General features: G+C 64.2%; 105 protein-coding genes, 2 tRNA genes and 1 pseudogene (2 of these 108 only partly in view). 45 read left to right on the top strand and 63 right to left on the bottom strand.

Going from position 1 to position 113,810, the window contains the following annotated elements:
- The 5 genes in view from MQW79_RS13575 to MQW79_RS13555 are tightly spaced (at most 50 nt apart) and all read right to left on the bottom strand, a layout consistent with a single transcriptional unit that may run on beyond the window.
- On the bottom strand, positions 1-654 hold the 5' portion of the coding sequence (locus tag MQW79_RS13575; RefSeq protein WP_476585001.1) for a Gfo/Idh/MocA family protein. Its footprint begins 426 nt before the window's first position; the window shows 654 of its 1,080 coding nt (coding positions 1-654); it begins with the start codon at positions 652-654; the stop codon falls past the left edge of the window.
- Positions 651-1,670, bottom strand: a complete 1,020-nt coding sequence (locus MQW79_RS13570) for a Gfo/Idh/MocA family protein (protein ID WP_476585000.1) — start codon at positions 1,668-1,670, stop codon at positions 651-653. Before MQW79_RS13570 ends, MQW79_RS13575 begins: the two co-directional genes overlap by 4 nt.
- Positions 1,671-1,674: 4 nt before the next feature.
- Positions 1,675-2,571 (bottom strand): carbohydrate ABC transporter permease, encoded by an 897-nt coding sequence (locus MQW79_RS13565; protein WP_476584999.1) that lies wholly within the window; start codon positions 2,569-2,571, stop codon positions 1,675-1,677.
- Complete coding sequence (locus tag MQW79_RS13560; RefSeq protein WP_476584998.1) at positions 2,561-3,454, bottom strand: carbohydrate ABC transporter permease; 894 nt, start codon at positions 3,452-3,454, stop codon at positions 2,561-2,563. Before MQW79_RS13560 ends, MQW79_RS13565 begins: the two co-directional genes overlap by 11 nt.
- A gap of 50 nt (positions 3,455-3,504) precedes the next feature.
- Positions 3,505-4,782 carry an ABC transporter substrate-binding protein gene (locus MQW79_RS13555; protein ID WP_476584997.1) on the bottom strand — a complete coding sequence of 426 codons (1,278 nt, stop codon included), beginning with the start codon at positions 4,780-4,782 and terminating at the stop codon, positions 3,505-3,507.
- Between the two features lie 432 nt (positions 4,783-5,214).
- On the opposite strand from MQW79_RS13555, the gene MQW79_RS13550 reads away from it, so the two are divergent.
- Positions 5,215-6,159: a LysR family transcriptional regulator gene (locus tag MQW79_RS13550; protein ID WP_476584996.1), complete on the top strand. Its 945-nt coding sequence runs from the start codon at positions 5,215-5,217 to the stop codon at positions 6,157-6,159.
- A 72-nt stretch (positions 6,160-6,231) separates the two neighbouring features.
- On the top strand, positions 6,232-9,144 hold the full coding sequence (locus tag MQW79_RS13545) for an FAD-binding and (Fe-S)-binding domain-containing protein (RefSeq protein ID WP_476584995.1): 2,913 nt from the start codon (positions 6,232-6,234) through the stop codon (positions 9,142-9,144).
- 126 nt (positions 9,145-9,270) lie between these two features.
- On the opposite strand, the gene MQW79_RS13540 is transcribed toward MQW79_RS13545, so the two are convergent.
- The 3 genes from MQW79_RS13540 to MQW79_RS13530 all read right to left on the bottom strand — a co-directional run bounded on the left by MQW79_RS13540 (position 9,271) and on the right by MQW79_RS13530 (position 12,068).
- Positions 9,271-10,305 carry a hemolysin family protein gene (locus MQW79_RS13540; RefSeq protein WP_476584994.1) on the bottom strand — a complete coding sequence of 345 codons (1,035 nt, stop codon included), beginning with the start codon at positions 10,303-10,305 and terminating at the stop codon, positions 9,271-9,273.
- Positions 10,306-10,389: 84 nt separating this feature from the next.
- Positions 10,390-10,869, bottom strand: a complete 480-nt coding sequence (gene ybeY / locus MQW79_RS13535) for an rRNA maturation RNase YbeY (protein ID WP_476584993.1) — start codon at positions 10,867-10,869, stop codon at positions 10,390-10,392.
- Between the two features lie 134 nt (positions 10,870-11,003).
- Positions 11,004-12,068, bottom strand: coding sequence for a PhoH family protein (locus MQW79_RS13530; protein ID WP_476584992.1), 1,065 nt, complete (start codon positions 12,066-12,068; stop codon positions 11,004-11,006).
- A gap of 176 nt (positions 12,069-12,244) precedes the next feature.
- On the opposite strand from MQW79_RS13530, the gene MQW79_RS13525 reads away from it, so the two are divergent.
- A complete protein-coding gene (locus MQW79_RS13525; RefSeq protein WP_476584991.1) occupies positions 12,245-12,595 on the top strand; it encodes a BrnT family toxin in 351 nt (116 codons plus the stop codon).
- Entirely contained in the window at positions 12,564-12,842 is a 279-nt protein-coding gene (locus MQW79_RS13520) for a helix-turn-helix domain-containing protein (protein WP_476584990.1), read from the top strand. Before MQW79_RS13525 ends, MQW79_RS13520 begins: the two co-directional genes overlap by 32 nt.
- Before the next feature lie 13 nt (positions 12,843-12,855).
- Here the strand turns inward: MQW79_RS13520 and miaB are convergent, their stop codons facing one another.
- Positions 12,856-14,265 carry a tRNA (N6-isopentenyl adenosine(37)-C2)-methylthiotransferase MiaB gene (gene miaB / locus MQW79_RS13515; RefSeq protein ID WP_476584989.1) on the bottom strand — a complete coding sequence of 470 codons (1,410 nt, stop codon included), beginning with the start codon at positions 14,263-14,265 and terminating at the stop codon, positions 12,856-12,858.
- Positions 14,266-14,536: 271 nt separating this feature from the next.
- Between miaB and MQW79_RS13510 the strand changes: the two genes are divergently transcribed.
- The 7 genes from MQW79_RS13510 to MQW79_RS13480 all read left to right on the top strand — a co-directional run bounded on the left by MQW79_RS13510 (position 14,537) and on the right by MQW79_RS13480 (position 21,993).
- Positions 14,537-16,243, top strand: coding sequence for a sensor histidine kinase (locus MQW79_RS13510; protein ID WP_476584988.1), 1,707 nt, complete (start codon positions 14,537-14,539; stop codon positions 16,241-16,243).
- Between the two features lie 138 nt (positions 16,244-16,381).
- Positions 16,382-16,693 carry a 30S ribosomal protein S15 gene (rpsO, locus tag MQW79_RS13505; protein ID WP_476588237.1) on the top strand — a complete coding sequence of 104 codons (312 nt, stop codon included), beginning with the start codon at positions 16,382-16,384 and terminating at the stop codon, positions 16,691-16,693.
- Between the two features lie 319 nt (positions 16,694-17,012).
- A complete protein-coding gene (pnp, locus tag MQW79_RS13500) occupies positions 17,013-19,157 on the top strand; it encodes a polyribonucleotide nucleotidyltransferase (protein ID WP_476584987.1) in 2,145 nt (714 codons plus the stop codon).
- Positions 19,158-19,287: 130 nt separating this feature from the next.
- Positions 19,288-19,860 carry a dihydrofolate reductase family protein gene (locus MQW79_RS13495; RefSeq protein ID WP_476584986.1) on the top strand — a complete coding sequence of 191 codons (573 nt, stop codon included), beginning with the start codon at positions 19,288-19,290 and terminating at the stop codon, positions 19,858-19,860.
- Between the two features lie 55 nt (positions 19,861-19,915).
- Positions 19,916-20,476 carry an alpha/beta hydrolase gene (locus MQW79_RS13490; protein WP_476584985.1) on the top strand — a complete coding sequence of 187 codons (561 nt, stop codon included), beginning with the start codon at positions 19,916-19,918 and terminating at the stop codon, positions 20,474-20,476.
- A gap of 139 nt (positions 20,477-20,615) precedes the next feature.
- Positions 20,616-21,263 (top strand): L,D-transpeptidase, encoded by a 648-nt coding sequence (locus tag MQW79_RS13485; RefSeq protein WP_476584984.1) that lies wholly within the window; start codon positions 20,616-20,618, stop codon positions 21,261-21,263.
- A 169-nt stretch (positions 21,264-21,432) separates the two neighbouring features.
- Complete coding sequence (locus MQW79_RS13480) at positions 21,433-21,993, top strand: AAA family ATPase (protein WP_476584983.1); 561 nt, start codon at positions 21,433-21,435, stop codon at positions 21,991-21,993.
- On the opposite strand, the gene MQW79_RS13475 is transcribed toward MQW79_RS13480, so the two are convergent.
- From MQW79_RS13475 to rimP, 5 genes are all read right to left on the bottom strand, one after another.
- Positions 21,994-22,419: a GFA family protein gene (locus tag MQW79_RS13475; protein ID WP_476584982.1), complete on the bottom strand. Its 426-nt coding sequence runs from the start codon at positions 22,417-22,419 to the stop codon at positions 21,994-21,996.
- A 132-nt stretch (positions 22,420-22,551) separates the two neighbouring features.
- A complete protein-coding gene (gene infB, locus MQW79_RS13470; RefSeq protein ID WP_476584981.1) occupies positions 22,552-25,356 on the bottom strand; it encodes a translation initiation factor IF-2 in 2,805 nt (934 codons plus the stop codon).
- 5 nt (positions 25,357-25,361) lie between these two features.
- Positions 25,362-26,051 (bottom strand): RNA-binding protein, encoded by a 690-nt coding sequence (locus MQW79_RS13465; RefSeq protein ID WP_476584980.1) that lies wholly within the window; start codon positions 26,049-26,051, stop codon positions 25,362-25,364.
- A gap of 29 nt (positions 26,052-26,080) precedes the next feature.
- The gene (gene nusA, locus MQW79_RS13460; RefSeq protein WP_476584979.1) at positions 26,081-27,685 is read right to left on the bottom strand and encodes a transcription termination factor NusA; all 1,605 of its coding nucleotides are present in this window, start codon (positions 27,683-27,685) and stop codon (positions 26,081-26,083) included.
- Complete coding sequence (gene rimP, locus MQW79_RS13455; RefSeq protein WP_476584978.1) at positions 27,685-28,308, bottom strand: ribosome maturation factor RimP; 624 nt, start codon at positions 28,306-28,308, stop codon at positions 27,685-27,687. The genes nusA and rimP overlap by 1 nt, the downstream gene beginning before the upstream one ends.
- Before the next feature lie 230 nt (positions 28,309-28,538).
- Between rimP and MQW79_RS13450 the strand changes: the two genes are divergently transcribed.
- Positions 28,539-29,795, top strand: a complete 1,257-nt coding sequence (locus MQW79_RS13450; protein WP_476584977.1) for a GGDEF domain-containing protein — start codon at positions 28,539-28,541, stop codon at positions 29,793-29,795.
- Between the two features lie 5 nt (positions 29,796-29,800).
- Here the strand turns inward: MQW79_RS13450 and MQW79_RS13445 are convergent, their stop codons facing one another.
- Positions 29,801-30,466 (bottom strand): ferredoxin reductase domain-containing protein, encoded by a 666-nt coding sequence (locus tag MQW79_RS13445; protein ID WP_476584976.1) that lies wholly within the window; start codon positions 30,464-30,466, stop codon positions 29,801-29,803.
- Positions 30,467-30,708: 242 nt separating this feature from the next.
- Here MQW79_RS13445 and MQW79_RS13440 point away from each other — a divergent pair, with 242 nt between their 5' ends.
- Positions 30,709-31,044: a hypothetical protein gene (locus MQW79_RS13440; protein WP_476584975.1), complete on the top strand. Its 336-nt coding sequence runs from the start codon at positions 30,709-30,711 to the stop codon at positions 31,042-31,044.
- A gap of 53 nt (positions 31,045-31,097) precedes the next feature.
- Here MQW79_RS13440 and MQW79_RS13435 read toward each other — a convergent pair whose 3' ends face one another.
- The 3 genes from MQW79_RS13435 to metK all read right to left on the bottom strand — a co-directional run bounded on the left by MQW79_RS13435 (position 31,098) and on the right by metK (position 33,600).
- Positions 31,098-31,463: a winged helix-turn-helix transcriptional regulator gene (locus MQW79_RS13435; RefSeq protein WP_476584974.1), complete on the bottom strand. Its 366-nt coding sequence runs from the start codon at positions 31,461-31,463 to the stop codon at positions 31,098-31,100.
- A 96-nt stretch (positions 31,464-31,559) separates the two neighbouring features.
- Positions 31,560-32,264: a tRNA (guanosine(46)-N7)-methyltransferase TrmB gene (gene trmB, locus MQW79_RS13430; RefSeq protein WP_476584973.1), complete on the bottom strand. Its 705-nt coding sequence runs from the start codon at positions 32,262-32,264 to the stop codon at positions 31,560-31,562.
- A gap of 79 nt (positions 32,265-32,343) precedes the next feature.
- Complete coding sequence (gene metK, locus MQW79_RS13425) at positions 32,344-33,600, bottom strand: methionine adenosyltransferase (protein WP_476584972.1); 1,257 nt, start codon at positions 33,598-33,600, stop codon at positions 32,344-32,346.
- A 220-nt stretch (positions 33,601-33,820) separates the two neighbouring features.
- On the opposite strand from metK, the gene MQW79_RS13420 reads away from it, so the two are divergent.
- The 7 genes and pseudogenes from MQW79_RS13420 to MQW79_RS13390 all read left to right on the top strand — a co-directional run bounded on the left by MQW79_RS13420 (position 33,821) and on the right by MQW79_RS13390 (position 39,265).
- The gene (locus MQW79_RS13420; protein WP_198876941.1) at positions 33,821-34,435 is read left to right on the top strand and encodes a ribonuclease D; all 615 of its coding nucleotides are present in this window, start codon (positions 33,821-33,823) and stop codon (positions 34,433-34,435) included.
- A gap of 13 nt (positions 34,436-34,448) precedes the next feature.
- Positions 34,449-35,102 (top strand): hypothetical protein, encoded by a 654-nt coding sequence (locus MQW79_RS13415; RefSeq protein WP_476584971.1) that lies wholly within the window; start codon positions 34,449-34,451, stop codon positions 35,100-35,102.
- Positions 35,099-35,557 carry an LptA/OstA family protein gene (locus tag MQW79_RS13410; RefSeq protein WP_476584970.1) on the top strand — a complete coding sequence of 153 codons (459 nt, stop codon included), beginning with the start codon at positions 35,099-35,101 and terminating at the stop codon, positions 35,555-35,557. Before MQW79_RS13415 ends, MQW79_RS13410 begins: the two co-directional genes overlap by 4 nt.
- 8 nt (positions 35,558-35,565) lie before the next feature.
- A pseudogene (lptB, locus tag MQW79_RS13405) lies at positions 35,566-36,309 on the top strand (LPS export ABC transporter ATP-binding protein); the annotation flags it as partial.
- A gap of 126 nt (positions 36,310-36,435) precedes the next feature.
- Positions 36,436-37,941: an RNA polymerase factor sigma-54 gene (gene rpoN / locus MQW79_RS13400; RefSeq protein ID WP_476584969.1), complete on the top strand. Its 1,506-nt coding sequence runs from the start codon at positions 36,436-36,438 to the stop codon at positions 37,939-37,941.
- 230 nt (positions 37,942-38,171) lie between these two features.
- Entirely contained in the window at positions 38,172-38,750 is a 579-nt protein-coding gene (gene hpf, locus MQW79_RS13395) for a ribosome hibernation-promoting factor, HPF/YfiA family (protein WP_476584968.1), read from the top strand.
- Between the two features lie 47 nt (positions 38,751-38,797).
- A complete protein-coding gene (locus MQW79_RS13390; protein ID WP_476584967.1) occupies positions 38,798-39,265 on the top strand; it encodes a PTS sugar transporter subunit IIA in 468 nt (155 codons plus the stop codon).
- A 70-nt stretch (positions 39,266-39,335) separates the two neighbouring features.
- Here MQW79_RS13390 and MQW79_RS13385 read toward each other — a convergent pair whose 3' ends face one another.
- A complete protein-coding gene (locus MQW79_RS13385) occupies positions 39,336-39,620 on the bottom strand; it encodes a DUF1150 family protein (protein ID WP_476584966.1) in 285 nt (94 codons plus the stop codon).
- 28 nt (positions 39,621-39,648) lie between these two features.
- Entirely contained in the window at positions 39,649-40,068 is a 420-nt protein-coding gene (locus tag MQW79_RS13380) for an Hsp20 family protein (RefSeq protein ID WP_476584965.1), read from the bottom strand.
- Positions 40,069-40,187: 119 nt separating this feature from the next.
- On the opposite strand from MQW79_RS13380, the gene MQW79_RS13375 reads away from it, so the two are divergent.
- From MQW79_RS13375 to MQW79_RS13330, 10 genes are all read left to right on the top strand, one after another.
- Positions 40,188-41,033 carry a glycosyltransferase family 2 protein gene (locus MQW79_RS13375; protein WP_476584964.1) on the top strand — a complete coding sequence of 282 codons (846 nt, stop codon included), beginning with the start codon at positions 40,188-40,190 and terminating at the stop codon, positions 41,031-41,033.
- A gap of 60 nt (positions 41,034-41,093) precedes the next feature.
- Positions 41,094-41,660, top strand: coding sequence for a dihydrofolate reductase family protein (locus tag MQW79_RS13370; protein ID WP_476584963.1), 567 nt, complete (start codon positions 41,094-41,096; stop codon positions 41,658-41,660).
- 266 nt (positions 41,661-41,926) lie between these two features.
- Positions 41,927-42,127 (top strand): 50S ribosomal protein L35, encoded by a 201-nt coding sequence (gene rpmI / locus MQW79_RS13365; protein ID WP_035084480.1) that lies wholly within the window; start codon positions 41,927-41,929, stop codon positions 42,125-42,127.
- A 19-nt stretch (positions 42,128-42,146) separates the two neighbouring features.
- Positions 42,147-42,551: a 50S ribosomal protein L20 gene (rplT, locus tag MQW79_RS13360; protein ID WP_476584962.1), complete on the top strand. Its 405-nt coding sequence runs from the start codon at positions 42,147-42,149 to the stop codon at positions 42,549-42,551.
- Positions 42,552-42,665: 114 nt separating this feature from the next.
- Positions 42,666-43,796, top strand: coding sequence for a phenylalanine--tRNA ligase subunit alpha (gene pheS / locus MQW79_RS13355; RefSeq protein ID WP_476584961.1), 1,131 nt, complete (start codon positions 42,666-42,668; stop codon positions 43,794-43,796).
- Between the two features lies 1 nt (position 43,797).
- A complete protein-coding gene (locus MQW79_RS13350; protein ID WP_476584960.1) occupies positions 43,798-44,034 on the top strand; it encodes a DUF4160 domain-containing protein in 237 nt (78 codons plus the stop codon).
- Positions 44,015-44,278 (top strand): DUF2442 domain-containing protein, encoded by a 264-nt coding sequence (locus MQW79_RS13345; RefSeq protein ID WP_476584959.1) that lies wholly within the window; start codon positions 44,015-44,017, stop codon positions 44,276-44,278. Before MQW79_RS13350 ends, MQW79_RS13345 begins: the two co-directional genes overlap by 20 nt.
- Complete coding sequence (locus MQW79_RS13340; RefSeq protein ID WP_476584958.1) at positions 44,278-45,318, top strand: ASCH domain-containing protein; 1,041 nt, start codon at positions 44,278-44,280, stop codon at positions 45,316-45,318. The genes MQW79_RS13345 and MQW79_RS13340 overlap by 1 nt, the downstream gene beginning before the upstream one ends.
- Before the next feature lie 10 nt (positions 45,319-45,328).
- Entirely contained in the window at positions 45,329-47,752 is a 2,424-nt protein-coding gene (gene pheT, locus MQW79_RS13335; protein WP_476584957.1) for a phenylalanine--tRNA ligase subunit beta, read from the top strand.
- Positions 47,753-47,930: 178 nt separating this feature from the next.
- On the top strand, positions 47,931-49,220 hold the full coding sequence (locus MQW79_RS13330) for a bifunctional folylpolyglutamate synthase/dihydrofolate synthase (RefSeq protein ID WP_476584956.1): 1,290 nt from the start codon (positions 47,931-47,933) through the stop codon (positions 49,218-49,220).
- Between the two features lie 150 nt (positions 49,221-49,370).
- Here the strand turns inward: MQW79_RS13330 and MQW79_RS13325 are convergent, their stop codons facing one another.
- Positions 49,371-51,044, bottom strand: coding sequence for a glycoside hydrolase family 3 protein (locus MQW79_RS13325; RefSeq protein WP_476584955.1), 1,674 nt, complete (start codon positions 51,042-51,044; stop codon positions 49,371-49,373).
- A gap of 144 nt (positions 51,045-51,188) precedes the next feature.
- Here MQW79_RS13325 and MQW79_RS13320 point away from each other — a divergent pair, with 144 nt between their 5' ends.
- Positions 51,189-51,986, top strand: coding sequence for an alpha/beta fold hydrolase (locus MQW79_RS13320; RefSeq protein WP_476584954.1), 798 nt, complete (start codon positions 51,189-51,191; stop codon positions 51,984-51,986).
- Positions 51,987-51,993: 7 nt separating this feature from the next.
- On the opposite strand, the gene trxA (MQW79_RS13315) is transcribed toward MQW79_RS13320, so the two are convergent.
- From trxA (MQW79_RS13315) to MQW79_RS13245, 15 genes are all read right to left on the bottom strand, one after another.
- Positions 51,994-52,317, bottom strand: coding sequence for a thioredoxin (trxA, locus tag MQW79_RS13315; protein ID WP_476584953.1), 324 nt, complete (start codon positions 52,315-52,317; stop codon positions 51,994-51,996).
- A gap of 314 nt (positions 52,318-52,631) precedes the next feature.
- Positions 52,632-52,955 carry a thioredoxin gene (gene trxA, locus MQW79_RS13310; protein ID WP_476584952.1) on the bottom strand — a complete coding sequence of 108 codons (324 nt, stop codon included), beginning with the start codon at positions 52,953-52,955 and terminating at the stop codon, positions 52,632-52,634.
- Positions 52,956-53,123: 168 nt separating this feature from the next.
- On the bottom strand, positions 53,124-56,573 hold the full coding sequence (gene addA / locus MQW79_RS13305) for a double-strand break repair helicase AddA (protein WP_476584951.1): 3,450 nt from the start codon (positions 56,571-56,573) through the stop codon (positions 53,124-53,126).
- Positions 56,570-59,593, bottom strand: coding sequence for a double-strand break repair protein AddB (addB, locus tag MQW79_RS13300; protein WP_476584950.1), 3,024 nt, complete (start codon positions 59,591-59,593; stop codon positions 56,570-56,572). Before addB ends, addA begins: the two co-directional genes overlap by 4 nt.
- Positions 59,590-60,324: a nucleotidyltransferase family protein gene (locus MQW79_RS13295; protein ID WP_476584949.1), complete on the bottom strand. Its 735-nt coding sequence runs from the start codon at positions 60,322-60,324 to the stop codon at positions 59,590-59,592. The genes addB and MQW79_RS13295 overlap by 4 nt, the downstream gene beginning before the upstream one ends.
- 55 nt (positions 60,325-60,379) lie before the next feature.
- A complete protein-coding gene (locus MQW79_RS13290; protein ID WP_476584948.1) occupies positions 60,380-61,363 on the bottom strand; it encodes an acetyl-CoA carboxylase carboxyltransferase subunit beta in 984 nt (327 codons plus the stop codon).
- A 278-nt stretch (positions 61,364-61,641) separates the two neighbouring features.
- A complete protein-coding gene (gene trpA, locus MQW79_RS13285; protein ID WP_476584947.1) occupies positions 61,642-62,466 on the bottom strand; it encodes a tryptophan synthase subunit alpha in 825 nt (274 codons plus the stop codon).
- Positions 62,466-63,680, bottom strand: a complete 1,215-nt coding sequence (trpB, locus tag MQW79_RS13280) for a tryptophan synthase subunit beta (RefSeq protein WP_476584946.1) — start codon at positions 63,678-63,680, stop codon at positions 62,466-62,468. The genes trpA and trpB overlap by 1 nt, the downstream gene beginning before the upstream one ends.
- Before the next feature lie 130 nt (positions 63,681-63,810).
- Entirely contained in the window at positions 63,811-64,458 is a 648-nt protein-coding gene (locus MQW79_RS13275; protein WP_476584945.1) for a phosphoribosylanthranilate isomerase, read from the bottom strand.
- A 56-nt stretch (positions 64,459-64,514) separates the two neighbouring features.
- On the bottom strand, positions 64,515-64,877 hold the full coding sequence (locus MQW79_RS13270; protein WP_476584944.1) for a lipopolysaccharide assembly protein LapA domain-containing protein: 363 nt from the start codon (positions 64,875-64,877) through the stop codon (positions 64,515-64,517).
- A 53-nt stretch (positions 64,878-64,930) separates the two neighbouring features.
- On the bottom strand, positions 64,931-65,212 hold the full coding sequence (locus tag MQW79_RS13265) for an integration host factor subunit beta (protein ID WP_035099264.1): 282 nt from the start codon (positions 65,210-65,212) through the stop codon (positions 64,931-64,933).
- Between the two features lie 33 nt (positions 65,213-65,245).
- Positions 65,246-66,184 carry a signal peptide peptidase SppA gene (gene sppA / locus MQW79_RS13260; RefSeq protein ID WP_476584943.1) on the bottom strand — a complete coding sequence of 313 codons (939 nt, stop codon included), beginning with the start codon at positions 66,182-66,184 and terminating at the stop codon, positions 65,246-65,248.
- Positions 66,185-66,249: 65 nt separating this feature from the next.
- Positions 66,250-66,759, bottom strand: a complete 510-nt coding sequence (locus MQW79_RS13255; RefSeq protein WP_476584942.1) for a GNAT family N-acetyltransferase — start codon at positions 66,757-66,759, stop codon at positions 66,250-66,252.
- Positions 66,760-66,833: 74 nt separating this feature from the next.
- On the bottom strand, positions 66,834-68,540 hold the full coding sequence (rpsA, locus tag MQW79_RS13250; protein ID WP_476584941.1) for a 30S ribosomal protein S1: 1,707 nt from the start codon (positions 68,538-68,540) through the stop codon (positions 66,834-66,836).
- A 180-nt stretch (positions 68,541-68,720) separates the two neighbouring features.
- Complete coding sequence (locus MQW79_RS13245; protein ID WP_476584940.1) at positions 68,721-69,374, bottom strand: (d)CMP kinase; 654 nt, start codon at positions 69,372-69,374, stop codon at positions 68,721-68,723.
- A 235-nt stretch (positions 69,375-69,609) separates the two neighbouring features.
- Here MQW79_RS13245 and MQW79_RS13240 point away from each other — a divergent pair, with 235 nt between their 5' ends.
- From MQW79_RS13240 to MQW79_RS13215, 6 genes are all read left to right on the top strand, one after another.
- Complete coding sequence (locus MQW79_RS13240; protein ID WP_476584939.1) at positions 69,610-70,005, top strand: TIGR02300 family protein; 396 nt, start codon at positions 69,610-69,612, stop codon at positions 70,003-70,005.
- 175 nt (positions 70,006-70,180) lie between these two features.
- Positions 70,181-70,256: transfer RNA gene (locus MQW79_RS13235), tRNA-Ala, on the top strand.
- A gap of 188 nt (positions 70,257-70,444) precedes the next feature.
- Positions 70,445-70,684: a GIY-YIG nuclease family protein gene (locus tag MQW79_RS13230; RefSeq protein WP_476584938.1), complete on the top strand. Its 240-nt coding sequence runs from the start codon at positions 70,445-70,447 to the stop codon at positions 70,682-70,684.
- A gap of 125 nt (positions 70,685-70,809) precedes the next feature.
- Positions 70,810-71,904, top strand: a complete 1,095-nt coding sequence (locus tag MQW79_RS13225) for a winged helix-turn-helix domain-containing protein (protein ID WP_476588236.1) — start codon at positions 70,810-70,812, stop codon at positions 71,902-71,904.
- Positions 71,905-72,207: 303 nt separating this feature from the next.
- A complete protein-coding gene (gene pncB / locus MQW79_RS13220) occupies positions 72,208-73,515 on the top strand; it encodes a nicotinate phosphoribosyltransferase (RefSeq protein ID WP_476584937.1) in 1,308 nt (435 codons plus the stop codon).
- 172 nt (positions 73,516-73,687) lie between these two features.
- Positions 73,688-73,945, top strand: coding sequence for a hypothetical protein (locus tag MQW79_RS13215; protein WP_476584936.1), 258 nt, complete (start codon positions 73,688-73,690; stop codon positions 73,943-73,945).
- Here MQW79_RS13215 and MQW79_RS13210 read toward each other — a convergent pair.
- The 5 genes from MQW79_RS13210 to tsaB all read right to left on the bottom strand — a co-directional run bounded on the left by MQW79_RS13210 (position 73,942) and on the right by tsaB (position 76,666).
- Complete coding sequence (locus tag MQW79_RS13210; RefSeq protein ID WP_476584935.1) at positions 73,942-74,193, bottom strand: hypothetical protein; 252 nt, start codon at positions 74,191-74,193, stop codon at positions 73,942-73,944. The two genes, MQW79_RS13215 and MQW79_RS13210, sit on opposite strands and share 4 nt — an antisense overlap.
- An 84-nt stretch (positions 74,194-74,277) precedes the next feature.
- Positions 74,278-75,093 carry a lysophospholipid acyltransferase family protein gene (locus MQW79_RS13205; protein WP_476584934.1) on the bottom strand — a complete coding sequence of 272 codons (816 nt, stop codon included), beginning with the start codon at positions 75,091-75,093 and terminating at the stop codon, positions 74,278-74,280.
- The gene (locus tag MQW79_RS13200; RefSeq protein WP_476588235.1) at positions 75,090-75,488 is read right to left on the bottom strand and encodes a Fur family transcriptional regulator; all 399 of its coding nucleotides are present in this window, start codon (positions 75,486-75,488) and stop codon (positions 75,090-75,092) included. Before MQW79_RS13200 ends, MQW79_RS13205 begins: the two co-directional genes overlap by 4 nt.
- Positions 75,489-75,578: 90 nt before the next feature.
- Complete coding sequence (rimI, locus tag MQW79_RS13195) at positions 75,579-76,058, bottom strand: ribosomal protein S18-alanine N-acetyltransferase (RefSeq protein WP_476584933.1); 480 nt, start codon at positions 76,056-76,058, stop codon at positions 75,579-75,581.
- Positions 76,055-76,666 (bottom strand): tRNA (adenosine(37)-N6)-threonylcarbamoyltransferase complex dimerization subunit type 1 TsaB, encoded by a 612-nt coding sequence (gene tsaB / locus MQW79_RS13190; protein ID WP_476584932.1) that lies wholly within the window; start codon positions 76,664-76,666, stop codon positions 76,055-76,057. Before tsaB ends, rimI begins: the two co-directional genes overlap by 4 nt.
- 275 nt (positions 76,667-76,941) lie before the next feature.
- On the opposite strand from tsaB, the gene lnt reads away from it, so the two are divergent.
- Both lnt and MQW79_RS13180 read left to right on the top strand, forming a co-directional pair.
- Positions 76,942-78,561 carry an apolipoprotein N-acyltransferase gene (lnt, locus tag MQW79_RS13185; protein WP_476584931.1) on the top strand — a complete coding sequence of 540 codons (1,620 nt, stop codon included), beginning with the start codon at positions 76,942-76,944 and terminating at the stop codon, positions 78,559-78,561.
- A gap of 17 nt (positions 78,562-78,578) precedes the next feature.
- The gene (locus tag MQW79_RS13180) at positions 78,579-78,953 is read left to right on the top strand and encodes a VOC family protein (protein WP_476584930.1); all 375 of its coding nucleotides are present in this window, start codon (positions 78,579-78,581) and stop codon (positions 78,951-78,953) included.
- Between the two features lie 116 nt (positions 78,954-79,069).
- Here the strand turns inward: MQW79_RS13180 and MQW79_RS13175 are convergent, their stop codons facing one another.
- The 5 genes from MQW79_RS13175 to MQW79_RS13155 all read right to left on the bottom strand — a co-directional run bounded on the left by MQW79_RS13175 (position 79,070) and on the right by MQW79_RS13155 (position 84,340).
- Complete coding sequence (locus tag MQW79_RS13175; RefSeq protein WP_476584929.1) at positions 79,070-79,414, bottom strand: DoxX family protein; 345 nt, start codon at positions 79,412-79,414, stop codon at positions 79,070-79,072.
- Between the two features lie 92 nt (positions 79,415-79,506).
- Complete coding sequence (locus tag MQW79_RS13170) at positions 79,507-83,013, bottom strand: autotransporter domain-containing protein (RefSeq protein WP_476584928.1); 3,507 nt, start codon at positions 83,011-83,013, stop codon at positions 79,507-79,509.
- A 242-nt stretch (positions 83,014-83,255) separates the two neighbouring features.
- Complete coding sequence (locus MQW79_RS13165) at positions 83,256-83,735, bottom strand: MarR family transcriptional regulator (protein WP_476584927.1); 480 nt, start codon at positions 83,733-83,735, stop codon at positions 83,256-83,258.
- 99 nt (positions 83,736-83,834) lie between these two features.
- Positions 83,835-83,919, bottom strand: a tRNA-Leu gene (locus MQW79_RS13160).
- A 58-nt stretch (positions 83,920-83,977) separates the two neighbouring features.
- Positions 83,978-84,340, bottom strand: a complete 363-nt coding sequence (locus MQW79_RS13155; protein WP_476584926.1) for a GFA family protein — start codon at positions 84,338-84,340, stop codon at positions 83,978-83,980.
- Positions 84,341-84,500: 160 nt separating this feature from the next.
- On the opposite strand from MQW79_RS13155, the gene MQW79_RS13150 reads away from it, so the two are divergent.
- The gene (locus MQW79_RS13150; protein ID WP_476584925.1) at positions 84,501-85,490 is read left to right on the top strand and encodes a complex I NDUFA9 subunit family protein; all 990 of its coding nucleotides are present in this window, start codon (positions 84,501-84,503) and stop codon (positions 85,488-85,490) included.
- A gap of 164 nt (positions 85,491-85,654) precedes the next feature.
- Complete coding sequence (locus tag MQW79_RS13145; RefSeq protein WP_476584924.1) at positions 85,655-86,365, top strand: PadR family transcriptional regulator; 711 nt, start codon at positions 85,655-85,657, stop codon at positions 86,363-86,365.
- A gap of 136 nt (positions 86,366-86,501) precedes the next feature.
- Here MQW79_RS13145 and MQW79_RS13140 read toward each other — a convergent pair whose 3' ends face one another.
- The 4 genes from MQW79_RS13140 to MQW79_RS13125 form a co-directional block, all read right to left on the bottom strand.
- On the bottom strand, positions 86,502-87,191 hold the full coding sequence (locus tag MQW79_RS13140; protein WP_476584923.1) for a TetR/AcrR family transcriptional regulator: 690 nt from the start codon (positions 87,189-87,191) through the stop codon (positions 86,502-86,504).
- The gene (locus MQW79_RS13135; RefSeq protein ID WP_476584922.1) at positions 87,139-88,665 is read right to left on the bottom strand and encodes a tripartite tricarboxylate transporter permease; all 1,527 of its coding nucleotides are present in this window, start codon (positions 88,663-88,665) and stop codon (positions 87,139-87,141) included. The genes MQW79_RS13140 and MQW79_RS13135 overlap by 53 nt, the downstream gene beginning before the upstream one ends.
- A 179-nt stretch (positions 88,666-88,844) precedes the next feature.
- Entirely contained in the window at positions 88,845-89,390 is a 546-nt protein-coding gene (locus tag MQW79_RS13130; RefSeq protein ID WP_476584921.1) for a tripartite tricarboxylate transporter TctB family protein, read from the bottom strand.
- A gap of 215 nt (positions 89,391-89,605) precedes the next feature.
- Positions 89,606-90,643, bottom strand: coding sequence for a Bug family tripartite tricarboxylate transporter substrate binding protein (locus MQW79_RS13125; RefSeq protein WP_476584920.1), 1,038 nt, complete (start codon positions 90,641-90,643; stop codon positions 89,606-89,608).
- A 212-nt stretch (positions 90,644-90,855) separates the two neighbouring features.
- On the opposite strand from MQW79_RS13125, the gene MQW79_RS13120 reads away from it, so the two are divergent.
- From MQW79_RS13120 to MQW79_RS13105, 4 genes are all read left to right on the top strand, one after another.
- Positions 90,856-91,605, top strand: coding sequence for a sulfite exporter TauE/SafE family protein (locus MQW79_RS13120; protein ID WP_476584919.1), 750 nt, complete (start codon positions 90,856-90,858; stop codon positions 91,603-91,605).
- 120 nt (positions 91,606-91,725) lie between these two features.
- Positions 91,726-92,877 (top strand): Gfo/Idh/MocA family protein, encoded by a 1,152-nt coding sequence (locus MQW79_RS13115; RefSeq protein WP_476584918.1) that lies wholly within the window; start codon positions 91,726-91,728, stop codon positions 92,875-92,877.
- A 143-nt stretch (positions 92,878-93,020) separates the two neighbouring features.
- Positions 93,021-94,190: a dihydrodipicolinate synthase family protein gene (locus MQW79_RS13110; RefSeq protein ID WP_476584917.1), complete on the top strand. Its 1,170-nt coding sequence runs from the start codon at positions 93,021-93,023 to the stop codon at positions 94,188-94,190.
- Positions 94,187-95,014 carry a sugar phosphate isomerase/epimerase family protein gene (locus tag MQW79_RS13105; protein ID WP_476584916.1) on the top strand — a complete coding sequence of 276 codons (828 nt, stop codon included), beginning with the start codon at positions 94,187-94,189 and terminating at the stop codon, positions 95,012-95,014. The genes MQW79_RS13110 and MQW79_RS13105 overlap by 4 nt, the downstream gene beginning before the upstream one ends.
- An 84-nt stretch (positions 95,015-95,098) precedes the next feature.
- Here the strand turns inward: MQW79_RS13105 and MQW79_RS13100 are convergent, their stop codons facing one another.
- The 13 genes from MQW79_RS13100 to MQW79_RS13040 form a co-directional block, all read right to left on the bottom strand.
- Positions 95,099-95,488, bottom strand: a complete 390-nt coding sequence (locus MQW79_RS13100) for a hypothetical protein (RefSeq protein WP_476584915.1) — start codon at positions 95,486-95,488, stop codon at positions 95,099-95,101.
- Positions 95,489-95,622: 134 nt separating this feature from the next.
- Positions 95,623-96,816 (bottom strand): class I SAM-dependent RNA methyltransferase, encoded by a 1,194-nt coding sequence (locus MQW79_RS13095; protein WP_476584914.1) that lies wholly within the window; start codon positions 96,814-96,816, stop codon positions 95,623-95,625.
- Positions 96,817-97,117: 301 nt separating this feature from the next.
- Positions 97,118-97,684 carry a NifU family protein gene (locus tag MQW79_RS13090; RefSeq protein ID WP_476584913.1) on the bottom strand — a complete coding sequence of 189 codons (567 nt, stop codon included), beginning with the start codon at positions 97,682-97,684 and terminating at the stop codon, positions 97,118-97,120.
- Between the two features lie 331 nt (positions 97,685-98,015).
- Positions 98,016-98,489: a universal stress protein gene (locus tag MQW79_RS13085; RefSeq protein WP_476584912.1), complete on the bottom strand. Its 474-nt coding sequence runs from the start codon at positions 98,487-98,489 to the stop codon at positions 98,016-98,018.
- Between the two features lie 12 nt (positions 98,490-98,501).
- A complete protein-coding gene (gene trpS, locus MQW79_RS13080; RefSeq protein WP_476584911.1) occupies positions 98,502-99,533 on the bottom strand; it encodes a tryptophan--tRNA ligase in 1,032 nt (343 codons plus the stop codon).
- 157 nt (positions 99,534-99,690) lie between these two features.
- Positions 99,691-101,253 (bottom strand): murein biosynthesis integral membrane protein MurJ, encoded by a 1,563-nt coding sequence (gene murJ, locus MQW79_RS13075; protein WP_476584910.1) that lies wholly within the window; start codon positions 101,251-101,253, stop codon positions 99,691-99,693.
- A 156-nt stretch (positions 101,254-101,409) separates the two neighbouring features.
- Positions 101,410-104,214 carry a [protein-PII] uridylyltransferase gene (locus MQW79_RS13070; protein WP_476584909.1) on the bottom strand — a complete coding sequence of 935 codons (2,805 nt, stop codon included), beginning with the start codon at positions 104,212-104,214 and terminating at the stop codon, positions 101,410-101,412.
- Positions 104,195-106,921: a DNA mismatch repair protein MutS gene (mutS, locus tag MQW79_RS13065; protein WP_476584908.1), complete on the bottom strand. Its 2,727-nt coding sequence runs from the start codon at positions 106,919-106,921 to the stop codon at positions 104,195-104,197. The genes MQW79_RS13070 and mutS overlap by 20 nt, the downstream gene beginning before the upstream one ends.
- A gap of 304 nt (positions 106,922-107,225) precedes the next feature.
- Positions 107,226-108,041 carry a DUF2189 domain-containing protein gene (locus tag MQW79_RS13060; protein ID WP_476584907.1) on the bottom strand — a complete coding sequence of 272 codons (816 nt, stop codon included), beginning with the start codon at positions 108,039-108,041 and terminating at the stop codon, positions 107,226-107,228.
- A gap of 140 nt (positions 108,042-108,181) precedes the next feature.
- Positions 108,182-109,825 carry a glycoside hydrolase family 43 protein gene (locus tag MQW79_RS13055; RefSeq protein ID WP_476584906.1) on the bottom strand — a complete coding sequence of 548 codons (1,644 nt, stop codon included), beginning with the start codon at positions 109,823-109,825 and terminating at the stop codon, positions 108,182-108,184.
- 221 nt (positions 109,826-110,046) lie between these two features.
- A complete protein-coding gene (gene xylA / locus MQW79_RS13050; protein ID WP_476584905.1) occupies positions 110,047-111,354 on the bottom strand; it encodes a xylose isomerase in 1,308 nt (435 codons plus the stop codon).
- The gene (gene xylB / locus MQW79_RS13045; RefSeq protein WP_476584904.1) at positions 111,351-112,814 is read right to left on the bottom strand and encodes a xylulokinase; all 1,464 of its coding nucleotides are present in this window, start codon (positions 112,812-112,814) and stop codon (positions 111,351-111,353) included. Before xylB ends, xylA begins: the two co-directional genes overlap by 4 nt.
- Positions 112,815-113,065: 251 nt before the next feature.
- A protein-coding gene (locus tag MQW79_RS13040) for a LacI family DNA-binding transcriptional regulator (protein ID WP_476584903.1) crosses the window boundary here: on the bottom strand, positions 113,066-113,810 show its 3' portion. It continues 284 nt past the right edge of the window; the window shows 745 of its 1,029 coding nt (coding positions 285-1,029); the start codon falls outside the window, past its right edge; it ends in the stop codon at positions 113,066-113,068.

Below are 113,810 nucleotides of genomic sequence, written 5' to 3'. Positions count from 1 at the left end.
AATGGTGTCTTCCACTTCGATCGGATTGACGCGGGTGGCGACGCGGCCGAAGACGCGGGCAATGTCGCCCATGAGATAGGTGAAGATGTCATGCGGATGGATGGCATGGCCCATGAGCACGCCACCGAGCTCGGTCTTCCACTTGCCGCGCCAGGGCACGGCATAATAGGGGGCCTCGCGGCGCCACATGGTTTCCACCGTGCCGCAATAGGCCTTGCCGGCAATGCCGGCGTGGATGATGGCCCTGGCCTGCTCGATGCCATTGCCGAAGCGATACTGGAAGACCGGCATGAGCTTGCCCCTGGCGGTCTTTTCGATCTCCATGATCGCGTCGACATCCTTGAGCGAGCCGACCAGCGGCTTTTCGCACACGACATGCTTGCCCGCTTCGAGGGCGGCCTTGACCATGAAGAAATGCGCGCCCGGCGGAGTGCAGACATCGATGATGTCCACATCGTCCATGGTGAGCAGCTCGTTGAAATCGAGGATGCGGCGCTCGATGCCGAATTCATCGCCGATCTTGTCGAGGCGGGTCTGGTCGAGGTCGCAGAGGGCCACGACCTTGAACTTGTCGGCATTGGGCAGATAGCCCTCGACGATATGCGAGCGGCCGATGCCGCAGCCGACGACGGCGACGTTGAGGACGCGGCTCATTGGCCCCACTCCGTTCCGACTTCGGCCATGGCCTGGGCGCTCAGCGCCAGCTTCATGGCATTATAGCACCGCTCCTGCGGCATGGCCGTCTCGGTGCGGTTCCTGACATCGTCAAGGAACTGGCGGCCGAAGGGCAGATTGACCTTGGAACAGTCGATATGCTGGACGCCCTTTTTATCGACAAGGAAGAGGTGGTTGTCGCCGGGGCGGCCGGCGATGTCGACATATTTACGGAGCTCGATATAGCCCTCGGTGCCCAGGATAGTGAGGCGCCCGTCGCCCCAGGTGGGCAGGCCTTCGGGGGTGAACCAGTCGACACGGATATAGCCGGTGGAGGTGGCGGTGCGCACATGCGCGTCGCCCACATCCTGCAGGCCCGGGCGATTGGGATTGCCGCGATTGGCGACGCTGGCCGAGACCACTTCGCCATCCATGGCGCCCGAGAAGAACAGGAACTGCTCGAACTGGTGGCTGGCAATATCGCAGAGGATCCCGCCATAGCGCTTGCGGGTGAAGAACCAGTCGGGGCGGTTGTTGAGGCGCAGGGAATGGGGGCCGAGGCCGACAGTGTTGACCACCTGGCCGATGGCGCCCGCGGCAATGAGATTGCCCGCTTCGACGGCAGCCGGGACTTCGAAATGCTCGGAATAGAGCACCGAGAAGATGCGGCCGGTTTCCTTCTGCACGCGCTTGATTTCCTCAAGCTGGGCAAAGGTGGTCATGCCCGGCTTGTCGGTGAGCACGTCCTTGCCGGCCCGCATGGCGGCAAGGCAGATCGCGGCCCGGTCGCCGGGAATGGCGGCGGTGACGATGACCTGGATCGAGGCGTCCTCGAGAATGGCAGCCGGGTCGGAGACCCGCTTGGCCTCGGGGAATTTCTCGCCAAAGGTCGTGGCGAGATCATCCTCGATGGCGTGGAAGGCGACGAACTGGGCGCCGGCGCGCTTGAGGCATTCCACCTGCCCGTAGATATGGGCGTGGTTGATGCCGATGGCGGCAAACTTGATATCTGACATTGGACTAACGTTTCATACCGGTCGTGGCGATGCCTTCGATGAGGAACCGCTGGAAGATGAGGAAGAAGACGAAGATTGGCACGAGGCTGAGCACGCTCATTGCAAACAGGCCGCCGAAGTCGCTTTCGCCGCTGGAGTCCACGAAGGTCCTGAGGCCAAGGGTGACGGTGTAGTCCTGCATGCGGTTGAGGAAGATCAGGGGGCCGAAGAAATCGTCCCAGGTCCAGATGAAGGTGAAGATGGCTGCCGTCACCAGCACGGGGACGGAAAGCGGCAGCATGATCTTCCAGTAGATGCGCCAGGGCCCGGCGCCATCCATCATCGCGGCCTCGTCCAGTTCGCGCGGAATGCCGCGGAAGAACTGCACCATGAGGAAGATGAAGAAGGCGTCGACGGCGAGGAATTTCGGCACGACCAGCGGCAGGATGGTGTTGATCCAGCCAAGGTCGCGGAACAGCACATATTGCGGGATGATGGTGACCTGGCCGGGGAGCATCAGGGTCATCATCATCATGGCGAACCAGAAGGTCTTGAACTTGAACTCGAGCCGCGCGAACGCATAGGCCGCCATCGAGCAGGCAATCAGATTGCCGACGATCGAGAGAATGGCGATCACGAACGAGTTCATGAAGAAGACGGAGAAGCTGACGCGCATGGCATTCCAGCCACGAAAATAGGCGTCGATATCCCAGTCGGCGTTCGGCCAGATGCCGGTATTGAAGATCTGGTTGTCGGGCTTGAAGGAAGCCGCCAGCAGCCAGAGCAGCGGATAGAGCATCAGGATCGAGGCGGAGATCAGCGCCGTATGCGCCAGCACCGAGGTGACCCGCTTCCTCAGACGGGCCGCCGGATCGTTTTCGGCGCCCGTCACCACGGTCAATTTGTGTGCATCAGTCGTCATAGTGCACCCAATATTTGGAAGTGAGGAAAGAGAAGGCCGTGAACGCCGCGATCAGGAGCAGGAGGAACCACGCCAGGGCCGATGCATAGCCCATGCGGAAGAAGCTGAAGGCCTCGTTGTAGAGATAGAGCGCGTAGAACAGGGTCGAATTGATGGGCGAGCCGGTGCCGTTCGAGATGATGAAGGCGGGCGTAAAGCTCTGGAAGGCGTTGATGGTCTGGATGATGGCGTTGAAGAACACCACGGGGGTCAGCAGCGGCAGGGTGATCTTCCAGAACTGGCGCCACTTGCCGGCGCCGTCGAGGCTGGCCGCCTCGTACATGTCCTGCGGGATCTGCCTGAGGCCAGCGAGGAAGATGATCATGGGCGAGCCGAACTGCCAGATCGAGAGAATGATCAGCGTCCAGAGCGAGTAATTGGGGTTGGAAATCCAGCTCGGGCCGACAATGCCGAAGACGGACAGGAACTGGTTGACCAGGCCGTCACCGGCAAAAATCTGGCGCCACAGGATGGCAATGGCGACCGAGGCGCCGAGCAGGCTCGGTAGATAGAACAGCGCGCGATAGAGCGGCAGACCCTTCATGCCGCGATTGAGCAGCATGGCGATGGCCAGAGCAAAGGCGAGCTTCAAGGGCACCGAGAACAGCACGAAGGTGAAGGTGACCCGCATGGCCGCCGCGAAATTGCGGTCATTGGTGAACATGCGCTCGTAATTGGCGGTGCCCACCCATTGCGCCGGGGTCAGAAGGTCGAAGTCGGTAAAGCTGAGATAGAAGGAGGTGATCATCGGGCCGACCGTCAGGCCGATGAAACCGATGAGCCAGGGGAGCAGGAAGAGGTAGCCGGGGGCGTGGTTGTGCCACGCCCTCGACCATTTCGTCATGCTGTATGCGGCATTCTGCGGAGCCGCTTCTGCCGCATGCACGGTCATGTTCAGCTGGCCGCGCGTTCGAGAATGGCAGTCGCTTCTGTGACGAAGAACTGGCCGGCATCCTCGGCAGAACGACCGCCGAACGCGACTTCCTGGCTGAGCACGCGCAGCAGCGAGGTGTCGATTTCACCGGCAGCAGCCGGCGGGGAGGGCGGCAGCGGCCCAAGCAGGTCGCCCAGATTGGACACGAAGTTCAGAGCGATCTGGCTCTGTTCGTCGAGCGTCGGGGTGATGGCCTCGCGAACGGCAGCGTTGCAGGGAATGCCACGCTCGACGCCGAGAATCTTGCCCGCTTCCGGGTCGGTGACAAAGTGCCGGATGAAGTCGGCAGCGGCCTGCTGTTCGGCAGCCGTACCACCCACAGAGAAGAACATGGACGGCTTGCGGTAGTGACCGCCGCCGACACCGGCTTCGATGCGCGGATAGGAAGTGATGGTCAGCGTGTCGTCGTTCACCGACTGGTGGATCACGAGCTGGTTGGAGTTGGACGGCAGGAGAGCGGCCTTCTTCATCGCCACCATGCTGGTTTCCGGCGCGCCGGTATCGAGCGCATTGTCTTCGGCCGAGACGATATAGCCCTTTTCACGGAAGCCATTCCACATGGCGAACCATTCGGTGGCATCGGCCTCGTCGAAGCCGAGCTTGCCTTCGGCGGTGTAGAGCGCCTTGCCGCGCTGGCGCAGCCAGTTGTCGAGGAAGGGTTCCGAACCCGAGCCGTCGGACATGGCGGCCATGCCGTTGCCGGCAGCCTTGAAGGCTTCGCCGAGGCGTTCGATGTCGGCATAGGTCCAGGAATTGTCCGGAACAGCTTCGCCGATGGCATCGAATGCGGTCTTGTTGACCAGCATGGCGACGGAGTTGGCGCCCAGCGAAATGCCGTAGAGCTTGCCATTGACCTTGCCGCCTTCGAGCTGGTCGGCGTCGAATTCGCCCAGGTCGCCGATAATGTCGTCGAGCGGGGCAATGGCGTTGCGGGTCGCGTATTCAACGATGAAGCGGTAGTCCATCTGGATGACGTCGGGGGCGGTGCCGCCGGCGGTCTGGGTGGCGAGCTTGGGCCAGTAATCGTTCCAGCTCAGGAATTCGCCTTCCACGCCGGGATTGCCGGCTGCCTCATAGGCATCGGTCACGGCGAAGGTGCGATCGGCGCGGGCCTGGCCGCCCCAGAAGATCAGGCGCAGGGCATTCTGGGCCCAGGCGGGGTTCACGCCCGCAGCAACAGCGGCCGCCAGGGCCGAAGAGCCGAGCAGGAACTGTCGGCGTCCGAGTCGAAGTGTCATGTCTTTCCTCCCATGAACAGTTACCGGTCCCGCCTTGGCGGAACCAGAGTGTGTCCAGCGACCTCCCGTCGCTAAATCACCAACTGGTTACTACGTTAGGGCCTATGGTAGTGTTGTCAATCACCAATAGCCCCGGGTTTTATGCAGGTTCCGGCATATCCCCTTCACAAATAACCAGCCAGTTACGCCATTACCATACAAGTTGCCGTGACGGCAATAACTTGTATGGAAGTTGCTCCGCGACGTCGGACCGCCCTGCCAGACCGGCAGGCATCCGGATCCGATGCCGGGGGGAACTTGGGGCGGCCGGTCTCCTCAGGCGGCTGCCATCTCCTCTCAACGGAAAGACTGGCACAAAAAATCCCGATTGGAAAATTACGAAATTCCGCTGACACTATAGAAACAATCTATAGCCAAGGAAGGGGCAATGCCATGGACAAGCTCTTGTCGCAATTCCTCGCCGTGGCCGATGCCGGCTCGCTGAGCGGCGCGGCCGTAGCACTCTTCATCACCCAGCCAACGCTGAGCTTCAACATGAACAAGCTCGAGCAGACGGTGGGGGCGCCGCTGTTCGATCGCTCCTCGCGCGGCATGCAGCTCACCCGCTATGGCGAGACGCTCTACGAGAATGCGCGGCTGATGCAGCGTCTCTACGACAATACGATCAATGCCATTGCCGACCAGAAACGCGGCAGCGAGCGCGGTGTCAGCATCGGCACCGGCTATTCGTGGTGGACCATGTTCCTGCGCGACATGATCATCGACTACCAGCGCGAATTTCCCAAGGCGCCGGTCCAAGTGAGCCTGGGCAATCAACTGAGGCTGATGGACCAGATGCTCTCGGGCGACATCCTGATGTTTCTCGCCCATGAGATCGACGCCCTCAGCGGCGCCCTGGGCACCGATTTCATCCCCCTGACCCGGGTCTACAACGCCTTCTTCGTGCGTGAGGGCCATCCCCTGCTGGGGCGCCGGCGCGGCCTCGATGAGATCGACACCTATCCCATTGTCCTCAGTTCGCTGGCCGAAAGCCGCCACGAGCGCTTCTTCGATCCCTCGCGGCGGCGCACCCGCGTCGAGACGGTTTTCGACCGCACCACGGTCGCCTTCCGCACCAATTCCCTGGCCGCCTGCGTCGACTACACGCTGGCCACCGATGCCGTGCTCGTTCACACCCATGTGATGCGCGACGATTTCGCCAGGCGAGGACTGGTCGAAGTGGAGCAGCGTGACGAGCCCAAGCGCGCGGTTTCGGGGATCTATGTGCTCAAGGAAAGGCGCGGCGAGGACCGGGTGGAAGACCTGATCGAGCGCATCACCCATGCCGCCCATGCCACCTTGCCAGCCTGGAAACCGCTGGACAGCGAGGCCCGATAGTGCGGCTGTCAGCGGCCCGACAGGGCATTATTCCGCTCCCATTCCGGAAGGTGACATGTTAGCAAATTCGGCATGCAAGCCCCGACGTCCTCTCTCCAAGCCTCCGCCCCCGAACCAGAGCGTCTTGCCGCCGGCGAGCGCGTTGCCGCCCGCCTGAAAGACCAGCTGCGCGGGGCCATCCATACCGACCCGCTGATGACCTATGCGTGGAGCGGCGATGCCAGCTCCTACCGGCTGATCCCGGCCGTGGTGGTGTTCATCAATTCAGAGGACGATGTGCGGGCCGTATTCCGGGCTGCCCGGGCCGAGGGCCTGCCGGTGACCTTCCGTGCCGCCGGCACGTCGCTTTCCGGCCAGGCCGTGACCGATGGCGTTCTCGCCGTCCTGGGCGATGGCTGGCGCAAGCTCGACATTCATCCCGGCGCCGGGCAGATCACGCTCGGACCGGCGGTGATTGTGGCCGAGGCGAACCGGGCGCTGAAACCATTCGACCGCAAGATCGGGCCGGACCCGGCCAGCCAGGCCACCTGCAAGATTGGCGGCGTGGTCAACAACAATTCCTCGGGCATGTGCTGCGGCGTCGCGCAGAACACCTATCACACCATGGCGCGCCTCCGGATCGTGCTGCCCGATGGTACCATGCTCGACAGTGGCGACGCGGCGAGCCGCGACGCCTTCCGCGTGAGCCATGCCGACATGCTGGCGGAGCTGCATCGCCTCCACCACCAGATCGCCGACGATGCCGAGCTCGCCGCGCTGATCCGGCACAAATACCGGATCAAGAACACGGTCGGCTATTCGCTCAATGCCCTGGTCGACTATCACGACCCGCTCGACATCCTCATCCACCTGATGGTGGGTTCGGAAGGCACGCTCGGCTTCGTTTCGGAAGTCACCTACAACACGGTGCCGGAACACCCCTTCAAGGCCACCGGCCTCATCCCCTTCCCCGATCCGCAATCGGCGGGCCGGGCCATCATCGAAATGGCCAATGGCGGCGTGCAGGTGACGACAGGCATTACCGCCGCCGAATATATCGAGCGCAGGGCCCTGGCCACGGTGGAGCACCTCGCCCCCATGGCGCCGCTGTTGCCCTGGCTGACCGATGCTTCACCGGCCGTGCTGATCGACGTGACGGCGCCCGACGAGGCCAGTTTGCTGGCCGAGATCGCCAAGGCCGAGGCCCTCCTGGCCCGGCATGGCGCGACCCATATCGACCTCAGCCGCGACGCCCATCGCAGCCACGCCCTGTGGGACATCCGCAAGGGCTTTTTCACCTCGGCAGGCGCCATGCGCCCCAAGGGCACGATCATGCTCACCGAGGACGTGGCAGCCCCGATCGAAAAGCTCGCCGACTTCGTCGTCGACCTGCGCGACATGCTCGACCATCACGGCTATCAGGACGCGGTCATTTTCGGCCACGCCCTGGCCGGGAACCTGCACTTCCAGATGGGCGACGATTTTTCCAAGCCCGGCGCGGCAGATAAATTCGACCTGTTCAATCGCGAGCTCAGCGACCTCGTGTCGCTGCGCTATGGCGGCTCGCTCAAGGCCGAACACGGCACCGGCCGCGCCATTGCCCCCTTTGTGGAGGCCGAATGGGGCGCCAAGGCCTATGCGATCATGCACCGCATCAAGGCGCTGTTCGACCCCGAGCGCCTGCTCAATCCGGGCGTGCTGCTCAATGACGACCCGAAAATCCATGTCAAGAACCTCAAGGTCATGCCGCTGAGCGACGAGACCGTCGATCTCTGCATCGAATGCGGTTTCTGCGAGCCGGCCTGTCCCAGCCACCACATGACGCTGACACCGCGCCAGCGCATTGCGGTGACGCGCGAGCGGGCGCGCCTCAGGGCCAGCGGCGAAGATCCCGAGCGCCTGGCCCGGCTCGATGCCGACTTCCAGTATGCCGGCATGGATACCTGCGCGGCCTGCAATCTCTGCTCGCTGCGTTGCCCCGTGGGCATCGAGACCGGCACCATGATCCTGGGCGAACGGGCCCGCCGCCGCGGCCCGGTGGCGCACAGGATCGCCCGCGTGGCCGCCGACCATCGCGGCGCCGTCGAAACCATGATGCGTGGCGGCGTGGCCGTCGCCGATGTTGCCCGCACCATTATCCCGGCCCCGGCTGTGGAAGCCATCACCGAGACGGCACGCCGCCTCACCAACAAGCGCGTTCCCCGGGTGTCGCGAGCCCTGCACCATGGCCCGGGTGCGCCAAAAGCCCGGGACAACAGGCAGGACCCGCGCAAGAGCGGCTTTCCGGTGCCGATCGCCCAGACCGGGCGGGAGCAGGTGGTCTATTTTCCGGCCTGCCCCAGCCGCATGTTCGGCGCGCCCAAGACCCGGCATGGCCTGCTCGACACGCCAGCGGCGATGATCGCCCTGCTCGAACGGGCCGGCTATGACGTGGTCGTTCCTGATCAGCTCAACGGCCAGTGCTGCGGCCAGCCCTTTCAATCCAAGGGCTTTCCCGAAGAGGCCGCACGGGTCGGCGGAGCGCTCAAGACAGAGCTATCGCACCTGTCCGATGCGGGGCGCCTGCCCGTGGTCACCGATGCATCCACCTGCGCCAAGCATTTCAAGGAATTTCCGGGCGAGGCAACGGTCGCCGATTCGGCACAGTTCCTGGTCGAACACGTGCTGCCCAGGCTGACCATCACGCAGAAACTGCCGGTCGTGGCGGTGCATCACAATTGCTCGGCGCAGCGCCTGTTCGAGCAGCCGATGACCGAAGCCATTGCCGCGGCCTGCGCGGACAGGGTCGCGGTCCTCTCCTCGATCACCTGCTGCGGCTATGCCGGGGACAAGGGCCTGTTCGTGCCCGAACTCAACGCACATGCGACGCGTCGGGTGGGCAATGACATTCCGGAGGGGTGCGAGCTGGGTGTGTCGACAGCCTCGACCTGCGCCTCGGGACTGACGGAGCGGGCCGATATGCCGTTTGTCGGACTGGCGAGCCTGCTGGAATGGGCGAGCCGTTAGGGCTCGCAAATCAACAGTCACCCCACCCTCATTCCCTCCCTATCAAGGGGAGGGAGGCGCAGGGGGAGCTGCCAATGTTCATCGTCTCCCTCCCCCTTGTGGGGAGGGATAAAGGGTGGGGGTACTTTACTCCGCCGCCGTACGCTCGGCTTCCGGGCGCTGGTCGGTGATGGCCAGGGGTTCGACGGAGACGATCTGGTCGCGCTTGCGATGAATGCGCAGGCGCTTGATGCGGCGACTGTCGGCGGCCAGCACTTCGAATTCGAAGCCATCCAGACCATTGACCCGCTCGCCGCGCTTGGGCACGTGGCCGGCCAGATCGAAGACCAGGCCGCCAATCGTGTCGACGTCCTCGGCATGCTCGCCCGGATCGAAATCGGGGCCGATCAGGGCCTGCACATCCTCGAGTTCGGCGCGGGCATTGGCGACATAGGTATCGGCGCCGACCTTGCGGATCATCGCCGCCTCGGTCTCGTCATGCTCGTCCTCGATCTCGCCAACCACCGCTTCAAGCAGGTCCTCGATGGTCACGAGGCCGTCGGTGCCGCCATATTCATCGACCACGATGGCCATATGGGTGCGGCTGGCCCGCATCGATTGCAGCAGATCGGCAGCCGGCATGAAGGTGGGCACGAACATGGCCGGGCGGGTAATGCCCAGTTTGCCGATCTTCTGGCGCAGGGCCGTCGAGAGCAACTTGACCGGCACATCCTTTTCCGGATCGCTCACCGGCTCGGTGATCTTGGACAGCGCATCCTTGATGTGGACAAAGCCCAGAATATTGTCGAGCCCATCCTCGTAGACCGGCAGGCGCGAATGGCCGACCTGGCGGAAACGGGCGATCAGGGTGCCCAGATTGATGTCCGAGGGCACGGCCTGCATGTCCGAGCGCTCGACCATGACGTCGTCGATCGACACCTTGGAAAGTTTCAGGACGTTCTGCAGGATCAACCGCTCGCTTTCGGAGAAGTCAGCCGTCTCGGCGCTCCCCGTCTCTTCGAGGGCGACCTGCAGGTCATCGCGCAGGGAAACCGTGGTGCGGGCCATCAGGCCCTTGATGCGGTTCCAGAGCGTCGGCCCCCGCGGTGCGGCGGGGGCGGGACTAGAGGGAGGCTCGGGGTTTTCGGCCACCCGGGGGGCCTTGTCTTGGCTATCGTTCATTCATCTCGCGCCGCCGCAATTGACGGCTTCATGTTGTCCAATGGGACGAAAATGCCCCTGGTTTCGAGGGGTTCCCTGAGGGGCTCAGTCTGCATAGGGATCATCGATCCCGAGCCCCGCCAGTATCTGGGTTTCCAGCCCCTCCATTTGAAGGGCTTCTGCCTCATCGAGGTGATCATACCCTAAAATGTGCAGAAAGCCATGCACCATTAGGTGCGTGAAGTGGTCTTCAAGGGTCTTGCCCAGGTCAGCAGCCTCGCGTTCGAGGGTTTCGCGCGCCAGGGTGATGTCGCCCAACAGGCCCGTAACGGGCGCAAAAGGCTCGATCTGGGGGAAGCTCAGGACATTGGTGGAACTGTCTTTTCCCCGCCACTGCGCATTGAGTTCGCGCTGTTCTTCGTCGTCGGTCAGGAGAACCGAAATCTCGGCGGCTCCCTTGATCCTGGGTTTGGCGCCGGCCAGCGCGGCCAGCACGGCCGTTTCGGCCAGGGCGTCGAAATGGTCGGGCCAGCCCTCCGCATTGCGGATGACGGCGATTTCAAGGGGCGGTGTGGTTTTCGGCATTTTTCTATATTGCACGGAGTGATCCCGGCGGAGGCCGGGATCCATATCCAAATCCTGCTGCATCATCCAGATGGCGAACAGTCCACCGCATGGAGTCCGGCCTGCGCCGGAATGACACGGTGGACATGGATATATCAGCTACGCGCCGGGGAAACACCCAGGGTGCGCGCCAGACCTTCCGTGTCCCCCTCCTTGTCTGCCAGCCGCCGTGCCGTGTCCGCCTCATAGGCCCGCACGATACGGCCGACAAGCGCGTGACGCACCACGTCCTTGTCGTTGAAGCGCGAAACATGCACGCCCTCGACCCCGTCAAGGAGCTTCACCGCCTCCACAAGGCCCGATTTCTCGCCCCGCGGCAGGTCGACCTGGGTCGGGTCGCCGGTGACGATCATCTTGGAGTTTTCGCCCAGACGCGTGAGGAACATCTTCATCTGCATGGATGTGGTGTTCTGCGCTTCGTCGAGGATGACGACGGCATTCGACAGGGTGCGGCCGCGCATGAAGGCAAGCGGGGCCACTTCGATAATGCCCGAGGTCAGGCAGCGCTCGACATTTTCGGGCTTCATCATGTCGTAGAGCGCGTCGTAGAGGGGCCGCAGATAGGGATCGACCTTTTCCTTCATGTCGCCGGGCAGGAAGCCGAGGCGTTCGCCCGCTTCCACGGCCGGGCGGCTGAGGATGATGCGGTTGATGTCGCCGCGTTCCAGCAGCGAGGCTGCATGGGCGACGGCCAGATAGGTCTTGCCGGTGCCGGCGGGGCCGACGCCGAAGACCAGTTCGCTCCGCTCCATGGCGCGCATATAGGCGTCCTGCGCCGGGGTGCGGGCGACAATGGTGGATTTGCGCGTGGCGATCTGGGCCATGCGAACCTTGCCCTTGCGCTCAAGCGTGGGCAGGGTCAGCTGGCTGTCCTCGGTCTCGATCATGCGGATGACCGCATCGACATCGGCAATGTCCATGGCGCGACCCTCTTCGAGGCCGGCATAGAGCGATTCCAATACGCGACGCGCCTGATCGACCTTGGACGCCGCCCCCTTGAGCAGCACATGATTGCCGCGTGGCGTGGCCGACACGGCAAGGCGCTGTTCGATGAGGGCAAGGTTCTGGTCGAAATCGCCATAGAGCTGGGCAGCCAGGCGATTGTCTTCAAAGGCGAGTTCGAGTTGCGATGCGAGGGCGTTATCGGCGGTGGGTGGCAAGTGCCTGCTCAAACTTTCTCGGCTCCCGAAGGGGGCGCCGCGGAGCGCGTCGCCCAGTGCAGTAACGACGCTAGGATGATTTGCGTTCGTTGTCTGTAGCAATATTGTGACGCTTGCCACCGTCGCCAAGGGCGCAAATCGCTCCAGCAGAGCCATTTGAGGGCTAGAGGCCATGAGTGCCAGTCTCGAAACGGCAGGCGAGTGATCGCATTGCGATTGCGATCTATACGGAAATCCCGTATATGCGGATAATGACGCCAGACAGGTTCGACCCCGCCAAAGACGCGATCAACCTCGCCAAGCATGGGGTGTCACTGGCCTTTGGCGATCGAATTTTTGAGGACGAGAACTATCTGATTGTACCCTCGATCCGCGAAATAGACGGCGAAGAGCGGTTCAAAGTGGTGGGTCTGGTCGGCGGCAAGTTGTTTACTGGAGTCTTCGTCTGGAGAGGCGAACTCCCGCGATTCATGTCGGTGCGAAGGAGTAACAGGAATGAAGAAAGAACCTATAGTGCTGCCGGCTGATCCCAACGACCCCGAAGACTTCGACGTCACGGCCCAGGGCCTGGAGCGTGCTCAGCGCGCCCGCCTGATCCGCAAGACGCGGACCGATCTGGGCCTGTCCCAAGCTGAATTTGCTACCCGCTTCCGCGTGCCGGTCGGCACCTTGCGCGACTGGGAACAGGCGCGGGTCACGGCGCCGGATTTTGCTGTGGCCTATGTGAGGGTCATCGCCCGGCATCCCGATATGGTGGCACAGGCTGTGGCCTAGTTTGCCGTAGCGGTTACGCCGCCACGGCCTGCTTCAGCCTGCCGACCAGTGAATTGGTGCTCGTCCCGACAATCTCCACCTCGTGGATGGCGCCGATAAGATCGGGCGAGCCGTCGAGATGCACGGCCTGGAGATAAGGGGAGCGTCCACCGACCTGGCCCGGCATGCGGCCTTCGCGCTCGATCAGTACCGGCAGCGTCTTGCCGATGCAGGAGGCGTGGAAGTCTGATGTCTGCTGGTTGACCAGTTCCTGCAGGCGATAGAGCCGCTCGGTCTTGACCTCTTCGGCAATCTGGTCGCCGAGATTGGCGCCGGGCGTGCCGGGGCGGGTCGAATATTTGAAAGAATAGGCCGAGGCATAGCCGGTGTCGCGGATGATCGAGAGCGTGTCCTCGAAATCCTGATCCGTCTCGCCCGGGAAGCCGACGATAAAATCCCCTGACAGCGCCATGTCGGGCCGCGCAGTCTTGATGCGCTCGATCAGGGACAGATATTCGGCCGAAGTATGCTTGCGGTTCATGGCCTTCAGGATCCGATCGGACCCCGACTGCACCGGCAGGTGCAGATAGGGCATGAGCAAAGGCAGATCGCGATGGGCGGCGATGAGGGCATCGTCCATGTCGCGCGGATGGCTGGTGGTGTAGCGCAGGCGTTCGAGGCCCGGGATTTCAGCGAGCAGGAAGGCGAGTTCGCCCAGACCAACGGCGCGGCCGGCGGCATCGACGCCGTGATAGGCATTGACGTTCTGGCCGAGGAGGGTGATCTCCTTGACCCCGGCCTCGACGAGGTTTCGCGCTTCGGCCAGAACCTGCGCCACCGGGCGGCTGACTTCCGCGCCGCGGGTATAGGGCACGACGCAGAAGGTACAAAACTTGTCACAGCCTTCCTGCACGGTGAGGAAGGCGGTGAGGCCACGCTTGATGGTCACTTCCTTCCTGGCGGCCGGCAGGTGCGCAAATTTGTCTTCCTCGGGGAAGTCGGTGTCGATCACGGCCTTCTTGAGCGCCGGATGCAGGTGCCGCTGCGCCTTGGCGCGCGACAGCATATCCGGCAGGCGGTGATAGGCCTGGGGCCCGAAGACCATGTCGACGACAGGGGCGCGGCGGGCGATTTCCTCGCCCTCGGCCTGGGCCACGCAACCGGCCACGCCGATCATCATGTCCCCGCCCGAGGCGCGCTTTTCGTCCTGGATTTCGCGCAGCCGACCGAGCTCGGAAAATACCTTTTCGCTGGCCTTTTCGCGGATATGGCAGGTGTTGAGCAGCACAAGGTCCGCCTCACCAATCTCCTGGGTCGGCACATAGCCTTCAGGCGCCAGCGCATCGGCCATGCGGTCACTGTCATAGACGTTCATCTGGCAACCATAGGTCTTGATGAACACGCGTTTGGACGCGGGCTGGGGCGTGATTTCGGTATCGGTCATGGGGCGCTGTTTACCAGAGCCCGACAGAGGATGCCATGCCCCTGCAACCGCAGCGCCTCTGGCGTGTTGTACCAGTTCAGCACGTGAGCGCAAAAATGAAGCAGTACGACAGACTTAACGACCAAGTGGGAGCCAAGCGCTCGATCCTGTGCAATAGATCACCCGTTTTGCGGGGCCTGGTCCATGTCGGTTATCCGGACAAGAATTCCAGCGCCGAGAATTGAGTAAATGTTCTCCCGCTTTGCTTGGGAGATCCTGAGGGACTGGGGTTATGGCGGATACGAGCGCGCCAGATGGGGAAGGCCCGCGCAGCCGGCGCGGATGGCCGATTGCCGTCTATTTGATCGGGATGATGCTGGCCATTCTGGTGCCGGCCCTGGCCGTCGCACTGGTGCTGATCAATCGCACCAACGACTCCCAGCAGGATGTGCTGGCCGCCCTCACCAATGCCACGGTGCAGGCCATGGGCCAGTCGATCGACCGCGAGATCACCGGCATGGCGACCACATTGCGGGTGCTGTCCTCGAGCGAATCCCTTGAAAACGGCGATCTGGCCGCCTTTCACGACCGTGCGCTGACGGCACTGGCCGGGACGGGCACCTATCTCATCGCGGTGGACGACCAGTTCCAGCAGCTGCTCAATACCAGGGTGGCATATGGCACCCCGCTCGGCCCGTCGTCAGACCCGGAAACGGCGCAACGCGCAATCGAGCGGGGCATTGCCACCATCTCCCCGATCTTTTACGGCCGGACCGCCGAGGCCTTTGTGTTCAACGTGTGGCTGCCGCTCGACAATGCAGAGCCGGTCCGCCTGCTGGCGCTCACCCAGAACGCCCAGAACCTGGTGCCGGCGCTGCAGTCGCGGCAATTGCCCGAGGGCTGGCACGCTGCCCTGGTGGACACCAATAACGCGGTCATCGCCGCCACGGCCGATGCCGGCCTCGAGATCGGCAGCATCCTGCCGATCCGGCAATGGAAGGATGACGAACTGGCCGACGACTGGGCCCAGGAAACGCTCGAGGGCCAGGATGTGGTAACCGCCGAATGGCGCTCGGGCTATACCGGCTGGCGGGTCATCGCCTGGGCCTCTTCCAACGTGGTGCAGAAGCCGCTGCAGGACTCGGTGCTGCAGCTGGCGGTCTGGGGGCTGGCCATTGCCTTGCTGGCCTCGGCCGTCGCCACCATCATCGCCCGGCGCATCGGCAGCTCCGTCCAGGGCCTGCGGCTGGACGCCATGCGGCTGGGGCGCGGCGAGGCGGTCTATCCACGCACCTATCCGATCGCCGAAATTGCCGAAGTGTCACGCGCCCTGGCCGACGCCTCCGAGCAGCGGATGACCGCCGACCGCGACATCCGCTTCCTGATGCGCGAACTGGCGCATCGCTCCAAGAACCAGATGGCGGTGATTGCCGCCATGGCCAAGCAGACGGCGCGCGGCGCCACCGATATCCAGTCCTATGTCGCGGCGCTGGAACGCCGGATCATGGGGCTGGCGCGCTCCACCGATCTGCTGCTCGCCCATGGCCGGGCCGGCGTCATGCTGGCCGAGCTGATCAACCAGCAGCTCGGGCCGTTCCGGCCGCCCGAGGCCGAGCGGCTGGTGATGAGCGGGCCGGAGCTGCGCATCAATCCCCAGGGCGCCCAGATCCTGGGCATGGCGCTGCACGAACTGGCGACCAATGCCACCCGCTATGGCGCCTTTGCCGAAGCCAGCGGCCGGCTCGAGCTGAGCTGGCACACCAGCGCCGAAACGCTCTATCTGCGCTGGCGCGAATATCTCGGACGCCCGCTGGTGGTGGGCGAGCGATCGGGCTTTGGCACCATCGTCCTGCGCACCATGGTGGGCGGGGCGCTCGGCGCCCAGGTCGACCGCGTGGTGCATGAGGACGGGGTGGAATGGCTGTTCGAAGTGCCACTGACGGCGCTCGACCCCGCCTTTGCCGCGGCACGGCCGGACGAACCGGCCCCCGGCGCCTGACGGTTGCCTGCCGCCCGGGCGGCCAAACCAATAAATTCTGGATTTTACCGCCCCGATGCCCTATAGCAGCGCCAGCATGAGCCGGGCCACAAGCCCGGCGCTTGCCTTTGACACGGCCCCACCTGGACGACATCCCGGCTGGGGCGACATTCATCCTCCCTTTTCGAAAGGATATGCCCGATGTCGATCACTGCGGAACGCAAGACCCAGCTCATCAAGGAATACGCAACCACGGCCAATGATACCGGCTCGCCGGAAGTCCAGGTTGCGATCCTCAGCGAACGTATTGCCAACCTCACCGAGCACTTCAAGGGCCACGCCAAGGACAACCATTCCCGCCGCGGCCTGCTGAAGCTGGTGTCGACCCGTCGCTCGCTGCTCGACTACCTCAAGAAGGTGGACGACAACCGCTACAAGACGCTGATCGAGAAGCTCGGCCTGCGTCGCTAAGACGAGTAGACCTTTCCGGCGCGGGAGCTTCCTTCCGCGCCGGATGCCTTTTGGGGCTCTTGCCCCGGGGCAAGCCGGGCCGCCCGGCGCCATAGGCCGGCGCTGCCGGAGCATGGCAGGATTATCGGCCTCTTCCGCCGTGGAGAGGCTCGTTGTCTTGTCCATGTTTCGTCCGCGCCAAGCGATGAAACCGTGCCTGATTTTGAGCCGGAACGCACATGGGGTGCGTTGCCGAGTGCGGGCACACCGAAGGCGTTCGTGGGGCGTTAGCCTAGCCCCGCGTTCCCGCGCCTCCGGGCAGAATGGAAAGACGAAATACATGTCGATCAAGTTTGATCACCACAAGGTCGAGCTCAACTGGGGCGGTCAGCCCCTGACGCTCGAGACCGGCAAGATGGCCCGCCAGGCCGATGGCGCTGTGCTCGCCACCCTGGGCGAAACCGTCCTGCTCGCCACCGTTGTCAGCGCCAAGTCGCCGAAGCCCGGCCAGGACTTCTTCCCGCTGACCGTCAACTACCAGGAAAAATACTTCGCCGCCGGCAAGATCCCGGGCGGCTACTTCAAGCGCGAAGGCCGTCCGACCGAGAACGAAACCCTGGTTTCGCGCCTCATCGACCGCCCGATCCGCCCGCTCTTCCCCGATGGCTACAAGAACGAGACCCAGGTCGTCGTCACCGTGCTCCAGCATGACATGGAGAACAATCCGGACGTGCTGGCCATGGTCGCCGCCTCTGCCGCGCTGACCATTTCGGGCGTGCCGTTCATGGGCCCGATCGGGGCTGCCCGCGTCGCCTATATCGACGGCGAATATGTGCTGAACCCCTCGATCGACCGTCGCGCTGACAGCAAGCTCGACCTCGTCATGGCCGGCACCGCCGACGCCGTGCTGATGGTGGAATCGGAAGCCAAGGAGCTCTCCGAAGAGGTGATGCTGGGCGCCGTGATGTTCGGCCACAAGGCTTCGGCCCAGGCCATCGACGCCATCATCAAGCTGGCCGAACTGGCCGCCAAGGAACCGCGCGACTTCCAGGCTCCGGACTTCTCGGCGCTGGAAAGCGAAGTTCTCGCCATTGCCGAAGCCGACCTGCGGGCCGCCTACAAGCTGACCGACAAGGCCCAGCGCTACGCCGCGGTCGACGCCGCCAATGCCAAGGTCAAGGAAGCCTATGCTGCCAAGATCGAGGCCGGCGAAGTCTCCAAGGAAGACCTGGGCGAAGTCGTCCACAATCTCCAGGCCAAGATCGTCCGCTGGAATATTCTCGACACCGGCAGCCGCATTGACGGCCGTGATACCAAGACCGTCCGCCCGATCCTGGCGGAAGTCGGCGTCCTGCCGCGCACCCATGGTTCGGCCGTGTTCACCCGCGGCGAAACCCAGGCGCTGGTCGTTGCCACCCTTGGTACCGCCGAAGACGAGCAGTTCATCGACTCGCTCGAAGGCACCAAGAAGGAAAACTTCCTGCTGCACTACAACTTCCCGCCCTATTCGGTCGGTGAAGCGGGCCGCATGGGTTCGCCCGGCCGCCGCGAAATCGGCCATGGCAAGCTCGCCTGGCGCGCCATCAACCCGATCCGCCCGTCGATCGAGGAATTCCCCTACACGATCCGCGTGGTCTCCGAGATCACCGAATCCAACGGTTCGTCTTCTATGGCCACCGTCTGCGGCACCTCGCTGGCGCTGATGGATGCCGGCGTGCCGATGAAGAAGCCGGTGGCGGGCATCGCCATGGGCCTGATCCTGGAAGGCGACAAGTTCGCCGTGCTCTCGGACATTCTGGGTGACGAAGATCACCTCGGGGACATGGACTTCAAGGTGGCCGGCACGGAAGAGGGTGTCACCTCGCTCCAGATGGACATCAAGATCGCCGGCATCACCGAAGAGATCATGAAGATCGCCCTGGCCCAGGCCAAGGACGGCCGCATCCACATCCTGGGTGAAATGGCCAAGGCCCTGTCGGCCTCGCGCGGTGAAGTGGGCGAATTCGCTCCCCGCATCGAGACCCTCAAGATCCCGACCGACAAGATCCGTGAAGTGATCGGCACCGGCGGCAAGGTCATCCGGGAAATCGTGGAAAAGACCGGCGCCAAGGTCAACATCGAAGACGACGGCACCGTCAAGGTCTCGTCCTCGGACGGGTCGCAGATCGAAGCCGCCATCAAGTGGATCCGCTCGATCACCGACGAGCCGGAAGTCAATGCCATCTACCAGGGCACGGTCGTCAAGACCGCCGACTTCGGTGCCTTCGTCAACTTCTTCGGCGCCAAGGATGGCCTCGTGCACATCTCCCAGCTGGCCGACCAGCGCGTTGCCAAGACCACCGACGTGGTCAAGGAAGGCGACAAGGTCTGGGTCAAGCTGCTGGGCTTTGACGAGCGCGGCAAGGTGCGCCTCTCCATGAAGGTTGTCGACCAGGCAACCGGCAAGGAAATTGCCGCCCCCGCCAAGGACGACGCCGCCGAGTAATCGGCCGGTCCCGCGACAGGATGCAAAAGGCCCGGAGCGATCCGGGCCTTTTCGCTTTTGCCGGTCGAATTTCCCCCGCTTGCCTCGTCGTTTGAGCAAAGTCACCATCGACACGGCGAAGGAGAGTGCCATGGCCAGCATCATTTGGGACGTTTCCGTGTCGCTCGACGGCTTTACCACCGGACTCGACGTGCGGGCCGAAGCACCGATGGGCGATGGCGGCGAGGCGCTGCACCACTGGCTTGATGCGACCGGCCCGGACGCAGAGGCGGACCGCGCCATGGTGGACATCATCAATACCGGCCTCGGCGCAGCCATTGTCGGACGCCGCACCTTCGATCTGGGTCTTCCGCTCTGGGGGGGAACGCCCTGGGCCGGCCGGCCCTGCTTTGTCATCACGCACCGGCCCGAGGCCGACTTCGACGCCGACAATGGCGGGCGCTTTCACTTCCTGTCGCTGGATGAGGCCGCGGATCGGGCGCGGCAAGCGGCCGGCGGGGGACATGTCAACATTCTGGGGGCAGACATTGCCCGGCAATTGCTGCGCGTCGGCCAAGTCGACGTTCTGCGTCTTCACACCGTGCCGATCCTGCTCGGCGGCGGCACCCCGCTGTTCCAGGGCGAACAGGTCGAGCTCATCCCCGAGGGCCGGCCGCTTCCGGGCACGGTCGTCCATCAGACTTTTCGCGTGACCATGGCGTGAGCGCGGAACCAGCACCTTCGTTGACGCCTTTTGCTCCCGGAGATCGGAGATCGACATGACCACAGTGCTTTTCATTCACAGCGCCGGGCCGCAGGGCGAGGGCGAAGGCAGCTCGGCCCTGCTGGCGGGTCTGCGGTCCGCATTGCCGGCAGAATTCACGCTGGAGGCGCCGCTGATGCCGCAGCCGGACAGTCCCGAGGCCGAGCTCTGGATCGCCGCCTGCCAGTCGGCCATTACCGGGATCGAGGACGACTTTGTGCTGGTGGGGCACTCACTGGGTGGCTCGACCATTCTGCAGACCCTCGCCCGCTTCGGCCTGCCGGTGAACCTTCTTGGCGTCGTCACGCTGGCCAGTCCGTTCTGGGGCGCGCCGGATTGGGATTATGCCGCCTTTGCCCTGCCGGTCGAGGAGGCCACCAAGCTGCTGCAGCTGCCGCATCTGATCATGCTCTTCGGCGAGAATGACCAGACGGTCGCGGCCGATCACCTCGACCGCTACAAGGCCCTGTTGCCCAATGCCGAGACGGCGCGGCTGGCGGGGATAGACCATGAAGCCGCCAGCGCCGGGCCGGAGCTTGCCGCGGCCGTAGCGCGCGTCGCAGCAAAACAGGCGTGACATTGCTGCAACAGGTGACTTCCGATCACATTGCGGCGAGGAACGGTCATATTCGGGCCACGTTAAGACCACAATGCGTTACTCAAAAGGGGACGCAGCGCCGTCCGCCTGTTCTCCTATAGATTCTGAGGTAGTTGAGTTGATTTCGCGCCGCTTGTTCCTTCTCGGCCTGTCCGCCACCGCGCTTTCGGCCTGCTCCACCACGCGCCAGCCCGTTGTTCAGGAACCGGTCATCGACCCCTATTACCTGCGCATGTATGGCCCGGTTCTGGGTGAGCCTTACCTGGTTGCGGCCATGGACCTGCGACGCGTCGACCCCAAGTGGTGGCGTCAGGAAGTCCCCTATTTCACCACCGAGCGTCCCGGCACGCTGGTCGTCGATACGCCGGCGCATTACCTCTACCTCGTGCTCGAAAACAACCGCGCACTGCGCTACGGCATCGGTGTCGGCAAGGACGAAGCCCTGGTGTTCCGCGGCGATGCCACGATCGGGCGCAAGGCGCAGTGGCCGCGCTGGACTCCGACCCGCTCCATGATCGAGCGTGAACCCGACCGCTACGGCCCCTATGCCGGCGGCATGGGACCTGGCCCGGAAAATCCGCTGGGGCCGCGTGCGCTCTACCTCTACAAGAACGGCGCCGACACCCTGTTCCGCATCCATGGCACGATCGAACCCTATACGATCGGCACCAATGTCTCCTCGGGCTGCATTCGCCTGATGAACCAGGACATTATCGATCTCTATGCCCGCGTCCCCACCGGCGCGCGCGTGACTGTCATCAACTAGCCGCTTCCGCTGTCGCCCACCCAAATGGGTGGGGTCGGACGGCCGTGAATCTGGCTAGCCATCTTTGTCGGCGGCGTTCGGTTCTTTCCGTAGTCACCCGCCACCGGCACCCAGGCCCGTCCTCCCCGCAACGGAGGCGGGCCTTTTCCTTGCCGCAAAGGGCGCTAGGATGGCGCGCGACAGGCGCGCGGGGGAAAGCGTGTTCATCCTCATCAATGGGTCCTTCGGCATCGGCAAGACCACGACGGCAAGGCTGCTGGCGGCCGAATTGCCCAGCTCGGCCATCTCCGATCCGGAGGCCATAGGCTACGTGCTGCGCCGCTTGCCGCCCTGGATGCTCGGCCTGCGGGAGCAGCCCGGCGACTATCAGGATATGCTGCTCTGGCGGCGGCTCATCGTCCATCAGGCGCGGCTGACCAAGCTGCGGGCGCAGACGGTCATCGTGCCCATGGCCTTTACCAACCAGAGCTATCTCGACGCCTTTTCCAGCGCTCTGGAGCGGACCGCTCCTGTGCGACGCCTCTGCCTCGTGGCGCCGATCGAGGTGGTGCGGGCGCGGTTGGCGGCGCGGGCCAGAGCAGAGGGGCGTAGCGGGCTGACGGACTTCGAACTCAGGCGCTCGGGCGAGTGCGTCGCGGCCCATGCCGATGCCGTTTTTGGCGACAAGGTCGATGCCACGGCGTCGTCGGCGACCATCGTGCGCGATGTCAGGCGGCTCGCCGGTCTCTGATCAGAGATAGGCGACGTGCTCCGGTCGCCGCTGCTGCCGGTCATGCAGGCCATCCTCGTAGATGATCGGCGCCGCATCGAGTTCGGCCGGAGTCACGTCGTCGAGCACCGACGCATTGACGGCGTGAAACCAGCCGTTGAAGGGTGCGATTTCCAGCTTGCCGCGCGAATAGAGCTGCGTGCCACAGGCCTTGCAGAAACAGTGGTCGATCTCCCCGTCCGGCCAGGAAGACGGATCGGCGGCATAGTGGGCGACATGCCCCAGACCGCTGGTTACCACGAGATTGTCACCATAGGCGAAGGCCTTGCGATAGCCGGTCTTGAAGCAATAGCTGCAATTGCATTTTCGGATGCCTTCATCGAGGTCCAGCGTCGCCTCGAACTGCACCCTCCCGCAATGGCAGCTGCCCTTGTGTCGCTTGTTCATGTCATCTTCCCATCCATCCTGGTGCTGAATGGCTGGGGCGGGACACTGGTTCCGGGCCGTGCAGCAGTGCGGGCCAAACAAAAAGGGCGCGGTCTGCACCGCGCCCCTTTGCTTTTCAAGCCTGCGACAGGCTTACAGCGTGCGCTGCACGGTCTCGACGCGGAAGCATTCGATGACGTCGCCGGCGCGGATGTCTTCGTAATTCTCGAAAGCCATGCCGCATTCCTGGCCGACCTGGACTTCCTTGACTTCATCCTTGAAGCGCTTGAGCGTCTTGAGCTTGCCTTCGTGGATGACCACGTCGTCGCGCAGGAGGCGCACACCGGCGCCGCGTTCCACGATGCCTTCGGTGACCTGACAGCCGGCGACCTTGCCGATCTTGGAAATGTTGAACACTTCGAGGATCTTGGCGTAGCCGATGAAGGTTTCGCGGCGTTCCGGCTTCAGCAGGCCCGACATGGCCGACTTCACGTCATCCACGAGGTCATAGATGATGTTGTAGTAGCGGATTTCGATGCCGTCGCGGGTGGCGAGGTCCGAAGCCTGCTTGTTGGCACGAACGTTGAAACCGATGACGATGGCATTGGATGCCGAGGCCAGGGTGACGTCGCTTTCGGTGATGCCGCCGACGCCGCTCATCAGGATCTGGGCCGACACTTCGTCGGTCGAGAGCTTGTTGAGCGAGGCCACGATGGCTTCCACCGAACCCTGCACGTCGCCCTTGATGATCAGCGGGAACTTGCTGATACCGGCGATCTTGAGCTGGTTCATCATCTGCTCGAGGCTGGTGGCGCCGCCACCGGCCGTCTTTTCGCGGATGGCGCGCTGACGATATTCGGTCACTTCGCGGGCACGGGCTTCGGTTTCGACCACCGAGAAGCGGTCGCCGGCGCTCGGGACACCATTGAAGCCCAGCACTTCAACCGGCACGGACGGGCCGGCTTCCTTGACCTGCTCGCCCTTGTCGTTGATGAGGGCGCGGACACGGGCAAACTCGGTACCGGCGACGAGAATGTCGCCGATCTTGAGCGTACCGCGCTGCACCAGGACCGTGGCAACCGCACCGCGGCCGCGATCGAGCTTGGCTTCGATGACCAGACCCTCGGCGCGACCGTCGCGGGCGACCTTGAGTTCGAGCACTTCGGCCTGCAGCAGGATGGTTTCGAGCAGCTTGTCGAGACCGGCCTGGGTCTTGGCCGAGACTTCCACGTCCAGCACGTCGCCGCCCATGGATTCGACGAAGACTTCATGCTGCAGCAGTTCGGTGCGAACGCGCTGCGGATTGGCTTCGGGCTTGTCCATCTTGTTGATGGCCACGATGATCGGAACGCCGGCCGCCTTGGCATGCTTGATGGATTCGATGGTCTGCGGCATGACGCCGTCATCGGCCGCCACCACCAGAACCGCAATGTCGGTCGCCTGGGCACCGCGGGCACGCATGGCGGTGAACGCCTCGTGGCCCGGGGTGTCGAGGAAGGTGATCTTGCTGCCGTTCTTTTCGACCTGATAGGCGCCGATATGCTGGGTGATGCCACCGGCCTCGCCGGAAACCACATTGGCTTCGCGGATGGCGTCGAGCAGCGAGGTCTTGCCGTGGTCGACGTGGCCCATGATGGTCACGACCGGCGCACGATCGGTCAGGTCCTCGGCCTTGTCGTCCGACGCAATGTCGAACAGGCCTTCTTCCACGTCGGCTTCCGACACGCGCTTGACCGTATGGCCGAGATCGGTGGCGATCAGTTCGGCCGTATCGGCATCGAGCACGTCATTGATGGTGGCCATCTGGCCCTGCTGCATCAGGAGCTTGATCACGGTGACCGAGCGCTCGGCCATGCGGTTGGCCAGTTCGGCCACGGTGATCACTTCGGGGATGATCACTTCACGGCTGAGCTTGGGCGCATCCTGCTGGTTGCGGCCCATCTTCTTGTCGCGACGGCGGCGCATGGCGGCCAGCGACGGACCGCGATCGCGATCGCTTTCGGTCGTGGCGCTGGAGACGGTCAGGCGGCCGCGGGCGGCACCATCATCGGCGCCGCGACGGGTCGGGCGCTCGGGCTGGGCGCGGCTGGCGCGGCGGGCATTTTCCAGTTCCGCCTCGGACGTCGGGCGGTGCTGGGGTGCGCCGGTGCGGATCTTGCGGCCATCGGCTTCGCTGGGCGGGGCCGGGGGCACATTGCCGATCGGGGCCATGCCGGCGCCCGGACGACGATCGCCGACGGGACGCGGGCCGGTGCCGGCCGGACGACGCTCACCCGCCGGGCGGGCACCCTGGGGGCGTTCGCCATCGGGGCGGCCGGACGGACGCTCACCGGGACGACTGTCCGGACGGTCGCTGCGCGGCGGGCGCGCCGGCTGGCCGGGACGACCCGAAACAGTGCGCACGCTCGAGGGACCGGGATTGCGCTGGCTGGCGGGCACGAACGGCTCGCGCTGAGCGGGTCGCTCGGCCTCGGGTTCGGGACGGGCGGTTGCGGCCGCAGCCTCTTCGGCCCGACGGGCCTCTTCGGCGCGGGCGCGTTCTTCCTCCTGGCGCGCCGCTTCCTCGCGCACCTGGCGGCGGCGGCTGTCTTCTTCGATGCGGCGCGCTTCCTCGGCGGCAAAGCGCTCCTTGTCCTCGGCCTGGCGGGCACCGGCCAAAGCCAGCGCCTGGCGGCGGGCCTCGGCTTCAGCCGCGCTCAGCCCCAGGGGCGCGCGATTCTGCTGCTGCATGGGGCGCCCCTGCGGACGGCCACCGGGCGCACCGGGGCGATTACCCCCCGCTGGCGCCGTGCCGGCCGGCTTGGGCACGATGCGCGTGCGTTTTTCCACGACCACGGTCGAGCGCGAAGGCCCACGCGACATCCCGCCGGGGCGATTGCCCAGCCCGGCGCCACCCTTGAGGGTCAGTGTCTTCTTGGCGCCAGTGTCGTCGGAACGCTTGTCGTCGTTATCAGCCATACTATCTATCGTCTTTCGTCCTGTTCCGCGGGCAAAAGCACACCGGACGCCGCGGAGCGGTCGGTGTGATCTTCCATCGCTGGGGCGTTGTATCGGGCCAGTCGTTTGGCCTTGTCCACCGCCGATTGGGCTGCCGCCCCGGTCGTGAGGGCAGCATGTATCACATTTTCAAGCCCAAGTGCCAAACCCATTTGCACACTTGAGAGAGATTCAAAATGCGGCACTTCGGGACCGGAAATTCCGGCCTCGCGCCGCGCATGGTTGAGGGCTCTCAAAGCCCCCAGCATCTTGTTGCGGCCATCGTCGGCCGCATCGGTCGCCGTGATCAGCGCCAGCACCTCGCCCGAGAGCATGGCCGTCTTGACCTTGGTGGCGCCGGAGACGAACTGTCCGGCCTTCTTGGCCATGCCCAGCGCCGAAAGCAGGCGCTGTTCCAGCCGCAGGCGCGTCAGGTCCGCCAGGTCCTCGGGCACCGTCACCGGAGCCTTGAGGCTTCGCGCGAAAGCCTTCTTCCTGACTGCCTCGGCCACGCATTCGTGGCTCAGGGTGATCCAGACTCCGCGGCCTTCGGCGCGGGCGTCGATATCGGGCACGATGGAGCCATCGGGTCCAAGCACGAAACGCACCAGCGCCTCGACCGGTTTTTCAGTCCGGGTCAAGGCACAGGTCCTCACCATGTCTGCGCTCCGGGCCATAGACCGGGTGCTCCCGATGGGGGCGGTCCTTAGACCGCCGCCTCCTCGGAATAGCCGTCTTCACCGCCCTCTTCGGCCGGCAGGTCCTCGGCACTGATCCAGCCAGCCCGGATGCGGGCCTGCATGATCATGTCCTCGGCTTCCTCGCGGGACACGGGGAAATCCTTGAAGGTGCCTTCAAAGCGCTTGGTTTCACCATCCTTGCGTTCAGTCCAGCCGACGAGGTCGTCAGCGGCACAGCCGGCAAAGTCCTCGACCGACTTGATGTCTTCCTTACCCAACGCCACCAGCATGGCGGCATTGAGGCCCGGGATCTCGTAGAGCTCGTCCTCGACACCCAGCGCCTTGCGCTCGGCATCGAACTTGGCCTCGATCTCGGCCAGATATTCGGCGGCACGGTTCTGGATTTCGCCGGCGGTTTCCTCGTCGAAACCCTCGATCGAGGCAATTTCAGCCGGCTCGATATAGGCCAGTTCCTCGACCGAGGAGAAGCCTTCGGAAGCCAATAGCTGGGCAACCATCTCGTCAACGTCAAGGGCCTGCATGAACAGGGCCGAACGTTCGGTGAATTCCTTCTGGCGGCGTTCGCTCTCTTCCTGCTCGGTCAGGATGTCGATATCCCAGCCGATAAGCTGGCTGGCGAGACGCACATTCTGGCCACGGCGGCCGATGGCCAGCGAAAGCTGGTCGTCGGGGACCACGGTTTCGATGCGCTCGGCCTGCTCGTCGAGTACGACCTTGGCAACGTCGGCCGGCTGCAGCGCCGAGACCACGAGGTCGGCAATGGAGTCGGTCCAGGGAATGATGTCGATCTTTTCGCCCTGCAGTTCGGCCACGACGGCCTGCACGCGCGAACCGCGCATACCAACGCAGGCGCCGACCGGATCGATCGAGGAGTCGTTGGAGGTCACGGCGATCTTGGCGCGCGAACCCGGATCGCGGGCGATCGAGCGGATGGTGATGACGCCATCATAGATCTCAGGCACTTCCTGCATGAACAGTTTTGCCATGAACTGCGGGTGGGTGCGCGAGAGGAAAATCTGCGGACCGCGCTGTTCGCGGCGCACGTCATATATATAGGCGCGGACGCGGTCGCCATAGCGGAACATTTCGCGCGGGATCAGCTCGTCGCGGCGAATGATGGCTTCGCCACGGCCCAGATCGACGATCACATTGCCATATTCGACGCGCTTGACGGTGCCGTTGACGATCTCGCCGACGCGGTTGGTATATTCCTCGAACATGCGGTCACGCTCGGCGTCGCGCACCTTCTGGACGATGACCTGCTTGGCCGACTGGGCGGCGATGCGGCCGAATTCCATCGGCGGCAGCGGCTCGGTCAGGAAGTCGCCAATCTTGGCTTCGGGCGACTTGGTCCTGGCAAACTTGAGATTGACCTGGCGGGAGGGCTCTTCGACGTCCTCGACGATCTCGAGCAGGCGCCACATGCGGGTCTCGCCCGAACGCGGATTGATCTCGACCTTGATCTCGGTCTCGGCGCCATAGCGGCCCTTGGCGGCCTTTTCCATCGCGTCCTGCATCGCCTCGATCACGACCATGCGGTCGATGTTCTTTTCACGGGCGACTGCGTCGGCAATCTGCAACAGCTCAAGGCGGTTCGCGCTAACGGCCATTATTTGCTCTCCTCGGAGATATCTTCGTTATCGGCGTCGGCATATTCGACCGTCTCGGTCTCGTCGTCGTCGATGGGGTGCAGCTCCTGGTCGGCACGGGCCATGTCCATGAGCTTGTCGGTCATGACAAGCTTGGCTTCGGCAATGGTGCCGAAGACGAGCTTGTGGTCGGGATCGGTACCGCCCGGGGCATCGGGCAGGCGAATGGTGACGCCCTCGTCATCCACGGCGGCGATATCGCCCCGGAAACGCTTGCGGCCATTGATCATGTCGAGCAGTTCAACCTTGGCCTCGTGGCCGATGAACCGCTCGAAGTCGCGCTTGCGCACCAGCGGGCGATCGATGCCGGGCGAGGAGACTTCCAGGTGATATTCGCGGTCGATGGGATCTTCCACGTCGAGCACCGGCGAGAGGTCCTTGGACAGGGTCTCGCAGTCCACGATGTTGAAGCGCCCGTTCTCGTCCTCGGCCATGATCTGCAGGGTGCAGCCGTTTTCCGGGGTGATCTTCACCCGGACCAGCGCAAAGCCCAGATCATTGGCCACCGGCTCGACTATGCGAGAAATGCGGGCTTCGAGGCCCGTTTCCTTGATGTAGCGCTTTTCGGTCAGATCGAAAGCCAAATTGAGGTCCCGGATAACAAAAAGAGCGGGGGCCTTCCGGCACCCACTCTCGAATGAGAGCAACGATGTGCGCCTCATATAGACCCGGAACGGTTCGAGCGCAAGGGCAGGTGATCTGGCAAGGGCTCGTAAACAATGATTGGAAAAACTCGGGCACTGCCCGGTCGATTTTTCAGCTTCCGCCACTTTCTTGCGCTCAACTGGGCCAGACTATCGATGAGCAGCAGGGCATGGCATTGGACGGAGCAGCGCAGTTCGAGGCAAGACGGGCAGCAGCCGATATGGGCCGGCTGGCGGCCCTGGAGCGTTACGACATTCTCGACACGCCGGCCGAGCCCGGCTTTGATCGCGTCGCCCAGCTCATCCGGATGATCTTCAACGTCGAGACAGCCCTCGTCACGCTGATGGATGCGCATCGCCAGTGGTACAAGGCGGCTATCGGCACGCCCAATGTGCAGGTGCCGCTCAACGAGAGTTTTTGCCAGCATACGCTGGCCTCCGCCCGGCCGCTGGTGGTGAACGACGCTTCGCAGGACCCGCGCTTCGCCGACAATCGCCATGTCACCGCGCCCGGTGGCGTGCGTTTTTATGCCGGCATGCCGCTGGTCACGTCCGATGGCCAGGCCATCGGCTCGATCTGTGCCATCGACAGCCGCCCGCGCGATTTTACCGAGCGGGAGATCGCCATCCTCAAAGAACTGGCCGATGTGGTAATGAGCGAAATGGAATTGCGCCAGCTCGCCACCAGCGATGGGCTGACTGGGGTCTCGACGCGCCGGGCCTTCAAGGCCGAGGCCGAAAAGCACGTGGCCTTGGCCAGGCGGCACCGCAGCCAGCTCTCCGTCCTCACCTTCGACATCGACTATTTCAAGAAAATCAACGACGCCTATGGTCATGCCGGCGGCGACATGGTGCTCAAGGCCATCGCTCATGCAGCGCAGGCCGGCCTGCGCAAGAGCGATCTGCTGGGCCGGCTGGGCGGCGAGGAATTTGCCGCCGTGCTGCCCGATGCCGATCCCGCAGCCGCCATGGCGGTCGCCGAAAAGCTGCGCCTTTCCTTCCGGGCGCTGGACTTTCCCGGCAGCCGGCCGCCAATCAGGGTTTCCGCGAGCTTTGGCATCGCCACGCTCGATCCCGGCCGCGATGACCTCGACAGCGTATTGCTCAAGGCCGATGAGGCGCTTTACGAAGCCAAGGGCGCCGGGCGCAATCGCTCCATGGCCTGGCGGGGCGTGACAACGGCAACGCTTGCCGAGCCGGTGGAGCGGCGGCGCGTGCTCAAGGCCGGGCGCCTCGTCTTCAACGAAAGACGCTCAGTCATCGAGTGCACGGTGCGGGCCCTCTGGGACACCGGCGCGGAGTTGCAAATCGCCTCGTCGAGCGACATTCCTGACGCATTGACGCTCGAAATCATGTCGAGCGGCAATGCCTGGGAGGCGAAGGTGGCGCAGCGCCGCCCGACCAGTCTCGAGCTCACCTTTGCCTGACCGGTCTATTTCTCCCAGGTAACGTTGCCCACATCGGCGCCGGCATCCTCGAGCAGGCCGCGCAGGTCGGCGACCATGGCGTCGGGACCGCACAGATAGAAGTTGCCATCGAGGTCAGGGACATGCCGCTCGATGAAAGCCGCATCGATCCGCTCCTGCAGCAGCCTTGATCTGGGATCGTCGGTGACGGTCCAGACCACGTCGAGGCCATCCATGGATTCGAATTCCTCGCGCAGGATGATGTCCTTCTCGGTACGGTTGGAGACGATGAGACGGTTGCCGGCGATTTTTCCCGTGGCATTGAGATGCCGCAGAATGGCGATGAACGGGGTGACACCGGCGCCACCGGCAATGAATGTCCCCTTCCCCCGGTACTGGATGGTCCCCCAGACGTCGCGCAGGATGAGGCGATCGCCTGCCCCCAGCGACCACAGTTCATTGGTCACGCCCTGGTGGTCGAAATAGCTCTTGATGGTGAATTCCAGCGTCTCGGCATCCGGCAGGCAGGTAAAGGTGAAGGGGCGCTTGCTGTCGCGCCACCCGTCGCGATCGATCGACAGTTCGGTCGCCTGGCCGGGTGAGAACCGGTAGCCCTTCGGGCGTTCCAGCCGGTAGTGGCGGACATTGTGGGTCACCGGGATCGTGTCGACAATCTTGACGCTGGTCTGCATGGGCGGCTCCTCCTCCAGCATCAACCGCCAGCCCTGCCGGCCGGTTGCAAACCGCGGTTACGGGAGGGATACCCGGTTTCCTCGGCGACACCATGTTTCCTCGGAAGCCCTTGATTTCCCGAGCTAAACCCTCGGGGCGGAGGCGCGCATTTCAAGTCCAAAAACGTGGTTTTGGCAGGCTTGCGGGGCTCAGGCGGGGTGGCCATTTCCGGTTCGTTCAAACCAGAAAGGATCATCCTCCCATGATCAAGAACACTGTCATCGCCCTCGTCGCCACTGTTGCAATGGCCGGTCTCGCCGCTCCCGCAATGGCTGATTCCTACTCGTCCGACCCCGACTCCTCGTCCTCGTCCTCGTCCTCGTCCTCGACCGGCGCTTCGGTCACGCAGAGCACCAGCCTGTCGAACTCCGATTTCGACAGCGACTATGCGCTGACCGCGCTCAAGGACAAGGGCATCAATGCCAGCTCGGTGCAGGAGTGGGGCTCGTCCTACCTCGTGGCCTGGGTGGACAACGACGCCGGTGGCCAGACCATGATCTATCTCGATCCCGACACCTACGAAATCGTCACCCCGTAACCTGACGCGCCCGGCGCCGCCAGTCATGGCGGCGCCCGAACCCGCAAGCCGGTTCAGCCGATGCGTGAATCCTGCGCGTCGAACTGGCGCCTGGCCTCGACCACCGCCGCGCGGTTGCGCTGGGCAAAGAGATGAAACTGGTCCGCCAGGTCCAGCAGGTCGCGGCCCAGCTCGGTCAGGTCATAATCCACCCGCGGCGGAATGGTCGCATAGGCCGTGCGGGTGACGAAACCATCGCGCTCCAGTTCACGCAGCGTCTGGCTCAGCGACTTCTGCGGCACTCCCCCCATATTGCGGCGCAGTTCGTTGAACCGCATGGTGCCGGAACGCAGCTGCACGATCACCACCAGTGTCCACTTGCTCGGCCGCACCACCAGCATGTCATGGCTGACGTCGGGCTCGAGGCTTTTGGCGGACATGGGGCATCTCCGTGGGGCGTGAAGACCCGATATGGGGCATTCCGCGCCAAGGTCCAGAGCGGCCAAGCATGAAAATTCGGCAAGGTGACCGGAGGGTTACACCCGGGTAAAGCCGAAATAGAAGCTGATCATCCGCCCTTCGCGCCGCGCCTTCTGCTCGTAGCGGGTGGGCTGCCAGCCCGGATAGGGCGTGTGCCAGCTCGCGGGCGACTCGGGCGCAAAGCTGAAGCGTGGCTCGCGGACGATATGGGCCAGCGTCCAGTTGGCATAGTCTTCGATATCGGATGCAAAGAAGAAGGTGCCGCCCGGCCGGATCACCCGCGCCAGTTCATCGAGCGTTGTGGGCGAGACGAAACGCCGCTTGTGATGGCGGCTCTTGGGCCAGGGATCGGGATAGAGCAGATAGACCGCGTCGACCGAGGCGTCGGGCAGGGCCATGAGCAGTTTGAGCGCATCGTCGGTAAACAGGCGCACATTGGAAATGTCCTGGGCCTCGATGGCCTGTACCATCTTGCCGATGCCGCCGGTAAAGACCTCGCAGCCAATAAAGCCGGTTTCCGGCTCCTCGCGGGCCTTGCGCGCCAGATGCTCGCCACCGCCATAGCCGATCTCGATGACGATCCGCTTTGCATCCGGAAAGAGCGAACCGGGATCAAGGGCGCCATCGAGCACGATCTCGACCTGGGGCAGCATTTCGGCGACCTGCGCCTTCTGGCCGTCATGCAGCTTCTTGCCCGAGCGGCGGCCGAAAAAGGCGCGCGGTTCGCCGGAGCGGGTTTTGGGCAATTCGTGGTCGGTCATGATGCGGACTTAAACAACAAGGGGGCCTCTCCGCCGCTTTCACGGAAAAGAGGCCCCCGGTCAATGGTCAATGTCGATCTCAGGCCACGGCGGCCTTCAGTGCCTTGACCAGGTCGGTCTTCTCCCAGGAGAAGCTGCCGTCGCGGCCGGCCTTGCGGCCGAAATGGCCATAGGCCGAGGTCTTGGCATAGATGGGCTTGTTGAGATCGAGATGAGTGCGGATGCCGCGCGGGGTCAGGTCCATGACCTCGGCCAGCGCCTTTTCCAGCTTCGCCTCGTCCACCGTGCCGGTGCCATGCAGGTCGACATAGATCGAGAGCGGCTTGGCGACGCCGATGGCATAGCTGAGCTGGATCGTGGCGCGATCAGCGAGGCCCGCCGCGACCACGTTCTTGGCGAGGTAGCGGGCCGCATAGGCTGCCGAGCGGTCGACCTTGGTCGGGTCTTTGCCGGAGAAGGCGCCACCGCCATGGGGCGCCGCACCGCCATAGGTGTCGACGATGATCTTGCGGCCGGTCAGGCCCGCATCGCCATCGGGACCACCGACGACGAACTTGCCTGTCGGATTGACGTGCCAGATGGTCTGGTCGTCGATCCAGCCTTCAGGCAGCGCCTGGCGCACATAGGGCTCGACAATGGTGCGGACATCCGAGGAGGTCAGGGTCTCGTCCAGATGCTGGGTCGAGAGCACGATCTGGGTGACGCCAACCGGCTTGCCGTTCTCGTAGCGCACGGTGACCTGGCTTTTGGCATCGGGGCCCAGCTTGCCGGCCGGACCATGATTGGCCTTGCGGGCCTCGGTCAGGGTTTCAAGGATCTTGTGGGCATAGTAGATCGGGGCGGGCAGGAGTTCAGGGGTCTCGCGGCTGGCATAGCCGAACATGATGCCCTGGTCGCCGGCGCCGACATCCTTATTGCCGGCGGCGTCAACGCCCACGGCAATGTCGGCCGACTGGCCATGCAGCAGCACGTCGATGCGCGCCGTCTTCCAGTGGAAACCGGACTGCTCGTAGCCGATGGCACGGATGGCCTTGCGGGCCGCCGACTTGAATTTTGCCGGATTGACCACCGGGGCACCGGCGGCATCGAGCACGATCTGTCCGTCCTTGCCCTTCTTGAGCAGGGTTTCGGGCACGCGCACTTCGCCGGCAATGATGACGCGGTTGGTGGTGGCCAGGGTTTCGCAGGCAATGCGCACGGCGCCGGGGTCCATGCCGGCCTTCTTGGCCTCCTTGAACACCAGATCGACGATTTCGTCGGAAATGCGATCGCAAACCTTGTCGGGATGCCCCTCGGAAACCGATTCCGAGGTGAACAGATACGAAGAACGGGCCACGTTAAACCTCTTTGCAAGTGGCGAGGGCGCACGCGGGAGTGCGCGTGTGGAGGCACCTCCCCCACACTTTCAGCCCCGTTTCTCGCAGGTCCGCCGCCGGAAAGCAACAGGCATATAAGGAAAGCTTTATATGCATCGCGAGACGATGGCGGCATGCATGCCTTTCCTTGGCCATCGCTCTGTGCCAAGGAAGGAAAACTTTATCGACAGGACCAGAGTCATGGCCATCCGAGTGCATCGCGGCGACCTGCCAAACCTTTCCAATTATGGCCGCGAAGTGGCGATCGACACCGAGACCATGGGGCTCCATCCCCATCGCGACCGGCTCTGCGTGGTACAGCTGTCGCCCGGCGACGGCAGCGCCGACGTGGTGCAGATCCCGCAGGACGCCACCGAGGCGCCCAACCTGGTCAAGCTCCTCTCCGATCCCGGCGTCACCAAGATCTTCCACTATGCGCGCTTTGACGTGGCGGTGCTGCAGAACCGCTTCGGCGTGGTCACGGGCCCGGTCTATTGCACCAAGATCGCGTCGAAACTGGTGCGCACCTATACCGATCGACACGGGCTCAAGGACCTGGTGCGCGAGCTGCTCAATGTCGACCTCTCCAAGCAGCAGCAGAGCTCGGACTGGGGCGGGGACAAACTCAGCGACGCCCAGCTCGATTATGCCGCCTCGGACGTGCTCTACCTGCACGATCTCAAGCGGCACCTCGACCGCATGCTGGCCCGCGAAGGCCGCACGGAACTGGCCCGGTCGTGCTTCGACTTCCTCAAGACGCGGTGTGCGCTCGACCTGATGGGCTGGGAAGAAACCGACATTTTCGCCCATAGCTGAGGCTGGTATCGTCATGCCCGCGCCGGCCGGGACGCAGCATCTCTACCGACGCCTCGCCCGGCGCAACCGGGCGGTCGGCGTGTTGCGTTTCGTCGTGCCGCTGGTCGGGGCGCTGGTGCTGGGCGGGCTGATCGGGCAGATCTATCTCGCGAGCCAGGGCGGCCGCTTCGGCATTGACCAGGTGACGGTCACGCCCGATGCCATCAGCATCGACACGCCCGAATATGTCGGGGCGCTGACCGACGGGTCGACCTATCGGGTCTGGGCGGAAACCGCCCGGGCCACCACGGCGCGCAGCGACCTCATCGAACTCACCAATGCGCGCCTCGTGGTCAACCGCGTCGATGGCGTGCAACTGACCATGGAGGCGGTGGCGGCCCAGCTCGACACCACCAACCAGCTCACCATCGTGCCCGGCGTCGCCGACGTGGCCGACACGACCGGCACGATGGGCGTGCTGCACGATTCGATTTTCGACTGGCACAGCCAGCTGCTGACCACACGCGGCCGCGTCGAGATCGATTATGCCGATGGCTCGACGGTCCGCGCCGAGGGCCTTGTCTACGATGCGTCCAGGGTGGTCTGGACTTTTGTCAATTCGGTCGTCACCCTGCCCTCGACCCCGGGCGAGGACGGGTCCGAAGCCTCTGGAGAACCAACCCCATGAAGCGCATCCTGTCCTTAGTGGCGCTGCTGATCCTGGCGGCGGCCATGCCGGCTTCCGCCCAGAGCCCGGTAGAGATCACCGCCGACCAGACGGTGATGAACGATGCCAAGCGCGAAGTGGTGTTTACCGGCGATGTCATCGTCGTCCACCCCAATGTGACGGTCTGGGCGCCGGAAGTCATCGCCACCTATGGCGAGGGCGGCACCACAGACATCGAGACTTTCGTGGCCACGGGCGGCAATGTGCGCCTCAAGACGTCCGAACAGGACGCCACCGGCGAGCATGCCGTCTATACGCCGGCGGACCAATTGCTGCGCCTTACCGGCAATGTCGTCGTCAACAATGCCAGCGGCACGGTCAACGCCACCGAGCTGGTGGTGAACCTGGCCACGAATGTCTCGACCTTTACCAGCAGCGGCGGTGGCAGGGTGACCGGGGTGTTCACCTCCCAATGAGCACCGAGGCCCGCCCGCGCATAGACCAGACCGGATGGCTGGTCGCCCATAGCCTGGCCAAGAGCTTTGGCCGGCGGGTGGTGGTGCGCGACGTCTCGCTGGCCGTCCGGCGCGGCGAGGCGGTTGGCCTGCTCGGCCCCAATGGCGCGGGCAAGACCACTGTCTTCACCATGATCATGGGCCTGGTGCGCCCCGATGCCGGCAAGATCCTGCTCGACGGACAGGACATCACGCGGCTGCCCCTGTTCCAGCGCGGGCAATTGGGCATCGGTTACCTGCCGCAGGAGCCCTCGATTTTCCGCGGCCTCAGCGTCACCGACAATATCATGGCGGTGCTGGAGAACACGATCCGCGGCCGGAAGGAACAGAGGCGCCGGCTGGAGGCGCTGCTGGAAGAGTTTTCCATCACCCATATCGCCAAATCCTCGGCGCTGGCCCTTTCGGGTGGCGAGCGGCGGCGCGTCGAAATCGCCCGGGCCCTCGCTGCCGATCCGGGCTTCATGCTGCTCGACGAACCCTTTGCCGGCGTCGACCCGATCGCCGTGGCCGAGGTCAAGGGACTGGTCCGGCAGCTGACGCAGCGCGGCATCGGCGTGCTGATCACCGACCATGCGGTGCGCGAGACGCTGGGCCTGGTTGACCGGGCCTATCTCATCCATGGCGGCAAGGTGATGATCCAGGGCAAGCCCGAGACGATCAGCGCCGATCCGGAAGCGCGCCGCGTCTATCTGGGCGACAGTTTCTCGATCTAGATACGGCCCTGAAACTGGACGGTTTCAACTGGCACGAAACTTGCCGTGTGCCCAAATTTGAGTCATGGTCCGCACGGGAAGCGGCCGTTCGCGGCCGAAATTGTTTGCACCAAGGGCCTTTAACGCATGGCGCTGTCGCCACGGCTGGAGTTTCGCCAGAGTCAGAGCCTGACCCTGACGCCGCAACTGATGCAGTCCATAAGGCTGCTGCAGCTCAGCCATCTTGAACTCAACAGCTTTGTCGACGACGAATTGCTGCGCAATCCGCTGCTGGAGCGCGAGGAGGGCGGCAGTGACGATGGCGCTGCCGATGAGCCGCAGCACGTGCCCCAGGAAATGAGCGCCTACGAGGATACCGTGTCCTCGGGCGAGCGCACCAAGGACGCGGCCGAGATCGCCGAAGGCTATGACACGGCGGTGGAGAACGTCTTTCCCGATGCCGGGCCGGCCGAGCAGGGCCAGGCCACGGGCCCGGATCGCAATGGCAGTTTCGAGGGGGGCGAGGGCGCCGATCTCGACCAGTATGTCGCGAGCCGCCCGCGCCTTTCCGACCATCTCGAAGCCCAGGCGCAGATGCTGCTGCGCACCCCGGCCGACCGCCTGATTGCCCAGCACCTGATCGATGGCCTTAACGAGGCCGGCTATCTCGTGGTCGAGCCCGAAGCGGTCGCCGAGCTGCTGGGCGCCGAACTGGCTGATGTCGAGGCGGTGCTCGAAGTGCTGCAGACCTGCGACCCGGTTGGCATCTTTGCACGGTCGGTGGCCGAATGCCTCTCGATCCAGCTGCGCGAACGCGACCGGCTCGACCCGATCATGCAAAGGCTGATCGACAATCTCGGGCTTCTCGCCGAGCACAACATGCCGGCGCTGCTCAGGGCTGTCGGCTGCGATCGCGAGGATCTCAGCGACATGCTGGCCGAATTGCGCCTGCTCGACCCCAAGCCGGGCCTCGCTTTTGATTCCTCACCGGTCGAGGCGGTGGTGCCCGATGTCTTCGTGCGCCCGGGCCCCGATGGCAGCTGGCAGATCGAGCTCAATTCCGACGTGCTGCCGCGCGTGCTGGTCAACCGCAGCTATTATGCGACCGTCACCCGGAAGACGCGGGACGCGGCGGAAAAGAGCTTCCTTTCCGATTGCCTCAACACCGCCAACTGGCTGACCAAGAGCCTCGACCAGCGCGCCCAGACCATTACCAGGGTGGCCGCCGAAATCGTGCGCCAGCAGGACGGGTTCCTCACCCATGGCGTGGCGCATCTGAAACCCATGACCCTCAAGACGGTGGCCGAGGCCATCGACATGCATGAATCCACCGTCAGCCGAGTGACCTCGAACAAATACATGGCCACGCCGCGCGGGCTCTACGAAATGAAATATTTCTTCACCACCGCCATCGCTTCGGCGACCGGTGGAGGCGACCACTCGGCGGAAGCCGTGCGCCACCGCATCAAGCAATTGATCGATGCCGAGCCGGCCAGCGACATCCTTTCGGACGACACCATCGCCGACCTGCTGCGCAAGGAACAGGGGATCGATGTGGCAAGGCGCACCGTCGCCAAATACCGCGAGGGCATGAATATCCCGTCCTCGGTCATCCGGCGGCGGCAAAAGCGCGAGCTGGCCCGCACGGCATGACATTGCCTTGGACAGGCTGCGCGAATCCTATGCGGCGCTCCTGTGGCTGTCACCTGCTTTATCGGTCCAGTCCGTCCAGTTGCGCATGGACAGGCTGGCGTGGCCGGGTCTAGCATCCTTCCGGTCGACACACCATTTATGACGTGTCGGCAGACGCAGATCCCGTTGAGCCGGGAAGCGGCTTCTGGGAACTCTCGCGTCGCGCTTAACGACCGAAAGGAAAAAGAGCCATGACCCTACGCGTTTCGGGAAAGAACATGGATGTCGGCGATGCCCTCAGGGGCAAGGCGGAGGATCATTTTGCCTCGGTTGTCGGAAAGTATTTCGACGGCGGCTATGACGGACATCTCACTCTGACCCCTGATGGCATCGGGTATCGCGCGGATTGCGTGGTACACCTGGACACGGGCGCGACGCTGCAGGCCAGCGCCCAGGCGGGAGACGCGACCAGCGCCTATGAAGTGATGGCGCTCAATATCGAAAAGCGCCTGCGGCGCTACAACCGGAAGCTCAAGCAGCACCGCAAGGGCAATAATGGCAATGGCGTGGATGGCCTGACCGCGCAATATACCGTGTTCGGCGCCAGCGACGAGCTGGACGAGCTCGATGAGGACTACGCTCCCCCGGTCATTGCCGAAACCACCAAGAGCCTGCGGCAGCTCAGCGTCGAGGAAGCGGTGATGGAGCTCGATTTCACAGGACAACAGGTCGTGATATTCCGCCATGCTGGACATGGCGGGCTGAATGTGGTCTACCGCCGCGCGGATGGCAATATTGGCTGGATCGATCCAGCCCTAAGCGCCAATTGAGCGGCGAACACCACGCCGGATACCTGATTAGATCCTAAGGCAGATTGATGGAATTGGCCGATATTCTGGCAAAGCACGCCGTGCTGACTTGCACCGGCGTAGCCAATAAACGCCAGCTCTTTGAAACTCTTGCGAAAAAGGCTTCCGAGCTTACAGATTTTTCAAAGGAACAGATCCTTGCGACCCTTGAGGGCCGCGAGGAACTGGGCTCGACGGGACTGGGGAACGGCATTGCCATTCCGCATGGCAAAATTCAGGGGCTCAAGGGGGTGACCGCCATCTTCGCGCGGCTCGATTCTCCCATTGATTTCGATGCTGTTGACGACCAGCCGGTTGACCTGGTGGTGATGCTGCTCGCGCCCGTGGGCGCCGGCGCGGATCACCTCAAGGCGCTGTCGCGCGTGGCGCGGCTGTTGCGGACCGAGTCCGTGACCGACCAGCTGCGCGCCGAAACCGATCCGGACCGGCTGCATCAAATCCTGACCGCGCCGGTGGAAACCACCTACGCGGCCTGACCGCGCTCAACACGACACAAAAAGACCCCCGCAGCGCCAGCCGCGGGGGTCTTTGTCTCTGGCGCCGGCCCTAATGCAGCGTGGCCACTCCAATATTCTGGTCGCCCAGCCATTCGGAGACGGCTTCGGTCGTGTCGGCCACCATGAGAGGGGTCCCGTCTGCGGACATCACCAGCTGGTATTGGGTGGCACCGTCAAACTCGGCATCATGGATCATGCCCGAAAGCACCAGACCGGAGACGGGCTTGACATAGGCCACGGCGTCTCCACCCAGGGCTGCAAACTGCGCGCGCGTCAGATGCCGCAGCGGATTGGCGGCATCGAGCAGGTCTTCACTGTTTCTCTTGTCCATCATTTTTTCGGCCCTTTCTTTGTTCTTTTCCTCACAGGGAGCGAATGTCGATCTGTCGGGCAATCTTGGGCGCTCGGGGGCGCTCAAGCATAATAACGAGCATACCATGCCCCAGAGTTGCATCTTTCACTTCCATGCCATCGGCCAGAAGGAAACTGCGCTGGAACTGGCGGGCCGCAATGCCACGGTGGAGGAATTCCCGGCCGGGCTCATCCGCCTGCCGGCCCCGCACCATGAGCTGGTTGTCTTCCACGCTGACATCGAGGTCATTGCGGGCAAAGCCGGCAACGGCAATCGAGATCAGAAACCTCTCGGTCCCGTCTTCGCCGCTCGAGCGCTCAATGTTGTAGGGGGGATAGCCTTCGGCTGAGCGGGCGAGCCGGTCAATGCGCTCCTCGAAACTGTCAAAGCCGAGAAGGAACGGGGCGGAAAACACCGAGATACGCGACATCGTCTATTATCGTCCTTGATCATCAAGCAACGGTGGCAGGGACCCGATTGGAGTGGCATCGCCTGCCTTGGCCAGATATGGGTCACAAAGGCCAAGGGTTCAAGCCAGAGGAAGCCGCAATGTCCCAGACCGTCGCCATCATCACGCCCGCCTACAAGGCACAGCCGACACTGGCGGCAACCGTGCGCAGCGTGCTCGGGCAGACCCATGGCGACTGGCAGCACTGGATCGTGGCCGATGACGGCTTCGATTATGCGGCCTTTCTGGCGGAGCAGGGCCTCTCCGATCCGCGCCAGGTGTTTTTGTCCAGTGGCGGCGTCGGCAGGGGGGCCTCGGTCACCCGCAATGTGGCGCTCGAACAGCTCGAAACACCCTATGGCGCCATTCTCGACGCCGACGACTGCCTCAAGCCGCAAAAGCTGGAGCGGGCCGTGGCCATGCTGGACCAGTATGGCATCGTCACCACGGCGCTCGATGTGATGACCGAGGATTTCCGCCACCTGCGCCATGTGGGCGACGGACCGGACCGGGTCCTGACGCCCGGCCAACACAAATGGGTGAGCCTGTCCATGGATGCCATGGTGGTCTGGGACCGGCGGCGTGGCGACGGCCGGTTCGACCCTGACATGAGCAACATGACCGATCTCGAATTCCTGCTGCAGCTCTATCGGACCATTCCCGAGAGTTTCCACCTCGGGACGCCCTTGCATGACTATATCAAGCGGCAGGGCTCGATGAGCAATTCCAAGGACGTTGCCGCCGGCATGATCGCTTCCAAGCGCGAAATCCGGCGCCGGCTGGAAAGCGGCCATTATGGCCTGGCGGAAGCGGATGTGGCGGGGTTGACCGGCTTCCTCGATGTGTCGATTGCGGCCGAGGCGGCCTATGGCGCGGCTCTCGCCGCGCGGCCGGGACTCCTGTTCGAAGACCATATCGAGCCCATGCTGGCAGGGGCGCGCCCCTGACCCCCTGTCGAAAACGTCTCGCTCCACTCGTTGCGACAGGACAGAGGAGAGAGAGAGACGATGCGAAGCGACATTCTGAGAAAAGACGGCGTCATCTGGCATACCGCGATCAGCCTCGACGGCTTTGCCGCGGACGCGAATGACAGCCTCATGTTCATGATGGGCGGCGAGGACTCCGAGGCCGACAATCCGCTGGTGGATTTCGTCATGACCAATGTCGGCTGCACTTTGGGTGGTCGGCGCGGCTATGACATTTCGCAAGGCTGGGACGATCTGCCCAAGGCCTATGGGCTCGATGACATCCCGGAATATGTCGTCACCCGCCGGCCCTTCCCCGACGACAACAGGTATTTCTGGGCCGATGGCCGTGACCTGCCCGGCGCGGTGGCCCGGGCCAAGGCGAAGGCCAATGGGAAAATGGTCGTCATCCTCGGGCCAACGCTCGGTTCGGCGCTGCTGCGCGCCGGTCTCGTCGACCAGATTTTCCTGCAGGTGGCGCCCGTCATGATCGGATCCGGGGTGAAGATTTTTGCGGATACGGGCGAGCCGCCGGTTCAATTGTCACTCGTGCACCAGAGCCAGTCGGGACAGGGCGTCAATCTGATCTATGAGCCGAAGCGGGGGTAAACTTCTCTCCCCTCCAACGTCATTGCCCGGCTTGTCCGGGCAATCTACCTAGCTGGAGCATGGACCACCCGGACGAGCCGGGTGGTGACGGTCGCTCGGGGATCTCGCCAGAGTCATGGCCGCTGCGGGGAAACGCCCCTTGCCTCTCCCCCCATTTCCCCCTATAGAGCGCCATCTCCGGATCGCCCGGCCAAAAGGCATGCCGTGGCGGTCTTTGAAAGCGAAGGCTCGCAAGAGCCGGATCAAGACCAATAAGGACCCGCAAAATGCCCAAGATGAAGACCAAGTCCGGCGCCAAGAAGCGTTTCAGCTTCACCGCCTCGGGTAAGGTGAAGGCCGGCGTTGCCGGCAAGCGCCACCGCCTGATCAGCCACAACGCCAAGTACATCCGCACCAACCGCGGCACCAAGATCCTGTCCAAGGGCGACGAGGGTCTGGTGAAGTGGTACATGCCGTACAACCGCTAAGCTGGAAGGACACCAATAAATGGCACGCGTAAAGAGAGGCGTAACCGCCCACGCCCGTCACAAGAAGGTCTTGAAGGCCGCCGAGGGCTATTATGGCCGTCGTAAATCCACGATCCGTATCGCCAAGCAGGCCGTCGAAAAGGCCGGCCAGTACGCGTATCGCGATCGTCGCGTCAAGAAGCGCAATTTCCGCGCCCTGTGGATCCAGCGTATCAACGCTGCCGTCCGTGACTACGGCCTGACCTATAACCGATTTATCGACGGCCTCAGCAAGGCTGAGGTTGCCGTCGACCGCAAGGTGCTGTCCGATCTCGCGATCACCCAGCCCGAAGCGTTCGCGGCCCTGGTCGTCAAGGCCAAGGCAGCGCTGGCATATCTGGAAAGCGTGGACTCCGTTACCCACGCCCGCGTCACCGCCGCTTAACCTTCTGCCTCGCTGAGGTCAAAATCGCGCCTTGCGCCGCCCGAGAGGGCTGGCGCAGGGCGTTTTGTTTTGGTCTAACACCGCCCGCAGCCCGTCCGAATTCGAGATAATTCCATGTCCCTAGACGCCCAGATCGAAACCCTGCGCACCGAGCTTTCCGCCGCCATCGCCGGCGCGGACAGCGAAGCGAGCCTCGACGCCGTCCGTGTTGCGGCCCTGGGCAAGAAGGGCTCGGTTTCGGCCCTGCTCGCCACGCTCGGCTCGATGGCGCCGGAAGACCGCAAGTCGGCCGGACCCGCGATCAACGGCCTCAAGAACGACATTGCCGGCCTGATCGAGGCGCGCAGCGAAGCGCTCAAGGGCGCGGCGCTGGAAGCCCGGCTGAAGGCCGAGACCGTCGACGTCACCCTGCCCCTGCGCCCGGCCCCGACGGCGCGCGGCCGCATCCACCCGATCAGCCAGACCATCGACGAAATCACCGCCATTTTCTCGGATATGGGTTTTTCCATCGCCGAAGGGCCCGATATCGAGACCGACTATTACAACTTTACCGCGCTGAATTTTCCGGAAGGCCATCCGGCGCGCGAAATGCACGACACTTTCTTCATGAAGCCCGGCCCGGACGGGGTGAAGAAGGTGCTGCGCACCCATACCTCGCCGGTGCAGGTGCGCGTCATGCAAAAGACCAATGAAAAGCCGGCTGCGTCCTATATCACCCCGGCCATGGATCCACCGATCCGCGTGGTCATGCCCGGCCGCACCTATCGCAATGACAGTGACCAGACCCACACGCCGATGTTCCATCAGGTGGAAGGCCTGGTCATCGACAAGAATTCCCATATCGGCCAGCTGCGCTGGGTGCTCGAAGAATTCTTGAAGGCATTTTTCGAGGTGCCTGCTGTGACGCTGCGCTTCCGCCCGAGCTTCTTCCCCTTCACCGAGCCCTCGATGGAAGTGGACGTCCAGTGCGACCGCTCCGGACAGGAAGTGAAGATCGGCGAGGGCAATGACTGGCTCGAAATCCTGGGCTGCGGCATGGTGCATCCCAATGTCATCCGCAATGCCGGGCTCGACCCGGATGTCTATCAGGGCTTTGCCTGGGGCATCGGCATCGACCGCATCGCCATGCTGAAATACGGCATGCCGGATCTTCGTGCGTTTTTCGACGCCGACCAGCGCTGGCTCGACCATTACGGTTTCAGGCCGCTCGATCTGCCGACCCTGTTCGGGGGGCTGAGCAGCTAGGATGCCGACACTGCTGCGGTGGAAGGGGTATCGGTTCTTCTTCTACTCGGCCGATGGCTGGGAGCCGCCGCATGTCCACGTTGTGAAAGATGGTCGCGAAGCCAAGATATGGCTTCGTGATCTGAACGTGGCGGTAAATCTCGGCTTTTCTGCACGTGACCTCAATGAGATCATTGGGGCCACGCGCGAAAACAAAGACGCCTTTCTGGAGGCCTGGAATGACTACTTTGGTGCTTGAAATCGAAGACAGCCGCCCGGTGGAGGCCCACTGCGCGGATGGCCAGGTCCAAGTCCGGCTGGCTGATGGACGGACCGTCTCCACGCCGCTCTGGTGGTATCCGCGCCTCGCCAAGGCCAGAGCCGACCAGCTTGATGAGATTGAGTTGATGCCAATGGGATTGCACTGGCCGAAAGTGGATGAGGACATCTCCATCGCAAGCATGTTGCGCGGTGAAAAGGCGCCGGGGGCCACAGCGCCCTGATGTCTTCCACTTCCGCCAATCGTCAGCAGGTCAGGTTCAGCTTCGGGGATTCCCCCGAGCTGGCTGACAACCTGCTCGCCCTGGTGCTGGCGGGGAAGAAGACCGCGACCTGCGGGGCACTGCGCGATTATGGCGCGGGTGGCGAGGCCATGCCGGAAGTCGGTCGTCGCGACGTGGTGCTCAACGGCGCGGGTGAGGACGCCTGCGTGATCGAGACCCTGTCGCTCGAAACCAAAAGCTTCGACGATATCGACCCCTCTTTCACCGACCTGGAAGGCGAAGGCGACTATGCCGAATGGCGGGCGGGGCACGAAGCCTATTTTGCCCGCAATGGCGGCTTTGCGCCTGATATGGAGATTGTCTGCGAGACCTTCCGGCTGGTGACGGTGCTCCCCGCCGGGCGCGAGGTCTATAATCGCGTGGCAACGCCGATCTTCATCGTCACCGACATTGAAAGCGACGGGCCAACGCCGCTGCACAATTCCATGCTGAGCTTTGCCTCGGTGGCCGTCACGGCCGATGGTACGCGCCATGGCGAATTCGAGGCGCAGTTGCTGCAGCGCCCCGACCGGACCACCAACGAAACCACCATGGCATGGTGGGCGACCCAACCCGAGGCCTGGGCGGCGGCGAGGGAAAATGCCAAGGACCCGGCCGAGGTGATGCCGCGCTTTGCCGACTGGGTGGAAAGCCTGCCGGGCCCAAAGGTCTTCGTCGCCGCGCCGATGATTTTCGATGGGCTCTGGATGGACCACTATCTCGACGAATATGCCGGCACCCGCGCGCTCAGCGGCCCGTTCAAGGGCCGCCAGATCTTTCGCGGCGGCGGCATCTGCCTCTACACCATGGCCGGAACGCTGCGCGGCGCACCCTATCTCGATTGGGGCATGAGCAAGCTGCCCGCCGAGTTCTACGGCCACATCCCCCATACCCATCGCGCCATCGACGACGCCCGTGGCTTTGCCAATGTGCTCGTCGAGCTTTTGAAACTTTCCTCCGCCTTGCCGCCCATTTCCGGCAGCAAGAGTGACTTCCGCTAAAGGCCCAAAAATGAAATTCACCCTCGACTGGCTTAGGGAACACCTGGACACCACCGCTTCGGCCGACGAGATCGGCAAGGCGCTGACCATGATCGGCCTTGAAGTGGAAGGCATTGAAAGCCAGGGCAAGGCGCTGGAAAAGTTTGTCATCGCCCATGTGGTGTCGGCCACCCCGCATCCCAATTCCGACCACCTCAATGTGTGCAAGGTCGATGCCGGCACCGGCGAGATGATCGATGTGGTCTGCGGCGCCCCCAATGTCAAAACCGGCATGAAGAGCGTCTTTGCCTTCCCCGGCACCTATATTCCGGGCAAGGATTTTGAATTGAAGGCCGGCGTCGTCATTCGCGGCACCCCGTCCAATGGCATGCTCTGCTCGGCTGCCGAGCTCGAGCTCAGCGAAGACCATGACGGCATTATCGAACTGCCCGACGACGCACCGGTGGGCGAAAAGTATGTCGACTATGCCGGCATCAATGGCGTGGTCTTCGACATTTCCATCACCCCCAACAGGGGCGACGCCACCGGCGTCTATGGCGTGGCGCGCGATCTCGCCGCCTTTGGCCTCGGCACGCTGAAAGCAACCGACTTCTCGCCCATGCCCTCGACCGGCAAGAGCCCGATTGCGCCGCTGCCACACCAGTTTTCGGCTGACGAACCCAAGGCGATTCGCAAGTTTGCCGGGCGCTATCTGAAGGGCATCAAGAATGGCCCCTCGCCCGACTGGCTGCAGCAGCGCCTGCGTGCCGTGGGCCTTCGTCCGATCAATACCGTGGTCGACATCACCAATCTTGTCTCGCTCGGCTGGGGGCGGCCGCTGCATGCCTACGACGCTGACAAGGTCGAGGGCCAGATGGTGTTGCGCAATGCGCGCGGCGAAGCATTCGATGCGCTGGACAACAAGGTCTATACGCTCGACGCCTCAATGACCGTCATTGCCGATGACAAGGGCCCGCTCTGCCTGGGCGGCATAATGGGCGGCATCCGCTCGGGCGTTACCGAGGAAACCACCAATGTCTTCATGGAATGCGCCAGCTGGGACCCTGATCTCATCGCCCAGACGGGCCGCAAGACCGGCATCGTTTCGGATGCCCGCTACCGGCTCGAACGCAGCGTCGATCCGGCCCTGACCGAACCGGGCATGGAACTGGCCACCCGGCTCGTGCTGGAACTCTGCGGCGGCGCGGCCATGGAGCCGGCGATTTCGGGCGAAGACGTCTTCCCCAATACCGTGGTCGACTTCCCGCTCTCCGAGGTCAAGCGCCTCACCGGCCTTTCGGTCGAGCCGAGCGAGATCGACGCCATTCTGTCCAGACTCGGCTTTGCCGTCGAAGGCTCCGGCCCGACGCGGACCGTGAAGGTGCCGAGCTGGCGCCCTGACGTGACGCAGAAGGCGGATCTCGTTGAAGAAGTCATGCGCATGGTCGGTGTCGACAATGTGCCCAAGGAGCCTTTGCCGCGCCTCAACCATGTCGCGCCACAAATGCTGACCACGATCCAGAACCGTCGGCGGATCGCCCGGAGGGCGCTGGCGGCGCGCGGGCTCGACGAGGCCGTCACCTGGAGTTTTATCTCCCATGACGATGCCACCCGTTTTGGTGGTGGGAGTGAAGACCGGCAGCTGGCCAATGCCATTGCCTCCGACATGACCGACATGCGGCCCTCGCTGCTGCCGGGCCTCATTGCCGGAGCGCGCCGCAATGCCAATCGCGGCTTTGCCGATGTGGCCTTGTTCGAGGTGGGGCAGATTTTCCTCTCCGACCGGCCAGAAGGCCAGCACACCTATGCTTCGGGCGTGCGCACAGGCACGGCCGGCCTCAATGGCGCCGGCCGCCACTGGTCGGGCAAGGCGCAGGCGGTCACCGTCTGGGATGCCAAGGCCGATCTTGCCGCCGCGCTCGACGCACTGGGCGTCGATATCGAAAAGGTGCAGGTCCTGCCCGAAGCCGCTGCCTGGAGCCATCCGGGCCGCGGCGGTCGCGTGGCGCTCGGGCCCAAGGTGACCCTGGGCTGGTTCGGCGAACTGCATCCGGCGCTCGCTGCCGAGCTCGACATCGAGGGCCCGGTGGCGGCCTTCGAGATCGATCTCGATGCCCTGCCCGAACCGCGCAAGAAGGCCACCCGCACCAAGCCGGCCCTCGAGCTCAGCCCCTTCCAGCCGGTTTTCCGCGATTTTGCCTTTGTCATGGACCGCACCGTTTCGGCGGCGTCGATCCTCAAGGCCGCCCGTGGCGCCGACAAGGGTCTCATCAAGGATGTCGGCATCTTCGACGTTTTCGAAGGCGCCCATGTCGGCGAGGGCAAGAAGTCCGTCGCCATCGAGGTGACGCTGCAGCCCAGGGACCGGACGCTGACCGACGAGGAAATCGACAAGGTTTCGGCCGCGGTCGTCGCGGCAGTGACCAAGACGACTGGTGGGGAACTGCGGAAGTAGCTCTTCTCCCTCCCCCTTGCGGGAGGGCAGCGCAGCTTGCCCCAAAGGGGCCTAGCGGAGCGGGGTGGGGGATTGGCGAGCGCTGTGTGCGTGACGCACCCCCTCCCAACCTCCCCCGTCAAGGGGGAGGTGCCGGGCCGGTGGTTGACCGGCATTGAGCCTATCTTGGGAAGTAAGCATGTCCCGCACCGACGCCATCCTAGCCCGCCTGTCGAAACTGCATCCGAAACTGATCGATCTCAGTCTCGATCGCATGCTGCCGCTGCTCGAAAAACTGGGCAATCCGCAGGATCGCCTGCCCCCGACCATCCATGTCGCGGGCACCAATGCCAAGGGCTCGACCATCGCCTATCTGCGCGCCTTTCTCGAGGCATCAGGCAAGTCGGTGCATGTCTACAATTCTCCCCACCTGGTGCGCTTCAACGAGCGCATCCGCCTTGCTGGGACACTGGTCGGCACGCGCATGCTCAATGCCGCACTCGAAGAAGTGGAAGCGCTCAATGGCGGCGCACCGATCACCTTTTTCGAGGTGACGACGGTCACCGCCTTCAAGCTCTTTGCCGAGACCCAAGCCGATTATCTGCTGCTCGAAACCGGCATGGGTGGCACCTATGACACGACCAATGTGATCAAGCACCCACTGGGCACCGTCATCACCCCCATCGACCTCGATCATCAGGGTTTTCTGGGCAATACGGTCGCCGAAATCGCCGTCAGCAAGGCCGGTATCCTCAAGCGCGGCGCCAAGGCCGTGATGGGCCTGCAGCGCGACGAGGCGCGGCCGGTGCTGGCGCGGGCGGCCCATCGTCTGGGGGTAACACCGCTCTGGCAGGGCGAAGATTTTCACGGATCGAGCCTGGATGGACGCCTGGAGTATCAGGATGAACGGGGCCTGCTCGACCTGCCGCCCCCGGCTTTGCCCGGCCCGCATCAGTTCGACAATGCGACCCTGGCCATTGCCGCCGCGCGCCATTTCGGCCTGCCGGTGGATGAAAAGGGTTTTGCCGAGGGGCTGCGGCGCGTCGCCTGGCCGGCCCGCATGCAGCCCATCCGCACGGGTAAGCTGCGCGATCTCCTGCCGCCGGGCCACGAGCTCTGGCTCGATGGCGGACACAACCCCCATGGCGCGGCAGCCCTGGCCCGCACCATTGCCGGCATGAAGGAAAAGCCGCTGATAATGATCATGGGCATGATGAATACCCGCGCGCCCGAGGACTTCCTGGCCCCGTTCCGCGACCTGCATCCCACGCAGATTCTGACATTGACCATCCCGGGCGAGGCCAATGCGCATGGGGCCGAAGAGATTGCCGCCCGCGCCCGGGCGCAGGGTTTTCCGGCCAGGGCCGCGCGCTCGCTGACCACGGCGCTCAAGGCCGTCGCCGAGATCGACAATGCGCGCGTGCTGATTTGCGGCTCGCTGTATCTCGCGGGTGACGTGCTGGCCAAGAACGGCACGCGGCCGGATTAGCTTCACCCGCTTCCCCAATCACAGCGCCGTCCTCGGGCCTGACCCGAGGACCACTCCAAACGCCGTGGATGTGACGCCTGGCCCTCGGATCAAGTCCGAGGGCGGTCCAGTGGGTGTGGGAATGCCGTGCCCGCTGGGGCGAACAACAAGCTAGTACTTCGCCTGTTCGCTGCCGCAAAACGCATCCACCGGGCTCTTGCCCGCAAACGGCTTGCGGCCCAGGAGGCATTCGACCACGGCGGCCTGCATGTCCTCGTTGCTGCCATAGGCGTTGACATAGGTGGGCACGCGCGGCGCGTCGTGGAGATAATAGGGGTAGCCCAGCGACACCATGAGCGTCGGCACGTCGTGCCAGTAGCGCTTCATGGCGCCAAACACATTGCCGGTCAGCGCCCGCCAGTTGAGGAAGATGCGCTGCCGCGTCAGCAGGGTTTCCTCGGAGAGGAGATAGAGGACGAGGTCGAAATCCCGCGGGTTGACCTGCATATCCGGCGTGTATTCGGTGATTTCAAAGCCTTCCTGCCGCAGCAGGTCCGGCAGGGACAGCGGCAGCGGGACCGGCGCGAAGGGCTGGATGGAGCCGGTCGAAAAAATCAGCACCTTGCGGTGTTTTGCGGGGGACAGGGGCAGGAGATTGGCAATGTCCTTGACCAGGGTCGGCACCCTCGATGTCACCGAAGCCGCCGTCAGCTTGCTTTCCGAGCGCGCCATGATCACTTCGGCGGTCGTCAGCGCCGGCTCGGGCCGGTCGGCCTTGTGCAGGCCCAGAGCCGCCTTGAGCGCCAGCACGCGGGTCACGGCTTCGTCGACGCGCTCCTGGGTCAGGCGGCCATCGGCCACGGCCTTGACCAGATACATGAGGTCGGCAGTGGCATCGTCGGAAAACAGGATGACGTCGCAGCCGGCAATCACACACTGCGGAATGGTCTCCGAGCGCGGGCCCCAGTCGCCAAAGCCGGCCATGGGCGTGGCGTCGGAGACGATGAGGCCATTGAAACCGAGCTTGTCGCGCAGCAGGGTCTGGTTGAGCACGGCGCTCTGGGTGGCCGGGCGATAGGCCTCGGCGCCGGCATCGGGATCGAGCTCGCGCACGAAGGCGGGAAAGGCGATATGGGCCGACATGACGCTGAGAACGCCGGCACCGATGGCGGCGCGATAGAGCCGGCCAAAGGTCTTTTCCCATTCGGCAAGGGTCAGCGGATTGACCGTGGTGACCAGGTGCTGGTCGCGATCGTCATAGCCTTCGCCCGGCCAATGCTTGACCGTGGCGGCAACGCCCTTGGCCTGGAAAGCGGCGATCTGTGCCAGGGCGTGGCGCTCGATGCGCTCGACATCCTCGCCATAGGAGCGGGTGCCGACAATGGCGCTCTGGAAGGCCTTGTTGATGTCGATGACCGGGGTAAAGCTCCAGTTGAGCCCGACGGCGCGGGCTTCCTCGGCCATGATGGTGGAAATGGCCGTGGTGGCTTCGACATCGTCGACCGCCGCCAGACCCAGCGGATTGGGCACTTCGGTGCCGAAGGGCAGGCTCATGCGGCTGCCTTCGAGATCGGCGCTGACCGTCATGGGCACTGGACCGGCCGTGTCGATCTGGCGCATCAGCGCGATTTCATCGGCGAGGTTCGCCGAGAACATGCGGGTAATGCCACCGGGCTTGAAGGCGCGGATGGCTTCCAGCGCCTCTTCGGGCGCGCCGCGCGAGAGCAGCACGAAGAGCTGGGCCAGCTTGTCGCGCGGGCTCAGTTTCTCGCGCGTATCACTGACCCAGGCGATCGCCTCTTCGTCGAGATTGAAGGGGGCGGCGGAAAGATCGATGGCGGCCAAGGCGGGCTCCTCGACGTGTTGTCGTTATTGTTATGCCATGCTTATCAGCAGCAGAGGGACCCGAACAAGGCGGGTGTGCGAAGACCCTTGTCGAAACCGGCCCTGGCGGATCGTCGTTGGCGTGTGACCAACAGGAGGAAGACCATGGCCAGTGTCATGTCCAGGGATGGAACCCGCATCGGATACGATGACTATGGAAGCGGCCCGCTGCTCATCTGTGTCGCCGGCGCGACCCAGCACCGCGCGGTAGATCAGGAGGGAACGCCGGCTTTGGCCCGGCTGCTGGCGCCGCATTTCACCGTGCTGATCCACGATCGCCGGGGACGCGGCGAGTCGAGCGATACCGCCCCCTATTCGGTTGCCCGGGAGGTGGAGGACATTGCCGCGCTGATCGCGGCTCATGGTGGGGAGGCGCGCCTTTTCGGCATGTCGTCGGGCGCCGTACTGGCGGTGGAGGCGGCGGCCACGCTCGGCGCCGCGATCAAGGGCCTGGTGCTCTACGAGCCACCCATCGATCCGACGCGAAACGCGCAGGACTACAAGAACGACCATGCCGAAATGGCCGAGCTGGCGCGCGACGGCAGGGGGGAGGAGATGATGATCCGCTTTCTGGGGGAGGTGATGGCGCCCGAAGCGCTGGACGACTTCCGCCAGTCCCCGGTCTGGTCGGCCTATGCGGCGGTGGGGCTCACGCTCGAACACGACTATCGCGTCCTGGCCGAGGCACGGCAGGGCGATGACCCGCCCAGGAGATGGGAAGGGATCACGGCGCCTGCTCTGGTGCTCAATGGCGATCAGAGCTTTGACTTCATGAGCGCCGGCGCCGACTGGGTGGCGCGTGGCCTGCCCCTAGCGGAGCGGCGCACCCTGAAAGGGCAGGATCACGGCTATGACCCGGCGGTGCTGGCGCCGGTGATCCTGGAATTCCTGGCCAGGCCCTGAGCGCAGATCAGGCCGCGTGCTGCTCGAGCCACTTGATCAGCTGCACGCGGCTCTGGCCGGCGCCCACCTTGAGGTCCACCGGCTGGCCACCCTTGAAGATGATCAGGGTCGGCATGGCGCGCACATTGTACTGAACGGTCGTGCCGGGATTGCTGTCCACGTCGAGCTTGACGATCTTGACGGTGGCCGCAAGCTCCTCGGCGAGGGCCTCGATGGTGGGCGACATGGCCTTGCAGGGCGGGCACCATTCGGCCCAGAAATCCACCAGAACCGGCTTATCCGAAGCCAGCACTTCCTGAGCGAAATTGCTGTCAGTCACATTGAGCGCCATACCAGTCCTCCATCGGCATAGACCGATGAGGCTAGGACGAGTCGCGGGCCCGGGGGAAGGGATGGATTTTCGCGGGACTTGGCCGCGAGAGTTTGCTTTGGCGCGGGCTCTGGGGGTGAGGTCACCCCACCCTCAATCCCTCCCCATCAAGGGGAGGGAGGCGCAGGGGTAAGCGCCAGTGTTCATCGTCTCCCTCCCCCTTGTGGGGAGGGATCAAGGGTGGGGGTACGACAGGCAGTATCTCGTTTCGAGCACCCAAACAAAAACACCGCCGGATCGCTCCGGCGGTGCTTCAAAAAGTCTCGACTGGCGAACTAGGCCGCGTGGCTTTCGAGCCACTTGGTCAGGCCCGCCTTGGGGGTGCCGGCGCCGATCTTCATGTCGGCCGCTTCACCGCCCTTGAACAGGATCATGGTCGGAATGGAGCGCACGCCATACTGGGCGGCAATGCCCGGGTTCTCGTCGACATTGAGCTTGACGATCTTCACCTTGCCTTGCAGTTCCGAGGAAAGCTCGTCAAGGACCGGCGCGATGGCGCGGCAGGGACCGCACCATTCGGCCCAGAAATCCACCAGGACGGGTTCGTTGGAGCTCAGGACTTCCTGGCCGAAAGTGGCTTCGGAAACGGCTTTGGTCATGGTTTTCATGCCTTTTTTGTCTGTTGCACCCTCGCGTGAGGCCCCTGGCCTCATGCATCTGGTGCGACGGGATATTTCAGATCCCGACCGGGCGGAGCTGCCCGGTCCGGAAGCGGCGGTCTGTTTGCTCCCAAAGCTGGTGAGAGTCCAGCCTTGCAACAAGCCCGATCACCGCAGGGTGAAATCCGAGCGGGCAGCAGCGAGCAACCCATCCGGCAAATTCATCAATGATTCCAACTCTGTCCACAGGATAGAAGCACGCACGGGGCGCCCGGGGAAAAGCTGACCTGCAACCAGTGCATACAATCCAAGCTGGGTAAGGTAACTCCCCGGCACGGTATCGGCTCCCTCAGGCACGACCGCGTCGGACTTGTAGTCGACCACCAGCACACCCGAGTCGTCAACAACCACGCGATCGATCCGGCCACTGAGCGCCACAGGTTTCCCCCGCTCATTGAGTTCGGCGCGGAAAGGCAGCTCGGCGCGGCTCTGCGGACCGAAGAGCACGGCAAGGTCAGGTCGTGACAGGATAGAGATGGCCTTTTCGGCGATGGCCACATGCAGGGAAGCGTGGTCGGGCAGCAGGGCCTCGAGTGCCCGCGGCGCCACGCGCGGCCAGTCGGCGGGGGCCACCCGGCCCAGATGCTGGAGCAGAGCGTGCAGGGCGATGCCCTCACGGCGCGCCGTTTCGGCGTCGCGCACTGCCTCGGCCTTGGTTTCAAGGATGGCGGGGCGGCGCCCCGTGGCTCCGGCACGGGAAGGGCGAACCACCTTCACGCGCGCAGGCGCCGAGACTGGGGCGGGCAAGGGCGCGACGCCTGACAAAGCCGGAGCCTCCGGCACCGCACCGAGGCGCTGCGGCTGGGCGGCCGGATAGACAAGCGCCGTCTCAATGCCCTCGGCATCGACAATGGGCTCGGCCCGTTCGCCCAGACCCGATTTTATGGCGTCATACCAGGTCGAGGCCAGCTGGGTTTCAGGGGATTGGGCGCCGCCCAGCGCGCCGATGACATAAAGCTCGTCTTCAGCGCGGGTCATGGCGACATAGAGACGGCGCCAGTATTCTTCGGCCAGGGTGCCGTCAATATCCTGCCGGAGGCCGGCGGTCGCCGGGACATGCTGGGCCCTGGAGGCGGCGTGGATCAGCAGGGGCCCGTGGGGCCTGTCGATGACGTAGACGCTCCTGCCGGTCTGCTTGCCGGTAGGCTTGGTCGTGGCATCGGCGAGAATGACGATCGGCGCTTCCAGCCCCTTGGCGCCGTGCACGGTCATCACCCGCACGCCGCCGCCGCTCTCGGCCAGTTCGCGCTTGATGGTCACGGCGCGGCGGCGCATCTCGGCGGCAAAGCCCTGCAGCGAGGGCTGCGCCCCCTGTTCGTGGGTGAGCGCCAGCTCCAGAAGTTCGGACAGGACATCGTCCACTTCAAGGCCCAGCCGCGCATGGAAGCGGCGGAGCCCGCCCCCGGCATAGAGCACGCCGGAGAGAAACTCGAAGGGCCGTTCCATATCCAGTTCGGCGCGCCAGCGGCCCAGTTGTTCGGCCGCGGCGGTTGCCGCCGGCTGCGTCGAACCCGCGAGTGCCGACCACAGGGTCTGTCCCCGCGCCCGCGGCTGGGCCAGGGCAAACAGAGCATCCTCGTCGAGATCAAAGAGCGGCGAGCGCAAGAGGGCCGCCAGTTGCAGGTCATCGGCCGGGTTGAGCAGCACGTCGATCAGCGCCAGGAGGTCGAGCACGGCAATGTGGCCGGTGACGGCCAGCCGGTCGGCCCCTGGGCTGGGCAGGCCTTCGCCGCGCAGGGCCCGGATGATTTCCTGGAACAGGGCGCCGCGCTTCTGCACCAGGATCAGGACATCATCGGCGCTGACCGGACGATTGCGCTCGCCCAGCATGCGGCCCTGGTCGATCCAGAGGCGAATTTCGCGGGCAATGCGCAGGGCGACCTTGCGATTGGCGCTCTGCTCGGCCTCGACCACATTCACCGGCCAGGCCGAGATGTCGCGGCCCGCCTTTTCCTCGACGGAAGGGGGCCAGATCGTCACCGTGCCGCCCGGTTGCACGCGGGCGGGCTCGTGGATGACCTTGTCCTCGGCCAGCAGCGCCTTCTGGATATCGGGGCGGTCGCAGACCAGGTCGACCGCATCGAGAATGCCGCGCAGCGTCCGGAAACTGGTATGGAGCTTGACGTTCCGGAACGGCTTGTTGGCATTGGCCGCGCGTTTCTCGACATCGCGCCCGGTCTGCCCGAACAAAGCCGGCTGCGCGCCCTGGAAGGAATAGATCGACTGTTTCTGGTCGCCCACCGCAAAGATGGAGCGTGGACGCGTCACGGCACCGTCGCCGCTGAAGAATTCCCGCTCCAGCGCCCGTACCACGCGCCATTGCTGCTCGTTGGTGTCCTGGCTTTCATCGACCAGAATATGGTCGATGCCGGCATCGAGCTTGTACTGCACCCAGGGGCCAATGGCGGGATTGGCGAAGAGGTCGCCCAGCTTTTCGATCAGGTCATCGAAATCGAGCAAGGCATGGCGGCGTTTTTCGGCCTCGTAGCGCGCCACGATGGCGGCGACGACATCGAGCACGGCTTCGCTGCGCTCGACAAGCAGCGCGCCGGTCAGCTGGGCTTCAAGTCCCAGGACACGTTCCCGTTCCGCCTCGAGCAGGGGCTGCAGCAGCGGCTTCTGCTTGCGCTGATCGGCATTGAGCAGGTTGGCGCGGGGGCGGGTCTCGCCGTCCTTGCGGGTGAGGAACAGGTCAGCAAGCTGTTCGGCTGTCAGCCGGTCGGGATCGAGCCGGGCAACCAGATCGATGAAGCGCGCCCCCTTGGTCCTGCCCGGGTCGGCATCGAAGCTCTCGACGAGTTCGCGCCAGACAGGCCGTGTCAGGGCGGTTTCATTGACGATGGCTACGGCAATGTCGCTGGCGCTGACCGTGCCGCCCACCAGCGCCCGCAGGCGCGCCTTGGCGCCGGGCAGATCGGCGAGGACGGCTTTGAGCCGGGCGCCTTCCCCGAGCGCTGCGCCAATGGCCTCGGCGATGGCGTGGTCGCTGAGGAGGCCGAACAGCGTTTCCACCGCCCCGGCATGCGCGCCGCCGCGCAGACCCTCGGCCAGAACGCCTTCACGGGCCGCCAGCAGCATATTAGCCTGGCGATCCTCCTCGATGACGGCAAAATCGAAGGGCACCCCCGCCTCGATGGGAAAGCGATGCAGCACCGCCTCGCAATAGGCATGGATGGTCAGGATCCTGAGGCCACCCGGCGTTTCCAGCGCCTTGGCAAAGAGGGTGCGCGCATCCTCCATCTGCCGCGCCGTCGGCACGCGGCCGGTCAGCTCGAGCAGTTTCCGGCTCAGCGTCGCGGCCTCGTCGACCGCCCATTCGGCCAGGCGCGCGCCGACGCGCTTGCGCATTTCGGCCGCCGCCGCCTTGGTATAGGTGAGGCAGAGAATGGATTGCGGCCTCACCCCCACCAGCAGCAGGCGCAGCACGCGATTGGTCAGCACAAAGGTCTTGCCCGAGCCGGCATTGGCCTCCACCCAGATGGAATAATCCGGGTCGCTGGCCAGCGCCTGGCTGGTGCGCGTGTTGAAAGGCGGATCGACGTCGCCGCGATCATTCATGGCTCGTCCTCCCCATCGACCGCCGTCCACTCCGCCACCCGCGCCAGATGGTCATAGGCGCCGGCAAAGCGCTGCCCCTTGACCGGCAGGAGGCGCGACGGCATCGGATTGCTCCGCATCAGGAAATAGTCGATCTGCGATTGCATGCGCCGCCAGATGTCGTCGGCGACCTCACTGACACTCATATCCTCGGGCAGCGCAAAGGCGCTGGGCCGGAAAGCGTCGGGGCCGAGACCGATCTTGATATAGGTCAGGGCGCTGGTTTCGGCCGGCGCCACCCCGTCAAGACCACCATGGCGCGCCATCAGCGCCTCGACCGGCAATTGCGGCGCCTCGAAGGCGCGCATCGTGCCCGGGGCCGGCGGCGAGCCGGTCTTGAAGTCGAGGATTTCAAGCGTCCCATCGACCAGAAGGTCCACCCGGTCGGCCGTGCCGGTAATGGCGAAGGGCTCTTCGAGCTTGAACTCCCAGCGCCCGTCGACTTCGGCGCGGCGCTCCCGCACACGATGGGCGCGGGATTGCTCGAAATCGAGGAATTGTTCGGCCGCCGTGGCAAAGCGCTTGAGCCAGATGTCGCGGCGCTCGCCGATGGCGTCGAGCCCGGAAAATTCCTCGGTGGCAATCTGCATCAGCCGGGCAAAGGCACCCGGATCGGCCGGATCGCATTTTTCGTCGACAAAGCGCGCGAGGATGGCGTGGATGATGGTGCCGCGCTCGCGGGCGTCGGGATCCTCGCCCAGCGCATCGAGCGGCCGGAGGCGCAGGACATGCTTGGCATAGAGATCGTAGGGTGAGCGCATCAGCGTCTCGACCTCGGTCACCGAAAGTTTGCGCGGGCGGGTGGCGACAGGCGGGTTGGGCGCCGGGCGCGGCGCTGCGGTCACGGCGGCGACGGCATCGAGCTGGCGCGCCGCCGCCGTCCAGACCTGTCCGCGGGCCCGCAGGGTCTTGCCCGCCGCCTCGCCGATAAAGGCGTCCAGCCGCTGCACCAGCCGCGAGGGCAGCGCCGGGCTCGACCCGACCCGGTCGGCATAGGCGATGACGACCTCCGCATTGCCCATGGCCTGGGCGAAGTCATGGGCGGCCAGACCCTGCTGCCGCTCGGGCGGCTCGAGCCCGGCACCCAGCCGCATGCCCCGGCTGAGCCAGGGACCCGGATCGGCCGTGCCCGGCCATTTGTCTTCGTTGAGCGCGCCCAGGATCAGCATATCGGGGCTCATCAGCCGCGCTTCGAGCTGGCCCCAGATGGCGATGTCGGTGCGCCGGTCCTCGGGCACGGATGTGCGAACCTCGACCCCGGCCATCAGCGCCGCCAGCACATCGTCGAGCCCATAGGGCGCGAAGCGGTGGCCTTCGCCTGACAACTTTTCCATGCTCTCGACCCAGGCCAGCAACTCCTCGCGCCCGGGCAGGGGCGCTTCGGGACTGATGGCGGCAATCGCCTGTCCCAGCGCCAGCGCAAGGTCCGAGGCCGAGAGCAGCGTGCCCCGGCACAAGGCTACCAGCGGCGCGATGGCGATTTCGAGGCGGTCGAAGAGGTCGGCAATCTCCTGTCCACGCTCAGCCGAGAGCGTGCGCGCGGGATAGGAAAGCTCACCGGCCAGATGCGCGGTAAGGATGGATCGCAGGCCCGCCATGCCCGGTCCCGGCCGCTGCCCGCGCAACAGGCCAAGGTCGATATCGTCGGCCAGCGCCGCCATGGCCCCGCGCCCCAGACCCAGCGTCGTCGCCCGGTTGCGCAGCAGCGCCAGGAGGTCGACGGGCGCGCAACCGCCTTCCACCAGGTTGAGCACCTGCCGGGAAAGCCGGCCGGCCGGCGCGTGAAAGAGCGGCGTGCCCGCCGCGTCATCGACCACGATGTCGAAGCGCCGCAATTCGGCGGCGATCCGCCGCGCCAGGTTGCGGTCCGGGGTGATGATACCGACGCTTTTTTCCTGTTCCAGCGCGGCGCGCGCCGCCAGCGCCATGGCGCGGGCTTCCTCGTCCTCGTTGCGGGCCCGGATGATCGAGACGCCTTCAAGCGCCGCTGCCAGCGTCAGGTCATCAAAGCGCTGCTCCGACCAGAGGGCGGTCGCCGCTGTCGGCGCCAGCGCCAGATTGACCAGGCGCGTGCGTGGATGCTCATGGGTACAGAGCTCGGTCACCTGGCCGACACCCGAATCCAGGCGCCGGAGCAACTGGGCCAGGCCATATTGCGGGTGACCCTGCGGATTGGTCGCGGGATCGAGCAGCGCCGCGTGCATGTCCGGCGTCATGGCCATGTCGAGGCCGGGCAGCACCACGGCCCCGCGCGGCAGGTTGGCCACGGTTGCCAGCAGCCGCGCCGTGGCCGGGATCGAGCCGGTCGAACCGGCCGCGATCACCGGCCGCTCGCCATAGAGAAAACCCGCCGCGCCGGCCTGCCGGTCGAGCCGGAGACCCCGCAGCTGCGCGGCATCGGCCCGGTTCTCGTCGGCCAGCCAGAGCGGCCAGGCCTTGAGCGCGATGTCGAGGAACTGCAGCGTCTGCTGCCAGTAATCGCCCAGCTCCTGCGCCATATCGGCGCCAAGAGCGGCAATGTCGGCGGGGCTGCGTTCCTCGATGGCCAGATCATCGATCAGCGTGCCGAGCGATTCGGACATGGAGAAAATTTCGGCGGCGGTGGGCGGGGTCGCAAAGGCCTGCCTGCCGGCCTCGCTTCTTGCCCAGGCGGCCACGAGGCTCGACAGCTTGAGCCGCCGTTCAAGGCTGGAGGCGCGGCCCGGCAGCGGCGGCGCGTCGAATGGCGGCAGGAACGGCTCTTCATCTCCCACTTCGCCGCCAAAAGTCCTGAGATCGGGCAGGAGGCCCCGAAAGTCGGGATGGGCGGCAAAGGCGTCGGCGAGGCGTTCCTGGGCGCGGCGCGTGGGCAGGATGATGGTGACATCGGAGAGCCAGAACGGCCCGCTGCGATCCCAGCCCCCGAGAAGCCGCCCGTCCATGACCGCCTCGACCAGGCAGGGCAGGAAGGGCCGGTGCGGGGCGATGGAATAAAGGCTCATGCTCCGCGCGCCTCTCCGGCTGCGCCGCGCGCCTCTCCGGCCGTGGCGAGGGCCCGTTCGGTCGCCGCGAGCGCTTCGGGATCCCCGACATGAAACCAGGGCGCATCGAGCACCACGCCCTTCAAGCTCTCGCGCTCCAGCGCCGCCTCGAACAGCCGGTTGAGCGAAAAGGCGCCATCGGGCGTCTCGGCAAAGAGGGTTTTGCCCATCAGCGCCACCCCGGCATAGATGACCGGTGCCCCGTAATCGAGGGTGATCTGGCCTATGGGATCGAGGCAGAAATCGTGGCTGCGGCCAAATCCGGTGGCGCGATGGGGCTGCACGCAGAGCAGGACAATGTCCTCCTCGCTCTGGTATCGCGCCTGCATCCGCGCCATGGGCGCATCGCTCCCCGCAGGCCAGAAGGCGTCGGTATTCATCACGAAGAACGGATCGGAATGGAGCATGGGCAGGGCCGCCTTGACCCCGCCGCCGGTGCCCAGCAGGTCGGCCTCGCGATTGACCTTCAAGAGGCCGCCGAAATGGGCCAGCAGCTGGTCGGCGCGGTAATGGGCATTGGCGACGAAGCGCCTGGCGCCCTCGGCCCGGGCATTGACCATGATACGCTCGATCAGCGGCATTCCGGCCACCGGCACGAGGGGCTTGGGCACGGTCTCGGTGATCGGCCGCAAACGCGTGCCCAGCCCGGCGGCCAGCAGCATCACATCAGGGAATCGGGCGTCTTTTTCCATGCCCGGATAGAACAGTTGCGGGATGGACCTGTCCAGCCCGCAACATAATCACGCCCTACTCGGCGTGGGCGGCAGCGGCCGGCGGATCGATCTCGTCGTCATCGCCTTCGGCGGCGACGGCCGCGTCGCGGAGGCTCGCCTGGGCGGTGATGGCCTTGGCATTGCTCGACGCGATGGCATCATTGGGCGGCGCATTGGTGAGGATGGCGGCAAGCGAGCCGATGGTGGAGCGCAGGTTGTGGCGATGCACGACCATGTCGACCATGCCGTGGCTATAGAGATATTCGGAGCGCTGGAAACCCTTGGGGAGCTTTTCGCGAATGGTCTGCTCGATGACGCGCTGGCCGGCAAAGCCGATGAGCGCACCCGGCTCGGCCAGGTGCACGTCGCCGATCATGGCATAGGAGGCGGTGACGCCACCGGTGGTCGGATTGGTCAGCACCACGAAGAAGGGCAGCCCCGCTTCGCGCAGGCGCAGCACGGCCACGGTGGTGCGCGGCATCTGCATCAGGCCCAGCACGCCTTCCTGCATGCGCGCGCCGCCCGAAGCGACGAAGAGCACGAAGGGGGTCTTCAGACGCACCGCCGTTTCGAGACCGGTGATGATCCCCTGCCCCGCCGCCATGCCGAGCGAGCCGGCGAGGAAATCGAAATCCTGCACGGCGACAGTCACGGCGCGCTCATAGAGCTTGCCGGTGGCCACCAGCACGGCGTCTTCATAGCCGGTCTTGGCGCGGTTTTCCTTGAGCTGGTCGATATAGCGCTTCTGGGCGCGGAATTTCAGCGGGTCCTGCGGCGCGGACGGCACCGGCACGAGATCATACTTGCCCTCATCGAGGAAAGTCGCCAGCCGGTCGACCGGCTTGATCTTCATGTGGTAGCCCGAATTGGGCACCACCCACTGATTGGCCTCGAGATCGCGGTAGAACACCATCTCGCCCGATTCCGGGTCCTTGACCCAGAGATTTTCCGGCGTTTCCCGCTTGTTGGAGAGGAAGGAGCGGATTTTGGGGCGGACGAAATTGTCGATCCAGTTCATGGCGCGGCCTTTCGCGGGAACCTGTTGCGGCTCACCTAAGCTTCAATTGTGGCATTTCTTATCAGGGGATGGATGCGAGGGCAAAGATGCCAAGGCACCTTTGCACAATCCCTCCCCGATCGTCATTGCCGGGCTTGTCCCGGCAATCCATCTTGGACATGGACCACCGGGACAAGCCCGGTGGTGACGAAGGAAGAAAGGCTTTTGAGGAACCCCTCACCCTGCCATTCTGCTGAACGCAGAATTGCTGTCCCTCTCCCGCAAGGGGAGAGGGGAAGTCAGCCCCGCGCCCGCTTCGCCCCGGCAGCGATGTCGGCAACGAGATCGCGCACGGCGGCGACCGTCTTGTCCGTGGCCCTGCCATCGACCAGGGTTTTGGCCACCGCGTCCACCAGCACCGTGCCGACCACGACGCCATCGGCGTGCTTGCCGATTTCGGCAGCGTCTTCGGCGGTCTTGATGCCAAAGCCCACGGCGACCGGCAGGCTGGTATGGCTCTTGATGCGCTGCACGGCCTCGCCGACGGCGGCGCGCGACTTGATGGCGGCGCCGGTAATGCCGGTCATCGACACATAATAGACAAAGCCCGAGGTGTTCTCGAGCACCACGGGCAGGCGCTTGTCATCGGTGGTCGGGGTGGTGAGGCGGATGAAATTGAGCCCGGCCTTGAGCGCCGGAATGCACAGTTCTTCATCTTCCTCGGCCGGCAGGTCGACGATGATCAGCCCATCGACACCCGCTTCCTTGGCCGCCGCGATGAAGCGCTCGACACCGAAGGAATAGATCGGGTTGTAGTAGCCCATCATGACGATCGGGGTGGTGTCGTCCTTGCGGCGGAACTCTTCCACCATGCCCAGGACGCCGAGCAGGGTCTGGCCCTGGGCCAGAGCGCGCTGGGCCGCCATCTGGATGACGACGCCATCGGCCATCGGGTCGGAAAAGGGCAGGCCCAGCTCGATCACATCGGCGCCGGCCTGCGGCAGGGCGTTCAGAATGGCCTGGCTGGTGGCCAGATCCGGGTCGCCACCCATGACATAAGTGACGAAAGCGGGGCGGTTCTCGGCCTTGCACTGGGCAAAGCGGGCATCGATACGGGACGTCATTATTTCAGGAACCCCAGATATTTGCCGACGCTTTCCACGTCCTTGTCGCCACGGCCGGAAAGGCACAGCACCACCGACTGGTCCTTGCCCATGGTCGGCGCGAGTTTCATCACCTGCGCCAGCCCATGGGCTGATTCCAGGGCCGGGATGATGCCTTCGGTGCGGGTCAGCAGCTGGAAGGCGTCGAGGGCTTCCTTGTCGGTGATCGGCACATAGGTGACGCGCCGGGTATCGTGCAGCCAGGAATGTTCCGGACCGACGCCGGGATAATCGAGGCCGGCCGAGATGGAGTGGCCTTCAAGGATCTGCCCATCGCTGTCCTGCAGCAGGTAGGTGCGGTTGCCATGCAGCACGCCGGGGCGGCCGCCGGTCATCGAGGCGGCATGGCCATTTTCGACGTCTATGCCATGGCCACCGGCCTCGGCGCCATAGATGGCGACGTCAGCATCGTCGAGGAAGGCATGGAAGGTGCCGATGGCATTGGAGCCGCCGCCGACACAGGCGACGACGGCGTCCGGCAGCCTGCCCTCGGCCTCCTGGAACTGCGCCTTCAATTCCGTGCCGATGACCGACTGAAAATCGCGGACCATTTCCGGATAGGGATGCGGGCCGGCCGCGGTGCCGATCAGATAATAGGTCGAGTCCACATTGGTGACCCAGTCACGCAGGGCCTCGTTCATGGCGTCCTTGAGCGTGCCAGCGCCGGCGGTGACGGGCCTGACTTCGGCGCCCAGCATCTTCATGCGCAGCACATTGGGCATCTGCCGCTCGACGTCGGTGGCGCCCATGAAAATCGTGCAGGGCAGGTCGAACTTGGCGCAGACCGTGGCGGTGGCGACGCCATGCTGGCCGGCGCCGGTCTCGGCGATGACGCGGGTCTTGCCCATGCGCTTGGCCAGGAGGATCTGCCCGAGGCAATTGTTGATCTTGTGCGAGCCGGTATGGTTGAGCTCTTCGCGCTTGAGCCAGACCTTGGCGCCACCCAGATGATCGGTGAGGCGTTCGGCGAAATAGAGCGGGCTCGGCCGACCCGTATAGTGGGTCGCCAGGTCCTGGAGTTCGGCGGCATAGGCCGGATCGGCCTTGGCGGCGCGATACTCGCGTTCGAGATCAAGGATCAGCGGCATCAGGGTCTCAGCAACAAACCGTCCGCCATAAATGCCGAAGCGGCCATGCTCGTCGGGACCGTTGCGCAGGGAATTGCTGTTTTGCATGCTCAATCCAAATCCTCCCACGAAGTCCAGGGAGGACCTCATCCTGTGCCAGACGGCCCGCCCCAGAAGAAGCAGGCCCGGCACGCTCGCCATGTGGTCTCCTTAAGACCTCCGGCCGGTCGCTGGCAAGTCAGCTTGCGGCGCGGGCGTTCCGGATAAAGGCTTCGATGAGCCTTTTGTCCTTGACGCCCGGCGCCCGCTCCACGCCCGAGGAGACATCAATGCCAAAGGGCTTCACCCGAGCAATGGCCTCGGCCACATTGTCAGGCGTCAGCCCCCCCGAGAGCATGAAGGGCACGGATGGGTCCAACGCATCGAGCAGGCCCCAGTCAAAGCTCTCGCCCAGGCCGCCGGGCCGGTCGGCGCCCTTGGGCGGCTTGGCATCGAGCAGCACCCGGTCGGCCACGTCGGTGAACTGGGCCACATGGGCCACATCCTCGGCCGAGCCGATAGGCAGGGCCTTCATGATTTCGACACCCGCCCCGGCGCGGATGGCCTCCACGCGATGCGGGGTTTCAGGCCCATGCAGCTGAATCCAGTCGGGGCCCAGCGCGGCCACTTCGGCGACGCTGGAATTGTCAGGATTGACCAGAACCACGCAGCTTTCGATTTGCCCACGCGCGGCCGAGATCAGCCCGCCCAGTTCGTCAATGGACACATGGCGCGGCGAGCGCGGGAAATGCATGAAGCCCACCATGTCGGCGCCGGCGGCGATGGCCACGTCGAGCATGTCATAGGTCTTGATGCCGCAGATTTTGACGATCAAGGGATCGGCCATTTCAGGTTGGGCTCAATGGGACGAAACAGAAGAAGTGAGCCGCACTGCGCCGTCCATCATCGCAGTTCCAGCAGATCGTCGACATCGCCATGCGAATTTGCACCGGCCTGGCCATTGCGGCGGCGCTGGGTCTCCAGCTCCTGGCTCAGCTGCTGGGCTTCGCGCCGCCAATGCCGCTCGCGGCGACGGGAGGCACCCTGTGCGAACCAGCTGGCAATGCCCCCGAGCAGGACACCGATCAGCAGCATCACATAAAGCACGACAAAAAGCGGCACGCCATAGCCGGTCGTGCCGTTTTCGAGCGCGGGGACAAACGGATTGAGATTGACGCTCACCAGCTGGCGATTGGCCAGGGCGAGCGCGATCAGCACCGCACAGAGCGGCACCAGAACCAGCCAGCCGACGAATTTGTTGACCATTGCGGCGTCCGAGAAGCCGAGGTGGCTTCAATTCCTATACTGGGGCCTGAAAACTACGAACGGTTGAGCCGCTCACGGATTTCCTTGCCGGCCTTGAACTGCGGCACGTATTTCTCGCCCACATCCACCTGCTCGCCGGTGCGCGGATTGCGACCGACGCGGGCGGGGCGGTTCTTCACCGAGAAGGCGCCGAAGCCGCGCAACTCAACCCGGTCGCCCCTTGCCATGGCGTCCCCGATCTCATCGAGGATGGCATTGACGATGTTCTCGATGTCGCGCTGGAACAGATGCGGGTTCTCTGCAGCGAGCTTTTCGACAAGTTCAGACTTGATCATCAAAGGCTCCGGTGTCCACCCCAAGTTCCCATGTCACTGGGTCTCATCAACCTGCCAAAGCGAGACCAAACCGTCAAGCATCACAACACTTTCGCCGTTCAAACCGATCGCGCGCCGCATCGAGGTCCCGAGCAGCTCGCCGATCCAGTTGAACTCGCCGGCATCGGGCGGCCAGGCCGGAACCACGGGGGTTTCGGCGTCGATATCATGCTCGCTGGCCAGCCATTGCACCGCCTCCACCTCGCCGCCAATGGCGTCGATCAACCCGCTCTCGACGCCGACCCGCCCGGTCATGATACGCCCATCGGCCAGGGCCAGGGTCTGTGGCCTTGTGAGGCCGCGGCGCTCGGCGACGATGTCGACGAACCACTGGAAACTGTCTTCGACCAGGGCCTGGAGCGAGGCGCGGGTCTCGCCCACCAGCGGCTCGTCAAAGTCCGGCTCGGCCTTAAGGGGGCCCGAAGCCACCTTGTCGAGGTCGACGCCGATGGTTTCGAGCAGCTTGCCGGCATTGACATGCTGGTAGAGCACGCCGATCGAGCCGACGATGGAGAGGCGCCGGGCAAAGATGCGGTCGGTGGCAATGGCGGTCATATAGGCCGCCGAGGCGCCCAGTTCGTCGATGGTCGAGACCACCGGCTTGACTGCCGAGAGGCGCCGCAGGTCCTCGTAGAGTTCCTCGCCGCCGGCTGTCGTCCCGCCCGGCGAATTGATGGCGACGATCACGGCCTTGACTGCCTCGTCCTCGAGCAGCTCGCCGATCAGCTTGGAGCGCTGCGGGTCGGTGGCAATGGTGCCGCTGATGACGACGCGGGCAATGCGCTCGCCCCCGGGGCGATCGGCGAGGGCGAAGCGCCCGAACAGCGCCAGCAGCGCGATGACCACGGCGAGCAGCGCAAACAGGCGCCAGGCCCCGCGCGAGCGGCGAAAACGGTCGGCGGCAAGATCGTCATGCGGACTGGAATAGGTCACGGCGCTCGGGCTCCCAATGTCAGCCTGAGGTAACGGGCCCCGACCGCGAAGGCAAGCGGCTGAAACTAGGCGAGGCGCTTGACCATATAGCGCGCCGCATTCTCATAGGCGGCCAGTTTTTCTGCCAGTTCGGGACGCTCTTCAATGACGAATCCCTGCTTTTCCCAGAAGGGCACCGAGCCATTGACGGCGACAAGGCTCATCGTGGCAAAGTCCATGGCCGTGGCATGCTTGGTCAACGCCGCCACAATCTGCCCGGCCGCGCCGAGGCCACGGGTCAAAGGCAGCAGCGCCAGGTCGTGGATATAGTAGCTGTCGGCATCCTCAGGAATTTTGCCCAGGAGCGTATCCAGCGCCGGCAGGCTGCCCAGTTTCCAGGGATGGCTCAGCACATAGCCGGCCGGCTTTTCCGAGACTTCGAGCAGGTAGCAGCCATTGCGGTAGAGATCGAATTTTTCCGCCAGCACCGCCTCGGCCTCGAAGAAACCGGGATGCACGCGATTGGCAATCTCGAACACGGCGGAAAAGTCATAGCCGCTCATGGCGCGCCAGGCGACGTCGCGAAACTGGATCATGTCTAGCCACTTCTCATAAAAAACGACCCGCACCATCGGCGCGGGTCGCATGGTTTTCTCAGCAAGCCAAAGGCTTACTTGTCGTCGCGGCCCTTGAGGGCAGCGCCCAGGATGTCGCCGAGCGAAGCGCCCGAATCCGAGGAACCGAAGTTGGCCACGGCTTCACGTTCTTCGGCGATTTCGAGCGCCTTGATCGAGAGCTGGATGCGGCCGGTCTTGCGGTCGTACTGGGTGACGCGGGCATCGACCTTGTCGCCCTTGGCGAAGCGCTCGGGGCGCTGGTCGTTGCGGTCGCGGGAGAGATCGGCGCGGCGGATGAAGGCCGTGACGTCAGAGTCAGCGATGCGCACTTCGATGCCGCCATCGTTGACTTCCACGACTTCGGTGGTGACCACGGCATTCTTGCGCAGGCCCGAACCATCGGAAGCGCCGGTATCGGCCAGGCCTTCAGCAGCGAGCTGCTTGATGCCGAGCGAGATCCGCTCCTTCTCGACATCGACGTCGAGAACCTTGGCCGAAACCATGTCGCCACGGTTGTAGTCGTCCAGCGCCACTTCGCCCGACTTCTGCCAGTCGAGGTCGGAGAGGTGAACCATGCCGTCCACATCGCCTTCGAGGCCGATGAACAGGCCGAACTCGGTCTTGTTCTTGACTTCGCCTTCGATGGTGGAGCCAACCGGGTTCTTCTCGGCAAAGGCTTCCCACGGATTCTGCAGGGTCTGCTTGAGGCCCAGCGAGATGCGGCGCTTGTCCGGATCGACTTCGAGCACGACGACATCGACTTCCTGGGAGGTCGAGACGATCTTGCCCGGATGGACGTTCTTCTTGGTCCAGCTCATTTCCGAGACGTGGATCAGGCCTTCAATGCCCGGCTCGAGCTCAACGAAAGCACCGTAGTCGGTGATGTTGGTCACGCGGCCGGTGAACTTGGCGTTGATCGGGTACTTGGCTTCGATGCCTTCCCACGGATCGGCCTGCAGCTGCTTCATGCCGAGGCTGATGCGGTGCGACTCGTGGTTGATGCGCACGATCTGGACCTTGATGGTCTCGCCGATCGTGAGCACTTCGGACGGGTGGTTGACGCGGCGCCATGCAATGTCGGTGACATGCAGCAGGCCGTCGATACCGCCCAGGTCGACGAACGCACCGTAATCGGTGATGTTCTTGACCACGCCATCGACCACCTGGCCCTCTTCGAGCTGCTGGACGATTTCCGAACGCTGTTCGGCGCGCGATTCTTCGAGAATGGCACGACGCGAGACGACGATATTGCCGCGACGCTTGTCCATCTTGAGGATCTGGAAGGGCTGGGGCACGTTCATGAGCGGCGCGATGTCGCGGATCGGACGGATGTCGACCTGCGAACGCGGCAGGAAGGCCACGGCACCTTCGAGGTCGACGGTGAAACCACCCTTGACCTGGTTGAAGATGGTGCCTTCAACGCGCTCATTGGCGTTGTACTTCTCTTCGAGCTTGACCCAGCTCTCTTCGCGGCGGGCCTTTTCGCGGCTGAGGACGGCCTCGCCGGCGGCGTTCTCGACGCGGTCGACATAGACCTCGACTTCCGAACCCACGGTGATGGTGCCGTCACGGCCGGCCTGGCCGAATTCCTTCAGCGGCACGCGGCCTTCAGTCTTGAGACCCACGTCGATGATCGCGAGGTCCTTCTCGATGGCGACGACGCGGCCCTTGACGACATTGCCTTCAGCGGCATCGTTGTCGACAAAGCTGTCGAGGAGCATCGATTCAAAATCGTCTTTCGTCACAGTCTGCTGTGCCAAATCTTTTCTCCGGTGCGCCGGTGGTTAGGGGTTTGCATCCTGCCCGAATACGGGTCCGCTTCGGCGAAAATGCCAAAGCCGGCGCACGGAGCACCGCTTCACTGACAGGAGAATTTCTATGTACAGGTCCGGGCCAGCGTTAGGTCCGATTGGCTGGACCCTGATGTCCCAAGGAGGAAATTAGGAGGGCTTTTGCCCCCCTGCCTTGAGCGCCAGGGCCGTCTCGACAATCGCGATGGCAGCGCGGAGTGCGGCCTCTATACCCATAAGCGTGGTATCAAGCAAGTGCGCGTCGCTGGCCGGATAGAATCCGCCATTGGGATTCATCATGTCGCGGGCGTCGCGCTCCTCGATCTGGTGAAAGAGCGCATAGCGGTCCACGGCCACGCCGCGCGCCTCGAGCTGCCGCGCCCGGCGCTCCATGCGCGCCTTGCTGTCGGCCTGGATGAAGAGCTTCACATCGGCATCGGGGCAGATCTTGGTGCCGATATCGCGCCCATCGAGCACTGCACCGCCGGGCTGGGTGGCAAAGTTGCGCTGAAAATCGAACAGGGCCGCCCGCACCTCGGCAATGACAGCGACCTTGGAGGCCAGGACCCCGGTTTCAGCCGCGGTCAGCGCGTCGAGATCGTCCAGATGCGCGGCGTCGAGCGCGCGTGCCGCAGCAATGGCGACGCTTTCGAAATCCGGCGTATCGACCGTCGCGGCAGCCGCCAGGCCGACGGCGCGATAAAGCAGGCCGGTATCCAGATGCGGCAGACCATAATGCCGGGCCAGGCCCGAGGCCAGGGTGCCCTTGCCCGATGCGGCGGGTCCGTCGACGGCGATGATCATGGCTGGCCTCTTTGCTTATGCACTAGGCGATAGCGGCGCGCGCGGGTGAGGGCAAGGGGCCCGGGGCAGATCGTCCGGACGGGGCGCTGAAGGCGAAGCGGCTGCAACCGGGCGCTCGCGCGGCGCATTTTGCGTTTGACAGGACCGGGCTTTGCCCATAACCGAACTGACCGAATTGGGCGCAAGCGGCTAGACGCGCCCGGTAAACCCCTCTTTATTCGAGAAGGCATGAGAGATGGCCAGCGAACGCGGTACCAAGCGGACCGATCCCGATACCGGCAAGAAGTTCTACGACCTCAACATGGACCCGATCGTCTCGCCCTATACCGGCAAGAGCTATCCGCGGTCTTTCTTCGAGCAGATGGCCGGCAAGGTCAGCCCCGCCACCGCTCGCAAGATCGATGACGAGGACGAGACGGAAGAAGAAGACGAAGTCGAGGAAACCGCAGGTCCCGAGATCGTCAGCCTCGAGGAAGCCGACGCTGAAGAGAGCGGCGATGACATTCCCGATGTCGAGGATGTCGAAGTCGACGAAGAGCTCGGCGACGACGAGGAAGACGTGTTCCTCGAAGAAGACGAAGATGAGGACGACGGCCTCGGCTTTGACGTCGGCGACGACGAAGACCGTTGATTTAATTGGATTTTTCCCGCCGGAGAGGGTTTTTCCCCGGCGGGATAAAAAAGTGTCATTTAGGCACTTGCGCGAGCCGATTTCATCCAATAGGTTCCGCCTCGCTTCGGACGGGAAACTTCCCCGACGAACCCAAAACTACCGCAAGGCCAGCGTTTCGCCGCCTTGTCCGGATGGGGCCATAGCTCAGCTGGGAGAGCGCTTGCATGGCATGCAAGAGGTCAGCGGTTCGATCCCGCTTGGCTCCACCAGCCTTCGCTGCTCTGCAGCTTCGGCTTGGCAAGCCCGTGAGGCTTGCACGAAGTTCCTGTCGAACATAGGTGAAGGCTGTCACGGCGTGGTTGCCAAAGGCAACGAAGCTGGACCAGATCGTTCAGCACCCCTACTGCCAAGCCTGCAAAAGCCCCTTAGAATGGTCCATCCTTGGGGAGGCTGGCAAATGCAATACGTCTATATTCTTCGCAGCCAAAGTGAACCCGACCGTCACTATGTTGGCACAACCCACGATTTGCGCGAGGGTGTTGAGCGACACAATGCGGGCGTGGTGAGCCACACCGCGAAGCATGGCCCATGGCAGGTTCAGACCTACATGGCGTTCGACGACATAGATCGCGCGTTCGCTTTCGAAAAATACTTGAAGTCGGCATCCGGCAGGGCATTCGCCAAGAAACGCCCCTAGACCACCCCTCCTGCCCTGATTTGACACGCCCTCCTGATCTGACAAACGTTCTGGTCAGATCGCAGGAATCACCCGTGCCGCGCAAACCCACTCCCCTTACCACGCAAAAAGCCCGCGCCATCTGGATGCGCGCCCAGCGCCTCGATGAAACCGAACCCTTTGGCGCCGGGCCGGCAGCGGCGCAGGCGGCGGTGGAACAGTTGGGCTATGTGCAGATCGACACGATCAATGTGATCGAGCGCTGCCACCATCACATCCTCTATTCGCGCATTCCGACCTATCGGCGCGGCGACCTCACGGCGCTGCAATCGGCGGAAAAGTCGATCTTTGAATACTGGACGCATGCGCTGAGCTATGTGCCCACGGCCGACCTCAGCTATTTCGTGCCGGCCATGAAGGCCTATCGCGACAATCCCAGCGCCTGGTTCGGCTCGGTGACCAGGGAAGAGGTCAGCGCCATGGTCAAACGCCTCAAGACCGAAGGACCGCTCTCCATCCGCGACATCGACGATGATGAGCTGGTCGACAAGACCCATCCCTGGGCCAGCCGCAAGCCGTCCAAGCGCGTCTTGCAGCTGATGTTCTATCAGGGCCTGGTCGCCATTTCGGCGCGCGAGGGCATGGTCAAGACCTATGACCTCATTGGCAGGCATTTCGCCTGGGAGAAGAACACCCGCCCCGCCAGCGAGCGGCAGGTGACGGCCTATCTCCTCGACCGGGCGCTGCGCAGCCAGGGCGTGGTCAGCCTCGATTCCATCTGCCATCTCAATGCACCCGCCAAGAAGGCGGTGCTTGAGCTGATCGAGGCGCGGGTGAAGTCCCGCAAGCTTGTGCCCGTCAGCATCGAGGGCGCCGAAAAAGTGCCGCACTGGACCACGCCCGAAGCGCTGGAAACCATTGCCCCGGCCCCAGCCAATCGCGTCCACATCCTCTCGCCCTTCGATCCACTGATCATCCAGCGCAAGCGCCTCAAACTCATGTTCGGCTATGACCACATTTTTGAGGCCTATGTACCGGCGGCCAGGCGCCGATACGGCTATTTCGCCCTGCCGGTGCTGGTCGATGACCGGGTGGTGGCCGCCGTGGATTTGAAGGCCGACCGGCAGGCGGGAAAGCTGCTGGTACAGAAATGGACCTGGCTGGAAGAGCCCGGCGCGGAGACGAAGGTGGCGATCGATACGGAGCTTGGGCGCTTCGAGCGGTTTCAGCTGGAGAGCTAGGCGAAAAGGCGCAAGAACCCCCACCCGGCCTCCCCCTTAAGGAGGGGGAGGAGAAGAAGGCATCGGAGGTCAGCGCCAAGCTGGGTCGGTCCCTCCCCCTGTTTCAGGGGGAGGTTAGGTGGGGGGTGCAATTTCGGGTTTGGCACCTACCGAACCCTTTGCCCGCCAGCCATTCGCGCTTAGCGCTCATGGCCTTCTCGCCTAAATTCGCTCCACTGGAGCGAATTTACCTCTGGCACGGCTCGAAGCTTTCCTTCCCGCATCGCTCCGCGCTACAAGACCCGTCGCGCTTTGGGGACTTTCATGGCCACCTATACCGATATTGCCCGGCGGGTTTACAATCACACGTTCAAGCTCGACCCGATCATCCGGAGCCTCCTCGACACGGACTTTTACAAGCTCCTGATGCTGCAGATGATCTGGGGCCTCTATCCCAAGGTCGACGCCACGTTCAGCCTCATCAACCGCACCACTTCGGTGCGGCTGGCCGACGAGATCGACATCGACGAGCTGCGCGCCCAGCTCGACCATTGCCGCACGCTGCGCTTCTCCAAAAAGGAGATGATCTGGCTGGCGGGTAATACCTTTTACGGCTCCAAGCAGATTTTTCAGCCCGGCTTTCTGCGCTGGCTCGAAAACTTCCAATTGCCGGACTATCGCCTCGAAAAGCGCGACGGCCAGTTCGTGCTCGAATTTCCCGGCCTCTGGGTCGAAACCACGATGTGGGAAATCCCGGCCCTCGCCATCATCAACGAATTGCGCAGCCGCGCCGCGATGAAGAGCTATGGGCCCTTCACGCTCGACGTGCTCTATGCCCGCGCCAAGGCCAAGATGTGGGAAAAGGTCGAGCGACTGCAAAAGCTGCCGGACCTCAAGATTTCCGATTTCGGCACCCGCCGCCGCCATTCCTTCCTCTGGCAGCGCTGGTGCGTCGAGGCGCTCAAGGAAGGCATTGGCGCCAATTTGACCGGCACGTCCAATGTGAAGCTGGCCATGGACAATGATCTGGAGGCCCTGGGCACCAATGCGCATGAATTGCCCATGGTGCTGGCCGCGCTCGCCCGCTCGGACGAGGAACTGCGCGAGGCGCCCTATCGGGTGCTGCAGGACTGGAAGAGCTATTACGGCGGCAACCTGCTCATCGTCCTCCCCGATGCCTTCGGCACCGACGCCTTCCTGCGCGATGCGCCCGACTGGGTGGCCGACTGGACCGGCTTCCGCCCCGATTCGGCGCCGGCCATCGAGGGCGGCGAGAAGATCATCGATTTCTGGAAGAGCCGCGGCCGCGACCCGCGCGAAAAGCTGCTGATCTTTTCCGACGGGCTCGATGTCGACATGATCGAGGAAGCCTATCTGCATTTTGACGGCAAGGTGCGCATGAGCTTTGGCTGGGGCACCAACCTCACCAATGATTTCGAGGATTGCGCCCCCGCGCCCAATCCGGGCCTCAAGCCCATCTCCATCGTCGCCAAGGTGTCCGAGGCCAATGGCCATCAGGCGGTCAAGCTTTCGGACAATCCGGCCAAGGCAACGGGTGACAAATCAGAGATCGCGCGCTATCTCCGCGTCTTCGGCGATGCGGGCCGCGTCGAACACGCCGTGCGTGTCTGAAGGAAAAGGGGGCTTTGGTCCCCATCCAGGCGCCCGCCGCCACATCTGATGCCAAATGGCAACAATCGTCATTCACGCTGTCCCTGTGGAGAAACCCATGGGCGACGGCCACGTTAAGATTCGGTGAACCACCAGGGCTCAGTCTGGCCATGGGGGCTCTCCGGAGCCAAGTATGAGCCTTGAATTAATTGATATCGCGCTGGCCGAACGCCAGCCCCATCCCACTCTTTCGGAACGCATGACCGGCAAGGTCCGGGCCGTCCTCACCGAAACCATCGGCGAGCAGGAGATCCGTCACGAAATCATGGTGCCCGTCTGGATGGACGTGCGTGACGGCATGAGCGAGGAGGACATCGAGCTGGCCCTCATGGTCAAGGCCGCCGATATTGTCGGCCGCCTCAAGCAGCATATGGGGTCGGTCGCGCCCTAGCGTCCGCTGATCCGCTGGCGCCGCATTTCCTCGAGGAAGCGGCGCTGCAGGTCGGTCTGGGCGCGGGCGGATGCCTCCGGCGACACGCGGCGCAAGGGCGGCGCGCGATGCTGCCACTCGGCACCCGTCGCATAGACCCGGGCCTGGGCGGAGAGGCGATCGAAGCCAAGACGGCGCCGCTCGTCGACGAAAAACCACCAAAGGGTTGCCGCCACGATCGCCCAGATCGCCACCAATTCCCAAACCATGACCGGTCTCCGCATTTCTACGGATTCTGTCATAGCTAACGAAGTCTTAACCGGGAAAGCCGGATCGCCCGTTAGGCTTAATTGCTAAACTTGAGCCGGGCGCGCACCGGCCGGGATCGTCCCGCCGCGGTTGAGCGCCACCAGCATGGTCCGCACCTGGTTTTCCGCCGCCTTGCTGACCGCCTTGCGGTCGTCGCCGGCATTGAGCGCCATGGGCGTTCCAAAGGCAACGGTGACGTCCTTGACCGGGCCCGAGAGGATCTCGGCGATGTTCTGCTTGACCGACTTGGACTTGATCCAGGCGATCAGCGAGCGCTCGTTGCGCCCCACAGGCAGGCCCTGGAGCCGGGTATAGGCAATGGTCAGCGGCTGGATCGCCACCTCGCCCGCGCCCGCCTCGATCATTGCATGCTGGGCCGCCCCGATCAGCGCCGAGCGGAAGGGCAGGACATGGGTGCCGATATCGGACTGGCCCTCGGCAAACAGCAGCACGGCATTGTTGCCGGCCATGCGCTTGCCCATGGCTTCGGCCGTGCGGCCGGCATCGGAGCGCCGGGTGCGATCCACATAGATGGTGCGCTGCAGGTCGGCCATCATGCCCACAAAAGGCCATTTGCCCACTTCGCGCTTGGCCACGAAGGTGACGTCGGCCACCGAGCCGATGGCGACGATGTCGGTCCAGGACACATGGTTTGAAACCAGAAGAGTCGGTCGTCCGGTCGCGGGCGCGCCGATGACGGTCACCCGCAGCCCCAGAAAGATGCAGCCCACACGGTGGAAAAGACGTGGCAGGACGTTCCAGAACGGCAGGCGCAGCAGAAGGATCAGCGCCTGGGCGGGGATCACCACCAGCATGAACGGCACGAGGACAAACAGGAAGAAGACGATCCTGAAAATCATTTGGTCGGCGCGTCCTTGCTGGTCTTGTCGCCGAGCGGCACGGCATAGAGTTCGAGGCGGTGATCGATCAGCTTGTAGCCGAGGCGCTTGGCGATCACTTCCTGGATGGCCTCGATTTCCTCGTTGCGGAACTCGATCACCGTGCCGGTCCTGATGTCGATCAGGTGGTCGTGATGCTCGTCGGGAATCAGCTCGAAACGGGCGCGGCCATCCTTGAAGTCATGCTTGGTCACGAGACCCGCCTCCTCGAAGAGGTTGACGGTGCGGTAGACCGTGGACAGCGAAATCCGCGGATCGAGCGCCGAGGCGCGCCGATAGAGCTCTTCGACATCGGGATGGTCGGTGGCGTCCTCGATGACACGGGCAATGGTGCGGCGCTGGTCGGTCATGCGCATGCCGCGCGCCACGCAGGCCTCTTCGAGCGTCGGATCGGAAGGATTTCTGTTCACGCCGTCACTCCCTGTCCTATGCGCATGCTGATCGGGTTAGCCAAGATCGCGCGCCATGACAAGCGCCGTGGCAGCACTGCCATCGGGGCGTGGATAATAGCCTTTTCGCGACGAAATAGTCGCAAAGCCGAGTTTTTGGTAGAGGCCGATCGCCGCATGGTTCTGCTCGTCGACCTCGAGGAACATGCGCCTGGCCGGCGACTGCATGAGGTCGGCGAAGACCGCATCCATCAGCGCCCGTCCCACGCCCTTGCCGCGCCAGCGCGGATCAACGGCAATGGTCAGAAGCTCGACCTCATCGGCCACCGTGCGGATCAGGGCAAAGCCGGCAATTCTGCGCCTGGCGTCGCAGGCCACATAGACCGGCGTATTGCGCTCTTCAAGGAAGCTCGCGAAATCGGCGGAAGGCCAGCCGCGGAAAAAACTCTGCGCATGGATGCGCGCCAGCTCCTTGGCGTCGCGTGTCTCGCCCGGCTCGATATGCAGCCCCCTGGGCGCCATCCAGAGCTTCATCATGGCTGGCGCCTCAGAATGCGCGCCGCATCCTGCGGCTTGGCATCGGCATCGCGCACATAGGCCGCATGGGGCGGCCACGCTGCCGGGTCGAGAGTCGCGGCAAAACGGGCCATGGCGCCAATATCGACGACGTTCTCTTCGATCAGCGTCGCACCCGCGGGGATGCTTTGGCGCGCCTCGCCCATGGCGATCACTTGCGGGCCTGCGCCCACGACACCGGGCTGGGGGAAGATTTCAAAATAGGCCTCGTCGCGGCGCGCATCGATCAGCACGACGACCGGCCCCGCCGGGGCGGCCAGCGACACGGCGAGGAGGCTCGGAATCCCCAGCACCGGCACCTTGCGCGCGACGCCCAGGCCCCGTGCGGCCGACAGGCCGATCCTGAGGCCGGTAAACGAGCCGGGCCCGGTGGTGACGGCCACCCGATCGAGATCGGCATAGCCAATGCCATTGCGCGCCAGCAGCGTCCCCAGCCGGTCGAAGAGGATTTCGGCATGGCCCTTGGCAATGTCTTCCACCAGCATGTCGACCACGCCATCGGCCCGCAGCAGCGCCAGATTGAGGCGCGGCGCGGCGGTGTCGATGGCAAGGGTTATGGGACTGGACATGTGGCTCACCTCCCCTCACCCGTCTCGGCCTTCGGCCGATCCACCCTCTCCCCAATGGGGCGAGGAATAGAGGCGTCCGCCGAACCATTCTTCTCCCCATCGCGGAGAAGGTGGCGCGCAGCGCCGGATGAAGGGGGTGCCGGCACAGCGCTGAAGTCCTAGCCTCCGGCTTCACCCAAGTCCACCGCCAAACCGCTCCCGAACCATTGCCTTGACGCTCTGTCTGGCCGCGACCACCTTGCCCCCATGTCCATTGATTCGCTCCTTCGATCGCTATGACCTGGCTGGCTGAAACCGCCATGCTGAGCCATGGCTGGCGCCGTTTTCTGCTCTTGCTGGTGGCCGGCGCGCTGGCCGGGCTGTCGGTGCCGCCCTTCTTCATCCTGCCGGCGCTGTTCGTCGCCATGCCCATCTGGGTCTGGGCACTCGATGGCGCCGAGAAGAAGCCCGGCTGGCGGCGGCTTTTCGGACCGGCCTTTTCCATCGGCTTTGCCTTTGGCCTGGGATATTTCCTCGTCGCCTTCCACTGGCTGGGCGCCGCCTTTTTCGTCGATGGCGGCTGGGTGCTGGCCGCCATGCCGCCCGCCATCCTCTTCCTCTCGGCGCTGATCGCGCTGTTCTGGGGGTTTGCCAGCGCCCTGGCGCATCTGAGCTGGAGCCATGGCTGGGTGCGCATCCTCAATCTCAGCGCCTGGCTCGCCGCCGCCGAATTCGCGCGCGGCCACGTGCTGACCGGCTTCCCCTTCGATCTCCTTGGCTACAGCCTCACCGGCACCGACGAGATGATGCAATTGAGTTCGGTGATCGGCGTCTATGGCCTCACCTTCATCGCACCGCTCCTGGCCATGACCCCGGCTCTGGTCTGGCCGGCCGACCAGCGACCCTGGAGCCAGCGACTCGCCCCGCTGTTCCTGGCTTTGCTCTTCATTGCCGGGCAGCTGGGCTATGGCTGGAACCGCCTGAGCGGCATGCAGGCCACGCCACGGCAGGACATGACGCTGCGCCTCGTGCAGCCGCTGGTGCTCGAACATGCCGATTTCGGCAATGTCGATCCGGTGGCCTTGGTGGACCGGCTGCTGATGCTCAGCGACATGCGCATGAACCCCAATGACCAGGGTCTTGCCGACATCACCCATCTGGTCTGGCCCGAATCGAGCCTGCCCTTCTTCCTCGAATCCTATCCCGAGGCCCTGGCCCGCATTGCCCGCCTCCTGCCCGAGCAGACGACGCTGCTGGCGGGCGTGCCGCGCCGCCCCTATGAACTGGGCGATGCCGCTGCCGCCAGCCAGCCGCCCTATAATTCAGTCGTGGCCATCGATACTGAAGGCGAGGTCATTGCCAGCTATGACAAGGCGCATCTGGTGCCTTTCGGCGAATATCTGCCCTTTGCCGATGTCTTTGCACGGCTGGGCATTACCCAGTTCGTGCCCGGCGCCGATGGCTGGTCGCAGGGCGATGCCAGGCGCCGGCTGATGAGCCTGCCGGCGGCCCCTGCCCCGCTGGTGCTGATCTGCTACGAAATCATCTTTTCAGGCCAGCTGGGGGATGTGGCGAGTGCGCAATTCCTGCTCAATCTCACCAATGATGCCTGGTTCGACAATTCCATCGGCCCGGCCCAGCATGCCCACCACGCGCGCCTGCGCGCCGTCGAGGAAGGCATGAGCCTCGTCCGGGCCGCCAATACCGGGCTGACCTTCGCCACAGACCCGCTGGGGCGGATCACCGAACAGCTGGCGCCAGGCGAAATGGCCGCGCTCGATGTGCGGCCGCACCAGAAGCTCGAAAGCACCGTGTTCCAGAGCGTGCGCCACTGGCCTTTCCTGGTCGCTGTTGTCGCGGGAATGCTTGCCGGTTGGGTCGCCTCGCGCGGCATGCGCCGGCGCCGCCCGGCTTAAGGGACAGGGGAAGGCAGATGGGCAGGCTCAAGGACATCGTCATCGACGCCGATCATCCCGCCGCCCTCGCCCGCTTCTGGGCCGCCGCGCTCGATGACTATGCCATCCTGCCCTATGACGACGCCGAGATTGCCCGGCTCGCCACGCTGGGCCTCACGCCCGAAACCGATACCAGTGTCATGGTCGCGGGTCCGGGCACGCGCCTGTGCATCCACCTCCGGCCCGGCCCGCGCCAGGCGCGCAATCGGGTCCATCTCGATATCGAGGCCGAGGATGTCGAGGCGGAAGCGGCGCGCCTCGTCGCCCTCGGGGCAAGCCGCGTGCGCGCTGGCGAGGGCTATGTGGTCCTCACCGATCCCGCGGGAAACAATTTCTGCGTCTGCAAGGGGTGAAGATCGCTTCTTGTGGGTGCGAAGATTTCCCAGGCGCCATGGCATGAGGGGGGTCTGCGCTTTTCCCCACATGCCGGTGCGTTTGCCCGGCAAGGCCTGAGCGGATTTCGCGTCATTTATGCCAATCCCTGTCCCCAATAGGCCAGCACGATCAGCGCCATGAGCACGATGCTGGGCGGCAGATGCGCGAACTGGCGATGCCGGATCAACGTGGCATAGATGGCCAGGCATTCGAGGGCACCCAGCGCAAAGCCGTAGGGGCGCAATTGCGGAAACAGCAGCAGCGCGCCCGTGGCGACGCAGACCGCGCCATTGACGAGGTGCCACCAGCCCGGAAAGCCCCAGCGCAGGAAGCTGGCGCGCAGGGGTGTGGGGCCGGCGAGGTTGACGAAGCCGGTGCCGAGGAAGAAAACGCCAAGCAGCGCGGTCAGCGCCGTGGTCCAGTGGATACCGAAAATCATGAAAGTCTCTTGGAGTTGAGGGGCGGCTTCGCGCCGACCTGTTGGGTAGGTGAGCTGGTGCCCCTCCCCGGAGGGAGAGGGACCGAGGGCGATCAGAACCGGGCCGAGAGGCTTGCCTTGACGGCGTGGCTGGAACTGCCGGCGCCGATCTGGCCGTCATAGCCAAGGTTGAGAGTGACGCTGTCGGAGAGGCCGAAATCGAGACCTGCCTCAAACACGGCGGCACTTTCGACCGCCGGCGTGCCGGCAATGGTGAAGGCATTGCCGCCCGCAAAGCTGTGGGTGGATGTCGGATCGACGCCGCCGAGCGCCTGGCGCCAGCCAATCATGGCACTTGCCGTGGCGGTCATGCCGCCGAGGGTGAAGGCCTGTTCGCCGCGCAGGCCCAGTGTCGCCGTCGTCAGCGCGGCCTGGGCGGAACCGCCGGTCAGGGCCGCTGCGCCGCCATTCTCGGCCATGGCCCCGCGCAGGATGCTGGTATGGGTGAGATTGACGAAGGGCTCGATGACCAGGCCGCTGTCGAAGGTGAAGCGCTGGCCGATCTCGCCGAAGGCCTGCACGGTGGCGCCGGTCGTGCCGGCGGTCAGGTGATCGGCAAAGCCGGGAATGACCACGTCCCGCGACGTCCGCGTTTCATTGGCACCGGCGCTGGCGCCAAAACGCATGGTCGTGTTGCCCACCGAGCCGCCGCCATAGATGCCGGCATAAAGGCTGTCCGTTGTGGCCTGGCTGTCGCGAGCGGGCAGGCTGACCTGACCACGGCCATAGCCACCCATGGCGCCAAAGACCCAGTCCTTGTTGAAGCGCGCATCGGCGCCGAAGAAGACGTTTCCGGCGCTAAACCCGGCCGGGGCCGCGTTGCCGTCGCCATGCAGCATACCGGCCCGGGCCTGGGCAGAGGTCCAGACGTCGATACCATCAGGATTGTCCCCTGCAAGGCTCTGGCCGATGCGGTCCGACATGGCACCGGCGACATCCTGGGACGCAGCAAGCAGGGCGCCCTGCGCCGTGGCGTGAATTTCACCCGAAAGCTGGTCGAAGGCATAGATGGCGTCGGCGACATCATAGGTCAGCACCCGATCATGGATCTGGTTGCCGGCGCCAAGGCCCTCGACGGCGGCGCCGGTGGCGCGCTGATTGGGGGTTTCGCCGACCGTGCCGAAGCCGGTGGCATTGCGGGTGAGTAGCAGGGCCACTTCATTGGCGTCGTATTCGAGCAGGCTGTCGAGGAAGGCGAGGTTGTCGGTAACGCCGTCGAAGGTCCCCTCGATGCCGTTTTCGGCACGCAGGAATGTGTAGCGGGTCGACTCGGCGTAGTTGCCGCCGCTCGCCAGGACATTCACGGTTCCGTCGAGGAAAGCCGTGCCGTCCACCGCGACGAGGCCATGATTGCCCTCGGCATCGACTTCGAGCTGGAAGATGGCATTTTCACCAAGCATGAGGTCGCCGGTGATGCTGAAGTCATTGAAGCCGCTGGCGCCGATGCGACCCTCCACCTCGGCATTGCGAATCTCGCCCGCGCCGGTGAGGAAGCCATCGGCGCCCACCAGCACGTCCTCGATCGCGCCATTGACCTCAAGCACGCCGCCGCGCACTTCAGTGCCGCCGGCATGGGTGCTGGTGCCCGTGAGAACCAGGCGGCCGGCATCGGTCTTGACCAGGCGCCCGTCGCCGGTAAAGGCGCTGGCAATGGTCGCGGTGGTGCCCGCCCCGGCTACGCTGCCGTCGCCGACGCGGATGATGCGCTCGCCCTCGTCGATGCGGATATCGCCACCGGTAAGGACATAGCCGTCGGTGGTGAACTGCATGCCATCGACATTGACATAGTCGGCGGCGATCTCAACCGTGCCGGCCGTGCCGCCAAAAATCACGAAACCCGGATCGGGATCGGGCTGGCCGTTGGTGCTGCCATCGGCCGAGGTGAAGACGTCGCGATCGTCCCAGAGGCCGTCGCCACCGTCGATCCGGCCATTGTTCCAGTTGCTGGCATCGCCGCCATCCCAGAAAGCGATATCGACCCCGGCGCTGGAGACGATATTGACCTGGCCGTCCAGCAATTGCAGTTGCACGTCCTCGGGCTCGATGCCATCGGGCAGGTCGCGGATATGCGCGTCCTGGTTGAACAACGACCCCTCATAAGAGATCACCCGATAAACGCCGGGTCCGAAGCCGCCGGCATCGGCGATGTCGATATAGCCATCGAGCTCCACATCGCCCAGGACATGAAACAGTTCCGCGCCGCCCGGTGCGCCGAGTGACACCGACAGGGCGGAGCCGCTGCTGATGACGAGCCGGTCCATGGTGAGCGTCTGGCCCTGGACGCCAACCATGGTTGCGCCCTGATTGAGGTTGACGGTCCCCAGATGGCCGGTGCCCTGGAGCTGCGCGCCGATGATGATGGTGGAGGCGTCGGAGAAGTCGCCATTGACCTCGAGCACGCCGTCGCGGACGACGAGCGACCCGCCCCAGGCGGCGTTGTCGCCGGAAAGAGTCAGACGGCCGGCACCGTCGAGTTCGAGAACCGAGGTCGAGGTCCCGGTGATGGTGCCACCGAATGTGGTGTCGGTGCCTTGAGTCGTGATCAGTCGGCGATTGGTCAGGTCGATGACACCGTCCGCTACAGGACCGACATGGGCGAGGCTAGCAACGGCCTGATTGGCCAGCAGTTGCAGGCGGCCACCGCTGTTGACCAAAAGCCGGGCCTGGGACGACAAGGCATCGGTCGCTCCGATGATGACGCTGCCGTTCTCGACGGTTGTATAGCCGGTATTCGTGGCATTGCCGGTCAGGGTGATGGTTCCGCCCCCAAAACGAATGCCGCCGCCCGATGTGGCTTCGGAGATCGTGCCGGTCAGGGTCGCGTTGCCCTCGGCGCGCACATTTCCCGAAATATTGCTGACCACGAGTTCGTTGCCGATGGTGACGCCGTCTCCAAGGATCAACGAGCCCTGCTGGCCGAAGTGGACAGCGCCGCCACCAAGGGCCTGATCGTGCCGAACCGTGAGATTGGCCAGATAGCTCTCGCTGCCGATCAGCGTCCCGTCGGCATAGCTATTAGCATTGGTCAGGATCAGGTCGCCCGCGATCAACCGCAGTGTGCGCGTGCCGCTGATCTGCCCGTTCCAAGTCGTGGGATTGATGGTCTGGAGACCCCCGTGGCCATTGAGCACCAGATCATTGGCAAATGCCATCGCCTCGCCATAGGACAAGGCGAGGCCACCCGAGCCGCTCAGGGTCACGGCCCCCGTGCCGAACGCATCCTGGTTCTGGATCTGCAACCACCCGTCCTGCACCTGCGTACCACCTGTGTGGCTATTGGCAGCGGACAGTCTCAACCAGCCGTAACCTTGCTTGATAATGGCATGGTCGCCGGAAATGGCCCCGGACTGGTGTGCGTACACGCTGGACCCAGTAATGAGCGTCGCATCCTCGGTCAGCACGATCTCCGCCGTCCGGTTCTGGCCATTGGCATAGGTGATCGTCTCGGCCCGCGCCGGAGTCAGCAGCACCAGGGCCGCGGCGGAAACGCCCAGCATGAGGGCGGCGCGGCGACGGTTGCGCGACCGCGGGCGGGCGTGTCCGAAGGGCAGGGTGGACATGGGCATACTCCAGGCTCTGGCCGGCAGGCAAAGCGGGGCCGGCGACGGACGCGGCGGCGCCCGGCAAAATGAAAATGACGATGTGCGGAAAAGCCCCGGCCCCCGCCTTGTCGAGGCGGAAGGGATCGCGAAGCGGACGCGCCTGATCAGGGTGCGTCGGGACACGGGTTATGCCGTGTCCTCGTCACCCTATAGCGGCAGAAGCCCGCGCGCTGGAGATGCGATTAATTACAGTTTTTCGCCTATTTGCCGCCGGCCCGCTCGGCGCGAATGGCGGCAGCCCGCTCGGGATCGAAGACGAAGCCCTGCGCCAAGGCCAGGTCAACCCGGGCCTGGAGGAACTGGCGGCCGATATCGGCCAGCCGCTCGGTCGGTATCAGGAACTGCCGGCGCCGATCGGTCTCGTCCACGACCCTCATGATGGTACCGGCTGCGACCATGTCGTCGATATGGCGCTTGACGGTCACTTCGGTGGCCAGCACCTCGAAATAGGTCGAGAGCTCCTTGAGGGTGATCGGCTTGTCGTCGATGTAGCGCTGCGCGACGAGGCAGAAGATCATGTCCGCCTCGAAAATGCTGCGCCAGTAGTGCTTGAGGTAGCCCTCGGCGACCATGCGCCTGCGGAACTCGGTGCGATAGGATAGCCAGGCGACATCGAGATCGAGGGCGGCGCGCTGTGGCTGGGAAAGAACACCGGTGGCGGGAGCGGACTGATCTGTCATTTTACCAAAGCCAAACGCCTCGAAGGCATACTAACCAATGAAGAGCGTTACAAAATGCAAAAGCCGCGTGACGGATCACGCGGCTTTTGCATCGAATATTGGTGCCCAGAAAAGGACTCGAACCTTCACGCCTTGCGGCACACGGACCTGAACCGTGCGCGTCTACCAATTCCGCCATCTGGGCGACGGCGGTGTGTCTAGGGCCCAGCCGAAGCGATGTCAACGGCCTTTCATGCACAAAGTCAGAAGTTTGCACCGTCCCAGTGTTTGATGGCGCTGTGATCGACCGGTGGCGCGCCTTCGAGGCAGTTCACATTGACCATCACCAGCTCATTGCCCTGCCCGTCGCTGCCCCGGGCGAAGGACTCGATGCCGCAGCTCGCGCAAAACAGGTGGTCGATCATTTCGGTGTTGAAATGATAGAGGGTGAGCAGGTCCTCGCCCGAATGCAGGGTAAAGGCGGACGCAGGCACCGATTGCATCACCCAGCCGAGGCGCCGGCAGCGGGAACAGTTGCAATCGCCGAGCGCCGCGAAATCGGTTCGCACCGTAAAACGGACCGAACCGCAATGGCACTGGCCCTGATAGTCGCGCATCTCACTCATGATCGTGGTCTCCGGAGAATATGAGAACAAATAGTGAACAGCATTACCACAGAGTCAAGCCGTCAGCGTTCACTTCTCCACCCCGGCAAGGCTCGACAGGAGCAAGTCGCCTGCGCTAGAAGCGGTCATCTCAAGTCTTGCCGGATCTCGGAGCCTCACCATGGATCGCAATGAACCAAAGCTCGTCACCATTTTTGGCGGGTCGGGATTTGTCGGCAATCACCTGGTGCAATCGCTGGCCCGCAAGGGTTTTCGGATCCGCGTCGCCGTGCGCCGTCCCGATCTGGCCGGGGAAGTGCGCATGTATGGCGGCGTCGGCCAGGTCGTGCCGGTGCAGGCCAATCTGCGCAATGAAGCCTCGGTGCAGCGCGCCGTTGCCGGTTCGGACGTGGTGATCAACCTCGTCGGCATCGGCTACCAGCGCGGCAAGCAACGTTTCGATGCCGTGCATGCCGCAGGCGCCGGTGCCGTCGCCCGCGCCGCCAGGGCTGCAGGCGCATCGGCGCTGGTGCATGTCTCGGCGCTGGGCGTCGACAAGGCGGCCGAGGTCAGCGCCTATGCTGCCAGCAAGCTGGCCGGCGAACAGGCGGTGCTCGCCGCCTATCCCAATGCCGTGATCATCCGACCCTCGATCATGTTCGGCCAGGGCGATGGCTTCTTCAGCCTCCTGGGCACGCTGTCGCGCGTGCTGCCGGTCATGCCGCTGGTTTCGGGCGAGACGAAGTTCCAGCCGGTCTATGTCGGCGATGTCGCCGAAGCCATCGCCGCGGCCGCCGAAGGCGCGGTCAAGACCGGGCGCGTCTATGAACTGGGTGGCCCCGATATCGAGACCCACAAGGTGCTGCTCGATCGCATCCTGCGCGAAGCCGGCCGCAAGCCCATGGTCGTCGGCATGCCCGCCGGGATCATGAAATTCATGGCGACGCTGCTGGGCATCCTGCCCTTCAAGCCCCTTATCACGGCAGACCAGGTCGAGCTGCTCGGTGTCGATAATGTCGTGTCCGAGGCCGCCATCAAGGAGAAGCGGACGCTCGCTGCCTTTGGCGTCACCCCGACAAAGATGGACGATGTGCTGCCCACCTATATGTGGCGCTTCCGCCGTCACGGCCAGTTTGACCGCGACGGCGGCGCCCCGGCCTATCCGGTCTGATATTTTCGGATGCCATAGCCGTCCGTTGCAAACCCCGGGACCAGTCCTGGGGTTTTTGCTGTGTCGCCATTTCCCTGAAAAGAATCCGAAGATATATCTTGAAACCATGTCCCGAGGCGCCAATCTCCTGGTCACGGGCTTTACGATATATCAGGAGATACACCATGACCTACTGGAAGGACGGCGAGCCGAACTGGCGGGAATTCGAGCGCATGGCGCGTCGCGGCTGGGGCCGGATGGCCCGCATGGCCGACAGCGATTTCGGCCAGATGGGCGGCAATTTCCGCGTCGGGCGTATGCTGGCCTCGGGCGATTTGCGGCTGGTCGCGCTCTATTTCATCGAGCAGCAGCCGCGCCACGGCTATGATCTCATCAAGGCGGTCGAAGAGCGCTCCAATGGCGTCTATTCGCCCAGCCCCGGCATAGTCTATCCGGCGCTGACCTATCTCGAGGAGGCCGGCTACGTCACCTCGGCCGCCGATGGCAACAAGAAGCTTTATACCATCACCGACCAGGGCAAGGCGCATCTGGCGGAAAACCGCGAGGCTGTGGCCACCACGCTCGACTTCCTCGGCCGTACCGGCGAGCAGATGAACCGGTTTCGGGAATTCGTGAAGGCCGACTGGCCGGGCAGCGAAGGACGGCCCGAGGATGGCAATGTGCCGCCCTTCTGGGGTGAACGCCGCGGCCCGGGACCTGAGGATCGGCCCATGCATGATGCTGCGCCGGAACTGGAAGCGGCCCGCAAGGGGCTCAAGGATGCCATCAAGCGGGTCCGACACGCCGACAAGGATCTGCAGCGCAAGGCGGCGGCCATCCTGCAACAGGCCACCACGGCGCTCCATGCGCTGGGCGATGACGAAGTGGATATCTGAAGAGGCAGGCCACCCCCACCTAACCTCCTCCTGAAGAAGGGGGAGGGACCCACCGGAGTTTGCCCCGCTATCGGTGATACACCTCTCTCCTCCCCTTCTTCAGGGGGAGGCCGGGTGGGGGTCCTTTATAGTCGGCTCAAGCCCCCGGTTTGGTCTTCAGAAAATCCAGAACCATCTGCACGGCATGGGCTTCGCGTTCCTGCACCATGTTGACGCTGGTGAGGTCGCGCTCGAAAATCACCGACAAAGTGGCCGTGTTGGACACGTAGAAGAAGCCCAGGGCGGCCACGGAAATATAGAGCTGCACCGGGTCGACATCGCGGCGGAACACGCCCGAGGCGGCGCCGCGCTCGATGATGGCGGCGATCTGCCCCACGAGGGGCGAATGCAGCGCCTTGATGTCGGGCAGGGTTTTGAGGAACCGCGCATTCTCGATGTTCTCGGTGCCGAGCAGGCGCGGAAACCAGGGATTGGCGAGGAAGTGCCGGAAGGTGAAGCGCACCAGCCGGTCCATGGCCTGCACCGGATCGTATTGGTCAAGGCTCAGCGCCTTCTCGCCCCGGCGGATCTCCTGATAGGCATCGAGCAGCACCGCCCGGTAGAGATCCTCCTTGTTGCCGAAATAGTGGTAGAGCAGGCGCTTGTTGGCGCCTGCCCGCTCGGCAATGGCATCGACGCGTGCCCCCTCAAAGCCCCGATCGGCGAACTCCATCCGCGCCGCGGCGAGGATGGAGGCCTTGGTCTTGGCCGAGTTGCGCGGACGCTTGGCCGCCTCAGCTTTGCGCCGGGGCGTCTCCACGACCGCGGTTGAGGAGGGATCGGACACGATTGGACACCGCTGGAATGGACATGAGGATGACGAGGACGATGATGATGCAGATAACAGCGCTGATGGGCCGGGTAAAGAATGGCGTCGGGTCGCCATTGGTCAGCGCCAGGCCGCGCCTGAGGTTAAGGTCGAGCAGGTCGCCCAGGACGATGCCGAGCACCAGCGGCGCCATGGGGTATTTCATCTCCCGCAGGATGAAGCCGACAACGCCAAAGACGAGCATGACATAGACATCGAACATGCGCTGGGTGATGGCGAACGAACCGACCACGCACAGGATATAGATGACCGCCATCAGGCGTTCGCGCGGCACGCTGAGGACCTTGATGAAGATCCGGGTCAGCGACAGGCCGAAGATCAGGTTGGCCAGGGTCGCCAGGAGCAGCATGGCCACGACCTGATAGAGGAAGGGCGCATTCTCGATCATCAGCATCGGGCCGGGCCTGATGCCATGGATCATCATGGCGGCGATCAGCACGGCGGCCGCTGCCGAGCCGGGCAAGGCCAGGGTCAGGGTCGGGATCATCGAGGCGGAGACGACGGCATTGTCGCCGGTTTCGGCCGCGATCAGCCCTTCCTGGCTGCCCTTGCCGAAGAGTTCGGGGTTTTTCGAGCGCTTCTTGGCAGCCGCATAGGAACTCCACGCCCCCACGTCCTCGCCAACGCCGGGGATGATGCCGACAAAGGTGCCGATGATGCCCGAGCGGATGATGGTCTTCCAGTATTGGAACACTTCCCGGAAGGTCGGTACGACGCGGTCATTGACCGGAGCGATCCGGGCAATGGCGGTGCGCTTCATGGTGGAGAGGATTTCGGCAAGGCCAAAAGCGCCGACCATGGCCGGGATCAGGTCGACGCCGCCGCCCAGGGCGGGAATGCCGAAGGTGAAGCGCTGATAGGCATGCAGCGTTTCCATGCCGATCATGGCGACCATGAGGCCCAGAATACCCGCAATATAGCCCTTGAGCGGGGTGTCGGAGCCCGTCATCTGGCCTGAAATGACCACGCCGAACAGCGCCAGCCAGAAGAATTCATAAGAGCCGAATTTGAGCGCCGCCTCGGCCAGCAAGGGGGCGATGATGGCGAGGAAAAAGATCCCGACCAGCGTGCCCAGGGTGGAGGAGGTGGTGGCCAGACCCATGGCGAGGCCAGCCTTGCCCTGCATGGCCAGGGGGTGGCCGTCGAGCGTGGCCGCGGCATTGGCCGGGGTGCCGGGAATATTGAGCAGGATGGCGGTGCGGCTGCCGCCATAGATGGCGCCGAGATAGACGCACATCAGCGTCAGGATCGCCTGGTCGGGCGCCATCTTGTAGGTAAGGGTGACCAAGAGGGCCACGCCCATCGTGGCCGTCAGCCCCGGCAGGATGCCGATGGCGAGCCCGAGCAGCGTCGCCCAGACGACATTGAACAGGCCCGCCGGGGTGAGGAAATGGGCAACGCCCTGGCCCAGCAGAATCAGACCGTCAAACATGGCGACTGCCCTTTAGAACCGCGCTTGCCGCACCCAAACCCTTGATCCCTCCCCACAGGGGGGAGGGAGACGATGAGCACAGGCGGTTCGTTCTTTCGCCTCCCTCCCCTCGATGGGGAGGGAATGAGGGTGGGGTGATCTCTGTCATGGGTTGGGTCTTGTTCATTGGGTTTGCCCCCTCAGGGCAGACGGACGAGAAAAATCTCGCCGAAGACATATTGAATGCCCAGACCGGCGCCGAGGGCGACGAGGGTAGCCCAGACGAGGGTGCGCGGCAGCGATCCGGGCCGATCGGCCAGCACCGTCTCGAACAGGGTGATGAAGCTGAAGACAAACAGCGCTGAAGCCAGCCAGAATGGCAGGCGGCCAATCAGGCCCAGCGTATAGACAAGTGCCAGGCCCAGGACGGCCAGCACCCTTACCGCCTGCCACGAGACCAGGGCGCGCACCAGCGCCGCGCCGCCACCGCGCCTGTCGAGCCGCGCCGACCTAATGGCCAGGAGACTGCCGCAGAGGGTCAGCGCCAGACCGAGGATGAAGGGCACGAGACCCGGAATGGTCGAGGGATGGATGCGGCGCACTTCCAGCCGATCCATGGTCCAGGAGAAATAGGCAATGACCAGCCCCAGCGCGACAAAGACGATCGCAGTGATGAGGTCGGCCCGGATGCGGGCCGGGTCAATGGCGTCATCGACGGGAATGGGCGTGGGGGCTTCGGTGGTCATGGTCGTGCCTATGGAAAGAGCAAACCGAGGCAGGTCACCCCGCCCCAGCTTCGCTAGGGCCTTCAGCCCAGATCCGCTACCCTTCCCTCAATTTAGGGCGTGCTGATCAGCAGTTTGGACAGGCGCGTTCGCTTCAGCGCCTGCGCCTCCCTCCCCGCAAGGGGAGGGAATGAGTGTGGGGTGAGGCCGGGTTCACCGGCCCCACCGACCCTGCATTACTGCGCGACTTCCGTCCGCGTGGCGCAGTCGATGCCGATCGTGGACGGATCATTGACGGCTTCGCCGCGATCGACGGCGTCGCAGGCCTCAAGGATCACCACGGGCATGGCCAGGGCGCGGGCCTCGGCACCATAGGAGGGCGCAAAGACCGCGCCGAAGGTCTCGGCATAGGTCTTGACCGATTCCGAATTGGCCACCTGTTCGGCCCAGATCTTGTCGACCGTGGCCACCACCTCGTCAGGCACGCCGGTCGGAATGAAGATGCCGAAATAGTCGGGTGCCAGCTCCATGTCCGGGAGCCATTCGGTGATCGGCGGGATCGGGTCGACGCCATCGAGAACCAGCGGCTTGTCCGAGAGCACGGCGAGGGGTTTGAGACGCCCGCCACGAATGAGTTCGGTCTGTTCCACCGCCAGCTGCGTGGTCGCCATGGCTTCGCCCGCGGCCGTGGCTACGGCTGCCGGACCGCCGCCATCATAGGTGATCATGTTGTAGTCGAAGCCATCGGCCGCGCCGGACAGGGCAGCAATGGCGGTGCCGCCCGAGGAGGTCACGCCGGCCGTCGCCACGGTGATTTCCGAGCCGCGGGTCTTGAGCGCTTCGAGCAACTGCCCGAAATCGGTAAATTCGCTGTCCGCCGGCACCGAGACGACGGGCACGTTGGCGACGGAAAGATAGATATGCCAGTCATCGATGTCGGTATCGGGCAAGAGGCCCGAAACGTGATAGGTGGCGTTGTTGGCAATGGCATTGGCGGTCCAGGTATAGCCGTCGCGCGGGGCGTTGAGCACTTCCTGGGTGCCGATGGCGCCCGAGGCACCCGGCTGGTTGACCACCACGACTTCCACGCCCAGCGCTTCGGCCAGGATCGGCGCGGTGACACGGGTGACCTGGTCGGTCGAGCCGCCAGCGCCCCAGGGCACGATCAGGTTGATCGGCCGGTCCGGCTTCCATTCCTGCGCAAATGCGCTCGCGGTTCCAAGCGCCAAAAGGGCACAGCCCGACGCAAGAACGATCCGCAGTGACTGCTTCATCATCATCTCCTCCCTCGTGTTGTGGCACCGATTTTTCGGTTGGCACGGGTGGAGCTTGCGGCTGTTGCTCACCCGAGTCAACACCCATGTAACCAGTCGGTGACCTAAAACGATTTCGCTGCCGCCCCAGAAAGCCCATTGCATCAATACTTTCCGCTCGTCATCATGGCCCGGAAACAGCAATTTGAACCAGACCGTGCAGCTGAGGGCCAATGTGGGGATTTGAACCGTCAAGCGTCGCCGTCATGGTGGTGGCGCTGGCTGCCGGAGCCGTGGTCAAGGGCGCCACCGGCATGGGCCTGCCGCTGGTGGCGCTGCCGGTGCTGACGACATTTTTCGGCCTGCAGCACGCCGTTGGCCTCATGTGCGTGCCACTGATCTTCACCAATGCCTGGCAGGTCTGGCGCTTTCGTGCCGCCCGAAAGGACGACCGCATGGGCTTTCTGCCGCTGTTTCTGGCCGGCGGCGCCGTTGGCATCGTGCTGGGCACCTGGGCGCTGACCAGCCTGCCCGAGCGGGCGCTGGTGCTGGGTCTGGGGGTCATCCTGCTCTGCTATGTCGCCCTGCGCCTCATTGCCCCGCATTTTGTCGTCGGGCCGGCTCTGGCCCGGCGCGCCGGGCCTTTTGCGGGGCTGGGCGGGGGGATATTGCAGGGCGCGACGGGCATTTCGGCGCCCATTGGCGTCACCTTCATCCATGCCATGTCGTTCGACCGCAACGCCCATGTCTTTGCCGTCTCGACCATGTTCCTGCTCTATGCGGCGGTGCAGCTGCCAGCCCTCGCCATATCAGGCGTCATGCAGTCGCAATGGCTGCTCGAAGGCATTCTGGCGCTCATCCCCATCCTCCTCTTCATGCCGGTCGGCCAGGCCCTGGCCGGGCGGATGAGCCGCAAGGCCTTCGATCGCATGATCCTGATCTTCCTTGGCCTCATCGGCCTCAAGATGGTCCTGGGCCTCTAGCCACCGGTTCCGGCAATTTCACCAAGGACGACACTGCCCACGCTTGACGAGTGCCTCTGTGCTCATATAGGTAAGTAACTAATCAGTTACACCGAATGCTGCGGCTTGGGAGGAAAACACATGGCAGAGCAACGGATCGGCATCATCATGCACGGCGTCACCGGACGCATGGGCTACAACCAGCATCTGGTGCGCTCGATCCTGGCGATCCGCGACCAGGGCGGCATCATGCTCAAGAACGGCGATCGGCTCGTCGTCGACCCGATCATCGTGGGGCGCGATCGCGACAAGATCGAAGCCCTGGCCAAGAAACACAATATTGCCCGCTGGGGCACCGATCTCGACGCGGCGCTGGCCAATCCGGAAGACACGATCTTTTTCGATGCCGGCACGACGCTGATGCGCGCAGGACTGCTCGAACGCGCGCTCGCCGCTGGCAAGCATGTCTATTGTGAAAAGCCGACCTCCGACGACCTCGAGATCGCCGTCAATCTGGCGAAAACCGCCCGCGCCTCGGGTCTCAAGCATGGCGTGGTACAGGACAAGCTGTTCCTGCCGGGCCTGATGAAAATCAAGATGCTCAAGGACTCCGGCTTTTTCGGCAAGATCCTCTCGGTGCGTGGCGAGTTCGGGTACTGGGTTTTTGAAGGCGACTGGCAGAAGGCCCAGCGCCCCTCCTGGAACTATCGCAAGAAGGATGGCGGCGGCATCATCCTCGATATGCTTTGCCACTGGCGCTATGTGATGGACAATCTCTTCGGCGAAGTGCAGGCCGTGTCGTGCCTCGGCGCCACCCACATTCCGCAGCGCGTCGACGAGAAGGGCAACACTTTCGACTGCGACACCGACGACGCGGCCTATGCAACCTTCGAGCTTGAAGGCGGCGTCATCGCCCAGATCAATTCGAGCTGGACCACCCGCGTCCGCCGCGACGATCTCGTCACCTTCCATGTCGACGGCACCCATGGCTCGGCGGTAGCGGGCCTCCACAAATGCTGGACCCAGCATCGCGTCAACACGCCCAAGCCGGTGTGGAACCCCGACCAGCCGCAGACGATGAACTTCTTCAACGACTGGGAAGAGGTTCCGGACAACTGGCCGGCCGACAACGGCTTCAAGGCGCAGTGGGAAATGTTCCTGCGCCACGTCGCCGAGGACGCGCCGTGGGAATATGGGCTGGAAGCCGGCGCCAAGGGCGTGCAGCTCGCCGAACTCGGTTTGAAGAGCTGGGAAGAACGCCGCTGGCTGGATGTTCCGAAGCTGGAGTTTTGATCCAAAGTCCCCCTCACCCGCCCTTCGGGCACCCTCTCCCACGAGGGGAGAGGGGGACACCGAATTTTTGACAGGCGCGGAGTTCCCCTTCTCCCCTCGTGGGAGAAGGTGGCGCGCAGCGCCGGATGAGGGGGATGCCCGCCATGACCACAATCAACCTGCCCAATGCCGATCGCTCCATTGCGCCCTATACGCTGACGGGCGATCCGATCCCGTTCGTGAAATTCAAGGCGACCGACTTTCCGCGCATCGCCTATTCGGCGGCCCATGTCGTGGCCGATCCGCTGGCCAGCAACGACCCGTGGCTGACCCCGGCCATCGACTGGGACACGACGCTCAAATTCCGCCACCGCATGTGGGATCTGGGCCTCGGCGTCGCCGAAGCCATGGATACGGCCCAGCGCGGCATGGGCCTCACCTGGGCCGAGGCGCAGGAGCTGATCAAGCGCTCGCAAGCCGAGGCGAAAACCCGCGACGACGCGCTGATCGCCTATGGCGCCGGCACGGATCACCTGATGCCCGGACCCGATGTCACCATCGACGACATCATCCGCGCCTATGACGAGCAGGTCGGCTTTGTCGAAGGACAGGGCGGCCGCGTCATCCTGATGGCCTCACGTGCCCTCGCCGCCGCCGCCAAGTCGCCGGACGATTATGCGCGCGTCTATGGCCATATCCTGAGCCAGGTGAAACAGCCTGTGATCATGCACTGGCTCGGGGAAATGTTCGATCCGGCCCTTCAGGGCTATTGGGGCGACATCGACCACGACAGGGCCATGGATACCTGCCTCGATGTCATTACCGCGCATGCGGACAGGGTCGACGGCATCAAGATTTCCCTGCTCTCGGCGGAAAAGGAAATCACCATGCGCCGCCGCCTGCCGGCGAGCGTCAAGATGTATACCGGGGACGACTTCAATTATGCCGAGCTCATTGCCGGCGACGACCAGGGTTTCTCCCACGCCCTGCTCGGCATTTTCGACGCCATCGCCCCGGCCGCCTCGGCAGGCCTTGCGGCCCTGGGGCGCGGCGACGAAGCAGAGTTCTTCGACATTCTCGAACCCACCGTGCCGCTCAGCCGGCATATTTTTGCGGCACCAACGCGCTTCTACAAGACCGGCGTGGTGTTCCTGGCCTATCTCAACGGATTGCAGGACCATTTCGCCATGATCGGCGGGCAGCAGTCGACCCGTTCGGTGCAGCACCTGTCTGAACTTTTCCGCCTCGCCGACAAGGCCCGCGTGCTGGCCGATCCGGACCTCGCCACGCAGCGCATGAAGGCGGTGCTGGCGGTCAATGGAGTTTCCGCATGAGCGCCGACACCGTCATTTCCCTCAACCTCGCCACCACCCGCCCGCAATGGGGCTTTGCCGAGGCCGTGGACGGGTGCCTTCGGGCCGGCATCACTGCCATCTCGCCCTGGCGCGACCAGATCGAGGCCATCGGGCTCGACGAGGCCGCGCGCATCGTCCGGGACAACAAGCTGCAGGTGACCGGCGTCTGTCGCGGCGGCATGTTTCCGGGCGTCGACGCGGCCGACCGGCAGAAGCGTATCGACGATAATCTCCGCGCCATCGACGAGGCCGCCGCGCTCAATGCCGATTGCCTCGTTCTGGTCGTGGGCGGCCTTCCGGGATCGTCAAAGGACCTGCCCGGCGCCCGCCAGCAGGTGACGGACGGCATTGCCGCGATGCTGCCCCATGCCAAGGCCTCGGGCGTGAAAATCGCCATCGAGCCGCTGCACCCCATGTATGCGGCTGACCGGGCCTGCGTGAACACCGTCGATCAGGCGCTCGACATCTGCGAACAGCTCGGGGAAACCGTGGGCGTGGCGCTCGATGTCTATCACATCTGGTGGGACCCGAACCTCAGCAAGGCGATTGCGAGGGCGGGGCGGATGAAGCGCATCTTTGCCCATCATATCTGCGACTGGCTGGTGCCGACCAAGGATATGCTGCTCGATCGCGGCATGATGGGCGATGGGGTCATCGACCTCAAGGCGATCCGCAGGATGATCGAGGAAGCCGGGTTTTACGGGCCTCAGGAAGTGGAAATCTTCTCTCAGGACAATTGGTGGAAGCGCCCCGGCGACGAGGTCTTGCAGGTGATCAAGGAACGCGTGGCGGCCGTCTGCTGAGGCGCGCTCCACTCTTGGGCTGGTGTCGCTCCAAACAAAAAGCCCCGGACCAGAGGTCCGGGGCTTTGGCATTCCTGGGGCCGTTTAGCTGGCCTTGTAGAAGGTAATGGACTGGCACAGGATGCCCAGCTGGCAGCCGGTGATCTTGATGGCATCGTCAGCGACCAGGGTCACCTTGGCGCCGGCCTGGCTGCCGCCATAATTGATGGTGCCTTCCCATTTGCCGGGCGCAGTCTGCTCGGCCTGGACGACTTCCTTATTGACGAAAGCCAGGTTTTCCGGCGTCCGCGATGCACCCTGAATATCGTTCAGGACGCCGCAAAGGTCGGTCCCGTCGCCGCAAAGGTTGAAGGTGAAACTGGTGCCTTCGGCGTCGACCCAGGTGCCGTTGATCGTCGCGTCCTGGGCAAAGGCGGGCATGGCAATGGCGCTCAACAGGGCGGCGCCAACAAGAATAGATCTAACTTTGGTCACGGCAAGTCTCCGTCGGGTGGCCGCGCGCCATTGCTCGCCGCCACAACTGGTTCAGTATTGGTTTGATGCCGCTTTAAACACATAAAATGCGGCAAAGTTGCGAGCAATTTTTGCTCTATGCTGATCGACCCGGCTCAGCGCCGGAACGTTGCTGCCAACTCGACATGAGTCGAATAAGCGAACTGATCCACAGCTATTAGCCCGCTCAAGCTGAACCCGGCCTGAACGAGATGTTCAGCGTCGCGCGCAAAGGTTTTGGGATCGCAGGCCACCATGACCACATGGCGCAGTTTCGATTTGGCGATCTCTCGGACTTGCGCTTCCGCACCGGCGCGGGGCGGATCGAGGACCACGGTCTCGAAATTGAGCTCGAACTGGGTCAGCGGATCGCGGAAGAGGTCGCGCGCCTTTGCGGTGACTGCCTTCAGACCCTTGGTATGGCGCACTGCCCTGTCGAGCGCGGCGATACCGGCCCTGTCACTATCGGCGGCATAGACCGGCGCGACGGCAGCCAAACGCAGGGCGAAAGGCCCGATGCCGCAGAAGAGGTCCGCCACTGACCGGGACTTGCCCACGGCGGCGAGCACATAGTCGGCCAGGACCTTCTCGGCCTCTTCAGTGGCCTGCAGGAAGCTGCCGATCGGCAGGTCCACTTCCGAGCGGCCCATGGTGACGCTGGGCTGCTGGTGCAGCAGCACCATTTCCCGCTCCAGCGCCAGACGCGCCAGGCCCAGCCTGCTGGCGAGGGCCGTCAGTTTTTCGGGCCGCAGACCCTTGGGGGCATTGCGAATGCCCACATCGAGCCCGGCATTGGTGGCGGTAAAGCTCACATCGCATTCGCCGATGGCGGCGCCCAGCGCCCGCGCAATATCGGGCGCCCGCTTCAGCGCCGGGACCAGGATGGGACAGGCATCCAGATCGAGGAGGTCATGGCTTCTTATCCGCATATAGCCGGCGGCGTCTTTTCGCGCATGCAGCGTCGCCCGCCGCCGTCCGGCGCCATGGGCGGTGATGAATTTTTCGACTTTTGCTTCGATGCCGGCACGCTGCAAGGGCGTCTCGACGAGGCCGATCTTGAACGCGGCATAGCTATCCGCATCCATATGCTGCAACTGGCAGCCGCCGCAGATCCCGAAATGCGGGCAGAACGGGCCGGTACGCTCCGGAGACGGCGTCCTGACGCCAAGCACGGTCCCCCGCTCCCCCTCGACGGCGAGGTCCACAACTTCGCCGGGCAGGGCGAAGGGCACGAAAACGCGCTTGCCATCGATCGTGGCAATGCCTTCGCCCTTGTGGCCTAAAGCTTCGATCGTGGCGGTGATGCTCATGGTGGTCCGGGGCTTGCTGGGGCGGAAGTAGCGGTTTTAGGTTCAGGGGGCAATGATTTACGCCGCACCCGGAGGGGATGCGCCACATCTCCCGCCCGTCGTCACCACCGGGCTTGTCCCGGTGGTCCATGCCCTGGCCAGATGGATTGCCGGGACGAGCCCGGCAATGACGGAGGCTGAGGCAGTCGGGGCAATCGCCTTAAAAACAGAAGCCCGATGATTGCTCATCGGGCCCCGGCTTGCTGCGTAACTGGTATGGCTACCGCCAAAAATCGCTCCACCGGAGCGATCTGGTCCGCGGTCAAACCTGCTGAACTGCCTCGACGCCCGGCACGAAATGGCGGAGCAGGTTTTCGATGCCGTTCTTGAGCGTGGCGGTCGAGGAGGGGCAGCCCGAGCAGGCGCCCTGCATATGCAGGAACACGGTACCTTCCCTGAAGCCCCGGAAGATGATGTCGCCACCATCCATGGCCACCGCTGGACGCACGCGCGTGGCCAGCAGTTCCTTGATGACTTCCACCATTTCCTTGTCTTCTTCCTCGAAGAACTCGTCGGCGCCGTCGAAATCGACCGAAGCGGCGCCGGATTCGGCGATCACCGGCTTGCCCGAGAGGAAGTGGTCCATGATGACGCCGAGAATGGCCGGCTTGATATGGGCCCAGTTGGTGTCGTCCTTGGTCACCGAGATGAAGTCGGAACCGAGGAATACCCCGGTCACGCCCGAAATGGCGAACAGGCCCGTGGCCAGCGGCGAGACCGCCGCCGCATCCACGGAGCGGAAATCGCGCGGCTCGCCCATCAGCACATCGCGGCCCGGCAGGAACTTCAGGGTCGCCGGATTGGGCGTGGCTTCGGTCTGGATGAACATGGATGCTTCCGCGCGATACGATTAGAACGCTTCTAAAATAGACTTTTGCAGTCAGGATGCAAGGGCCAATGCGTGTGGGCGCTTGCATGGCTGCCAGACTTCAGACCACAGCCCCGCCATTCTTCGTCATTGCCCGGCCGGGCAATCCAGCCTGGCGGCGCTGCGCGGCACGCCCTGCGAGCATAGCTCTCCGGGCCTGCCAGCCTGAAATCGCTCCACTGGAGCGATTTTGCCCGCTGAAGCGGGCCGGCTCCGCCACGGCACCAGAGGTGCCATGGCCTGCTTCGCTCAAATCATGCCACCGGCATGATTTGTCCGCTGAGCGGAACGCTCAGCAGATAGCAATAACTTCTTCGTCGGTCATGCGGCCGGGCACGATGGTCAGCGGGATCGGCAGCACATTGGCGCGGGCCGCAAAATGGGTGACCAGCGGACCGGGGCCCTCGGGCGAGTTCGAGGCGGCCAGGACCAGGATGGCAATATCGTGGTCCTTGTCGATGACCCGCTCGATCTGCTCGGGACCATTGCCCTCTCGGATTACCGATTCGGCGCGCACGTCGCCGATTTCCTTGATCCGGGCCATGCGCCGGTCGAGATTGCGCTCGGCTTCCTCGACCGCTTCGGCGCGCAGCACGTCCTCAACGCCCAGGCCGATGAATTCGGGCTGCGGAATGATGGTGACCAGCACGACGGTACCGCCGGTCCGCTTGACGCGCCAGGCGGCAAAGGTCAGGGCGCGGTCGCATTCCTCGGTCTCGTCGATGACGACGAGGAATTTGCGCTTGTATTCGACTTGCGAAACCATGGGCTCTCCCGGTTAGCGGACGAAGCCGACAATATTGCGCACATCGGCCATGATGGGCTGGGCGATGGCGCGGGCGCGCTCGGCCCCATCCCGCAATATCTTGTCCATCTCGCCGCGATCGGCAACCAGGCGTTTCATTTCCTCGGCGATGGGCGAGAGCTTTGCCACTGCAAGGTCAGCGAGAGCGGGCTTGAACACGCCCCAGCCCTGGCCGCCGAATTCGCCCAGAACGTCATCCACGCTCCGGTTGGACAGCGCCGCAAAAATGCCCACGAGGTTTTCCGCCTCGAGGCGGCCATTGAGGCCCGCGGCCTCGCTGGGAAGGGCATCGGCGTCGGTCGTGGCGCGCTTGATCTTCTTGGCGATCAGATCGGCATCATCCATCATGTAGATGGTGGACAGGTCCGAAGCGTCGGACTTGCTCATCTTCTTGGAGCCGTCCTTGAGCGATTTGACGCGCATGGCGGGCCCGGTTGCCAGCGTCTCGGTAATGGGGAAGAAATCACCCTTGTGCCCCAGCGCCTTGATCTGCTTCTTGAAGTCGTGATTGAACTTCTTGGCGATGTCGCGCGTCAGCTCAAGATGCTGTTTCTGGTCCTCGCCCACAGGGACGCCAGTGGCCTTGTAGAGCAGGATGTCCGCAGCCATCAGGCTGGGATAGGCGAAGAGACCCAACGACACCTGTTCGCTATTCTCGCCGGCCTTGTCCTTGAACTGGGTCATGCGGGCCATCCAGCCCATGCGCGCCACGCAGTTGAAGATCCAGCTCAGCTCGGCATGTTCCATGACCTGGGACTGGTTGAAGATGACCGAGCGCGTGGGATCGACACCGGCCGCGATGTAGGCGGCGGCGATTTCATAGGTCCAGCGCTTCAGATCCTCCGGGTCCTGCCAGACGGTGATGGCGTGCATGTCGACCACGCAATAGATGGTCTCATGCGTGTCCTGGAGCGGCACAAAGCGGCGGATGGCGCCGAGATAATTGCCGAGGTGCAGGTCGCCGGATGGCTTGATGCCGGAAAAGACGCGCTGAGTGAAAGTCATTGGGGTGCCCGTAAATACAACGAGGGAACACTTATCTCCGATCACCTCCGATGTCATCCCGGCGAAGGCCGGGATCCATGCTCGATGCCGGTAGCGCGCGCAGACTAACGGACATGGAGTCCGGCCAGCGCCGGAATGACCCTGTGAATGGACGAAACTAACCGCGCCGCCGCAACCGCCCCATGAGGGTGCGCAGGTTCTGCGTGCCCGAAATGTGGATCAGGGTGAAATAGGTGACGATCCCGAAACCGATCAGTGCGGCCAGCACCCCCGCCTGACGCCAGAGCGGCACGCCCGCCGCCAGATGCGCCGCGCCCTGCCCGGCCAGGAGCCACAGTGCGACGCCCATGACGAGGCTGATGACAAGAATGGCGATCTGCGCCCGCCACTGCTTCCAGGTCAGGCGGAATTCCCCGCGCAGGGCCAGGGTCGATGCCAGCATCGCGACATTGAGCCAGGACGAGGCCGCCGTCGCAATGGCAATGCCGACATGGACAAGGCTCGGGAACAGCCAGAGCGAAATGCCGATATTGGCGACGACGCTCACCCCGGCGAAAATGGTCGGGGTCAGCGTGTCCTCGCGGGCAAAAAAGCCCGGCTGCAGCACCCGGATCAGCACATAGGCCGGCAGGCCCACCGAAAAGGCAATCAGCGCCTCCGCAGTCTGGGTCGTGGCCAGCGCGGTGAAGGCGCCGCGCTCGAACAGCACCCGCACGATCGGTTCGGCCAGGGCGATCAGCGCCACCGCGGCGGGCATGGTCAGCAGCATGGAGACGAAAAGCGCCTGGTCCTGGCTCTGCCGCGCCTCGGCCTCGCGCCCGCCCTTGAGATGGCGGCTCAGTTCAGGCAGCAGCACCGTGCCGATGGCAATGCCGATGATCCCCAGCGGCAGCTGGTATAGCCGGTCGGCATAGGAGAGCACCGAAATGGCATTGTCGGCGCCCGAGGCGATGATGGTGCCCACGAAAATATTGATCTGGGTAATGCCACCGGCCAGGATCGCCGGCACGGCCAGCACCCAGAAACGGCGCACTTCGGCGTCGAAGCGCGGAAACTGGAAGCGCGGGCGGAACCCCGATCGTTCGATCGCCGCCCAGACCAGCACCAGCTGTGCAATGCCGCCACCCATGGTGGCAATGGCCACCCAGACTGTGGCCGAGGCCGGGTCCTGGACCCAGATCGTGGCCAGCGGCACCAGCATGGCGATATTGACGATATTGAGCAGGACCGGCGCGAAAGCCGCCGCGAAAAAGCGTCCCAGCGTGTTGAGAATGGCGCCATAGGCGGCCATCAGCGACATGCAGGCCAGATACGGGAACATGATCCGCGTCAGGAGCACGGTCAGCTCGAATTTTTCCGCGTCATCGACAAAGCCGGGCACGAAGGCCAGCATGAGCTGCGGCATGAAGATTTCGGCCAGCACGGTCACGATGAGCAGCATGACCACGAGCCAGCTCATGATCCGCGCGGCGAGCAGCTTTGCCCCCTCCTCGCCCTCGCGCTCGAGCGCGCCCGAGAACATCGGCACGAAGGCGGTGTTGAAGGCGCCCTCGGCAAAGAGCCGCCGGAAGAGGTTCGGGAAGCGGAAAGCGGCAAAGAAGGCGTCGGCGGCCGGCCCGGTGCCCAAAACCGCCGCCATCAGCGCATCGCGCACGAAGCCGGCAATGCGGCTGACCAGGGTGAGGGAGCCGACGGAGACGAAATTGCGGAAGAGGCTCATGGGGCGAAGCCCACTTCACCTCTCCCTTTGGGGGAGAGGTCGGCCTGAAGGGCCGGGTGAGGGGGCCTTCTCCCGGCTATGTGCGGGGCCGAGGCCCCCTCACCCGCCGGCTTCGCCGTCGACCTCTCCCCCAAAGGGAGAGGTGCACGCCCCAGCTCACCCATTGGCCACCTTTTTCTCCTGACCCTGTTCGGGCCGTCTGAACACGGCCATCAATGCGTCGTGGATCTTCTTCTGGCGGGCCTTCACATGGATTTTCTGCCCCGTGAGGTCGGTGACGTAGAAAACGTCCACGGCCTTTTCGCCATAGGTGCCGATATGGGCCGAGCCGATGGTGAGGCTCAGATCAGAAATCTCACGGGTGAGCGCGTAGAGCAGGCCGATGCGATCGAGACCCGAAACCTCGATGACGGTGAACTTTTCCGAGATGGCGTTACTGACCGACACCTGTGCCGGGAGGGTGAAGGGCCGCAGGCGCTTGTTGTGCCGGCTTTCCTTGCCCAGGTCGATCAGCACCTGGCGCTTGCCCTGGAGCAGTTGCTTGACCGTATCGACGATGCGCGTGGCGCGGACCTTCTCGTCCTCGTCCGACGTGAAGGAACGCTTCAGGCGGAAAGTGTCGATGGCGCGGCCGTCGCGGGTCGAAAAGATCTGCGCCCCGATGATGGAGGCATCCTGCATGGTACAGGCCCCGGCGATCAGCGAGAGCAGGCGCGGGTGGTCGGGCACATAGAAGCTGACTTCGGTAATGCCCTCGAAGGCCTTGACCTTGATCGCCCCGGCAAAGGGCTGGTCGGCAATGTCGGCATTGTGGATCATCTTGGCGTGTTCGCGCTGCAATTCGGGCTCGGCGCGCAGCCAGTAGTGGTCGTAGTGGCGGGCCGTATAGGCTTCCACGTCGGCCGGGGCCCAGTTGGTGAGCGAGGCGGCCAGCGCCTGGCGCGCGGCGCCGACGCGGTCGGACTGGCTGACCTGGCTATGCCCGCCCGAGAGCAGCGGTTCGGTGGCATAGTAGAGCGCGCGCAGGAGCGATCCCTTCCAGCCGGTCCAGGTGCCGGGACCCACAGCGCGGATATCGCAGGCGGTGAGGATCATCAGCAACGCCAGGCGCTGGGGCGACTGCACCACATCGGCAAAGGCTTTTGCGGTTTCCGGGTCCTGGATGTCGCGCGCCTGGGCGATCTCGCTCATCAACAGGTGATATTCGATCAGCCAGGCGACGGTATCGGTTTCCGCCTCGTTGAGCCCAAAACGCGGGCACAGCTTGCGCGCGATGCGGGCGCCAGCAATCGAATGATCCTCGGGCCGGCCCTTGGCGATGTCATGGAGGAACAGCGCCACATAGAGCAGGCGCGTATCGTTGAGCTGGGGCAGCAATTCGTGGGTCAGCGGCAGTTCATTGCGCAGGCCGCCATTGGCGATCTCGGCCATGACGCCGACCGAGCGGATCAGGTGCTCGTCCACCGTATAGTGGTGATACATGTTGAACTGCATCAGCGCGACGATCTTGCCGAAATCGGGCACGAACTTGCCCAGGACACCGCTCTCGTTCATCTGCCGCAGGATGCGCTCGACATAGAGCGGACTGGTGAGGATGGTCAGGAAATGCGCATTGGCCCTGGTGTCGTTGCGCAACCTGTTGTCGATCAGCCGCAGACTGTCGCGGACCTGCTTGATGGCGTCGGGATGGAACAGCAGTTCCTCGCGGCCCGCCACCATGAAGGCGCGGATGAGATTGACCGGGTCCTTCTCGAAGACGTCAGGCGCCGCGATATTGAGGCGGCCGGTATCGACGATGAAGGCCGTCTCGCCCTTGATCCTGGACTTGCCCGAGCGGAACGGCGCCAGCACGCGCCCCACCAGGTCCATGTCCTTGGCATGGTGGAATTCGAGCGATGCGCAGATGATGCGGGTCAGGTCCCCCACATCCTTGGCAACGAGGAAATAGCGCTTCATGAAGCGCTCGACCCCCAGCATGCCCAGGCGTTCGGCATAGCCCATGCGCCGGGCGATTTCGGGCTGCACGTCAAAGGTCAGCTTTTCGTCGGCACGGCCGGTGATGAAATGCAGGTGACAGCGCACCGCCCAGAGGAAATCCTCGGCGCGGGAGAAATGCCGGTTCTCGGCCTCCGAGAGCACGCCCTTGGCGACCAGGTCATGGCTGGTCTTAACCTGGTAGAAGTATTTTCCGATCCAGAACAGCGTGTTGAGGTCCCTCAGTCCCCCCTTGCCGTCCTTGATATTGGGCTCGACCACATAGCGGGTATTGCCCATCTGCTTGTGGCGCTCGTCGCGCTCGGCCATCTTGGCGGCGATGAATTCGGGGCCGGTCCGGGGCATGATCTCGGTTTCGAACCGCTGCACCAGGCTTTCGTAGAGCGCCCTGTCGCCGGTGAGGAAGCGCGCCTCGAGGGTGGCGGTACGCACGGTCATGTCGGCGCGGGCCATGCGGATGCATTCATCCACCGAGCGCACGGCATGGCCGACCTTCTGCCCCAGGTCCCAGAGCATATAGAGAATATACTCGGTGACCTGTTCGCCCCAGGGGGTCTGCTTGTAGGGCAGGATGAAGAGGAGATCGATGTCGCTGCCCGGCGCCAGCGTGCCGCGGCCATAGCCGCCCACGGCCGACAGCGCGATGGCCTCGGCACCGGAGGGATTGTCGACCGGATAGACCCGCGTCGTGGCAAAGCGATGCACGGCGGTAATGAGCTCGTCCTGCGCGGCCGAGAGGTTCTGGGCGCAGCGCGTGCCCTTGTTATGGGCCAGAAGCTCCGCCTCGGCGCTCCTGCGGGCTTCGGCAAGCGTCTGGCGGACATGGCCGAGCACAGCGGCGCGAGCGGTTGGCGAGCGTGCCGGCTCGTCCCCCAACAGGGCATCGAACTCGGCCAGCAGCGTGTCTGCGGTCTTCAGCGCGAACTGCGGCTTTTTAGGCCGTGCCTCAGTTTCGGCGAGCGTCATCGCGGAGTTTCTTCAAAGTATACAGCGCCTCAATGGCCTGCCTCGGCGTCATCTCGTCGGGGCGGACGGCATCGAGCGCTTCGTGAACGGGGTCCTTGCCCTTTGGCGCCGGGGCCGGCTGATGGGCAAAGAGCGGCAGATCGTCTAGCACGCTGGCCTTCTGGCTGGAAGAGGATGTGCCGGCCGAACGCTGCTCGAGCACATCAAGAACCTGTTTGGCCCGGGCAATGACCGGCGCCGGGACGCCAGCCAGGCGCGCCACATGAATGCCGTAGGAGCGGTCGGCGGCGCCGGGACCGACTTCATGCAGGAACACGACCTCACCCTCCCATTCGCGCACCTTCATGGTGACATTGGCGACGCGGGACAGCGTCTTGGCCAGCGAGGTCAGCTCGTGGAAATGGGTGGCGAACAGCGCTCGGCAACCGGTGGTTTCATGCAATGCCTCGACCGAAGCCCAGGCAATGGAGAGCCCGTCGAAGGTGGCCGTACCGCGCCCGATCTCGTCGAGCACGACGAGGCTACGGCGCGTGGCGCGATTGAGGATGGCAGCGGTCTCGACCATTTCGACCATGAAGGTCGAGCGGCCATGAGCAATGTCATCGGACGCGCCGACACGGCTGAACAGGCGATCGACGACACCGATATGGGCCGAGTCTGCCGGCACGTAGCAGCCCATCTGCGCCATGATGGCCACCAGTGCATTCTGGCGCAGAAAGGTCGACTTGCCGCCCATATTGGGGCCCGTCACCAGCCACAGGGCACCGCCACCGGCCTCCTCGCTGCCCGAGAGATCGGCATTATTGGCGACAAAGCTGTGGCCCTCGGCCTTGACCATCAATTCCACAACCGGATGACGCCCGCCTGAAATGGCAAAAGCAAGGCTGTCATCGACGATGGGCCGGCAATAGCCGCGGGTCGCCGAGACTTCCGCCAGCGCCGCCGTCACGTCGAGTTCGGCCAGAGCGTCGGCAAGGCCCTGCAGCGGGGCGGTCAGGCCCAGCACCGCCTCGCGCATGCGCCCGAAAATCCCCAGCTCGATCTCCAGCGCCGCATCCTGGGCCCGGGCGATGCGGCCTTCGAGTTCGGCCAGTTCCGTGGTGGTGAAGCGCATGGCATTGGCCAGCGTCTGGCGATGGATAAAGATTTCGCGATGCGGGGCTTCGAGCAGTTTCTGGCCGTGCGCCGCCGGCACTTCGACAAAAAAGCCGAGCACGCCATTGTGCTTGATCTTGAGGCTGCGGACATCGGTCTCGTCCATCAGCCGCGCCTGCAGGGCCGCAACCACGTCGCGCGTCTGCCGCCCCAGCGCCCGTTCCTCGTCGAGCTTGCCGTCATAGCCGGGGCCGACAAAGCCGCCATCGCGGCTGAGGAGGGGCAACTCGTCGTCGAGCGCCAGCGCCAGTTCTTCGGCCAGCCCACGGGGCGCGGCGCCCAGGATCGTCGCGAGCCGCTGCAGCACCGAAGGCAGGTCGGGCTGGCGGGTGAGATGGGAAGCCAGTTCCAGCGCCGCCGCCACGGCCTTGCCCACGGCAGCCAGATCGCGCGGACCACCGCGCTCCAGCGCCAGGCGCGACAGGGCCCGGGCGAGGTCGGGCGCACTCTTGAGATCCTGCCGCAGGCGGGCCCGCAGCAGCGTGTCATCCACCAGCCGGCCGACCGCATCGAGCCTCTCATTGACCGCCGCCGCCTGCCGCAGCGGCGCGGCGAGACGATTGGCCAAAAGCCGCGCGCCGGGGGCCGTCACCGTCAGGTCGATGGACTGGCGCAGCGAGCCCTTGCTCTGGCCCCGTTGGGTGAGGAGGATTTCGAGCGAGGCACGCGTTGCCGCGTCGATGCTCATCACCGTCTCGGCCGGGTTGCTGACCGGCGGGCGCAGCGGCGCAGTGCGACCCTTCTGGCTTTCCCCGACATAGGTCACCAGCGCCCCCAGCGCCGCCCGACCGGCGCGGCTGAGGGCGCTTGGATCAAAGACATCGACGTCAAAGGCGGCGCGCAAAGCCGGCATCGCCGCCTCGCTGCTGGCCATTTCGGCCGGAATGGTGGTGGCAATGCCGGCCCAGGCCGGCGCGAACAGATGCCGCTCCGCCAGCGCCTGCCAGGCCGCTTCGGTCAGCAGCAGTTCGGCCGGGGCGATGCGCGCCAGCTCATCGCCCAGCTGTTCGGCCGCGAGGTCGGACACAAAGGTCTCGCCGGTGGAAATATCGGCCCAGGCCAGGGCAAAATCGGTCTCGCCGTGGCGCACCATGGACAGCGAGGCGAGATAATTGGCGGAGCGGGCGTCGAGATGATCGTCCTCGGTCAGCGTGCCGGGGGTGACGAGACGGACGACGTCGCGCTTCACGACCGATTTCGACCCGCGCTTCTTGGCCTCGGCCGGGTCTTCGACCTGTTCGCAGATGGCGACGCGGTGCCCGAGTTTTATGAGCTTGTTGAGATAGTCATTGGCGGCGTGGATGGGCACGCCGCACATGCCGATATCCTCGCCCAGATGCTTGCCGCGCTTGGTCAGCACGATGCCGAGGGCGGCGCTGGCGATCTCGGCGTCCTCGAAGAACAGCTCGTAGAAATCGCCCATGCGATAGAATAGCAGATATCCCGGATTGACCGACTTGATCTCGAAATACTGCGCCATCATCGGCGTCAGCGCCACCGGGGCGGCGCTGGAATCGGCCTCGAAATGGGTCTGGTCCATGGGCGCGGGCAAAAGGGCTCAAAAAGGAACCCGGACCTTAGGCGCTTCGCGGGGGGATGCCAACCGGGCAGGGGGCACTATGCCCAGTTGTGTGATGCTGTGGGACGCTGCGGGTCTGACCTGAAGGCTCCCTTCACCGCGCAGGTCAGGTGCACGGTCCCACTTTCGGCTGTCTCGGTCGTGACGTGATAACCCCTGTCGACGTGGCCGGCCTCGAGGAAGAACAGCGCACCCCCAGCTTCTGCGGCAAAGTCAGATGACCCGACCGGTTCCGGGTCATCGTGACCTTTGATGAGCAGGCCGACGGCCCGGATCGTTAGGTGCCTCGGATCAGCGAGGCCGGTTCCACCAGCTTGCGATAGAGGTGCCAGGTGGCGTGGCCGAAGATCGGCAGCACCACGGCCAGGCCCACGAATAGCGGCAGGGAGGCGAGGAAAATTCCGGCGCCGACAATGGCGCCCCAGAGAAAGAGCGGCACGCGGTTATACATGACCGCCCGGAACGAGGTCTCCACCGCCACATAGGCGCCGACATCGCGATCGACCAGGAGCGGGAAGGCAATGACCGTGGTGCACAGCACCACGAGCGCGAACAGCGCCCCGAGCCCGGTGCCGATGGCGAGGAGCGTAATCCCACCCGGGTCGTTCAAAACCTGGCCCACAAGGCCGGTCAGCGTGCGGGGCGGGGAGGAGCCGAACAGGGCCTCGTACAGCGCCTGGGCGCTGGTCATCCACAGCGTGAACAGCACGAAGAGCATGGCGCCCACCGCCATGATCGAGCCCAGCGCCGGGGAGTGAAAGACCTTGAAGGCATCGCCCCAGGTGGGATTTTCGCCCAGTTCGCGCCGGCGCGAGATTTCGTAGAGCGGCAGCGCGGCTATGGGACCGATCAGGGCGAAGCCGCCGACCAGCGGATAGAGCAGGGTCCAGGTGTGAAAGCCGTTCATCCACACCGTCAGCACGATGCCAATGATCGGATAGATCACCATGAGCAGGATGTAATGGCTGGGCTTGGCCCAGAAATCGGCGGCGCCGCGCCTGAGCACGTCGCCGATGTCACTGACGGAAATCTGGTGGATGACCGGCATGTCCAGCTTTTCGCTGGAACCGGCAATGACGTGCATTCGGGCCATGTTGAGCACTCCTCCAGGTTGGAGGTCGCAAGACGTTGCGTAGCGCTGCCCCTTGCGCGAGACGCAGAACCTGCGACCGCTATGACATCATACTAGGCACCAAACCGGGGACTTGTCGCCCCCGGTTCAGAAAGAAGTGATCAGGCGCCGTAGCCACGCCCTTCGACCAGCGCCTCGACCTCGTAGCGATCCGAGGGATCGTGCTGCGGGCGATAGGTGAAATAATCGAAGCTGGCGGGGCTGGCCGTGCCGTTGAGGTCATGCGCGGCGACGCCGACAAAGGCGCCGGTAAAGCTGCCATGGGCCTGGTGGCCGCCGCATTCGTCCGACAGGATCGAAGCGTCGAGGACCGGGCCAATGGGCTGCAGATCCTGTCCCTCGAGGGCGTAGAAGAATTGCAGTTTCCTGCCCCTGATGGTCAGGGCCAGCCTGACCTTGCCACTATTGGGGATCTGCACCGGCTCGGCCGGGAATTTCAGATTGCCATCCGGCCAGGAGATTTCCGAGCTCATCAGCAGCAGTTCCCGCTGTCCGTCGGAATGGGCGGTGACGGCCAGGTAGAAGAAATTGTAGCGGCTGTAATAGGCGGTCAGCCCCGCCATGGTGCGCTCGTCGGTAGCGGCAAAATCCACCACAGTCTCGGCATCATAGGAGAAATGCTGCTGCCGGCGGGCCACCAAAGCCTGCTCGAACCAGGAGCCGATGCTTTCGCGCCCGAACAGGGTCAGCTTGCCGCCCTCGGTCTTGAAGATACGATCCGTGTCCGGCGTGCGCAGCCACTGGAAGTCGATCGGCAGGCCGTTTTCGAACGTATAGCGCTGCTCGGCCCAGTATTTGGCCTCGTCGCACGTGCCGGGCACTTCGACATGGAGCGAGGGCACCGGGCCATTCTTGACATAGAGCCAGTCGTCTTCGCCCCAATAGGCCTCCTGGATCGCGGTTTCGCGGCCCAGAACGCAGCGGCGTTCCTGGGTGGTCGGGCGGCCGGTCAGGTGCACGAGATAGGTCTTGCCATCCGGCGTCTCGACAATGTCGCCATGGCCGGCGCGCTGGAGGGCCGCCAGCGGCGCATCCTTACTGGTGAGAATATGCTTGTCCGGATGGGTCTCGTAGGGACCGTCGATCTGGCGCGAACGGGCAAAGGTGCAGGCGTGGTCATAGGCCGTGCCGCCCTCGGCCGTCAGCAGGTAATACCAGCCATTGCGCTTGTAGAGATGCGGGCCTTCGACGAGCTTGAGGTCAGTGCCCTTGTAGATATTCTTGATCGGGCCCACGAGCTTGCCCGCCTTGGGATCGAATTCCTGCAGGGCAATGCCGGCAAACTTCAGCGGGCGGGTCCTATGGTCCCATAGCATGTTGACGAACCACTTCTTGCCGTCGTCATCGTGGAAAAGGGACGGATCGAAGCCTGAAGAATTGACATAGATCGGGTCGGACCAGGGGCCCTCAATCTTGTCCGCCCAGACGATGTAATTGTGCGCGTCCTTGAACGAGCCGTCCTTGCGCTTGACGTCGGTATAGACCAGCCAGAATTTTTCCCCGTCATGGGTGAGGCAGGGGGCCCAGACGCCGCAGCTGTCCGGATCGCCACGCATGTCGAGCTGGCTCTTGCGGGTCAGCGGGCGCGTGATCAGCTCCCAGTTGGCGAGGTCCTTGCTGTGGTGGATCTGCACGCCCGGAAACCACTCGAAGGTGGAGGTGGCGATGTAATAGTCGTCGCCGACGCGCAAGATGGACGGGTCCGGATTGAAGCCGGGGAGGATGGGATTTGTCAGTTGGGGCATTTTCGGCTCCATCACCCTCTCCCCTTGAGGGAGAGGGTGCCCGAAGGGCGGGTGGGGGGTCTATTCTTCTCCCCCTCGGGGAGAAGGTGGCGCGCAGCGCCGGATGAGGGGGATGATAAGGCAAGCTCAGGGAAGGCCTTGGCATCCCCCTCACCCGTCTCGGGCTGCGCCCGATCCACCCTCTCCCCGAGGGGGAGAGGAATGGCACCGGGCATTTGGCCCTACACGAACCGGTTGACCAGGTTTTCGAGATATTCCTGGCGGCCGGATTTGGGCTGCGGGTTGATGCCTTCGGCCGCGACCTTGCCGGCAATGTCAGCAAGGCTCAGCTTGCCATCCAGGATGTCCTTGCCGAGGCCATTGTTCCAGCCGGCATAGCGATCGTCGAGCAGCTTGTCGAACTCGCCGTCTTCGATCAGCGCCGCAGCGCCCTTCAAGCCGCGGGCCAGCGTGTCGAGGCCGCCAATGTGACCATAGAGCAGGTCCGCCGGATCGAGCGACTGGCGGCGTACCTTGGCGTCGAAATTGAAGCCGCCCTTGCCGAGCCCCCCCTGCTTGAGGATGTAGTAGAAGGCCAGCGCCATTTCGCCCGGATTGTTGGGGAAGTGGTCGGTATCCCAGCCCGACTGCAGGTCGTTGCGGTTGGCGTCGACCGAGCCGAGCATGCCCAGCGAAGAGGCAACCGCCAGTTCGTGCTCGAAGGAGTGACCGGCAAGGAAGGCGTGGCCGACCTCGATATTGCACTTCACCCGGCTCTCAAGGCCATAGCGCTGCAGGAACCCGTAGACCGTGGCGACGTCGAAGTCATACTGGTGCTTGCTCGGCTCCTGCGGCTTGGGCTCGATCAGGATCTGGCCCTTGAAACCGATCTTGTCGGCATGCTCGATGACCAGCGTCAGGAACCGCGCCATCTGGTCGGCTTCCTGGCCCACCTTGGTGTTCAGCAGCGTTTCATAGCCCTCGCGGCCGCCCCAGAGCACATAGTTCTCGCCACCCAGTTCATGGGTCAGCTCCAGCACGTTCTGCACCTGGCCGGCGGCATAGGCGAAGACTTCCGGATCCGGATTGGTGGCGGCGCCCGCCATGTAGCGGCGGTTGGAGAAGAGGTTGGCCGTGCCCCAGAGCAGCTTCTTTCCGCTCTGCTGCATCTTTTCGGCAAGGATGTCGCCGATGACGCGGACATTCTTGTTGCTTTCCGCCAGCGTCGCGCCCTCGGGGGCGATGTCGACGTCGTGGAAGCAGTAATAGGGCACGTCGATCAGGTCGAAGAATTCAAAGGCCACTTCGGCCTTGAGCTTGGCACCCTCGATGCCCTTGTCGAACCAGGGACGATCGAAGGTGCGGCCGCCAAACGGGTCGCCGCCTTCCTGGGCGAAGGTGTGCCAATAGGCGATGGCCGGGCGGATATGGTCTTCCATCCTCTTGCCGGCGACGATCTCGTCCTTGTTGTAATGGTGGAAGGCCAGCGGATTCTTGCTGTCCGTGCCCTCATACTTGACCTTGCTCAGGCCCTTGAAAAAGTCGCTCACTGCCTTGCCTCCTCGATGGCGGGATAGAGCGCGCGATAGCGCGCATAGTGGTCGGAATAGGCGGCCGACAGTTTTGTGTCGGGCGCGATTGTAGTTTTGACGGGCGGCATGGTCATGACCTCGGCCGGGCTGGCCCCGGTCGCAGCACAGAGACCCAGCCGCGCGGCGCCCAGCGCGCCGCCGAAATCGCCATCTTCGGGCAGGGCGATTTCCATATCGAGATTGGTGGCCAGCATCTTGAGCCACAAAGCCGATTTCGACCCGCCGCCCACGGCCAGCAGGCGGTCTATCCGCGTGCCGGCATCTTCAAGCACACGCTGGCAATCGCGCATGGCAAAGCTCACGCCTTCCATCACCGCCTGGGCCAGTTGCGCCGTGTCGGTGGACTGGCTGAGGCCCGTGAACGACCCGCGCGCGCCGGCATTGTTGTGCGGCGTCCGCTCGCCCGAAAGATAGGGCAGGAAAATCGTTTCGCCCGGTCCCTTGAACTGGGCCTCGGCCTCGGCAGACAGGTCTGCCTGCTTCCTGCCCGATATGCGGGACAGCCAGTTGAGGCTGTCCGTCGCCGAGAGGATGACCCCCATCTGGTGCCAGGTGTCAGGAATGGCATGACAGAAAGCGTGGACGGCGCCTTCGGTATTGGGGCTGAAGGTCTCGTTGGAGACAAAGAGCACGCCCGACGTGCCAAGCGAGACGAAACCCTCACCGGGCCGGATGGCGCCGATGCCGCAGGCCGCCGCCGCATTGTCGCCGGCGCCGCCGGCCACGAGGACCGGGCCGCTCATGCCCCAGCGGGCCACGAATTCAGGCTTCAGTTGCGCCGAAACCGCCGAGCCCTCGACCAGGCGGGGCATGTGATCGCGGGTGAGGCCGGTGACGCCAAGCAGGGCATCGGACCAGTCGCGTTTGGCCACATCGAGCCACAGCGTTCCCGCGGCATCGGACATGTCCTCGACATGCTCGCCCGTCAGCAGCAGGCGGACATAGGCCTTGGGCAACAGCACCTTGCGGATGCGGGCATAGATGTCCGGCTCGTGCTTCCTGACCCAGGCGATCTTGGGCGCGGTAAAGCCGGGCATGGCAATATTGCCGGCCAGCTGGCGCAGGCTCGGCAGCGCCGCTTCCATCTCGCCGCATTCGGCCGCCGAACGCCCGTCATTCCAGAGAATGCAGGGCCGCAGCACAGCGTCATTCTCGCCCAGCAGGGTGGCGCCATGCATATGGCCGGAAAGGCCGATGCCCTTTGCGGCGGCCAGTTCCTTGCCATGGCTCTGCTTGAGCCGGTCCACGGCATTGAGTGTCGCCGTCCACCAGTCGGCAGGATTCTGCTCGGACCAGCCCGGCTGCGGCCGCACCGGTTCCACCGCCGGGGCCGAAGCCTCGCCAATCGCCCTGCCATCCGCGTCGATCAGCAGCGCCTTGACGCCCGACGTGCCGATATCAATGCCAAGAAAGGTCATGAGGCACGTACCTCAATCACTTCAAACCGAATCATCTGAACGTCCTCCCACCCCATTTTCGGGGCACGCCGATTTCTAGATTGGCGCGTTTCTTACCCGAGATTATTCCTTAGGAACATCCCAAATTCAACTTCGAAGCTGTGTCCACCAAATCCCACCCGTGGTTCCGCCCTCGGGCGCGATCCGAGGGCCATTCGCAACCGGCACAGGTGCGCGGAGCGCCCGAGCACGCGGCCTGCAAGGCCCGATCCTCAGCGCAGATTGTCGCGCAAAAATATTCCGATCTCGATCGGATCCGTCACCGCCGTCCGCGCCGTGTCCAGCGCCAGCGCGCGGGCGGCTGCAATGGCTTCGCGAATTTCGCCATCCGGATTCTGATCGAGCACAACATCAATGGATCCGCTCCTGAGGCCCGCCCGCGTCGGCGCGGTCAGTTCATGCGCAATGACCCGCAGCTTGCTGCCGCGCCCGGAGGCTTCCAGCGCCTCGACAAGGCCCGCATTTCCGGCTCCCAGATTATAGATGCCGCCGAGATCGCCATGTTCGCGGAGCAGGCGCGCCACCAAAGCCGCAGTTTCGGACGGATCGTCATGTCCTTCGTCCGGGCCGATGAGGCGGATGCCGGAAAACTCCGCCTTGAGGGCGGCCCGAAACCCGTCGAGCCGCTCGGCATGATCGCGCAGATGCAGCGAACCGGCCACCACGGCCACCTTGCCACCCTGGGGCAGGAACCGCCCCATCAGCGATGCGGCAGTCCGCCCGGCGGCGACATTGTCGATGCCGATGAACTTGCGCCGCGCCGAGCCCGGCAGGTCCGAGACCAGGGTCATGACGGCAATGCCGCGCCGATGCGCGGCCTCGATGGCGGCGATAACTTTTGGCTCGTCGCTCGACACCACGACAGCACAATCGCACTGGCGCGGATCGAGCTGGTCAAGCCCCTCGGCCAGCGCCGCAGCATCGAGTGCCCGAACCCGCCTTATGCCCAGATGCATG

The organism is Devosia sp. Micro-HW1 (assembly GCF_056341075.1).
The sequence above is the reverse complement of the archived record's forward strand: the minus strand, read 5'-3'. Positions and strand labels throughout refer to the sequence as shown.

Excerpts from the sequence above, each read along its gene's own strand:
- MQW79_RS13245 (WP_476584940.1), bottom strand. The coding sequence starts at position 69,374 with ATGATCATCGCCGTCGACGGACCCGCCGCATCGGGCAAGGGCACCCTG.
- MQW79_RS13545 (WP_476584995.1), top strand. The coding sequence starts at position 6,232 with ATGCAAGCCCCGACGTCCTCTCTCCAAGCCTCCGCCCCCGAACCAGAG.
- lnt (WP_476584931.1), top strand. The coding sequence starts at position 76,942 with ATGACCTGGCTGGCTGAAACCGCCATGCTGAGCCATGGCTGGCGCCGT.
- MQW79_RS13095 (WP_476584914.1), bottom strand. The coding sequence starts at position 96,816 with ATGAGCATCACCGCCACGATCGAAGCTTTAGGCCACAAGGGCGAAGGC.
- MQW79_RS13385 (WP_476584966.1), bottom strand. The coding sequence starts at position 39,620 with ATGATGGACAAGAGAAACAGTGAAGACCTGCTCGATGCCGCCAATCCG.
- miaB (WP_476584989.1), bottom strand. The coding sequence starts at position 14,265 with ATGACCGATACCGAAATCACGCCCCAGCCCGCGTCCAAACGCGTGTTC.
- murJ (WP_476584910.1), bottom strand. The coding sequence starts at position 101,253 with ATGAGCCTCTTCCGCAATTTCGTCTCCGTCGGCTCCCTCACCCTGGTC.
- MQW79_RS13420 (WP_198876941.1), top strand. The coding sequence starts at position 33,821 with ATGGCCATCCGAGTGCATCGCGGCGACCTGCCAAACCTTTCCAATTAT.
- MQW79_RS13540 (WP_476584994.1), bottom strand. The coding sequence starts at position 10,305 with ATGAACGATAGCCAAGACAAGGCCCCCCGGGTGGCCGAAAACCCCGAG.
- MQW79_RS13110 (WP_476584917.1), top strand. The coding sequence starts at position 93,021 with ATGACCACAATCAACCTGCCCAATGCCGATCGCTCCATTGCGCCCTAT.
- MQW79_RS13275 (WP_476584945.1), bottom strand. The coding sequence starts at position 64,458 with ATGGCCGATCCCTTGATCGTCAAAATCTGCGGCATCAAGACCTATGAC.
- trpB (WP_476584946.1), bottom strand. The coding sequence starts at position 63,680 with ATGCAAAACAGCAATTCCCTGCGCAACGGTCCCGACGAGCATGGCCGC.
- MQW79_RS13340 (WP_476584958.1), top strand. The coding sequence starts at position 44,278 with ATGTCTTCCACTTCCGCCAATCGTCAGCAGGTCAGGTTCAGCTTCGGG.
- MQW79_RS13085 (WP_476584912.1), bottom strand. The coding sequence starts at position 98,489 with ATGGTTTCGCAAGTCGAATACAAGCGCAAATTCCTCGTCGTCATCGAC.
- MQW79_RS13090 (WP_476584913.1), bottom strand. The coding sequence starts at position 97,684 with ATGTTCATCCAGACCGAAGCCACGCCCAATCCGGCGACCCTGAAGTTC.
- MQW79_RS13410 (WP_476584970.1), top strand. The coding sequence starts at position 35,099 with ATGAAGCGCATCCTGTCCTTAGTGGCGCTGCTGATCCTGGCGGCGGCC.
- MQW79_RS13170 (WP_476584928.1), bottom strand. The coding sequence starts at position 83,013 with ATGTCCACCCTGCCCTTCGGACACGCCCGCCCGCGGTCGCGCAACCGT.
- MQW79_RS13180 (WP_476584930.1), top strand. The coding sequence starts at position 78,579 with ATGGGCAGGCTCAAGGACATCGTCATCGACGCCGATCATCCCGCCGCC.
- MQW79_RS13415 (WP_476584971.1), top strand. The coding sequence starts at position 34,449 with ATGCCCGCGCCGGCCGGGACGCAGCATCTCTACCGACGCCTCGCCCGG.
- MQW79_RS13155 (WP_476584926.1), bottom strand. The coding sequence starts at position 84,340 with ATGAGTGAGATGCGCGACTATCAGGGCCAGTGCCATTGCGGTTCGGTC.
- trmB (WP_476584973.1), bottom strand. The coding sequence starts at position 32,264 with ATGACCGACCACGAATTGCCCAAAACCCGCTCCGGCGAACCGCGCGCC.
- MQW79_RS13120 (WP_476584919.1), top strand. The coding sequence starts at position 90,856 with ATGTGGGGATTTGAACCGTCAAGCGTCGCCGTCATGGTGGTGGCGCTG.
- rpmI (WP_035084480.1), top strand. The coding sequence starts at position 41,927 with ATGCCCAAGATGAAGACCAAGTCCGGCGCCAAGAAGCGTTTCAGCTTC.
- MQW79_RS13265 (WP_035099264.1), bottom strand. The coding sequence starts at position 65,212 with ATGATCAAGTCTGAACTTGTCGAAAAGCTCGCTGCAGAGAACCCGCAT.
- pnp (WP_476584987.1), top strand. The coding sequence starts at position 17,013 with ATGTCGATCAAGTTTGATCACCACAAGGTCGAGCTCAACTGGGGCGGT.
- MQW79_RS13390 (WP_476584967.1), top strand. The coding sequence starts at position 38,798 with ATGGAATTGGCCGATATTCTGGCAAAGCACGCCGTGCTGACTTGCACC.
- pheT (WP_476584957.1), top strand. The coding sequence starts at position 45,329 with ATGAAATTCACCCTCGACTGGCTTAGGGAACACCTGGACACCACCGCT.
- MQW79_RS13105 (WP_476584916.1), top strand. The coding sequence starts at position 94,187 with ATGAGCGCCGACACCGTCATTTCCCTCAACCTCGCCACCACCCGCCCG.
- MQW79_RS13225 (WP_476588236.1), top strand. The coding sequence starts at position 70,810 with ATGCGCGCCCAGCGCCTCGATGAAACCGAACCCTTTGGCGCCGGGCCG.
- MQW79_RS13495 (WP_476584986.1), top strand. The coding sequence starts at position 19,288 with ATGGCCAGCATCATTTGGGACGTTTCCGTGTCGCTCGACGGCTTTACC.
- MQW79_RS13215 (WP_476584936.1), top strand. The coding sequence starts at position 73,688 with ATGAGCCTTGAATTAATTGATATCGCGCTGGCCGAACGCCAGCCCCAT.
- MQW79_RS13230 (WP_476584938.1), top strand. The coding sequence starts at position 70,445 with ATGCAATACGTCTATATTCTTCGCAGCCAAAGTGAACCCGACCGTCAC.
- MQW79_RS13070 (WP_476584909.1), bottom strand. The coding sequence starts at position 104,214 with ATGACGCTCGCCGAAACTGAGGCACGGCCTAAAAAGCCGCAGTTCGCG.
- infB (WP_476584981.1), bottom strand. The coding sequence starts at position 25,356 with ATGGCTGATAACGACGACAAGCGTTCCGACGACACTGGCGCCAAGAAG.
- trxA (WP_476584953.1), bottom strand. The coding sequence starts at position 52,317 with ATGGCGCTCAATGTGACTGACAGCAATTTCGCTCAGGAAGTGCTGGCT.
- MQW79_RS13060 (WP_476584907.1), bottom strand. The coding sequence starts at position 108,041 with ATGGCCCGAATGCACGTCATTGCCGGTTCCAGCGAAAAGCTGGACATG.
- MQW79_RS13570 (WP_476585000.1), bottom strand. The coding sequence starts at position 1,670 with ATGTCAGATATCAAGTTTGCCGCCATCGGCATCAACCACGCCCATATC.
- MQW79_RS13490 (WP_476584985.1), top strand. The coding sequence starts at position 19,916 with ATGACCACAGTGCTTTTCATTCACAGCGCCGGGCCGCAGGGCGAGGGC.
- MQW79_RS13440 (WP_476584975.1), top strand. The coding sequence starts at position 30,709 with ATGATCAAGAACACTGTCATCGCCCTCGTCGCCACTGTTGCAATGGCC.
- MQW79_RS13175 (WP_476584929.1), bottom strand. The coding sequence starts at position 79,414 with ATGATTTTCGGTATCCACTGGACCACGGCGCTGACCGCGCTGCTTGGC.
- MQW79_RS13115 (WP_476584918.1), top strand. The coding sequence starts at position 91,726 with ATGGCAGAGCAACGGATCGGCATCATCATGCACGGCGTCACCGGACGC.
- MQW79_RS13465 (WP_476584980.1), bottom strand. The coding sequence starts at position 26,051 with ATGGCCCGGAGCGCAGACATGGTGAGGACCTGTGCCTTGACCCGGACT.
- tsaB (WP_476584932.1), bottom strand. The coding sequence starts at position 76,666 with ATGTCCAGTCCCATAACCCTTGCCATCGACACCGCCGCGCCGCGCCTC.
- xylB (WP_476584904.1), bottom strand. The coding sequence starts at position 112,814 with ATGACCTTTCTTGGCATTGATATCGGCACGTCGGGCGTCAAGGCGCTG.
- rplT (WP_476584962.1), top strand. The coding sequence starts at position 42,147 with ATGGCACGCGTAAAGAGAGGCGTAACCGCCCACGCCCGTCACAAGAAG.
- MQW79_RS13560 (WP_476584998.1), bottom strand. The coding sequence starts at position 3,454 with ATGACGAAATGGTCGAGGGCGTGGCACAACCACGCCCCCGGCTACCTC.
- rimI (WP_476584933.1), bottom strand. The coding sequence starts at position 76,058 with ATGATGAAGCTCTGGATGGCGCCCAGGGGGCTGCATATCGAGCCGGGC.
- MQW79_RS13480 (WP_476584983.1), top strand. The coding sequence starts at position 21,433 with ATGGCGCGCGACAGGCGCGCGGGGGAAAGCGTGTTCATCCTCATCAAT.
- MQW79_RS13320 (WP_476584954.1), top strand. The coding sequence starts at position 51,189 with ATGGCCAGTGTCATGTCCAGGGATGGAACCCGCATCGGATACGATGAC.
- MQW79_RS13255 (WP_476584942.1), bottom strand. The coding sequence starts at position 66,759 with ATGATCCAGTTTCGCGACGTCGCCTGGCGCGCCATGAGCGGCTATGAC.
- MQW79_RS13550 (WP_476584996.1), top strand. The coding sequence starts at position 5,215 with ATGGACAAGCTCTTGTCGCAATTCCTCGCCGTGGCCGATGCCGGCTCG.
- MQW79_RS13475 (WP_476584982.1), bottom strand. The coding sequence starts at position 22,419 with ATGAACAAGCGACACAAGGGCAGCTGCCATTGCGGGAGGGTGCAGTTC.
- MQW79_RS13345 (WP_476584959.1), top strand. The coding sequence starts at position 44,015 with ATGACTACTTTGGTGCTTGAAATCGAAGACAGCCGCCCGGTGGAGGCC.
- MQW79_RS13135 (WP_476584922.1), bottom strand. The coding sequence starts at position 88,665 with ATGTTTGACGGTCTGATTCTGCTGGGCCAGGGCGTTGCCCATTTCCTC.
- pheS (WP_476584961.1), top strand. The coding sequence starts at position 42,666 with ATGTCCCTAGACGCCCAGATCGAAACCCTGCGCACCGAGCTTTCCGCC.
- MQW79_RS13380 (WP_476584965.1), bottom strand. The coding sequence starts at position 40,068 with ATGTCGCGTATCTCGGTGTTTTCCGCCCCGTTCCTTCTCGGCTTTGAC.
- MQW79_RS13510 (WP_476584988.1), top strand. The coding sequence starts at position 14,537 with ATGGCGGATACGAGCGCGCCAGATGGGGAAGGCCCGCGCAGCCGGCGC.
- MQW79_RS13125 (WP_476584920.1), bottom strand. The coding sequence starts at position 90,643 with ATGAAGCAGTCACTGCGGATCGTTCTTGCGTCGGGCTGTGCCCTTTTG.
- MQW79_RS13205 (WP_476584934.1), bottom strand. The coding sequence starts at position 75,093 with ATGATTTTCAGGATCGTCTTCTTCCTGTTTGTCCTCGTGCCGTTCATG.
- MQW79_RS13165 (WP_476584927.1), bottom strand. The coding sequence starts at position 83,735 with ATGACAGATCAGTCCGCTCCCGCCACCGGTGTTCTTTCCCAGCCACAG.
- MQW79_RS13290 (WP_476584948.1), bottom strand. The coding sequence starts at position 61,363 with ATGAACTGGATCGACAATTTCGTCCGCCCCAAAATCCGCTCCTTCCTC.
- MQW79_RS13150 (WP_476584925.1), top strand. The coding sequence starts at position 84,501 with ATGGATCGCAATGAACCAAAGCTCGTCACCATTTTTGGCGGGTCGGGA.
- MQW79_RS13565 (WP_476584999.1), bottom strand. The coding sequence starts at position 2,571 with ATGACGACTGATGCACACAAATTGACCGTGGTGACGGGCGCCGAAAAC.
- MQW79_RS13445 (WP_476584976.1), bottom strand. The coding sequence starts at position 30,466 with ATGCAGACCAGCGTCAAGATTGTCGACACGATCCCGGTGACCCACAAT.
- MQW79_RS13055 (WP_476584906.1), bottom strand. The coding sequence starts at position 109,825 with ATGCCCCAACTGACAAATCCCATCCTCCCCGGCTTCAATCCGGACCCG.
- MQW79_RS13270 (WP_476584944.1), bottom strand. The coding sequence starts at position 64,877 with ATGGTCAACAAATTCGTCGGCTGGCTGGTTCTGGTGCCGCTCTGTGCG.
- MQW79_RS13145 (WP_476584924.1), top strand. The coding sequence starts at position 85,655 with ATGACCTACTGGAAGGACGGCGAGCCGAACTGGCGGGAATTCGAGCGC.
- MQW79_RS13350 (WP_476584960.1), top strand. The coding sequence starts at position 43,798 with ATGCCGACACTGCTGCGGTGGAAGGGGTATCGGTTCTTCTTCTACTCG.
- MQW79_RS13435 (WP_476584974.1), bottom strand. The coding sequence starts at position 31,463 with ATGTCCGCCAAAAGCCTCGAGCCCGACGTCAGCCATGACATGCTGGTG.
- trpA (WP_476584947.1), bottom strand. The coding sequence starts at position 62,466 with ATGACGTCCCGTATCGATGCCCGCTTTGCCCAGTGCAAGGCCGAGAAC.
- MQW79_RS13330 (WP_476584956.1), top strand. The coding sequence starts at position 47,931 with ATGTCCCGCACCGACGCCATCCTAGCCCGCCTGTCGAAACTGCATCCG.
- nusA (WP_476584979.1), bottom strand. The coding sequence starts at position 27,685 with ATGGCCGTTAGCGCGAACCGCCTTGAGCTGTTGCAGATTGCCGACGCA.
- hpf (WP_476584968.1), top strand. The coding sequence starts at position 38,172 with ATGACCCTACGCGTTTCGGGAAAGAACATGGATGTCGGCGATGCCCTC.
- trxA (WP_476584952.1), bottom strand. The coding sequence starts at position 52,955 with ATGACCAAAGCCGTTTCCGAAGCCACTTTCGGCCAGGAAGTCCTGAGC.
- MQW79_RS13555 (WP_476584997.1), bottom strand. The coding sequence starts at position 4,782 with ATGACACTTCGACTCGGACGCCGACAGTTCCTGCTCGGCTCTTCGGCC.
- rpoN (WP_476584969.1), top strand. The coding sequence starts at position 36,436 with ATGGCGCTGTCGCCACGGCTGGAGTTTCGCCAGAGTCAGAGCCTGACC.
- addB (WP_476584950.1), bottom strand. The coding sequence starts at position 59,593 with ATGAGCCTTTATTCCATCGCCCCGCACCGGCCCTTCCTGCCCTGCCTG.
- MQW79_RS13210 (WP_476584935.1), bottom strand. The coding sequence starts at position 74,193 with ATGGTTTGGGAATTGGTGGCGATCTGGGCGATCGTGGCGGCAACCCTT.
- MQW79_RS13200 (WP_476588235.1), bottom strand. The coding sequence starts at position 75,488 with ATGCGCATGACCGACCAGCGCCGCACCATTGCCCGTGTCATCGAGGAC.
- pncB (WP_476584937.1), top strand. The coding sequence starts at position 72,208 with ATGGCCACCTATACCGATATTGCCCGGCGGGTTTACAATCACACGTTC.
- MQW79_RS13370 (WP_476584963.1), top strand. The coding sequence starts at position 41,094 with ATGCGAAGCGACATTCTGAGAAAAGACGGCGTCATCTGGCATACCGCG.
- MQW79_RS13520 (WP_476584990.1), top strand. The coding sequence starts at position 12,564 with ATGAAGAAAGAACCTATAGTGCTGCCGGCTGATCCCAACGACCCCGAA.
- MQW79_RS13240 (WP_476584939.1), top strand. The coding sequence starts at position 69,610 with ATGGCCAGCGAACGCGGTACCAAGCGGACCGATCCCGATACCGGCAAG.
- MQW79_RS13375 (WP_476584964.1), top strand. The coding sequence starts at position 40,188 with ATGTCCCAGACCGTCGCCATCATCACGCCCGCCTACAAGGCACAGCCG.
- addA (WP_476584951.1), bottom strand. The coding sequence starts at position 56,573 with ATGAATGATCGCGGCGACGTCGATCCGCCTTTCAACACGCGCACCAGC.
- trpS (WP_476584911.1), bottom strand. The coding sequence starts at position 99,533 with ATGACTTTCACTCAGCGCGTCTTTTCCGGCATCAAGCCATCCGGCGAC.
- MQW79_RS13450 (WP_476584977.1), top strand. The coding sequence starts at position 28,539 with ATGGCATTGGACGGAGCAGCGCAGTTCGAGGCAAGACGGGCAGCAGCC.
- MQW79_RS13295 (WP_476584949.1), bottom strand. The coding sequence starts at position 60,324 with ATGGAAAAAGACGCCCGATTCCCTGATGTGATGCTGCTGGCCGCCGGG.
- ybeY (WP_476584993.1), bottom strand. The coding sequence starts at position 10,869 with ATGCCGAAAACCACACCGCCCCTTGAAATCGCCGTCATCCGCAATGCG.
- MQW79_RS13130 (WP_476584921.1), bottom strand. The coding sequence starts at position 89,390 with ATGACCACCGAAGCCCCCACGCCCATTCCCGTCGATGACGCCATTGAC.